This window comes from Micromonospora saelicesensis, from assembly GCF_900091575.1.
Classification (GTDB): Bacteria; Actinomycetota; Actinomycetes; order Mycobacteriales; family Micromonosporaceae; genus Micromonospora; species Micromonospora saelicesensis.
This window is the reverse complement of record NZ_FMCR01000007.1, coordinates 54,925-166,648: the sequence shown is the minus strand read 5'-3', so window position 1 is coordinate 166,648 and position 111,724 is coordinate 54,925. Positions and strand designations below refer to the sequence as shown.

At 71.5% G+C, this 111,724-nt stretch carries 112 protein-coding genes, 1 pseudogene and 1 riboswitch (2 of these 114 running past the window's edge); of the genes and pseudogenes, 61 read left to right on the top strand and 52 right to left on the bottom strand.

Features of this window, described 5'->3' with window-relative positions; translation table 11 throughout:
- The 3 genes in view from GA0070561_RS27240 to GA0070561_RS27230 are tightly spaced (each overlapping or abutting the next) and all read left to right on the top strand, a layout consistent with a single transcriptional unit that may run on beyond the window.
- On the top strand, window positions 1–931 hold the 3' portion of the coding sequence (locus GA0070561_RS27240; RefSeq protein WP_091406812.1) for an ABC transporter substrate-binding protein. Its footprint begins 122 nt before the window's first position; the window shows 931 of its 1,053 coding nt (coding positions 123–1,053); the start codon falls outside the window, past its left edge; its stop codon occupies window positions 929–931.
- Window positions 931–1,749 carry an ATP-binding cassette domain-containing protein gene (locus tag GA0070561_RS27235; protein WP_091406810.1) on the top strand — a complete coding sequence of 273 codons (819 nt, stop codon included), beginning with the start codon at window positions 931–933 and terminating at the stop codon, window positions 1,747–1,749. The genes GA0070561_RS27240 and GA0070561_RS27235 overlap by 1 nt, the downstream gene beginning before the upstream one ends.
- Complete coding sequence (locus GA0070561_RS27230) at window positions 1,746–2,765, top strand: aldo/keto reductase (protein ID WP_167362500.1); 1,020 nt, start codon at window positions 1,746–1,748, stop codon at window positions 2,763–2,765. Before GA0070561_RS27235 ends, GA0070561_RS27230 begins: the two co-directional genes overlap by 4 nt.
- Window positions 2,766–2,775: 10 nt before the next feature.
- Here the strand turns inward: GA0070561_RS27230 and GA0070561_RS27225 are convergent, their stop codons facing one another.
- Complete coding sequence (locus tag GA0070561_RS27225; protein ID WP_091406806.1) at window positions 2,776–3,498, bottom strand: FadR/GntR family transcriptional regulator; 723 nt, start codon at window positions 3,496–3,498, stop codon at window positions 2,776–2,778.
- A gap of 7 nt (window positions 3,499–3,505) precedes the next feature.
- Entirely contained in the window at window positions 3,506–4,903 is a 1,398-nt protein-coding gene (locus GA0070561_RS27220; RefSeq protein WP_091406804.1) for an enolase C-terminal domain-like protein, read from the bottom strand.
- Between the two features lie 430 nt (window positions 4,904–5,333).
- A riboswitch (cobalamin riboswitch) is annotated at window positions 5,334–5,550 on the top strand.
- A gap of 191 nt (window positions 5,551–5,741) precedes the next feature.
- On the opposite strand from GA0070561_RS27220, the gene GA0070561_RS27215 reads away from it, so the two are divergent.
- Window positions 5,742–8,060: a ribonucleoside-diphosphate reductase subunit alpha gene (locus GA0070561_RS27215; RefSeq protein ID WP_244166471.1), complete on the top strand. Its 2,319-nt coding sequence runs from the start codon at window positions 5,742–5,744 to the stop codon at window positions 8,058–8,060.
- Window positions 8,061–8,113: 53 nt separating this feature from the next.
- Entirely contained in the window at window positions 8,114–9,109 is a 996-nt protein-coding gene (locus GA0070561_RS27210; RefSeq protein WP_091407360.1) for a ribonucleotide-diphosphate reductase subunit beta, read from the top strand.
- Here the strand turns inward: GA0070561_RS27210 and GA0070561_RS27205 are convergent.
- Entirely contained in the window at window positions 9,106–10,020 is a 915-nt protein-coding gene (locus GA0070561_RS27205; RefSeq protein WP_091406798.1) for a MerR family transcriptional regulator, read from the bottom strand. The two genes, GA0070561_RS27210 and GA0070561_RS27205, sit on opposite strands and share 4 nt — an antisense overlap.
- Window positions 10,021–10,138: 118 nt before the next feature.
- On the opposite strand from GA0070561_RS27205, the gene eno reads away from it, so the two are divergent.
- Window positions 10,139–11,404: a phosphopyruvate hydratase gene (gene eno, locus GA0070561_RS27200; protein ID WP_091406796.1), complete on the top strand. Its 1,266-nt coding sequence runs from the start codon at window positions 10,139–10,141 to the stop codon at window positions 11,402–11,404.
- Here eno and GA0070561_RS27195 read toward each other — a convergent pair.
- Window positions 11,386–11,766, bottom strand: coding sequence for an arsenate reductase/protein-tyrosine-phosphatase family protein (locus GA0070561_RS27195; protein WP_244166456.1), 381 nt, complete (start codon window positions 11,764–11,766; stop codon window positions 11,386–11,388). The genes eno and GA0070561_RS27195 overlap by 19 nt on opposite strands.
- A 164-nt stretch (window positions 11,767–11,930) precedes the next feature.
- Window positions 11,931–12,284, bottom strand: coding sequence for a TraR/DksA family transcriptional regulator (locus tag GA0070561_RS27190; RefSeq protein WP_091406793.1), 354 nt, complete (start codon window positions 12,282–12,284; stop codon window positions 11,931–11,933).
- A 117-nt stretch (window positions 12,285–12,401) separates the two neighbouring features.
- Between GA0070561_RS27190 and GA0070561_RS27185 the strand changes: the two genes are divergently transcribed.
- The gene (locus tag GA0070561_RS27185) at window positions 12,402–12,992 is read left to right on the top strand and encodes a TetR/AcrR family transcriptional regulator (RefSeq protein WP_167362499.1); all 591 of its coding nucleotides are present in this window, start codon (window positions 12,402–12,404) and stop codon (window positions 12,990–12,992) included.
- Between the two features lie 122 nt (window positions 12,993–13,114).
- Entirely contained in the window at window positions 13,115–13,465 is a 351-nt protein-coding gene (locus GA0070561_RS27180; protein WP_091406788.1) for a DUF1330 domain-containing protein, read from the top strand.
- 63 nt (window positions 13,466–13,528) lie between these two features.
- Here GA0070561_RS27180 and GA0070561_RS27175 read toward each other — a convergent pair whose 3' ends face one another.
- The 4 genes from GA0070561_RS27175 to GA0070561_RS27160 all read right to left on the bottom strand — a co-directional run bounded on the left by GA0070561_RS27175 (window position 13,529) and on the right by GA0070561_RS27160 (window position 17,777).
- Window positions 13,529–14,740, bottom strand: a complete 1,212-nt coding sequence (locus GA0070561_RS27175) for a hypothetical protein (protein ID WP_091406786.1) — start codon at window positions 14,738–14,740, stop codon at window positions 13,529–13,531.
- Window positions 14,737–15,582 carry a phosphate/phosphite/phosphonate ABC transporter substrate-binding protein gene (locus tag GA0070561_RS27170; RefSeq protein ID WP_091406784.1) on the bottom strand — a complete coding sequence of 282 codons (846 nt, stop codon included), beginning with the start codon at window positions 15,580–15,582 and terminating at the stop codon, window positions 14,737–14,739. Before GA0070561_RS27170 ends, GA0070561_RS27175 begins: the two co-directional genes overlap by 4 nt.
- On the bottom strand, window positions 15,582–16,751 hold the full coding sequence (locus tag GA0070561_RS27165; protein WP_091406782.1) for an acyl-CoA dehydrogenase family protein: 1,170 nt from the start codon (window positions 16,749–16,751) through the stop codon (window positions 15,582–15,584). Before GA0070561_RS27165 ends, GA0070561_RS27170 begins: the two co-directional genes overlap by 1 nt.
- Window positions 16,752–16,829: 78 nt before the next feature.
- Complete coding sequence (locus GA0070561_RS27160; RefSeq protein WP_091406780.1) at window positions 16,830–17,777, bottom strand: ion transporter; 948 nt, start codon at window positions 17,775–17,777, stop codon at window positions 16,830–16,832.
- Window positions 17,778–17,997: 220 nt separating this feature from the next.
- On the opposite strand from GA0070561_RS27160, the gene GA0070561_RS27155 reads away from it, so the two are divergent.
- Window positions 17,998–18,684, top strand: a complete 687-nt coding sequence (locus tag GA0070561_RS27155; protein ID WP_091406778.1) for a TetR/AcrR family transcriptional regulator — start codon at window positions 17,998–18,000, stop codon at window positions 18,682–18,684.
- A gap of 118 nt (window positions 18,685–18,802) precedes the next feature.
- Window positions 18,803–19,162 carry a hypothetical protein gene (locus tag GA0070561_RS27150; RefSeq protein WP_091406775.1) on the top strand — a complete coding sequence of 120 codons (360 nt, stop codon included), beginning with the start codon at window positions 18,803–18,805 and terminating at the stop codon, window positions 19,160–19,162.
- A gap of 33 nt (window positions 19,163–19,195) precedes the next feature.
- Here the strand turns inward: GA0070561_RS27150 and GA0070561_RS27145 are convergent, their stop codons facing one another.
- Window positions 19,196–19,660, bottom strand: coding sequence for a GNAT family N-acetyltransferase (locus GA0070561_RS27145; protein WP_208603866.1), 465 nt, complete (start codon window positions 19,658–19,660; stop codon window positions 19,196–19,198).
- Window positions 19,661–19,839: 179 nt separating this feature from the next.
- Window positions 19,840–20,697, bottom strand: coding sequence for an SDR family oxidoreductase (locus GA0070561_RS27140; protein WP_091406771.1), 858 nt, complete (start codon window positions 20,695–20,697; stop codon window positions 19,840–19,842).
- A gap of 96 nt (window positions 20,698–20,793) precedes the next feature.
- Between GA0070561_RS27140 and GA0070561_RS33300 the strand changes: the two genes are divergently transcribed.
- Window positions 20,794–21,189, top strand: a complete 396-nt coding sequence (locus GA0070561_RS33300) for a winged helix-turn-helix transcriptional regulator (RefSeq protein ID WP_208603877.1) — start codon at window positions 20,794–20,796, stop codon at window positions 21,187–21,189.
- Here the strand turns inward: GA0070561_RS33300 and GA0070561_RS27135 are convergent.
- On the bottom strand, window positions 21,186–22,142 hold the full coding sequence (locus GA0070561_RS27135) for a DMT family transporter (RefSeq protein WP_141710462.1): 957 nt from the start codon (window positions 22,140–22,142) through the stop codon (window positions 21,186–21,188). The two genes, GA0070561_RS33300 and GA0070561_RS27135, sit on opposite strands and share 4 nt — an antisense overlap.
- Between GA0070561_RS27135 and GA0070561_RS27130 the strand changes: the two genes are divergently transcribed.
- Window positions 22,141–23,529: an aminotransferase-like domain-containing protein gene (locus GA0070561_RS27130; RefSeq protein WP_091406769.1), complete on the top strand. Its 1,389-nt coding sequence runs from the start codon at window positions 22,141–22,143 to the stop codon at window positions 23,527–23,529. The genes GA0070561_RS27135 and GA0070561_RS27130 overlap by 2 nt on opposite strands.
- A gap of 42 nt (window positions 23,530–23,571) precedes the next feature.
- Here GA0070561_RS27130 and GA0070561_RS27125 read toward each other — a convergent pair whose 3' ends face one another.
- Window positions 23,572–24,534 carry an AraC family transcriptional regulator gene (locus GA0070561_RS27125; RefSeq protein WP_091406767.1) on the bottom strand — a complete coding sequence of 321 codons (963 nt, stop codon included), beginning with the start codon at window positions 24,532–24,534 and terminating at the stop codon, window positions 23,572–23,574.
- A gap of 421 nt (window positions 24,535–24,955) precedes the next feature.
- Between GA0070561_RS27125 and GA0070561_RS34370 the strand changes: the two genes are divergently transcribed.
- Complete coding sequence (locus tag GA0070561_RS34370; protein WP_244166455.1) at window positions 24,956–25,618, top strand: hypothetical protein; 663 nt, start codon at window positions 24,956–24,958, stop codon at window positions 25,616–25,618.
- A 234-nt stretch (window positions 25,619–25,852) separates the two neighbouring features.
- Window positions 25,853–27,364, top strand: a complete 1,512-nt coding sequence (locus GA0070561_RS27115; protein ID WP_091406765.1) for a CehA/McbA family metallohydrolase domain-containing protein — start codon at window positions 25,853–25,855, stop codon at window positions 27,362–27,364.
- Window positions 27,365–27,456: 92 nt separating this feature from the next.
- Here GA0070561_RS27115 and GA0070561_RS27110 read toward each other — a convergent pair whose 3' ends face one another.
- The gene (locus tag GA0070561_RS27110) at window positions 27,457–28,059 is read right to left on the bottom strand and encodes a MarR family winged helix-turn-helix transcriptional regulator (RefSeq protein ID WP_091406763.1); all 603 of its coding nucleotides are present in this window, start codon (window positions 28,057–28,059) and stop codon (window positions 27,457–27,459) included.
- 114 nt (window positions 28,060–28,173) lie between these two features.
- On the opposite strand from GA0070561_RS27110, the gene GA0070561_RS27105 reads away from it, so the two are divergent.
- From GA0070561_RS27105 to GA0070561_RS27095, 3 genes are all read left to right on the top strand, one after another.
- Window positions 28,174–29,751, top strand: coding sequence for an LLM class flavin-dependent oxidoreductase (locus GA0070561_RS27105; protein ID WP_091406761.1), 1,578 nt, complete (start codon window positions 28,174–28,176; stop codon window positions 29,749–29,751).
- 63 nt (window positions 29,752–29,814) lie between these two features.
- The gene (locus GA0070561_RS27100) at window positions 29,815–30,435 is read left to right on the top strand and encodes an ArsR/SmtB family transcription factor (RefSeq protein ID WP_091406759.1); all 621 of its coding nucleotides are present in this window, start codon (window positions 29,815–29,817) and stop codon (window positions 30,433–30,435) included.
- Window positions 30,432–31,697 (top strand): MFS transporter, encoded by a 1,266-nt coding sequence (locus GA0070561_RS27095; RefSeq protein ID WP_091406757.1) that lies wholly within the window; start codon window positions 30,432–30,434, stop codon window positions 31,695–31,697. The genes GA0070561_RS27100 and GA0070561_RS27095 overlap by 4 nt, the downstream gene beginning before the upstream one ends.
- Before the next feature lie 266 nt (window positions 31,698–31,963).
- On the opposite strand, the gene GA0070561_RS27090 is transcribed toward GA0070561_RS27095, so the two are convergent.
- The 5 genes from GA0070561_RS27090 to GA0070561_RS27070 all read right to left on the bottom strand — a co-directional run bounded on the left by GA0070561_RS27090 (window position 31,964) and on the right by GA0070561_RS27070 (window position 35,471).
- Window positions 31,964–32,659: an alpha/beta fold hydrolase gene (locus tag GA0070561_RS27090; protein ID WP_091406756.1), complete on the bottom strand. Its 696-nt coding sequence runs from the start codon at window positions 32,657–32,659 to the stop codon at window positions 31,964–31,966.
- Window positions 32,660–32,698: 39 nt separating this feature from the next.
- Window positions 32,699–33,079 (bottom strand): VOC family protein, encoded by a 381-nt coding sequence (locus GA0070561_RS27085; protein ID WP_091406753.1) that lies wholly within the window; start codon window positions 33,077–33,079, stop codon window positions 32,699–32,701.
- 77 nt (window positions 33,080–33,156) lie between these two features.
- A complete protein-coding gene (locus GA0070561_RS27080) occupies window positions 33,157–33,756 on the bottom strand; it encodes a DUF4291 domain-containing protein (RefSeq protein ID WP_091406751.1) in 600 nt (199 codons plus the stop codon).
- Window positions 33,757–33,856: 100 nt separating this feature from the next.
- The gene (locus GA0070561_RS27075; RefSeq protein WP_091406750.1) at window positions 33,857–34,894 is read right to left on the bottom strand and encodes an SMP-30/gluconolactonase/LRE family protein; all 1,038 of its coding nucleotides are present in this window, start codon (window positions 34,892–34,894) and stop codon (window positions 33,857–33,859) included.
- 154 nt (window positions 34,895–35,048) lie between these two features.
- Window positions 35,049–35,471 carry an MmcQ/YjbR family DNA-binding protein gene (locus GA0070561_RS27070; protein ID WP_091406748.1) on the bottom strand — a complete coding sequence of 141 codons (423 nt, stop codon included), beginning with the start codon at window positions 35,469–35,471 and terminating at the stop codon, window positions 35,049–35,051.
- A 153-nt stretch (window positions 35,472–35,624) separates the two neighbouring features.
- Between GA0070561_RS27070 and GA0070561_RS27065 the strand changes: the two genes are divergently transcribed.
- Window positions 35,625–37,427, top strand: coding sequence for an acyl-CoA dehydrogenase (locus GA0070561_RS27065; protein WP_091406746.1), 1,803 nt, complete (start codon window positions 35,625–35,627; stop codon window positions 37,425–37,427).
- A 16-nt stretch (window positions 37,428–37,443) separates the two neighbouring features.
- On the opposite strand, the gene GA0070561_RS33780 is transcribed toward GA0070561_RS27065, so the two are convergent.
- Window positions 37,444–37,620, bottom strand: a complete 177-nt coding sequence (locus tag GA0070561_RS33780) for a hypothetical protein (RefSeq protein WP_167362498.1) — start codon at window positions 37,618–37,620, stop codon at window positions 37,444–37,446.
- Between the two features lie 97 nt (window positions 37,621–37,717).
- Window positions 37,718–38,437, bottom strand: a complete 720-nt coding sequence (locus tag GA0070561_RS27060; protein WP_091406745.1) for a polyamine aminopropyltransferase — start codon at window positions 38,435–38,437, stop codon at window positions 37,718–37,720.
- A gap of 129 nt (window positions 38,438–38,566) precedes the next feature.
- On the opposite strand from GA0070561_RS27060, the gene eccB reads away from it, so the two are divergent.
- A complete protein-coding gene (eccB, locus tag GA0070561_RS27055) occupies window positions 38,567–39,952 on the top strand; it encodes a type VII secretion protein EccB (protein WP_091406743.1) in 1,386 nt (461 codons plus the stop codon).
- Between the two features lie 122 nt (window positions 39,953–40,074).
- Here the strand turns inward: eccB and GA0070561_RS27050 are convergent, their stop codons facing one another.
- Genes GA0070561_RS27050 through GA0070561_RS27035 form a run of 4 tightly spaced genes read right to left on the bottom strand, consistent with a single transcriptional unit; the run spans window position 40,075 to window position 43,948 of the window.
- Complete coding sequence (locus GA0070561_RS27050) at window positions 40,075–40,680, bottom strand: class I SAM-dependent methyltransferase (RefSeq protein ID WP_091406741.1); 606 nt, start codon at window positions 40,678–40,680, stop codon at window positions 40,075–40,077.
- 54 nt (window positions 40,681–40,734) lie between these two features.
- Window positions 40,735–41,601, bottom strand: a complete 867-nt coding sequence (locus GA0070561_RS27045; RefSeq protein WP_091406739.1) for a carbohydrate ABC transporter permease — start codon at window positions 41,599–41,601, stop codon at window positions 40,735–40,737.
- A complete protein-coding gene (locus GA0070561_RS27040; protein WP_091406737.1) occupies window positions 41,601–42,557 on the bottom strand; it encodes a carbohydrate ABC transporter permease in 957 nt (318 codons plus the stop codon). Before GA0070561_RS27040 ends, GA0070561_RS27045 begins: the two co-directional genes overlap by 1 nt.
- Window positions 42,554–43,948 (bottom strand): ABC transporter substrate-binding protein, encoded by a 1,395-nt coding sequence (locus GA0070561_RS27035; protein ID WP_091406735.1) that lies wholly within the window; start codon window positions 43,946–43,948, stop codon window positions 42,554–42,556. The genes GA0070561_RS27040 and GA0070561_RS27035 overlap by 4 nt, the downstream gene beginning before the upstream one ends.
- 116 nt (window positions 43,949–44,064) lie before the next feature.
- Between GA0070561_RS27035 and GA0070561_RS27030 the strand changes: the two genes are divergently transcribed.
- The 5 genes from GA0070561_RS27030 (at window position 44,065) to GA0070561_RS27010 (ending at window position 48,422) form a co-directional block, all read left to right on the top strand.
- Window positions 44,065–45,105: a zinc-dependent alcohol dehydrogenase gene (locus tag GA0070561_RS27030; RefSeq protein ID WP_091406733.1), complete on the top strand. Its 1,041-nt coding sequence runs from the start codon at window positions 44,065–44,067 to the stop codon at window positions 45,103–45,105.
- Window positions 45,102–45,923, top strand: a complete 822-nt coding sequence (locus tag GA0070561_RS27025) for a sugar phosphate isomerase/epimerase family protein (RefSeq protein ID WP_091406731.1) — start codon at window positions 45,102–45,104, stop codon at window positions 45,921–45,923. Before GA0070561_RS27030 ends, GA0070561_RS27025 begins: the two co-directional genes overlap by 4 nt.
- A 110-nt stretch (window positions 45,924–46,033) precedes the next feature.
- The gene (locus GA0070561_RS27020) at window positions 46,034–47,386 is read left to right on the top strand and encodes an MGH1-like glycoside hydrolase domain-containing protein (protein ID WP_091407354.1); all 1,353 of its coding nucleotides are present in this window, start codon (window positions 46,034–46,036) and stop codon (window positions 47,384–47,386) included.
- Between the two features lie 51 nt (window positions 47,387–47,437).
- Window positions 47,438–47,836: an NUDIX hydrolase gene (locus tag GA0070561_RS27015; protein ID WP_091406729.1), complete on the top strand. Its 399-nt coding sequence runs from the start codon at window positions 47,438–47,440 to the stop codon at window positions 47,834–47,836.
- 40 nt (window positions 47,837–47,876) lie between these two features.
- Window positions 47,877–48,422: a DUF2267 domain-containing protein gene (locus GA0070561_RS27010; RefSeq protein ID WP_141710461.1), complete on the top strand. Its 546-nt coding sequence runs from the start codon at window positions 47,877–47,879 to the stop codon at window positions 48,420–48,422.
- A gap of 15 nt (window positions 48,423–48,437) precedes the next feature.
- Here GA0070561_RS27010 and GA0070561_RS33775 read toward each other — a convergent pair whose 3' ends face one another.
- From GA0070561_RS33775 to GA0070561_RS27000, 3 genes are read right to left on the bottom strand one after another with little or no spacing between them, the layout of a single operon-like run.
- On the bottom strand, window positions 48,438–48,593 hold the full coding sequence (locus tag GA0070561_RS33775; RefSeq protein WP_167362497.1) for a hypothetical protein: 156 nt from the start codon (window positions 48,591–48,593) through the stop codon (window positions 48,438–48,440).
- On the bottom strand, window positions 48,590–49,822 hold the full coding sequence (locus GA0070561_RS27005) for a serpin family protein (protein ID WP_091407352.1): 1,233 nt from the start codon (window positions 49,820–49,822) through the stop codon (window positions 48,590–48,592). The genes GA0070561_RS33775 and GA0070561_RS27005 overlap by 4 nt, the downstream gene beginning before the upstream one ends.
- A 26-nt stretch (window positions 49,823–49,848) precedes the next feature.
- The gene (locus GA0070561_RS27000; protein ID WP_091406725.1) at window positions 49,849–50,364 is read right to left on the bottom strand and encodes an NUDIX hydrolase; all 516 of its coding nucleotides are present in this window, start codon (window positions 50,362–50,364) and stop codon (window positions 49,849–49,851) included.
- A 50-nt stretch (window positions 50,365–50,414) separates the two neighbouring features.
- Between GA0070561_RS27000 and GA0070561_RS26995 the strand changes: the two genes are divergently transcribed.
- On the top strand, window positions 50,415–50,906 hold the full coding sequence (locus GA0070561_RS26995; protein ID WP_030336385.1) for a type II toxin-antitoxin system PemK/MazF family toxin: 492 nt from the start codon (window positions 50,415–50,417) through the stop codon (window positions 50,904–50,906).
- A 97-nt stretch (window positions 50,907–51,003) separates the two neighbouring features.
- Here GA0070561_RS26995 and GA0070561_RS26990 read toward each other — a convergent pair whose 3' ends face one another.
- Window positions 51,004–51,648 carry a flavodoxin family protein gene (locus GA0070561_RS26990; RefSeq protein ID WP_091406723.1) on the bottom strand — a complete coding sequence of 215 codons (645 nt, stop codon included), beginning with the start codon at window positions 51,646–51,648 and terminating at the stop codon, window positions 51,004–51,006.
- A gap of 125 nt (window positions 51,649–51,773) precedes the next feature.
- On the opposite strand from GA0070561_RS26990, the gene GA0070561_RS26985 reads away from it, so the two are divergent.
- Window positions 51,774–52,796 carry a phosphotransferase enzyme family protein gene (locus GA0070561_RS26985; protein WP_091406722.1) on the top strand — a complete coding sequence of 341 codons (1,023 nt, stop codon included), beginning with the start codon at window positions 51,774–51,776 and terminating at the stop codon, window positions 52,794–52,796.
- Between the two features lie 162 nt (window positions 52,797–52,958).
- Entirely contained in the window at window positions 52,959–54,386 is a 1,428-nt protein-coding gene (gene rox, locus GA0070561_RS26980) for a rifampin monooxygenase (RefSeq protein WP_091406720.1), read from the top strand.
- Between the two features lie 4 nt (window positions 54,387–54,390).
- Here rox and GA0070561_RS26975 read toward each other — a convergent pair whose 3' ends face one another.
- Window positions 54,391–55,041: a GGDEF domain-containing protein gene (locus tag GA0070561_RS26975; RefSeq protein ID WP_091407349.1), complete on the bottom strand. Its 651-nt coding sequence runs from the start codon at window positions 55,039–55,041 to the stop codon at window positions 54,391–54,393.
- 264 nt (window positions 55,042–55,305) lie between these two features.
- Between GA0070561_RS26975 and GA0070561_RS26970 the strand changes: the two genes are divergently transcribed.
- The 6 genes from GA0070561_RS26970 to GA0070561_RS26945 all read left to right on the top strand — a co-directional run bounded on the left by GA0070561_RS26970 (window position 55,306) and on the right by GA0070561_RS26945 (window position 60,179).
- Entirely contained in the window at window positions 55,306–55,545 is a 240-nt protein-coding gene (locus GA0070561_RS26970; protein ID WP_091406718.1) for a DUF397 domain-containing protein, read from the top strand.
- A gap of 142 nt (window positions 55,546–55,687) precedes the next feature.
- On the top strand, window positions 55,688–56,575 hold the full coding sequence (locus tag GA0070561_RS26965) for a helix-turn-helix domain-containing protein (protein WP_091406715.1): 888 nt from the start codon (window positions 55,688–55,690) through the stop codon (window positions 56,573–56,575).
- A gap of 135 nt (window positions 56,576–56,710) precedes the next feature.
- Window positions 56,711–57,754, top strand: a complete 1,044-nt coding sequence (locus tag GA0070561_RS26960; protein WP_244166454.1) for a LacI family DNA-binding transcriptional regulator — start codon at window positions 56,711–56,713, stop codon at window positions 57,752–57,754.
- Between the two features lie 2 nt (window positions 57,755–57,756).
- Complete coding sequence (locus GA0070561_RS26955; protein WP_167362496.1) at window positions 57,757–57,960, top strand: hypothetical protein; 204 nt, start codon at window positions 57,757–57,759, stop codon at window positions 57,958–57,960.
- A gap of 98 nt (window positions 57,961–58,058) precedes the next feature.
- Complete coding sequence (locus GA0070561_RS26950; RefSeq protein WP_091406711.1) at window positions 58,059–59,516, top strand: serine/threonine-protein kinase; 1,458 nt, start codon at window positions 58,059–58,061, stop codon at window positions 59,514–59,516.
- Between the two features lie 33 nt (window positions 59,517–59,549).
- Window positions 59,550–60,179, top strand: a complete 630-nt coding sequence (locus tag GA0070561_RS26945) for a histidine phosphatase family protein (protein ID WP_091406709.1) — start codon at window positions 59,550–59,552, stop codon at window positions 60,177–60,179.
- 1 nt (window position 60,180) lies between these two features.
- On the opposite strand, the gene GA0070561_RS26940 is transcribed toward GA0070561_RS26945, so the two are convergent.
- Genes GA0070561_RS26940 through GA0070561_RS26925 form a run of 4 tightly spaced genes read right to left on the bottom strand, consistent with a single transcriptional unit; the run spans window position 60,181 to window position 62,910 of the window.
- The gene (locus GA0070561_RS26940) at window positions 60,181–60,705 is read right to left on the bottom strand and encodes a GNAT family N-acetyltransferase (protein ID WP_091406708.1); all 525 of its coding nucleotides are present in this window, start codon (window positions 60,703–60,705) and stop codon (window positions 60,181–60,183) included.
- A 9-nt stretch (window positions 60,706–60,714) separates the two neighbouring features.
- A complete protein-coding gene (locus GA0070561_RS26935; RefSeq protein WP_091406706.1) occupies window positions 60,715–61,215 on the bottom strand; it encodes a DinB family protein in 501 nt (166 codons plus the stop codon).
- A gap of 18 nt (window positions 61,216–61,233) precedes the next feature.
- Window positions 61,234–62,088 carry an MOSC domain-containing protein gene (locus GA0070561_RS26930; protein WP_091406704.1) on the bottom strand — a complete coding sequence of 285 codons (855 nt, stop codon included), beginning with the start codon at window positions 62,086–62,088 and terminating at the stop codon, window positions 61,234–61,236.
- Window positions 62,089–62,097: 9 nt separating this feature from the next.
- A complete protein-coding gene (locus GA0070561_RS26925; protein ID WP_091406703.1) occupies window positions 62,098–62,910 on the bottom strand; it encodes a carbon-nitrogen hydrolase family protein in 813 nt (270 codons plus the stop codon).
- On the opposite strand from GA0070561_RS26925, the gene GA0070561_RS26920 reads away from it, so the two are divergent.
- From GA0070561_RS26920 to GA0070561_RS26900, 5 genes are all read left to right on the top strand, one after another.
- Window positions 62,909–63,691 carry a DedA family protein gene (locus GA0070561_RS26920; protein ID WP_091406700.1) on the top strand — a complete coding sequence of 261 codons (783 nt, stop codon included), beginning with the start codon at window positions 62,909–62,911 and terminating at the stop codon, window positions 63,689–63,691. The genes GA0070561_RS26925 and GA0070561_RS26920 overlap by 2 nt on opposite strands.
- Window positions 63,692–63,792: 101 nt before the next feature.
- On the top strand, window positions 63,793–64,971 hold the full coding sequence (locus GA0070561_RS26915) for a sensor histidine kinase (protein ID WP_244166453.1): 1,179 nt from the start codon (window positions 63,793–63,795) through the stop codon (window positions 64,969–64,971).
- Complete coding sequence (locus tag GA0070561_RS26910; protein WP_091406697.1) at window positions 64,962–65,606, top strand: response regulator; 645 nt, start codon at window positions 64,962–64,964, stop codon at window positions 65,604–65,606. Before GA0070561_RS26915 ends, GA0070561_RS26910 begins: the two co-directional genes overlap by 10 nt.
- A 738-nt stretch (window positions 65,607–66,344) precedes the next feature.
- On the top strand, window positions 66,345–66,911 hold the full coding sequence (locus GA0070561_RS26905) for a hypothetical protein (protein WP_091406695.1): 567 nt from the start codon (window positions 66,345–66,347) through the stop codon (window positions 66,909–66,911).
- Between the two features lie 881 nt (window positions 66,912–67,792).
- Window positions 67,793–68,212, top strand: a complete 420-nt coding sequence (locus tag GA0070561_RS26900; RefSeq protein WP_091406692.1) for a protein-tyrosine phosphatase family protein — start codon at window positions 67,793–67,795, stop codon at window positions 68,210–68,212.
- 144 nt (window positions 68,213–68,356) lie between these two features.
- Here the strand turns inward: GA0070561_RS26900 and GA0070561_RS26895 are convergent, their stop codons facing one another.
- Window positions 68,357–70,651 (bottom strand): ATP-binding cassette domain-containing protein, encoded by a 2,295-nt coding sequence (locus GA0070561_RS26895; protein WP_091406690.1) that lies wholly within the window; start codon window positions 70,649–70,651, stop codon window positions 68,357–68,359.
- A 166-nt stretch (window positions 70,652–70,817) separates the two neighbouring features.
- Here GA0070561_RS26895 and GA0070561_RS26890 point away from each other — a divergent pair, with 166 nt between their 5' ends.
- The 3 genes from GA0070561_RS26890 (at window position 70,818) to GA0070561_RS26880 (ending at window position 73,718) form a co-directional block, all read left to right on the top strand.
- Entirely contained in the window at window positions 70,818–71,546 is a 729-nt protein-coding gene (locus tag GA0070561_RS26890) for a MerR family transcriptional regulator (RefSeq protein ID WP_208603865.1), read from the top strand.
- Window positions 71,547–71,593: 47 nt separating this feature from the next.
- Window positions 71,594–72,802 carry a D-alanyl-D-alanine carboxypeptidase family protein gene (locus GA0070561_RS26885; RefSeq protein ID WP_091406688.1) on the top strand — a complete coding sequence of 403 codons (1,209 nt, stop codon included), beginning with the start codon at window positions 71,594–71,596 and terminating at the stop codon, window positions 72,800–72,802.
- Between the two features lie 70 nt (window positions 72,803–72,872).
- Window positions 72,873–73,718: a peptidylprolyl isomerase gene (locus tag GA0070561_RS26880; protein WP_244166452.1), complete on the top strand. Its 846-nt coding sequence runs from the start codon at window positions 72,873–72,875 to the stop codon at window positions 73,716–73,718.
- Between the two features lie 126 nt (window positions 73,719–73,844).
- On the opposite strand, the gene GA0070561_RS26875 is transcribed toward GA0070561_RS26880, so the two are convergent.
- The gene (locus tag GA0070561_RS26875) at window positions 73,845–74,882 is read right to left on the bottom strand and encodes a LacI family DNA-binding transcriptional regulator (RefSeq protein ID WP_091407334.1); all 1,038 of its coding nucleotides are present in this window, start codon (window positions 74,880–74,882) and stop codon (window positions 73,845–73,847) included.
- Window positions 74,883–75,122: 240 nt separating this feature from the next.
- On the opposite strand from GA0070561_RS26875, the gene GA0070561_RS26870 reads away from it, so the two are divergent.
- Window positions 75,123–75,965, top strand: a complete 843-nt coding sequence (locus GA0070561_RS26870; RefSeq protein ID WP_244166451.1) for a M15 family metallopeptidase — start codon at window positions 75,123–75,125, stop codon at window positions 75,963–75,965.
- A 50-nt stretch (window positions 75,966–76,015) separates the two neighbouring features.
- Entirely contained in the window at window positions 76,016–76,522 is a 507-nt protein-coding gene (locus GA0070561_RS26865; protein WP_091406686.1) for a DinB family protein, read from the top strand.
- Window positions 76,523–76,540: 18 nt separating this feature from the next.
- On the opposite strand, the gene GA0070561_RS26860 is transcribed toward GA0070561_RS26865, so the two are convergent.
- Entirely contained in the window at window positions 76,541–77,728 is a 1,188-nt protein-coding gene (locus GA0070561_RS26860; protein WP_208603864.1) for a spore photoproduct lyase family protein, read from the bottom strand.
- A gap of 158 nt (window positions 77,729–77,886) precedes the next feature.
- On the opposite strand from GA0070561_RS26860, the gene GA0070561_RS26855 reads away from it, so the two are divergent.
- Complete coding sequence (locus tag GA0070561_RS26855) at window positions 77,887–79,194, top strand: RICIN domain-containing protein (RefSeq protein ID WP_244166450.1); 1,308 nt, start codon at window positions 77,887–77,889, stop codon at window positions 79,192–79,194.
- Here GA0070561_RS26855 and GA0070561_RS26850 read toward each other — a convergent pair.
- Entirely contained in the window at window positions 79,189–80,196 is a 1,008-nt protein-coding gene (locus tag GA0070561_RS26850; protein WP_091406684.1) for a helix-turn-helix transcriptional regulator, read from the bottom strand. The two genes, GA0070561_RS26855 and GA0070561_RS26850, sit on opposite strands and share 6 nt — an antisense overlap.
- Before the next feature lie 182 nt (window positions 80,197–80,378).
- On the opposite strand from GA0070561_RS26850, the gene GA0070561_RS26845 reads away from it, so the two are divergent.
- Together GA0070561_RS26845 and GA0070561_RS26840 are read left to right on the top strand one after the other, a co-directional pair.
- Entirely contained in the window at window positions 80,379–82,376 is a 1,998-nt protein-coding gene (locus GA0070561_RS26845; protein ID WP_091406681.1) for an elongation factor G, read from the top strand.
- 337 nt (window positions 82,377–82,713) lie between these two features.
- Window positions 82,714–83,913 (top strand): RtcB family protein, encoded by a 1,200-nt coding sequence (locus tag GA0070561_RS26840; protein WP_091406679.1) that lies wholly within the window; start codon window positions 82,714–82,716, stop codon window positions 83,911–83,913.
- A gap of 42 nt (window positions 83,914–83,955) precedes the next feature.
- On the opposite strand, the gene GA0070561_RS26835 is transcribed toward GA0070561_RS26840, so the two are convergent.
- From GA0070561_RS26835 to GA0070561_RS26810, 6 genes are all read right to left on the bottom strand, one after another.
- Window positions 83,956–84,747: a maleylpyruvate isomerase family mycothiol-dependent enzyme gene (locus tag GA0070561_RS26835; protein ID WP_091406677.1), complete on the bottom strand. Its 792-nt coding sequence runs from the start codon at window positions 84,745–84,747 to the stop codon at window positions 83,956–83,958.
- A 110-nt stretch (window positions 84,748–84,857) separates the two neighbouring features.
- On the bottom strand, window positions 84,858–86,351 hold the full coding sequence (locus GA0070561_RS26830; RefSeq protein ID WP_091406675.1) for an MFS transporter: 1,494 nt from the start codon (window positions 86,349–86,351) through the stop codon (window positions 84,858–84,860).
- A 33-nt stretch (window positions 86,352–86,384) separates the two neighbouring features.
- Window positions 86,385–87,014 carry a TetR/AcrR family transcriptional regulator gene (locus GA0070561_RS26825; protein ID WP_091406673.1) on the bottom strand — a complete coding sequence of 210 codons (630 nt, stop codon included), beginning with the start codon at window positions 87,012–87,014 and terminating at the stop codon, window positions 86,385–86,387.
- A 134-nt stretch (window positions 87,015–87,148) separates the two neighbouring features.
- Entirely contained in the window at window positions 87,149–88,048 is a 900-nt protein-coding gene (locus GA0070561_RS26820; protein ID WP_091406672.1) for a Gmad2 immunoglobulin-like domain-containing protein, read from the bottom strand.
- Entirely contained in the window at window positions 88,045–89,514 is a 1,470-nt protein-coding gene (locus GA0070561_RS26815) for a sensor histidine kinase (RefSeq protein WP_091406670.1), read from the bottom strand. The genes GA0070561_RS26820 and GA0070561_RS26815 overlap by 4 nt, the downstream gene beginning before the upstream one ends.
- A 13-nt stretch (window positions 89,515–89,527) precedes the next feature.
- Window positions 89,528–90,208, bottom strand: coding sequence for a response regulator transcription factor (locus GA0070561_RS26810; protein WP_091406668.1), 681 nt, complete (start codon window positions 90,206–90,208; stop codon window positions 89,528–89,530).
- Window positions 90,209–90,353: 145 nt separating this feature from the next.
- Between GA0070561_RS26810 and GA0070561_RS26805 the strand changes: the two genes are divergently transcribed.
- The 6 genes from GA0070561_RS26805 to GA0070561_RS26780 all read left to right on the top strand — a co-directional run bounded on the left by GA0070561_RS26805 (window position 90,354) and on the right by GA0070561_RS26780 (window position 94,635).
- Window positions 90,354–90,728 (top strand): L-rhamnose mutarotase, encoded by a 375-nt coding sequence (locus tag GA0070561_RS26805; RefSeq protein ID WP_091406667.1) that lies wholly within the window; start codon window positions 90,354–90,356, stop codon window positions 90,726–90,728.
- Window positions 90,729–90,894: 166 nt separating this feature from the next.
- The gene (locus tag GA0070561_RS26800) at window positions 90,895–91,722 is read left to right on the top strand and encodes a peptidoglycan-binding domain-containing protein (RefSeq protein WP_208603863.1); all 828 of its coding nucleotides are present in this window, start codon (window positions 90,895–90,897) and stop codon (window positions 91,720–91,722) included.
- Window positions 91,723–92,036: 314 nt separating this feature from the next.
- Window positions 92,037–92,450 (top strand): DUF6069 family protein, encoded by a 414-nt coding sequence (locus tag GA0070561_RS26795; protein WP_091406666.1) that lies wholly within the window; start codon window positions 92,037–92,039, stop codon window positions 92,448–92,450.
- Between the two features lie 36 nt (window positions 92,451–92,486).
- Window positions 92,487–92,840, top strand: coding sequence for a YciI family protein (locus GA0070561_RS26790; protein WP_091406665.1), 354 nt, complete (start codon window positions 92,487–92,489; stop codon window positions 92,838–92,840).
- Between the two features lie 20 nt (window positions 92,841–92,860).
- A complete protein-coding gene (locus tag GA0070561_RS26785) occupies window positions 92,861–94,060 on the top strand; it encodes an RNA polymerase sigma factor (protein WP_091406664.1) in 1,200 nt (399 codons plus the stop codon).
- Window positions 94,057–94,635 carry a dihydrofolate reductase family protein gene (locus GA0070561_RS26780; RefSeq protein WP_091406663.1) on the top strand — a complete coding sequence of 193 codons (579 nt, stop codon included), beginning with the start codon at window positions 94,057–94,059 and terminating at the stop codon, window positions 94,633–94,635. Before GA0070561_RS26785 ends, GA0070561_RS26780 begins: the two co-directional genes overlap by 4 nt.
- Before the next feature lies 1 nt (window position 94,636).
- Here GA0070561_RS26780 and GA0070561_RS26775 read toward each other — a convergent pair whose 3' ends face one another.
- On the bottom strand, window positions 94,637–95,500 hold the full coding sequence (locus tag GA0070561_RS26775; protein ID WP_244166449.1) for an NADP-dependent oxidoreductase: 864 nt from the start codon (window positions 95,498–95,500) through the stop codon (window positions 94,637–94,639).
- Window positions 95,501–95,570: 70 nt separating this feature from the next.
- Window positions 95,571–96,209, bottom strand: a complete 639-nt coding sequence (locus GA0070561_RS26770) for an HD domain-containing protein (protein ID WP_091406661.1) — start codon at window positions 96,207–96,209, stop codon at window positions 95,571–95,573.
- Window positions 96,210–96,357: 148 nt separating this feature from the next.
- On the opposite strand from GA0070561_RS26770, the gene GA0070561_RS26765 reads away from it, so the two are divergent.
- Window positions 96,358–97,332: a GlxA family transcriptional regulator gene (locus GA0070561_RS26765; protein ID WP_091406660.1), complete on the top strand. Its 975-nt coding sequence runs from the start codon at window positions 96,358–96,360 to the stop codon at window positions 97,330–97,332.
- Between the two features lie 58 nt (window positions 97,333–97,390).
- Here GA0070561_RS26765 and GA0070561_RS26760 read toward each other — a convergent pair whose 3' ends face one another.
- A complete protein-coding gene (locus GA0070561_RS26760; protein ID WP_091406659.1) occupies window positions 97,391–97,954 on the bottom strand; it encodes an AMIN-like domain-containing (lipo)protein in 564 nt (187 codons plus the stop codon).
- A 136-nt stretch (window positions 97,955–98,090) separates the two neighbouring features.
- Between GA0070561_RS26760 and GA0070561_RS34800 the strand changes: the two are divergent.
- The 3 genes and pseudogenes from GA0070561_RS34800 to GA0070561_RS26750 form a co-directional block, all read left to right on the top strand.
- Window positions 98,091–98,669: pseudogene (locus GA0070561_RS34800) on the top strand (snapalysin family zinc-dependent metalloprotease); the annotation flags it as partial.
- A 3-nt stretch (window positions 98,670–98,672) separates the two neighbouring features.
- The gene (locus GA0070561_RS34795; RefSeq protein ID WP_425798352.1) at window positions 98,673–99,377 is read left to right on the top strand and encodes a S1 family peptidase; all 705 of its coding nucleotides are present in this window, start codon (window positions 98,673–98,675) and stop codon (window positions 99,375–99,377) included.
- A 124-nt stretch (window positions 99,378–99,501) separates the two neighbouring features.
- Complete coding sequence (locus GA0070561_RS26750; protein WP_091406658.1) at window positions 99,502–100,161, top strand: hypothetical protein; 660 nt, start codon at window positions 99,502–99,504, stop codon at window positions 100,159–100,161.
- A 13-nt stretch (window positions 100,162–100,174) separates the two neighbouring features.
- Here the strand turns inward: GA0070561_RS26750 and GA0070561_RS26745 are convergent, their stop codons facing one another.
- A complete protein-coding gene (locus GA0070561_RS26745; RefSeq protein WP_091406657.1) occupies window positions 100,175–101,005 on the bottom strand; it encodes a DUF3152 domain-containing protein in 831 nt (276 codons plus the stop codon).
- Between the two features lie 138 nt (window positions 101,006–101,143).
- Between GA0070561_RS26745 and GA0070561_RS26740 the strand changes: the two genes are divergently transcribed.
- Window positions 101,144–101,644 (top strand): SigE family RNA polymerase sigma factor, encoded by a 501-nt coding sequence (locus GA0070561_RS26740; protein ID WP_091407318.1) that lies wholly within the window; start codon window positions 101,144–101,146, stop codon window positions 101,642–101,644.
- Window positions 101,641–102,399: a hypothetical protein gene (locus GA0070561_RS26735; RefSeq protein WP_091406655.1), complete on the top strand. Its 759-nt coding sequence runs from the start codon at window positions 101,641–101,643 to the stop codon at window positions 102,397–102,399. The genes GA0070561_RS26740 and GA0070561_RS26735 overlap by 4 nt, the downstream gene beginning before the upstream one ends.
- Before the next feature lie 14 nt (window positions 102,400–102,413).
- Here the strand turns inward: GA0070561_RS26735 and GA0070561_RS26730 are convergent, their stop codons facing one another.
- A complete protein-coding gene (locus tag GA0070561_RS26730) occupies window positions 102,414–105,182 on the bottom strand; it encodes an ATP-binding protein (protein WP_091406652.1) in 2,769 nt (922 codons plus the stop codon).
- 204 nt (window positions 105,183–105,386) lie between these two features.
- Here GA0070561_RS26730 and GA0070561_RS26725 point away from each other — a divergent pair, with 204 nt between their 5' ends.
- Window positions 105,387–106,838, top strand: coding sequence for a M28 family peptidase (locus GA0070561_RS26725; RefSeq protein WP_091406650.1), 1,452 nt, complete (start codon window positions 105,387–105,389; stop codon window positions 106,836–106,838).
- 60 nt (window positions 106,839–106,898) lie between these two features.
- Here the strand turns inward: GA0070561_RS26725 and GA0070561_RS26720 are convergent, their stop codons facing one another.
- The gene (locus tag GA0070561_RS26720) at window positions 106,899–107,597 is read right to left on the bottom strand and encodes an SDR family oxidoreductase (RefSeq protein WP_091407316.1); all 699 of its coding nucleotides are present in this window, start codon (window positions 107,595–107,597) and stop codon (window positions 106,899–106,901) included.
- Between the two features lie 149 nt (window positions 107,598–107,746).
- Between GA0070561_RS26720 and htpG the strand changes: the two genes are divergently transcribed.
- Complete coding sequence (gene htpG, locus GA0070561_RS26715) at window positions 107,747–109,675, top strand: molecular chaperone HtpG (protein ID WP_091406648.1); 1,929 nt, start codon at window positions 107,747–107,749, stop codon at window positions 109,673–109,675.
- A gap of 56 nt (window positions 109,676–109,731) precedes the next feature.
- Here htpG and GA0070561_RS26710 read toward each other — a convergent pair whose 3' ends face one another.
- Complete coding sequence (locus GA0070561_RS26710; RefSeq protein ID WP_091406646.1) at window positions 109,732–110,385, bottom strand: response regulator; 654 nt, start codon at window positions 110,383–110,385, stop codon at window positions 109,732–109,734.
- Window positions 110,385–111,503, bottom strand: coding sequence for a sensor histidine kinase (locus GA0070561_RS26705; RefSeq protein WP_244166447.1), 1,119 nt, complete (start codon window positions 111,501–111,503; stop codon window positions 110,385–110,387). Before GA0070561_RS26705 ends, GA0070561_RS26710 begins: the two co-directional genes overlap by 1 nt.
- Before the next feature lie 109 nt (window positions 111,504–111,612).
- Here GA0070561_RS26705 and GA0070561_RS26700 point away from each other — a divergent pair, with 109 nt between their 5' ends.
- On the top strand, window positions 111,613–111,724 hold the beginning of the coding sequence (locus GA0070561_RS26700; RefSeq protein WP_091406642.1) for a nitrilase-related carbon-nitrogen hydrolase. Its footprint extends 1,274 nt past the window's final position; 112 of the gene's 1,386 nt are visible here — the first part of the coding sequence; the start codon lies at window positions 111,613–111,615; its stop codon lies off the right edge, out of view.

The following is a 111,724-nucleotide window of genomic DNA, read 5'->3' as shown; positions in this document are numbered from 1 at the left end:
CGGCGACGGCGCGACCAAGGACGCGAGCGGCCCGTTGAAGCTCGCCGTCGTACCCAAGGCGGTCGGGGCCGACTACTGGAACACGGTCAAGGCGGGCGCCGAGTGCGCCGCGCAGCGCGCCGGGGACGTCACCGTCCAGTGGGACGGGGTGACCACCGAGACCGACGTCGAGGGCCAGGTCAACCTGATCCAGAACTTCGTCACCAAGAAGGTCGACGGCATCGTCTACGCGGCGACCGACTCCAGCGCGCTGGCACCGGCGACCGACAAGGCACTCAGCGCCAACATCCCGGTCGCCATGATCGACTCCGGCACCAGCCCGCAGCCGTCGAACGTGCCCCTCTTCGCCACCGACAACCGCGCGTCGGCGACCGAGGCGGCGAAGCTGCTCGCCACCGAACTCGGCCCCGGCAACCACGAGGTGGCGCTCGTCGAGTTCCAGCCCGGATCGCAGACCAACACCGAGCGGGTCGACGGCTTCAAGGCCGGCCTCGCCCAGTACCCCAACCTGAAGCTTGTCGGCCAGCAGCCGAGCCGCAGTGACGTCAACGAGGCCCGACGGGTCACCGAGAACATCCTCACCGCCAACCCCAAGCTCGCCGGCGTCTTCGCGGCCAACGAGCCGAGCGTGCTCGGTGCCGCGCAGGCCATCCAGGCGGCCGGCAAGTCCGGCAAGGTGGTCATCATCGGCTGGGACGCGGCCCCGGACGAAATCGCCGGGGTGCGCAACGGCCAGATCTCGGCGCTGGTCGTGCAGAACCCGTTCAAGATGGGCTACTTCGGCGTCGACAAGATGGTCAAGCACCTTCGCGACAAGGCGCCGCTGGCGTCGGCCGACACCGGCGTCACGTTCGTCACTAAGGAGAACATCGACTCGGCGGAGATCAAGGCGGTGCTCGAGCCCAGCTGCGCCAACCCGCCGGTGCAGTGATGGGCGCGATCCCCACTGCCACTGCGGACAGCGCTCAGCAACCCACCGACGCGGAACCGCCGGTCCTCGAAGCCCGCGGCATCGTCAAGCGGTTCGGGCACGTCGAGGCGTTGCGTGGCGCCGACTTCACGGTCCGCCGAGGTGAGGTCGTCGCGCTGATCGGTGACAACGGCGCCGGCAAGAGCACCCTGATCAAGACCCTGTCCGGTGTGCACCCGCCCGACGAGGGCGAGATCCGGGTCGGCGGCCGTCCGGTCCAGTTCTCCACTCCGGTCGATGCCCGACGGGCGGGGGTGGAGACGGTCTACCAGGACCTCGCCGTCGCCGACGACCTCAGCGTGGCCGCCAACCTGTATCTCGGCCGGGAGATCCTCCGCTCCGGACCGCTCGGCCGGCTCGGGTTGTTGGACAAGCGCGCCATGCGCCAGGGCGCCGCCGCCGCCCTGGACGAACTCGGCGTACGGATCCCCCGGGTCACCACCCCGATCGCGATGCTCTCCGGTGGGCAGCGGCAGTGCGTGGCGGTGGCCCGGGCCATCATCTGGGCGACCAACGTGGTCATCCTCGACGAGCCCACCGCAGCCCTGGGTGTGGTCCAGACCGGGCGGGTGCTCGACGTCGTCCGGCGTGCCCGTGACGCCGGCATGTCGGTGGTGCTGGTGAGCCACAACATGCCGCAGGTGCTCGAGATCGCCGACCGGGTCGAGGTCCTGCGCCTCGGTCGGCGCGCTGCCCAACTCCGCGCCGACGAGGTCACCACCGACGATCTGGTCGCGGCGATGACCGGCAGCACCAACGTGGATCGGGACGAGCGGTGACGGCTGTCGTCCAGCGGGGCGCGCGCGATCCCGCCCGTCCGACGACCCGCAGCGGCGTCGGTCCGCCGCTGCGGCTGAGCCCACTGGGCTTCGGCGCCTCCCAGGGCGGCAACCTCTACCGGGCGACGTCGGACGAGCAGTTCGCCGCCGCGGTGGACACCGCGTGGGCAGGCGGCATCCGATACTTCGACACGGCACCGCACTACGGACTGGGCCTGTCCGAACGGCGGCTGGGCGCCGCCCTGCGCTCCCGCCCGCGCGGCGAGTACGTGGTGTCGACGAAGGTCGGCCGGCTGCTTGTGCCGTCGCCGGAGACGGCGCACCGGCGGGATCCGGAGGGGTTCGACGTTCCCGCCGATCATCGCCGGGCCTGGGACTTCAGCCGCGACGGCGTACGCCGATCGCTGGAGGCGAGCCTCCGCCGCACCGGCCTGGACCGGATCGACGTGGTGTATCTGCATGATCCGGACGAGCATTGGGGGCAGGCCGCGCGCGAGGCGATCCCGGCGTTGGTGGAGCTGCGGGAGCAGGGCGTGATCGGTGCCGTCGGGGCGGGGATGAACCAGTCCGCGATGCTGGCCCGCTTCGTGGCGGAGACCGACGTGGACGTGGTGATGTGCGCCGGCCGGTACACCCTGCTGGAGCAGGGCGCACTGACCGACCTGCTGCCTCTCGCGCAGGCCCGCCACGTCGGTGTGGTGGTCGCCGGTGTCTACAACTCCGGGCTGCTGGCCCGGGACATGCCGCCGACCGACGCCGTCTACGACTACCAGCAGGCGCCGGCAGAGGTGATCGATCACGCCCGCCGGATAGCGCGGGTCTGTCAGATGTACGGCGTCACGCTGCCTCAGGCGGCGTTGGCGTTCGTCCGTCGTCACCCGGCCGTGGTCTCGACGGTGGTCGGCATGCGGGACCAGGCCCAGGTGACCGAGACCCTGCGGCGATCCGACGTCGACGTCCCGGATCAGCTCTGGGCGGCGTTGTACGACGAGGGGCTGCTCGACGTACAGCCATGAGGGTCGACCATCACGACCGAGCCGTCTCGATGCTGGCGTCGGCGTCGTCGGGTAACCCCTGCAACGACTCCTCCACGCCGATCAGGTGGTTGGCCATCCGGGTGCGCGCCCGCTCCGGGTCGCGTGCCACGAGGGCCTTCAGGATCGCCACGTGTTCGTCATGGGTCCGCAGGTCCGCGCCCTCCTCGTGCAGACTCCGCCAGAGCCGGCCACGGATGGTGCGCCCGGCAAAGGCTTCTATCAGGCCGACGAGCACCGGATTTTCGGCGTGCACCGCGATGATCCGGTGGAAGGCGATGTCGATCTCCATGATCCGCTCGTGGTCCGGCGGTGACTGGCCGATCAACCGGGCCGCCTCGTCGAGCAGGTCACCCGCCTGGGCCAGGGCCTCGTCGGTGATCCTGGTCGCCGCGAGGCAGGCGGCCTCGCACTCCAGCAGACGGCGAACGGTGTGGATGTGCCGCGGGTCGCCCTGGCCCTGGAAATCCACAACGAAACCCATCGGGGCCAGCAGTTGTGGCGCGTCGAGGTTGGTGACGTAGGTGCCGTCGCCCTGGCGGATGTTGACGATGCCGAGGATCGACAGGGCCGACATCCCCTCGCGCAGGGACCCCCGCGAGACACCGAGCTGCTCGGCGAGGTCCTTCTCGATGGGCAACCGGTCCCCGGGCCTGAACTGCCCTTCGAGGATCATCCGCTTGATGCCGTTGACCACTTCGTCAGTGCGAGACATGATCCCCCTAACGGCCGGCGGGGGTGGCCTTCCCACCCGCGATCACGTACGCCGCCTCCGGAGATGACACGGTAGTCGGGTCTGTCGCCGCCCAGTAGTGGCCGTCGGGGAACCGGTAGAGCGCGACCGACTCCTGACGCATCCGGGTGGAGTAGCCGGGCTGGCTGGGCAGGACGTATCCGCTGCCGGAACCGGTGTCCCGGATGATGCAGGGATCGGTGAAGTGCTCGTGCAGGTGGTCGACGAACTCGGTGACCCGGTTGGTGAGGTCCCCCGAGATCGCGACGTAGTCGAGCACCGACACGTGTTGGACCATCTCGCACAGCCCGACACCGCCGGCGTGCGGGCACACCGGGACGTCGAACTTCGCGGCGAGCAGCAGCACGGCGACGATCTCGTTGATGCTGGCCAACCGGCCGGTGTCCAGCTGGCAGAAGTCGATGGCCTCGGCTTGGAACAGCTGCTTGAACATCACCCGGTTGTGGCAGTGTTCGCCGGTGGCGACGCCGATCGGAGCGACGGCGCGGCGGACGGCCGCATGGCCCAGGATGTCGTCGGGGCTGGTCGGCTCCTCGATCCACAGTGGCTTGAACTGGGCGAGGGCGGTCACCCACTCGATGGCCTGACCGACGTCCCACACCTGGTTGGCGTCGATCATGAGGTTGCGATCCGGCCCGAGGATCTCCCGCGCGATCGCGCATCGGCGGATGTCGTCGTCGAGGTTGGCGCCCACCTTGAGCTTGACGTAGCCGTAGCCGGTGTCCACCGCTTCCTGACACAGCCGGCGCAGCTTGTCGTCGCCGTAGCCGAGCCAACCCGCCGAGGTGGTGTAGGCGGGGTAGCCGGTCCGGTCGAGTTCGGCGAGGCGGGCGGCCTTCGTGCCCTCCTTGGCCCGCAGGATGGCGAGTGCCTCGTCCCGGGTCAGGGCGTCGGACAGGTAGCGCAGGTCCGCGATGTCGACGAGTTGCTCGGGGGACATGTCGACGAGCAGCCGCCACAGCGGCTTGTCGGCGAGCCGGGCGACCAGGTCCCACGACGCGTTCAGCACGGCCGCCAGGGACAGGTGGACGACACCCTTCTCCGGACCGAGCCAGCGCAGTTGCGAGTCGGAGGTGAGGAGGCGGTAGACCGCGCCCATGTCCGCTGCCATCGTCGCCACGTCCAGGCCCACGAGAAGCTGTGCCTGGTGGACTGCCGCCGCCGCGACGATGTCGTTGCCTCGACCGATGGTGAAGGTCAGGCCGTGCCCCGCGAGTGGTGCCCCCACGCCGTCGACACCGTCGGTGTGCAGGACGACGTAGGCCGCCGAGTAGTCGCCGTCCTTGTTCATGGCGTCTGACCCGTCAGCGGTCAGGGAGGTGGGGAAGCGGACGTCTTCGACGGTGACGGCGGTGATCTGCGGCATGCGCTCCTCGCCCGGCTAGGCTAAAGATCAGATGATCACTGGGAGTATACGGAGGGCCGCTCCAGCACGTCAACGATGTCGATCACCGCAGGCCCACAGACATATGATGTTTGGCCCGCCGGGTCGATCCGCCTTGCCGTCGATCGTGCCGGTTGACGGGCGAAGGTGACGCGAGTGGCGGTCCGTGGAGATTGGATGTTCCGCCCCACCCCAAGGTATTGACGGCGGGGTATGGGTGCGGCCTGCGCCACCATGGCCTCGATACGTCACATCTTTGTCGACTGTCGACACCGGCGCGGAGAGCCCGTCTCCGGTGCCTGGCGTCGGTCGCCGTGGCGTGGTCGGCCGGGGTGGTGACGGTGATCACCGAGTCGGCGTCGACACGCCCGAGACCGACATGTGGGGTGTGACAACGGCTGCGCCCCTATATATGGTGTCGAGCGTAGCTGGTTCGGCCGCTCATCCGGGGCGGTCGAGGCAACAGGGAACCCGGTGGAAATCCGGGACTGTCCCGCAGCGGTGAGTGGGAACGACCGCCGTCAACAGCACTGGGCCACCAATCGGCCTGGGAAGCGACGGCCAGTAGGAGACCGGCGACACCGGTCGTGCCCGCGAGTCCGAAGACCTGCCAGCGCGCCGCGTACCCGCACGGGTGGGCGGCGGTCCGAGGCCGCGTGGGACGGCTGACGCCACCTGACCCCACGCCGGGCTGGCGTGGCGTCCGTCGGTGTCTGTCTCCTCGCGTCCGGACCACCAGGTCTCGAACTCCGAGGAGCGAGTGGTGACAGTCACCGAGGTAGTCCCGGCCAGCGCCGATGCGGCAGGGCGGCGGACGCCGATGCAGGTCCGCAAGCGCGACGGCGGCACCGAACCCGTGGACGTGAACAAGATCGTCCGTGCGGTCGAGCGGTGGGCCGACGACCTGACCGACGTCGACCCGATGCGGGTGGCCACCCGCACCATCAGCGGCCTGTACGACGGCGCGACCACTGCCGAACTGGACCGGCTGTCCATCCAGACCGCTGCCGAGATGATCGGTGAGGAGCCGCAGTACTCGCGCCTCGCCGCGCGGCTGCTGGCCGGCTACGTCGACAAGGAGGTGCGTCGACAGGGCATCACCTCGTTCAGCGCGGCGATCCGGGCCGGCCACGCCGAGGGTCTGATCGGTGACGACACCGCCGCGTTCGTCGCCGCACACGCCGCGACCCTCGACCACGCCATCGACCCGAACGGCGACCGCCGGTTCGAGTACTTCGGCCTGCGCACTGTGTACGACCGCTACCTGCTGCGCCACCCCACCAGCCGACTGGTGCTGGAGACCCCGCAGTACTGGCTGCTGCGGGTGGCGTGCGGCCTGTCCCGGACGGCCGACGAGGCGGTCGACTTCTACCGGCTGATGTCCAGCCTGGCCTACCTGCCCAGCTCACCGACCTTGTTCAACTCCGGGACCCGGCACACCCAGATGTCCTCCTGCTACCTGATCGACTCCCCGCTCGACGAGCTGGACTCGATCTACCAGCGGTACGCCCAGGTCGCCAACCTGTCCAAGTTCGCCGGTGGCATCGGCATCGCGTACTCCCGGGTCCGCTCCCGGGGAGCGCTGATCCGGGGCACGAACGGGCAGTCAAACGGGATCGTGCCGTGGCTGCGCACCCTAGACGCGAGCGTCGCCGCGGTAAACCAGGGTGGCCGGCGCAAGGGCGCGGCCTGCGTCTATCTGGAGCCGTGGCACCCGGACATCGAGGAGTTCCTGCAACTGCGGGACAACACCGGCGAGGACGCCCGACGTACCCACAACCTCAACCTGGCCAACTGGATCCCGGACGAGTTCATGCGCCGGGTCGAGGCCGACGAGCTGTGGTCGCTGTTCGACCCGCACGAGGTGCCCGAGCTGCCCGACCTGTGGGGGGAACGGTTCGACGCCGCGTACCGGGAGGCCGAGGCACACTGTCGCTACGTACGACAGGTCCCGGCACGGGAGCTGTACGGGAAGATGATGCGGACCCTCGCCCAGACCGGCAACGGCTGGATGACCTTCAAGGACGCCGCCAACCGGCTCTGTAACCAGACCGCCGAGCCAGGCAACGTGGTGCATCTGTCGAACCTCTGCACCGAGATCGTCGAGGTGTCCAGTGACACCGAGACCGCAGTGTGCAACCTCGGCTCGGTGAACCTCGCCGCCCACCTCACCGACGGCGGCATCGACTGGGAGCGACTGCGCGCCACGGTGCGGACCGCGGTGACCTTCCTCGACCGGGTCATCGACATCAACTACTACCCGACCGCGCAGGCGGCGGCGAGCAATCCCCGCTGGCGGCCGGTCGGACTCGGGCTGATGGGCCTCCAGGACGTCTTCTTCGCGCTGCGGCTGCCGTTCGACTCGCCGGCCGCACGGGAGCTGTCCACCCTGATCAGCGAGGAGCTGTACCTGACCGCGCTGGAGACCTCCGCCGACCTGGCGCGCGACTTCGGCGCGCATCCGGCGTACCCGCAGACCCGGGCCGCGCGGGGCCAGCTCCAGCCCGACCTGTGGGGCGTCCAGGGTACGCAGACCGCCAGGTGGGACGCGCTGCGCGAGCGGGTCGGGGCGTACGGGCTGCGCAACTCGCTGCTCGTGGCGGTCGCGCCGACCGCGACCATCGCCTCGATCGCCGGGTGCTACGAGTGCATCGAGCCGCAGGTGTCCAACCTGTTCAAGCGCGAGACCCTGTCGGGGGAGTTCCTCCAGGTCAACACCGCTCTGGTACGCGAGCTGAAGGCCCGCGGTCTGTGGACCGAGCGGATCCGTTCGGCGATCAAGCGGGCGGAGGGGTCGGTGCAGGACATCGCCGAGCTGCCGGTCGGCGTACGGGAGCTGTTCCGCACCGCGTGGGAGCTGCCGCAGCGGGCGCTGATCGACCTGGCCGCCGCCCGCGCCCCGTTCATCGACCAGTCCCAGTCGCTGAACCTGTTCCTGGCCGCGCCGACCATCGGCAAGCTCTCCTCGATGTACCTGTACGCCTGGAAGGCCGGGCTGAAGACCACCTACTACCTGCGCTCGCGCCCCGCGACGCGGATCCAGCAGGCCACCGTCAGCGCCGTCGCACCCGTCGTCGTCGACGCGGAGGCGCTGGCCTGCTCGCTGGAGAACCCCGAGTCGTGCGAGGCCTGCCAGTGACTTCCGCCGCCAGCACCACCGACGCCAGCACCACCGACACGAGGACCACGCACATGCTGCTCGACCCCGGGATGGACCTGACTCTCCGCCCGATGCGCTACCCGCACTTCTTCGACCGGTTCCGCGACGCGATCCGCAACACCTGGACGGTCGAGGAGGTCGACCTGCACGCCGACCTCGCTGACCTGGACAAGCTGTCGCCGGCCGAACGGCACCTGGTCAGCCGCCTGGTGGCGTTCTTCGCCACCGGTGACACGATCGTCGCCAACAACCTGGTGCTCAACCTCTACCAGCACGTCAACAGCCCGGAGGGTCGCCTCTACCTGTCCCGCCAGCTGTTCGAGGAGGCCGTGCACGTCCAGTTCTATCTCAACCTGCTCGACACGTACGTGCCCGACGAGACGGAGCGCTTCGCGGCCTTCGCGGCCATCGAGAACATCCCCTCGATCCGTCGTAAGGCCGAGTTCTGCTTCCGGTGGATCGACTCCCTCAACGACCTGCGGGAGCTGCGGTCCCGCGAGGACCGGCGGACGTTCCTGCTCAACCTGATCTGCTTCGCCGCCTGCATCGAGGGGTTGTTCTTCTACGGCGCGTTCGCGTACGTCTACTTCCTGCGCTCCCGCGGCCTGCTGCACGGCCTCGCCTCGGGCACCAACTGGGTGTTCCGCGACGAGTCCATGCACATGGCGTTCGCGTTCGACGTCGTCGACACCGTCCGTGCCGAGGAGCCGGACCTGTTCGACGACGACCTCGCCGACCAGGTTCGCCGGATGCTCACCGAGGCGGTCGAGTGTGAGGTGCAGTTCGCCGAGGACCTGTTGGGCCATGGTGTGCCCGGCCTGACGTTGGCCGACATGCGGGAGTACCTCCAGCACGTCGCCGACCGCCGCCTCGCCCAGCTCGGCATCGCGCCGCACTACGGGTCGAGCAACCCGTTCGGCTTCATGGAGTTGCAGGACGTGCAGGAGCTGTCCAACTTCTTCGAGCGGCGGGTGTCGGCGTACCAGGTCGGGGTGACCGGCACTGTCGCCTTCGACGACGATTTCTAGGCGGCAACCGATCCGGGGGCCTGGCGTCGCTTGGTGAGCCACCGCATCACGTGCAGTGGGTGCGACGCCGGGTCCGGGATCGGGTGGAAGACGTGTTCGACAGCGCCGTCGGCGACGATCAGGGTCAGCCGTTCGTAGAGCGTCATGTCGCCCGCGGTGCGGGTCGGCAGCCGTAGCGCGTCGGCCAGGGTCAGCCTCGGGTCGGGGATCAGCGGGTAGGGCAGCCGCAGTCGGTGCGCGAGTTCTCGCTGGTACCCGGTCGACTGCGCGGACAGGCCGTACACTCGGGCGGCGCCGGCCGCGCGGAGCTCGGCGTGGTGGTCGCGGAACCAGGCGGCCTGCTCGGTGCTGCCGCGCGCGCCGTGGACCTCCAGCAGTCCGTTGGGCAGGTCGACGCCCGGTCGTCCGGTCAGCGGGTAGACGAAGATGACGCTGCGCCCGGGGCCGAGCGCGCCGAGATCGACCGGTCGGCCGTCGGTGCCGTAGAAGGACAGCGGTGGCAATCTGACGCCGACCAGCGCGGTGGGGTCGGCGCCTTCGGCGGGACTGCCGGGTACGACCTGGGTCGCGGCGGCGTCCAGGCGCGCGTCCAGCGCGTCCCGCTGAGCGGTCAGCTTGCCGATCCGTTCCTGGAGGTTGGTGATGGTGCTGCGGTACGTGGCCACCGCCGCCGCGCACACGTCGGTGTCGTCGGAACCATCGGCGATCGACTCGACGAACGGGCGGGTCTCCTCGACGGTGAGGCCGAGCGCCATCAGCTCCCGGATCTGCGCCACCAGCCGCACCGCGATCGGGTCGTACTCCCGGTAGCCGTTGCTCAACCGCCGGGGTACGACCAGCCCGGCCGACTCGTAGTACCGCAGTGCCCGGACCGTGGTTCCGGTCCGTCGTGCCAACTCACCCACCCGCATCCCGCGACCCTAAACCCGCACCCCGGGGTACGGGTCAACGTGTCCATCGTCGCGGTGTCAGGGCCGCCGTTTCCTGCCAGTCTGGCTGCGAACAGGCAGCTTGAGCAGGGAGTGTGTGATGACGGCAATCAGTCTGGTGCGGGCCCGGCAGATCCTCGACAGCAGGGGCAACCCGACAGTGGAGGCCGACGTGGTCCTCGCCGACGGGTCGACCGGCCGGGCGGCCGTGCCGTCCGGCGCGTCGACGGGGGCGAACGAGGCGGTCGAGCTGCGCGACGGGGACCGGACGCGTTTTCACGGCAAGGGCGTCAGCACGGCCGTCGCCGCGGTCAACGGCGAGATCGCCGACGCGGTGCTCGGGCTCGACGCGGAGGACCAGGCCCTGATCGACGAGACGATGATCGCTCTCGACGGTTCCAAGGACAAGGGTCGACTGGGCGCCAACGCGATCCTGGCGGTGTCCCTGGCGACCGCGAAGGCGGCGGCGTCGGCCCACCGGCAGCCGCTGTACCGCTACGTCGGTGGCGTGGGCGCCCGCCTGCTGCCGGTGCCGATGATGAACATCATCAACGGTGGCGCGCACGCCGACAATCCGCTCGACTTCCAGGAGTTCATGATCGCCCCGGTCGGAGCGCAGACGTTCGCCGAGGCGGTCCGGATGGGCGCGGAGGTCTTCCACACCCTCAAGGCGTCCCTGGCCGCGGCCGGGCACAACACCAACGTCGGTGACGAGGGCGGCTTCGCGCCGAACGTCACGGACGCCGACGAGGCGCTGCGGTTCGTGCTGCGCGCCATCGAGGACACCGGTTACCAGCCCGGCGTCGACGTGCGAATCTGCCTCGACCCGGCCAGCTCGGAGTTCTTCCGCGCGGGTGTCTACGACTACGTCGGCGAGGGACGCCAGCGCACCGTCGAGGAGCACATCGACTACCTGCTCGACCTGGTCTCCCGGTACCCGATCAGCTCGATCGAGGACCCGATGGCCGAGGACGACATCGCCGGCTGGAAGCGGCTGACCGCGGTGGCGGGGGAGCGCGTGCAGTTGGTCGGCGACGACGTCTTCTGCACCGACGTCGACCGGCTGCGCGACGGGATCGACGGCGGCTACGCCAACGCGATCCTGGTCAAGGTCAACCAGATCGGCACCCTCACCGAGACCCTGGCGACGGTGGACGCCGCGCACAAGGCGGGGTACCGGGTGGTGATGTCGCACCGATCCGGGGAGACCGAGGACACCACCATCGCCGACCTGGCTGTGGGTGTCGGCTGCGGTCAGATCAAGACCGGTTCGCTGTCGCGCTCCGACCGCACGGCCAAGTACAACCAGCTCATCCGCATCGAGGAGGAGTTGGGCGAGCGCGCCAGCTACGCCGGAGGCCGCTGAGGGGTGTGCCTCGGTCGGGTGGCGAGGTTCAGGTCGGTGAGGAGCTTCTCCACCCGGCCCCGGATCTCGTCGCGGATCGGGCGGACGGCGTCGACGCCCTTGCCGGCGGGGTCGTCGAGCTTCCAGTCCTCGTAGCGCTTGCCGGGGAAGACCGGGCAGGCGTCGCCGCAGCCCATGGTCACGATGACGTCGGAGGACTCCGCGGTCGCGTACTCGAGGAGTTCGGGGGTCTGGTCGGTGATGTCGATGCCGACCTCGCGCATGGCCTGCACGGCGGCGGGGTTGATCGTCTCGGCGGGTGCGGAGCCGGCCGAGGGTCTGGGGGCGGGCGCGGGGCGCGACGGTGCTCCCGGAGGCTTCACCGTGACGAGCGGTATACCTGTGAGTCATATTTATGACCCAGAGGTATACCGCTCGTCGGAGCGAGACGCCGGGCAGCCCGTGCAGTCGGACGGTCCCCCCGAAGTGAGGTGTCCTCCCGTCGGGGCGCGGTCGGGCGGACCACCGCCAAGGCCGGCAGGCACCGTCACCGTCGGCTGGCACAGGCGACACACGTACGCGCGGACGGGCGGGCGACGAGGCGCTCGGCGGGAATCGGCCGGGCGCACCGTTCGCACACGCCGTAGCTGCCGTCGTCGACCCGTCGCAGCGCGACGTCCAGCTCGGCCAGGCGTCGGCGGGTGGCGTCCAGAACGGCGGTGAGCTGCGCGCGTTCGAAGGCGATAGTGCTGCCCTCGGGGTCGTGCTCGTCATCGGCGTTGGACGACCGGGACGCCTCGAAAAGGCTCCGGAGGTCACCGTCCAGGGCGGTGGCCTGGATTTCGGTCTGCTCGCGCAGCCGCAGCAACTCCTCGCGAACCGCGCTGGAATCCCTGTTCATGACCGTTCCACACTACCTGGGGGATGACGGCGGTCACATCACTGGCATTCTGAGACGACCGGTCATATCGTTATGTCTGCCAGTCAGCCGGAACCCGGGCGAGAGGAGTGCCACGAGATGTCACGAACGAAGTCGCCGGCCTCCGCCGGGACCCGGCAACGGTTGTCCGACGCCGCGTTGGATCTGTTCCACCTGCGGGGTTACAACGGGACGAGCGTCCAGGACATCGTCGCCGCGGCCGGGGCGCCCAAGGGCACCTTCTACAACCACTTCGCCAGCAAGGAGGATCTCGCCCTCGACTCGGTGGCGAGATACTCCGCGGCGATGGGGCTGGAGATGCTCGACGAGAAGCAGGGTGGCACCCCGCTTGAGCGGATCACCGATCATCTGAGGTACATCACCGGCCTCGGCGACACCATGGGTGACCGTGGGTGCCTGCTCGGCAACTTCGCCACCGAGATCCCGGCGCACAGCGATGTCCTGCGCAACGCCGTCGACGCCGGTTTCGGCCGCTGGGTCGCCGCGCTCGCTGCGGCGATCGAGCAAGCGCGGGCTGCCGGTGAACTGCACGGCGACGAACCCGCCACTGATCTCGCCGGCTTCGTCGTCTCCAGCTACGAGGGCGCGGCAGCGCGGGCGAAGGCATCCGGTGATCCGGCCGCCCTCCGCGAGTTCTTCACGATCACCACGGCCCGGATCCTCACCTGATCCGCGTCCGATCCAAGCGGTAACAGTCTGAGTCGTTTCGTACGACCCGGCGCGTACCCAATCCAAGACGACCGGTCGTACGCCTTCGACCGGGAAGTAGCACCTGCATTGAGGAGTGAGACATGAGCACGTACCTGATCAATCACCTGCGTATCCCGGGCGGAGTGCCGACCGAGGAGTCCCTGCGTTACCTGGAGCAGGTGCAGGCCACCACCGAGGCGTACGGCGCCAAGTGGCTCGTGCTGGATGCCCAGGTGCAGGTCCTCGAGGGCAGCTGGCCCGGTTCGGTCGTGCTGATCGAGTTCCCGGACGCGGACACCGCCATGACCTGGTACAACTCGCCCGAGTACCAGGCGATCCTGGCGCTACGCGTCGATCACACCATCAACGACCTGGTCCTGGTGGACTCGGTCGGCCCGGACTTCACGGTGGCCGGCTACGCGCGTCAGATCCGGACCTTGCTCGGCCAGTGACCAGCGCTCGCTGACCTGCCGTGCCGCGATCCCCGCGCACGCCGCGCCGTGCGCGGGGATCGGCTACATGAAGTTGCGGGTGTGCAGGGCGGAGAGCGCCGCCGCCTCGTCGGCCCGGAAGCCCAGGCGGACGAGGCGGCGTTGACGGCCCTGATCCATCGCGTGTTGCAGGGCCTGCACCCGGTCGAAGCCGGCGGACACGTCGTCCGGATGCCAACCACCCGCCGCGAGCACCACCAGCGCGTCGAAGACGTCCGCGTTGAGGCCCGCCGTGTCGACCAGCGCGTCGTGGCGGCGGTGGATGGCCGCCCGTAGTCGGTCCCGCAGCAGCGGATCCAGCCGCGCCTGATGCTCCAGGTGTGCCATGCCGAACACCACGTGCCGGCGCTCGTCCTGCATGGCGAGCCAACAGATCCGGCGGGTAACCGGGTCCGGGGCGTTCTCGTGCAGGAACGAGAGCAGGTCGACGAAGCTGCCCTCGCCGAGCACCGAGAGCAGGAACGACGCCAACGCGAAGTCCGACTCCGCGACGAGGGTGAACAGCGACTGCCGACCGCCGGCGGATGACGTGCCCATGTCGGCGCCCCGCAGCAGCGCCCGCCGGCTGAAGACCTCCATGTGCCGGGCCTCGTCGGCCATCTGCACGGCGAGAAGCTGCACCACCTCCCGGAAGTGCGGATGGATGCGCCCCACGAAGCGGGCCGGCACGACGAGGGCGGCCTGCTCGTTCTCGACCAGGTAGGTCATCACCTGTACCACCGCGGCCTCGACGTCGGCCGGCAGCGCGAACGGGTCGTCCCACGGCACCGCGGTCTGCGGGTCCCACTGTCGGGCGGCAGCCTGCGCGTACAGGTGGGGGGCGATGTCGGCCCAGACTAGGTCGCGGTCGTCCAGGTCGAACCGGGCCTCCGGACCACCGGCTTCGAGCAGCGCGCCCCGGGCGCCGAGCCCCCACCGCGCGGGTGGACGGCTGCTGAGCGCCGACGGCAGGGCCGGCCCGGCCCGCTCCGCGCCGAACCAGCGGTCGTCATCCGCCGACCCCCGGACCACCACCGCGACGAGGTCGTTCGCCTCGCCCCGATCCGGCCATTCGACCCGATGACCCCGGCCGCGACACCAGGCGGGCAGGTGTACGCGCAGCGCCGGGTCGCGCCCGGAGACCGCCAACCGGCCGCCGGGCGGCAACCCGGCCAGGGCGCGCTGCACCAACAGGTGCGCGCCCCGGCCGAAACCCAGCTCACCCAGGTCGACCTCGGCGACCGGTGTCGCGCTCACGGCCGGTAGTCCGTGGCCGTCACCCGCCCGTCGGGGGAGTAGAAGCCGCTGGCGTCGACCGCGTCGGCGAGGGCGTCATACCCGGTGGTGCGGCCCTCCCGCCAGGCCGTCAGCCCCTCCAGGTCGAGCAGCGGACGCACCTGCGGATCGGCGTACGACATGCCGAGCAGCAGCGTGCCGAAGAGCCGGACGCCTTCGGACTCCGGCGCGCGGACCGTCATGTTGCAGTGGTCGTAGCGTGCGGTCTGCGCCACGATCCGGGTGCCCTCGGGCGGTAGCGTGCCCTCCTGGACGAACGCCAGGTGGTTGGCGTCGATCATGCAGGCGGCGTCGACCTCCCCGGCCGTCAGGGCGCGGGCCGCGTCGCGTTCGCCGCCGATGTGGTCCCCGTGCAGGCCGACACCCACGTCGAAGCGTCGTACGTCGACAGTGACCCCGGCCGCCGCGAGGTGACCCAGCGGAATCAGCGTCGCTTGTGGATTGTCGATCGCCCCGACTGCGACCACCCGTCCGGCGAGGTCCGCGAGCTGGCGCACCGGCGAGTCCGCGCGAACCACCACGACCGAGGTGAGGTCCTGGTCGGTGTCGCGCATGGTGAGCGCGCGAACGGCCGTGCCGTTGGCGGACGCCAGCCGCTCGGCCCGCAGCCAGGCCAGGGGAGAGTTCCAGGCCGCGTCGATCCGCCCGGCGAGGAGGTCCTCGACCTGTCGCTCGTAGTGGGAGTAGAGGACGAAGTCGAAGTCCAGGCCCCGCCCGCGCAGCCAGGTGCGGAAGCCCTCCCAGATGGTCACCACCTTGGGGTCGTACGCGACCGCGCCCAGCAGAACGGTAGGCGCGGGCATCAGCGGTTGGCCTCGTCGAGCAGCGGCAGCCCGGTGGCGACCCGACCGACGAAATCGTGCAGCGCGTCGGTGGTCGGTGCCATCACCCGGGCCGCGCGGGCGTCCCGGAAACGGCGCTCAAGGCCCAACTCCTTGCGGAAGGCGCTGCCGCCGCAGAGCTGCATCGCGCCATCGGTCACGTCGGCGACGGTCTCGCCGGCGAGCGCCTTGACCTGGAGCACTCGCAGCATGGCGTCGGCGCGGCCGGTCTCCAGGGCGGTGAGCGTGTCGCCCAGGAAGGCGCGCAGCGCGTCGGTGCGGATCATCAGCCGGGCGAGGTCGCGTCGGGTGACAGGCGCGTCGCGCAGGGCAGCGCCGGTGTGCGTGAGCGTGGTCCGGGTGAGATGTCGGCCGGCCTCGGCCACCGCGCTGTCGGCGAGACCGAGGCAGAAGGCGGCGTTGAGCACCAGGAACCAGGGCAGGACCGCGCCGAGGGCGGTGTCCAGCCCGGCCCCGTCGGCCGCCATCCTCGCCGTCGCCGGGACCTGGAGCCCGTCGGCGGTCATCGGGCGGGAGCCGTTGCCGCGTAGGCCCAGCCCGTCGAAGTCGCCGGCCACGCTCAGGCCCGCGCTGTCGGCCGGCACCAGCCACAGCGTCATCGGGCCGGCGTCGCGGGTCAGCGGAAGGCTCGACCAGACGTAGCTGTTGGCCTCGCCGGCCGAGGTGACCCAGCTCTTACGGGCGTCGAGGCGGACGGTGTCGTCGTCGGCGGCTGTCGCGGTGCCGGTCGGCGACCAGAAGTGGCTGCGCGAGCCGTACTCGGAGAACGCCAACGTGGTGAGGTGATCGCCGGTGGCGATGGCCGCGCGGACGTCGTGCGGGCCGTACGCCTCGATGACGGCGGTCGCCGCGTAGTGCATGAGCACCACCATCGCGGTGGACCCGCACTCGGCGGCCAGCCGCTCGATCACCTCGGCGACCGTCCGCATGCCGTGGCCGGCGCCGCCGATCTCGGTCGAGGAGGCCAGGCCGAGCAGGCCGGCCGCGGCGAGAGCGTCGACACCCGGACGGGGGAAGGCCCCGTCCCGGTCGACGATCGGTGCGTGTGGGCGGATCACGTCGTCGATCACCGTGCCGAGCGTGTCCGTGGGGTCGGCGGCGGTCTGGGCATTGTCGACACTGGTCGTCATGCTCGGTACCCCTTAAGGCAGGCCGATGGGACCGCCGCCGACACTATCCGACCCCGTGGACGCAGCGCGAGCGTCGGATCACCGTCTGATACGGGCGTTGTCCCGGTGGGGCCGGCCGTGCCCGTCGTCCCGGTCGATGCGCAGCTCGCGCTCCAACTCGGTGATGACCGCCCGCAGGTCGTCCAACCGTTGGGTGAGCGCGATCCGGTCCACCTCGTCCGGTACGCCGTCGCCGTCCTCGTCGTACCCCGGAGCGAGTCGCTCGGTCATCTCCAACCGGCGGGCCTCCTCCATGGAGTTCACGATGACCGCGATGAGGATGTTGAGCAGCAGGTTGACGGTGATGACCACGTAGCTGACGTAGTAGAGCAGCGTCCATGGTGAGATCGCCATGCCCTGCTGGATGAGGTCCGGCAGCGTCTCCAGCGACAACAGCACGAACAACGTCAGCAGCGATCGGCCGATGTCGCCGTACTCCTCCGGATACCTGTTGCCGAAGATCAGCCAGCCGGCCATGCCGTACACGTAGAGCGTCACCACGGCCAGGGCGAGGAACCCGGTCACGCCCGGCAGGCTGCGCCACAGCGCGGAGACGATGGTCCGCAGACCCGGGGAGAACCGGACCAGGCGGACCATGCGGGCGACCCGGACGACCCGCAGCAGCGCCGGGTCGCCGTGCAGGCCCGGGATGAAGATCGCCGCGATCACCACGAAGTCGAAGACGTTCCAGCCGTGCCGGAAGAAGTCCTGTGGGCGCCTGCCGTAGGCGGCCAGCCGGACGGCGATCTCGACGACGAAGACGGCCCGGAAGAACAGCTCCAGCGCGTGCAGCGCGGTGCCCGCCGGGCTCAGGTCGTCGTACGTCTCCAGGCCGAGAACGATGCCGTTGGCGAGGATGACCACGACGATGGCGATCTCGAAGGGCCGTGACCGGGCGAGCCGGTCGCAACGGTCGGTCCAACCCGAGCGGTGCGACGGCGGTGTGGACGGACCACCCCGCTGGGCGGGCACGGGTGCGTCACTCACCAGTCGGCCGGCTCGATGAGGCGCGCCGGGGCCGGGGCCCACCTCCGGCCGTCGTCGTGGCGGTGCGGCTGGTGTGCGGGCATGCCCACCAGCCTATCCAAGATCAACGACGCTGCGCGACCACGCCGTCCGTGCAGAGTGACTCGTTCGCTGCGCGTCGGCGCGATCCGTGCGGCGACGACACAAATCGCGAACGGCGTTTGCGGTTTACAGTAGATCAGTGAGTGAGACAGCCGCGAGCGGCCCCGACCGGCAGCCGATCTGGAGCAGGCCCGAACGCGGCAGCCGCGGCCCCGCTCCGGCGCACAGCCGGGACGCCATCGTCGTGGCCGCCATCAACCTGGCCGACACCGAAGGGCTGGCCGCGGTGTCGATGCGCGCCGTGGCCGCCGCGCTCGGTACCGGCGCCGGTTCCCTCTACCGCTACCTGTCATCCCGCGACGACCTGCTGGACCTGATGACCGACCGGGCCGTGGGGGAGCTGCGCCCGTACCCGCAGGTGGAGGGCGACTGGTTGGAGACGATGGTGCTGCTGGGGCGCCGGCAGTTGGCGCTGTTCGGCGCCCACCCGTGGCTGCTCGACGTGATCCACCGGCCCTCCGGCATCGGCCCGCAGAGCCTGGCCTGGTTCGACAACTGCATCCGGATCCTGGAACCCGTGCGCTGCCCCGTGGCCGCCAAGTTCGAGACCATCGCGATGATGACCGGCGTGGTGAGCCTCTTCGCCCGCCGCGAGTCCGCCGCCGGGGCGTTCAGCTTCGCCGGAGTGGACCTCGCGGCGTACCCGCACCTGGTCGCGGCGTTCAGTCAGCCCTCCGGACCGGCACCCCGGGCGGACCTCGTCGAACGGACCCTGCGCAGTCTGCTGACCGGCCTGCTGCTCGGGGAGCCGACCGACGCGGGCTGACCGCCTCGGCGTACCGGTGGTGTCGGCCGTTCTTTCGCCCACCACGACGCCCGCTGGTCTAGGTTCTCGATGGTGAGCGGGACCAGGCGGCCCCGCGCCAGCTACGGGAAGGTGCGCGATGTCCGACCCTGATCTTGCCGACCTGCGCCAACGGGCCAAGGGCGGTGACCGGGACGCGGTCGACCAGCTCGTCGAGCTCGCGGGGGAGCGGGGCGACCTGGTCGAGCTGCGTCAGCTGGCCGAGGACGGCAACGCCGACGCGGCAGCCCAACTGGTCGAGCTCGCCACCGAACTCGGCGACGCGAACGAGCTGCGGCGCCTCGCCGACCGGGGCGACCGGGACGCCGCTGACCAACTCGTCGAGTTGGCTGCGGAGCGGGCGGACGTCGGTGAACTTCGCCGGCTCGCCGACGGCGGGAACCGGGACGCGGCCGACGTCCTGGCCGAGCTCACCGAAGAGCAGGACGAGGCGGAGTAGTCGGCCGGGACGCGGGAGCGCCCGCACCAGGGGTCACGTCGCGGTGGTGAGATATCGGCGGTAACCGAGAGCGGACTGCGCGAACCCGATGGACGCGTAGAACCGGTGGGCGTCGGTACGCGCGGCGTTCGACACCAGTTGGACCTTGTAGCAACCGGCCGCCGTCGCCTCGTCGAGCGCCGCCAGCATGAGGGCCCGGGCGACTCCTCGACGGCGCCAGCCGGGCGCGACCACCACGTTCTCCACCACCATGTACGGTCGCGCGCCGTGGGTGAGGTTGGGGGCGACGAGGGTGTCCAGGGTGCCCACGAAGGCGTCCCCGGCGACGGCCAGCAGGAGGCGGCGTCCGGCTTGGGCGTGCAGGTCGCGCCAGGCGGTGGCGAGCCGGGCGGTGTCCGGCCGTGCGTCGTCGGGGGCGAGTTGCCACAGCACGTCGAAGACCAGCTCGGGGTCGTCCTGCGCCACGGCGGCGCGGACGACGAAGTCCCCGCCGCTCACCGGGCCGACGCCGGAGTGTCCAGGTCGGACCGCACGGCGTGCCGACATGGTGACCCGACGGGCCGGGAGAGCTGCTCATCGACGTGCCTCACCATGCCGTCGAGGATACGTGTGCGGCTTCAGCGCGTGGCGGGCGACGGCGACCGGGGCCGCGCCGCCCGCTTCGGCGATGAATCCGGTCAGGCCCGCGCGGCCCGGATGGCGTCGCGCAGTGGGGTGCTCGGCCGGCCGAGCAACCGGCTGAGGTCGTCGCTGTCGGTTGCCAGCTCGCCATTGGCGATCGAGTGGTCGAGCGCGGCGACGAAGCCGGCGGTGCCCGCGTCCAGGCCGACGTTCTCCAGCGCCGAGGCCAGGTCGGCGGCGGACATGTCCTGGTGGACGACGGTGGTGCCGGTCACCTCGGTGACGGCCTCGGCCAGCTCGTCGAAGGTGAACGCGGTGCCGCCGAGTTCGTAGACGGCGTTGCCGTCCTCCTCCCGGGTCAGCGCGGCCACGGCCGCCCCCGCGTAGTCGGCTCGGGTCGCGGCGGAGATCTTGCTGCCGCCGGTGGCGCCGAGGATCGTGCCGGACCCCAGGTACTGCGGGAGCTGGTCGGTGTAGTTCTCGGTGTACCAGCTGTTGCGCAGCACGGTGTAGGTCAGACCGGATTCGGCGAGGACCTCCTCGGTGGCCTTGTGCTCCGGGGCGAGCGGGTTCGCTGTGGTGTCGGCCTTCAGGATGCTGGTGTAGACGAGACGCTCCACCCCGGCGAGCTTGGCGGCGTCGATGACCGCTGTGTGTTGCGCGACGCGCTGACCGGGAGTGTCGCCGGAGATGAGCAGCAGGCGGCGTACGCCGGCCACCGCACCGGGCAGCGTCGACGGGTCGTCGTAGTTGGCCTTACGGATCTCGACCCCGCGCGTGGCCAGGTCGGCGGCCTTCTCCGGGCTGCGGACGATGGCGGCGATCTCGGCGGCGGGTACGCCGCTGTCGAGCAACTGCTCGATCACCAGACGGCCCAGCCGGCCGGTGGCGCCGGTGACGGCATAGGTGGGCATGGGAACCTCCGGAGGGTGAGAACAAATCAGTAAGCACTTACGAATCTACAGCACTAACCGACAGGCGGCGTGAGATAGGCTGGTGAGGTGAGCGACATGCCGGCCCAGGACCCGGCGGGGCCTACCCAGGAATTCGTCAGCGATGTCTTCGCGCGGGGTTGCACCTCCCGTGCGGCGTTCGAGGACGTCACCTCGAAGTGGGCCTCGCTGGCCCTGTTGGCGCTCGGCGAGGGCCGCTACCGGTTCAACGCGCTGCGTCGCCGCATCGACGGGGTCAGCGAGCGGATGCTCTCCCAGACCCTGCAGACCCTCGAACGCGACGGGATGCTCACCCGCGAGGTGCTCACCGCGATCCCACCGCGCGTCGAATACTCGCTGACCCCGCTCGGTGCCCGGGTCGCCGAGCAACTGCGTGGCCTCGCCGATCTGCTGGAGGCCTCGGTGCCCGAGTTGCAGACCGCCCGCGACAGCCGCGAGCGCGACCGGAGCTAGGACGATCCCGCGCCGGCCTCGCGTGGCGCCACGACCGTCCGTGGGCTCTGGCGGATGCGCTGGGTCGCCACGACGCATCCCAGCACCACCAGCGCCGCCGCGATCGAGGCGGGGGAGACCACCTCGCCGAGCAGCAGCGCCGACCACCCCAGGGTCAGCACCGGCTGGGCGAGTTGGACCTGGCCCACCTGCGCTATCCCGCCCCGGGCCAGACCCGCGTACCAGGCGAAGAAGCCCAGGAACATCGAGACCCCGGTGAGATAGCCGAACGCCGACCAGCCGAGAGCGTCGGCCTGCGGCGGACTGGCGGCGGCGGCAACGGCCGTGACGGGAACGGTGACGGGCAGCGAGAGCAGCAACGCCCAGCAGATCGTCCGAGCGCCGCCCAACTCGCGGGCGAGCGCGCCGCCCTCGGCGTAGCCAAGGCCGCAGAGCACGACCGCCGCGAGCAGGAACAGGTCGGGCAGGGTGAGAGCCCCGCCTACCGCGCCGCTGGCGCCGAGAAAAGAGAGCACCGCCAGCAGCCCGCTGGCGCTCACGATCCAGAACAGCGGCGGCGGGCGTTCGCCGGCCCGCAGCACGGCGAACACGGCCGTCATCGCGGGCAGCGCGGCGATGACGACCGCGCTGTGCGCGGAGGTCTGGGTAAGAAGCGCCATCGAGGTGAACAAGGGAAAGCCGACGATGACTCCGAGGGCGACGATCGACAGCCGTTGCCACTGACCGCGGGTAGGCCGCGGTGCGCCGGTGAGACGCAGGTATGCCCATGCCAGCAGCCCTGCCCCGACAGCCCGGCCGAAGGCGACGAACCATGGGTCGAGCTGCTGCACGATGATGCGGGTGGCCGGAAGCGACAGGCTGAAGCCGAGCACGCCCAGGGCGCCGAGGCCGAACCCGACGATCCGATCCGCTGTTACCGCGTTTCTGGCAGTAGCGCTACTCTTGTCCCTCATGGAGAACGGTAACGCAGCCCAACGCGTTATCCAAGATCTGCGGGGTCTCGCGGCCGCCGCCGGTCCCGGTGCACGGCTGCCCTCGGTACGCGAGCTGACGGCCCGGCATCAGGCCTCGCCGGTCACCGTCGCCGAGGCGATCCGTCAGTTGGCGGCTGAGGGGCTGATCGAGACGCGACCCGGCCGAGGCACCTTTGTGGCCACTCCATTGGACGAGCCGGGCGTACCTGACCTGTCCTGGCAGACCGTCGCGCTCGGGCCCCGCCGGTTCGGTCAGGATGAGATGCAGGCGCTGTTGGCGCTGACGCCCGCCGGAACGATCCCGCTGTCCGGTGGCTACCTCCACGCCGACCTACAGCCTGCCGCTGCGCTCGGCGCCGCCCTCACCCGAGCCGCCCGCCAGCCCGCGAGCTGGCAGCGTGGGCCGGTCGAAGGTCGCGCGGACCTGCGCGCCTGGTTCGCCCGTGAGGCCGGGGCGGGGCTGCACGCCGAGGACATGGTGATCTGCCCCGGCGGGCAGGCCGCCCTGTCGTCCGCGTTGCGGGCACTCACCGCGCCCGGCGACGCCCTGCTCGTCGAGTCGCCGACCTACCTGGGTGCGTTGGCCGCCGCCCGCGCGGCCGGGCTGCGGGTGGTGCCCGTGCCGGCTGACGCCGACGGGGTACGGCCCGACCAACTCGCCGCGGCGTTCGCCCGCACCGGCGCCCGGCTCTTCTACTGCCAGCCCCTGTACGCCAACCCGCACGGCGCGACGCTGGCGGAGCACCGCCGGGCGCAGGTCGCCGAGGCCGTACGCGACGCCGGGGCGTTCCTGATCGAGGACGACTACGCCCGTGACCTCACCATCGACGATCCGGCCCCGCCGCCACTGGCCAGCGATGATCCCGACGGTCACGTCATCTACCTGCGCTCGCTGACCAAGTCGACGGCCCCCGGGCTGCGCGTCGCCGCCATCGGAGCCCGTGGCCCGGCCGGGGCTCGACTGCGCGCTGCGCGGCTGCTCGACGACTTCTTCGTCGCCGGACCGCTGCAACAGGCGGCGATCGACTTCCTCACCTCTCCGGCGTGGTCGCGGCATCGCCGGGCACTGCGCACGGCCCTCCGGACACGCCGTGACGCGTTGCTGACCGCGCTACGTCGGCATCTGCCGAACCTTGCTCCACAGTGGATCCCACGTGGAGGCATGCACCTCTGGGTGCGCCTCGCCGCCGGCACCGACGACGCGGCACTGGCCGCTGCCGCGGCGGCCGAAGGCGTCGCCGTCTTTCCGGGCCGGCCCTGGTACGCGGCCGAACCCCCGGCCCCGCACCTACGCCTCACCTACGCGGCAGCCGCGCCCGAACTCATGGACGAGGCCGTTCGACGCCTCGCCCGCGTCCTCCGTTGAACACCGGGCACGCCTGGCTGGGTGGCGTCCTGCGCGTGGGTCTCAGGTGTTCAGCGTCTCGCGCGGTGGCACACCGAAGCTGGCGTGGTAGCGCGCGGTGAACCTGCTGTGGCTGGCGAATCCCCACCGACTGGCGATCGCCGAGACGGTCTCCTGGCGCGGGTCGGCGCGTACCAGGTCGTGGTGTGCCCGGACGAGCCGGATCCGACGCAGGTAGGCCATCGGGGTGGTGCCGAGGTGACGGCGGAAGGCGAGTTGCACGGCCCGGAGGGAGACGCCGGCGGCGCCGGCGATGTCGGCAGCGCTGATGTCCCGGTCGGCGTGCTCCTCCAGAAACGTGATCGCCCGTCGCAGCGTGGCGGTGGTGGCGTCGTTCCGGTCCGCGGCGGTCGGTTCGGTGAACGCGGTGTTGGGGAAGACCGCGAGCGCCGCCGCGGCCAGCATCCGGGCGGCGTTGCCGATCACCAGAGACTGTGCCCCGGCGGCCGGGCTGTTCAACACGACGTCGCGGACGAAGCTGGTGGTGTTGCGCCACTGCCGGGCGAGGGCCGTGCTGGCGGCGCTCAGCTCGGTGAACTCGATCCGACCGGGCCGACGGGCCGGCGCGGTGGTGGCCACCTGCGCCAGCACCGACAGATCCAGTACGCAGAGTTCCACCTCGCCGGGATGCCAGTGGACGGTGCACGGCTCCTCCGGCCTGGTGACGAGGAAGACGTCGCCGGGGCCGAACCGGTGGGCCGATCCGGCGCAGGAGCGATCGCCGTGCGCGGTGCGGTTGTGAGCGATGACCAGCCCGCCGAGGGTGCTGGCATCGATCTCGAGGTGCCCGGTCTGGCGGGTGGTCGCGATGGCGAAGGGGCCGGTGTCGACGCGGTGGTGGGTGAGCCGGTATCCGTTCCTGCTCTGGATCCGCAGCTTCGGGTCGTACGTGGCGGACAGGAATTCCTGGATGGCCGCCGGGTCACGGCTGTCGAACTGGTGGGTCTGCACTGGCGATGACGTCATCCGCTGTCTCCGTCCGGTGGAGGTGCCGCCGGTGCTGGAACGGGTGCCGACGGCAGGTATCGGGACGTGCCGGGGTGCTCGGCGGTGACCCGGCACATCGTTGGCCGGCGGTGCGGTGGGATGGAACGTCGCGAGCGGGACGGCAGCGACCGGTTGAGCGTGTCGGAGCTGGTCTGACCATTCACTGAGTCTGAGACGCAATATCTGTAGATGGGAATGTCACCATACGACAATCAACGACGCGCCGTCCTGCGAATCACTGTGCGGTGTCGGCAGTTCGACTTCGTTTTCTGGCTAGCGCGCCAAATGGTTCTACGTCCGCTGTCCTAGCCACCCTCGTGGCCGACAGCGAAATCTTGTTCATGATTCGTCGGAGGATGACCGGGTCACTGCCGGGAGGCCGACCCACGGAGGGGGAAGCGTGGACAGTACCGATCCTGACCGCGTCGTTCGGCTCGCCGTCGCCGAGGCGCTGGCCCGGGTGGCGGACGAGGACAGCCTGGGTCTGGGCGAGGGAGACGCGCTGGAGAGGCTCGGGCGTGGGCTCCGTGAGGTGCTGCGCCGCGCACTCGACGACCGGGTGCCACTGACCACGCCGGAGTTCGTCGACCTCTGCCGCGACCTGGGCCTGCACCGTGACGCCTTCGACCTGCTGGGGCACTATCTGATGACCGCGTTGCTGACCCAGCACGTCGGACCGGACGCCCTGATCCGTGTCGGGGTGCTCTTCGGCACCGTCGGGCGCTACCTGCCCGGTGCCCGTCCGGTGGCCCACCGAAACGAAAGTCCCGCGGCACGGCGACGCGACGTGCGGTCGGACAACAGCGTCGTCGGTCGGTACCGCCGCGCCAAGCTGCCGGAGCACCTCCCCAACCCGCCGAGTTGGACCTGCACCGGATGCGGCCGCGAGTGGCCCTGCGCCACCAAGCAGAGCCAACTGCTCGCCGAGTTCGGTGGAGCGCGCGCCTCCCTCGCTGTCTATCTCGGCTCCTGCCTCGTCGCCGCCGCTGAGGACCTGCCCACGTTGCCGCTGCCCCGGGTCCGGCTCCGATTCCTGGGCTGGCTGCCGCGCGCCCGGATCTGACCGGGCCGTCGAAGCAGACCGGTCGTCCGGTGCCCTGACCCGGACAGCTCGGTGCCGGTGCCGACTGGACACTGCGCGAGCACGGGGTGACCCGCTGCTGTCCGGCCCGGCATCGCGCGCAGGTCGGGGCAGGGTGTTCATCGTGCGCACCCGCTGCGTACGGCGGTTGTTCACCGCCTTCTCCGAGGCTCCTTGATCGAAAGAGCATTCGCTTGATCGAGGAGAGGCTCTCAGGTGAGAGACAAGCATCCCGAAGAGACCGAGCACGCGCAGCTGTCCCGGCGCAAGCTGGTCAAGTACGCGGGCGTCGGCGCGACGCTGGCCGCGGCCAGCCCACTGGTCGGGGCCGGCGCGGCATGGGCCGACGAGGACCGCCGGCCGGGTGACGACGACAAGACCGACCGGGGCACCTCCAAGAACCGGGCGTGGCGTGCGGGCGACCACCACATCCACTCCGAGTACAGCGGCGAGTTCGACACCACGAAGTCCCCGATCGTCTTCCACAAGGGCGCGGACGCGGTCTACCCGATCGTCACCAACGCCATCATGGCCAAGAACTTCGGCCTGACCTGGGCGATGTGCACTGACCACGGTGGACCGACCCACTCGAAGGTGAACATCGAGCAGGCGTACCCCGACCTGCTGCGGTCGCGCAAGCTGGTCCCCGAGGTGCTCCAGTTCTGGGGCATGGAGTTCGACGCGCCCTCGCTGGACCACCACACGCTGATGATCCCCCGCCATGAGGACGAGGCGAAGCAGCTCTTCGAGCTGGAGAGCCGGTTCGCCAAGTACGACGCGTTCCCCACCGACCCGGCCCGCGACACCGAGGCCAAGATGGTGGAGTTCCTCAAGGTCGCCCGGGGCATGCCGCACAAGCCGCTGGTGATCGCCCACCACGCGTCCCGTTCGGCCCCCGGTCTCGGCGTCTACGGTCAGGACACCCCGCGCGAGTTCCGCAACGGCAACAACGCCGCGCCGGACGTCTACATCGGCTTCGAGGGCGCGCCCGGTCACCAGGCCGGCCCGCTCAACGGTGGCAAGCGGGGCGGCTACGGCAACCACCCCACCTACGGCGGCTTCGACCAGATGACCGCCCGGGTCGGCGGCCTGTGGGACTCACTGCTCGGCGAGGGCCGGCGTTGGTGGATCACCGCGACCTCGGACTCGCACGTGCACTGGACCCGGGGCGGCTCTGACTTCTGGCCGGGCGAGTACAGCAAGACCTACGTGCACGCCCGCCAGGACTACGGCGACATCATGGACGGTCTGCGCAACGGCCGGATCTGGGTCACCACCGGTGACCTGATCCGCAGCCTCGACGTCACCGCCACATCCCAGGGCAGGACCGCCGAGGTGGGCGAGACGATCACGGTGAGCCGCCGTAGCCGTACCGATGTCGATATCGAGATCACCTTCCGCCCGCTGGGTGGGGTGAACGCGAACGGCGACCGGCCCGAGGTCCGCCGGGTCGACCTGATCGTCGGCCAGATCACCGGCCCGAGCGCCAGCCTGGACGCCGACACCAACCCCACCACCAAGGTGGCGGCCCGGTTCGGCCCGCGGGACTGGCGTCGGCAGGGCGACAGCTACGTCATCCGGCACACCTTGCGCAATGTCGAGGCGGACACCTACGCGCGGGTGCGTGGCACCAGCACCGATGAGGCCGAGCCGCTCGCCGATGGGCTGGAGAGCCCGTGGGACGACCTGTGGTTCTACTCGAACCCGGTCTTCGTGCACGTGCGCTGACCGAGTGCGGTAGCGACATCGCGGGCCTGTCCAGCACCGCTCGACGGACGACGTCGGGCGGTGCGGGGCGGGTCCGTTCTGCTGTATCCGGGTCAGTCGGGCCTGCTGCGGCGGGCTCGGGGGGTGGCGGTTCGCCCGCTCCGCGCCGTTGCGGCGCCGGTCCGGCGCGCGGCGGGCGCCGCCGTCGCCGGATCGGCCTGCACCTGTGTCACCACCTCGCAGAGGTCGCGCAACGGGTCCATCGCCTGGGCCGAGCAGGCGACCTTCTGGAGCAGTGACCGCAGCGTCGCCGACTCGGCCGAAGTGAGCGCCCCCAGCAGATGCGACTCGACCTGCCGCAGCGCCGACCGCCGCTGCTCCCACGCGGTGCGGCCGGCGTCGGTGACCTCGACCAGCCGGTTGCGTCGGTCGGCCGGGTCCGCGCGCCGGGCGACGAACCCGGGCCGCTCCAGGTCGTCGATCAGGTACGTGAGGACGGTGCGGTCGATGCCGATCTCCTCGGCGATCGCGCCCTGGTTTCGGTCCGGCCCGTTGCTGGCCGCGGTGAGCAGTTGGTAGCCGCGCGGGCCACCGGGGAAGTCGGTGAGCGCGTGCTCGGCCGCCCGGACGTAGCCGCGGAAGACGATCCCGAGCATCCAGCCCAGGTCGTCGTCGAGCGGATCGGGCCGGTCAGGCCGGTGAGAGGCACCCGTCATCCCCCGACAATAGCGCAGTGAGCCAGACCTTGTTGGCAGAAGATGTTCTGTGTGGCATAAGGTTGAGGTCACGACGCATCGTCCGAGGCGTCGGGGAAATCGGGAGGCTCGCAGATGAGCGACTACGGCCACGATCTGGTCTTCGGCTCCTTCGTCACGCCCAGCGCTGACAATCCGGGCCGTGCGGTCGGCGTCGCCGTCCTGGCCGAGCAGGTCGGGTTGGACCTGGTCACCTTTCAGGATCACCCGTACCAGCCGGCGTTCCTCGACACCTGGACGCTGCTGAGCTTCGTGGCGGCCCGCACCAACCGGGTGCACCTGGCGGCGAACGTGACCAACCTGCCACTGCGTCCGCCGGCGGTGCTCGCCCGCAGTGTGGCCAGCCTGGACCTGCTCACCGGTGGCCGGATCAGCCTCGGCCTCGGGGCGGGGGCGTTCTGGGATGCCATCGAGGCGATGGGCGGCCGGCGGCTGACCCCCGGCCAGGGCGTACGAGCGCTGGAGGAGGCCATCGAGGTCGTCCGTCAGCTCTGGGACGTCGAGACGCGCGGCGGAGTGCGGGTCGACGGCGAGTTCTACCGGGTGATGGGCGCCAAGCGCGGTCCCGCTCCGGCCCACGCGGTGCCGATCTGGCTGGGTGCGTACAAGCCGCGGATGCTCCAGCTCACCGGTCGTCGGGCCGACGGTTGGCTGCCCACGCTGGGCTACCTCCAGCCCGGTGACCTGGCCAAGGGCAACGCGATCATCGACGACGCCGCGCAGCAGGCCGGCCGGTCCCCGCGGGACGTGCGTCGGCTGCTCAACATCGCCGGAGAGTTCTCGGCCGTCGGGCGCGGCCCGCTGAACGGGCCCGCCGAGCAGTGGGCCGAGGAGCTGGCCGAACTGGCACTGGAGGAGGGCGTCGGCACCTTCATCCTGGGCAGCGACGACCCCGACGACCTGCGCCGCTTCGCCGGCGAGGTGGCCCCCGCCGTCCGCGAGCTGGTCGCCGCCGAACGTGACCGGGGCGCGGCTGCGGAGCGTACGCCGGAACCCGAGCCGGAGCCGGTCGCTGCGCCGCCGGTCCGGGCGAGCCGCGCCACCGCGACCGGTGGTGCGTTCGCCGTGGTGCCGACCCCGGACGACGGCGTACGGCGAAGCGAGCAGCAGGTGTGGGACGAGTCGAGCCGGCCGACCGGGCCCGAGCCTGACCCGGAGCGCACCTACACCCCGCAGGAGCAGGCCACCGGCGCACACCTCGTGCAGATCCACGACGGCCTGCGCGCCGAGCTGGCCCAGATTCACGACCTGATCGAGCAGGTGGCGGCCGGCGAGATCGACGCCGGCGCGGCCCGGTCCCACATCAACACGATGACCATGAGGCAGAACCGGTGGACGCTCGGCGTCTACTGCGAGTCGTACTGCCGCATCGTCACCACCCACCACACGATCGAGGACCAGTCGTTCTTCCCCAGGTTGCGGGCACGTGACCCCCGACTCGGCCCGGTGGTCGACCGGCTGGAGCAGGAGCATCACGTCATCCACGACGTACTGGAGGGTGTCGACCGTGCCCTGGTCGCGTACGTCGGGTCTCCGGACGGCCTCGCCGAGCTGCGGGCCGCTGTGGACCTGCTGACCGACGCCCTCCTGTCGCACCTGAGCTACGAGGAGAGGGAGCTGGTCGAGCCGTTGGCGCGGTTGGGGATCGCCTGATCAACGCGCCGCGGCGGCGGCTCGGGGTTGCCCCGCTCCAATCTGAGAGACTACTCTCGAAACATGTCTCTCAAGAATCCGTACGGGGATTTCGAGATCAGCGAGCCGCAGGCGCTTCGGGCGCTGGCCCACCCGGTCCGGCTGGCGATCCTGGAGCACCTTCAGCGGCACGGCCCGGCCACGGCCACCGGGCTCTCGCCGCACGTCGGCGCCACACCGTCGGTGGTCAGCTGGCATCTGCGGCACCTCGCGACGTTCGGCCTGGTCCTCGACTGGGACGGTGCCACCAGCAAGCGGGAACGCTGGTGGCAGGCGGCAGCCCGAGGCTTCCGCTTCACGGTGCCGGAGGGCACCGAGGGGCAGTCCGCCAGCCAGCAGCTACGCGGCGAGATGTTCGCTCGCAACGCCGATGCACCCCAGCAGTGGCTGTTGCATGAGGAGCCCCGACTGGACCCCGAGTGGCGCGCGCTGGCCGGCATGGCCGACACGCGGTTCGTGGCCACCGCCGACGAGCTGCGGCAACTGGAGGAGTCCATTGAAGAGCTGATCGCCCCGTACGTGCGGCGCAAGGAGGGGTCGGCCCCGCCCGACGCGCGGATCGTCCGGATGCTGCGCTACCTGCTGCCCGAGCCGGGGGACGAGGCCCCGGCCGAGCCCGGCGACGACGACGCGGCCACGTCGTGACCGCCGCCACCGACGCCCCCACCGACACCGGGCCCCCGACGGCCCTGCACCGTGACCGGCGGTTCCGCACCTTCTGGATCGGCGAGACGATCTCCCACTTCGGCGATCGGATCAGTGAACTGGCCCTACCGCTGATCGCCGTCACCCTGCTCACCGCCACACCCGTGCAGGTCAGCGTCCTCACCGCGCTGATCTGGCTGCCGAACCTGCTGGGCCTGTTCCTGGGCGCCTGGGTGGACCAGCGCACCCACAAGCGGCGACTGCTGATCATCGCGGATCTGATCCGCGCCGCGGTGCTGCTCAGCCTGCCGGTGGCCTACCTGTTCGACGCGATCACCCTCACCCAGCTCTACCTGGTGGCACTGCTCACCGGCTTCGGCGCGGTGCTCTTCGCCATGGCGCGTCAGGCGTTCTTCGTCGGCCTGGTGCCGCGGTCGGCGTACGTGGACGCGAACAGCAAGATGAGCATGAGCCGGTCGCTCTCCTTCATCGCCGGCCCGGCCGTCGGCGGTGGGCTGGTCCAGGCGCTCAGCGCGCCGATCGCGATCGTCGTCGACGCGGTCTCCTTCCTCGGCTCCGCGCTGCTGCTCAGCCGCATCCCGGTGACCGAGCCCCCGCCCCCGCCGCGCCGGACGTCCACTCTCGGCCTGGTCCGCGAAGGGCTCGTGCTGGTGCTGCGGCACCCGGTGCTACGGGCCGCCCTCGGCTGCACCAGCACTGTCAACTTCTTCACCTTCATCGCCGGCGCGCTGCTGGTGCTCTACGCCAGCCGTGAACTCGACCTGTCAGCCGGCGCGATCGGCATCGCTCTCGGTTTCGGAGCGCTCGGCGGATTCGCGGGCGCGGCGCTCGCACCTCGGGTCTCACGCGCCATCGGTCTGGGCCGTACCGCCATGATCGGCGCGGTGCTCTTCCCCGCGCCACTGGCGCTGACCGCGCTGGTGTCCGGACCCACCTGGACGAAGGTGGCCATGCTGGCGGCCATCGAGCTGGTCTCCAGCGTCGGGGTGATGCTGATGGACGTGAACCTCAACGCCCTCCTCATCGCCGTGACACCCGACGACGCGCTGGGACGCCGAGCCGGTGCCTACAGTGCTGTCAACTACGGCATCCGACCGCTCGGCGCGCTGGTCGGCGGTGCGTTGGGCACCACCATCGGGCTGCGGCCCACCCTGGCCATCGCCGGCCTGGGTGGCGTGCTCGCCGTGCTGTGGTTGCTCGCGTCACCGGTGCGCCACATCCAGACCATCGATGCGGCCTGAAGGCTGCGGCGGCGCATGATCGCGGTGGGCGGCACCCACCCGGACGAGCGGTATACCTCAGAGTCATAAATATGCCACCGAGGTATACCGCTCGTTGGGCTGATCGTGCGGCTGCCCTGTCAGCGGCTGACCCGCGTCGGCCCGGTCCTGCGGCCCGGCGCGGGCCAGCCGGCGCGGCTCTGCCGGCCCCGGGTCAGCCGGCGCGGCCCTGCCGGCCCGCGGGTCAGCCGGCGCGGCCCTGCCGGCCCCGGGTCAGGCAGCGAGGGTCAGGCGGCCTCGGCCAACAGGATCCGGGCCAGCTCGGTGGGCTGGGAGAACATCGGCCAGTGGCCGGTGTCCATGGTGACCAGTCGCCAGTGGTCGCTGGTCAGCAGTTTCGCCACCGTGTCGTTGGGCTCAGGCCCGTCGAGCAGGCACTTGACGTACGTCGCCGGCAGCTCGCCCAACGGCCGGGTCAGCACGGCCGGCTCGGTCAGCGTGGCCCCCGGATGCGGCGTGGAGCCCTCGATCAGCCGGGCGACCTGCTCGTCGGTGAGACCCTGACCGTCGAAGTCGGCCGCGCCGAGCGGAGCCCAGTAACCGTTGTTGTCGGCGATCTGCGCCTCGAAGGCCGCCTGGCCCTGCCACCAGCCGGAGGCGAACGACCCACCGTCGACCGGCACCTCGGAGTCCACGAAGACCACCCGGCTCAACCGCTCGCCGATCCGCTCGGCGGCCTGACCCACCGGAATGCCCGCGTAGCTGTGCCCGACCAGCACCACGTCGTGCAGGTCGCCGCGCTCGATCTCGTCGACGATGTCCTGCACGTGGGTCTGCTGTCCGGCGGGCACGCCCTGCTTCTCGGCGAGGCCGGAGAGGGTCAACGCGTGGGTGCCGTGGCCGGCCGACCGAAGTGGTGCCACCACCTCGTCCCATGCCGACGATCCCAGCCACGCCCCCGCCACCAGTACGAATTCAGCCATGGCCGGGAGCCTAACGCCGACCTGCGACAGGTTGGCGGGTCACGACCAGGTGCGGGCCTCGGCCTCGAACACCTCCGGTGGACTCTCCACCGGAAGCACACAGAGCAGGTGGCCACCGGGCGCCCGCAGGATCCGGCACTCCAGCCACTGCGACACCTCGGTGGCACCCAGGGCCAACAACCGTTCGGTCTCGGCTGGCACGTCGTCGGTCTCGATGTCGAGGTGGAAGCGCGGCGTATCGTCGACCGCCTGGACCGCGGTGACCAGCCCCGGCAGTGCCTCGTGCAGGCCGACGAACTGCGGCTCGGCCGGATCGGACCGGGTGCTGACGCCGAGCGCCGCCGACCAGAACTCTGCCGCCCGGGCGGCCTCCGCCTCGGGAGCGTCGATCAGTAGCGCGTACACGCGGCTTCGGTGCATGCCGGCCAGGATATCGAGAATGTGAATGTGGTGCTGGACGCGGCGCGTGGCACCCGAGGGCCGTTGATCGCGCGGACTCAGCCGGTGGCGTCGAGGTGGGCCGCGATCTGCCTCGGCAGCGGGTAGCTCCGTTCGGCCGGCAGGTGGTCCGTGGCCGCCCGCAGTTCGTGGGCCCGCACCAGTTCCCGTACGCGGTGGACGGTGGCGGTGATGTCCGTGACGCTGACCGTCCAGTCGTCGACGTACCGGGCGACGGCTTCGCCGGACAGTCCGACCTGCAAGGACCGGTAGGGCAACGCGCTCAGGTGCAGTGTCCGTTCCGGATCCCACTGCACCCGTACCGGGCTGGCCTTGAGGTGCCGCGACCACGTCGCCCGGTCACCGTGCAGGCCCTGGTCGTAGTGACTCAGACAGGCTCGCGCCAGCGCCCACTCGAAGCCCTCCCGCGTGATGTCGATGGACAGGACGCGCTCCTGCCCGGGCTTGGTGGCCCAACCGCAGCGGTACATCATCCACAGGAACGACGGCTTGATCCAGGTCATCCGGTCACGCTTGAAGGGGGCCACGAAGCGACCGGCGGCCACCGCCGGCAGCGCGATCTCCGGCGGGTACGCCTGGTACACGGTGACCGTGTCGGCCGAGAAACGAGCACGGATCTGGCGGGCAGGAACGGACACCCTGCGATCTTCACCCATCGGACCGCATCCTCTCCACCGGGATTTCGTACCCCCGGCCGGGGGAGACCCGGTGCGGACCGGCGGCTGCCGGATTGAGCACTCAGGCGTGGTCCCGGGCGGGCGGCCCGATCTCAACGGGCATCCGGTAGATCTGGACCGGGTATTCGACGGCCGAGACCCCGCCGTTGAGCCCGGCGGTCAGGTGCAGCTGGGCCGCCGGCATCCAGAGCCGGGCATCGGCGTCGAGCCACATCGCGTCCACCCAGGCCAGTCGGGGGTCGGCGACGAGTGTCCGTACGCTGCGGTCGGGTGCGAGGACGAGGACGCGCCGTCGTTCCAGGTCGCTGAGGTAGATGGTGCCGGTGGCGTCGATGGCCGTGCCGCCGGTGCTGGGTGTGTCACACCAGCGTTCGACCCTCCGGGCCAGCTCGTCGGCGGACACCGACGGGTCGTCCAACCAGCGGGTGGCGATCCGGGACATCCCGCCGGAGGCCGGCTGGTAGTAGAGCCAGCGACCCTCCGGCGACACCTCCAACTGGTCCACGTGCAGGCGTACCTCGGCGCCGCCCGGGTCACGCAGCGCGCGACCGTCGGCGACCACCGGGCCGCCCGCCGTGCTCGGATGGCCGTCCAGCACCCGTCTCGACCGACCCGAGTCGAGGTCGAGCACGATGAGGCCCGCCGCCCCGGCATCGCTGAAATACGCCACCCGGCCGTTGAATCGGACGTCGTCGACGTAGCTGCCCGGGTGCACCGCCTCGTCGAGGTGGTAGACCCGCTCCACGTGGTCGTCGTCCGGGTCGACCGCGATCAGCCGAGCGCCGCCCGGCACCTGCGCGCCGCCGATCCGCGGCGACCCCGAGTCGATGATCCACAACCGGCCATCCGGGCCGGCGCGCAACCCGTTGACGTGCACGAACGCCCCGCTCGGCGGCTGGTCGGCACGGTTCCACGCGGCGTCGGGGTAGGGGACACGACGGCCGTCCGGCAGCGCCTCCACCACCTGCACGCCGGGCCGATCCGCTGACGGGTAGCTCAGGAACACCCGCCCGCGCAGTGTGGTCACGCCCGTGCACACCCGGTCTTCGTGAAGCACCGGCGTCAACCGGTGATCCTCCTCGGTGGGCAGCGACGACATCGACCTGCTCCTCACCCGCCCGGCGGCGCCTCCGCTTCAGCCGGTAACCGACGGCTACGGCCGTCCGGCGCGGTATCCCCGGAGCGTGCCGGCCGAAACCGCCGGTCGCAGGACACCACCGGCGCCCAACCGGCGGCAGGGGTGCCCTCGGCGCTCAGCCGATCGGCGGTGCCGGGGGGCCGACCCGGGCGGCGAGCCGCTTCGGGGCCATGACGCAGTAGCTCTCGGTGAGCAACTCACCCACCTCCTCCCAGTCGGTGTTCCCGTCCAGGACCATGCCCACCACGTTCGGGCTCCAGTCCGGTTTGTAGAAGGGGTGCCCCGTGGCGAGGAGCCCGGCGATCTCGTCGAGTGGCGACCGGAAGGTCAGCAGGCAGGCGGGCTGGTCGAGGGCGGCAGCCCGTGCGTGCACCGTCTGGCGATCGGGGTCGACGGTGAGCACGTGGGCGATGGTCCGCTTGCGGATGCGCCAGCGGGTGCCCACCCAGGCGGGCTCCTCGTAGGTTTCCGGCAGCCCGAGACAGATCGGCCGCAGCCGGTCGAGGATCTCGGGCGGGACGTCTCCGGGTGCGGTCACGGGCAACGACGCTAACCGGTCGGTGTGACAAGTTCCGCTCGTCGAAGCCCGCCCGGGCCGGTGGTGCCCGCCCTGCCGATCCGCGAGGATGGGCGGGGCGACAGTGGGCCGTCGCCCCGGCCCGACCCGCCCCCGTGCCCGCTGAGGAGTGCCGTGCCGTCCACCCTGCTCTCCCGCCGTGACCTCGACTTCCTGCTGCACGAGTGGCTGCGGGTGTCCGAGCTCGTCGAGCGCCCCCGCTACGCCGAGCACTCCCGGGAGACCTTCGACGACGCCCTGGATCTCGCCGAGCGGGTGGCCACCGAGCAGTTCGCCCCGCACAACCGCGCCGCCGATCTGGCCGAGCCCACCTTCGACGGGCAGCGGGTGCGGCTGATCCCGCAGGTCCGTGCGGCGTTGGACAGCTTCGCCGAGACGGGCCTGCTCACTGCCGGGCTGGACGCCACTGTCGGTGGCCTGCAACTGCCGCACGCCGTCGCGGCCGCCTGCTTCACCTGGTTCCAGGCCGCCAACGTGGCCACCTCGGCCTACCCGTTCCTCACCCTGGGCAACGCCAACCTGCTGCTGGCGCACGGCAGCCCCGAGCAGGTGGACACCTACGTCCGGCCCATGCTGGACGGCCGGTTCTTCGGCACCATGTGCCTGTCCGAGCCGCACGCCGGCAGCTCGCTGGCCGACATCACCACCCGCGCCGAGCCGCAGGCGGACGGCACGTACCGGCTCTTCGGCACCAAGATGTGGATCTCCGGTGGCGACCACGAGTTGGCCGAGAACATCGTCCACCTGGTGCTGGCGCGCATTCCGGGCGCGCCGCCCGGCGTCAAGGGCATCTCGCTGTTCATCGTGCCGAAGGTGCTGGTCGGCCCGGACGGGTCGCTCGGTGAGCGCAACGACGTGGCGTTGGCCGGGCTCAACCACAAGATGGGGTTCCGGGGCACCACCAACACACTGCTCAGCTTCGGCGACGGCGCGCACACCCCGGCCGGCCGCGCCGGGGCGGTCGGTCACCTGGTCGGCGCGCCGCATCAGGGCCTGGCACAGATGTTCCACATGATGAACGAGGCCCGGATCGGGGTCGGGGCGGGCGCCACCGCGCTGGGCTACACCGGCTATCTCAAGAGCCTGGCGTACGCGAAGGAGAGGCCGCAGGGCCGGCCGGTCGGCGCGAAGGACCCGGCCGCCGCGCAGGTGCCGATCATCGACCACCCCGACGTACGTCGAATGCTGCTGGCTCAGAAGAGCTACGTGGAGGGGGCACTGGCGCTGGTGCTCTACTGCGCGCGGTTGCTCGACGAGCAGAAGACCGCCCCGGCCGAGGCCGACCGCGAGCGCGCGCACCTGCTGCTTGACGTGCTCACGCCGATCACGAAGAGTTGGCCGTCGCAGTGGTGCCTCGCCGCGAACGACCTGGCGATCCAGGTGCTCGGAGGTGCCGGCTACACCCGCGACCACGACGTGGAGCAGCACTACCGGGACAACCGGCTCAACCCGATCCACGAGGGCACCCACGGCATCCAGGCACTGGATCTGCTGGGGCGCAAAATGATCATGCACGGTGGCGCTGGTCTCACCCTGCTGACCACGACGATCGGTGACACGGTCGAGCGGGCCGGCAAGGTCGGGGGAGAGGCGGCCGAGCTGGCCGATCGGCTGGCCGCCGCGGTGGACCGGATCACCGCGGTCACCCGTCGACTGTGGGCCGACGGTGACCCGGTGCTCGCGCTGGCCAACGCCAGCGCCTACCTGGAGGCCGTCGGGCACGTGGTGATCGCGTGGATGTGGTTGGAGCAGGTGCTGGCGCTGCCGGCGGAGAGCGCCGGCGACGCGTTCCACGCCGGCAAGCGGCAGGCCGCCCGCTACTTCTTCACCGTCGAGTTGCCCCGGACCGGCCCGCAGTTCGACCTGTTGGAGAGCCGGGACCGCACCACGCTCGACATGCGCCCGGACTGGTTCTGACCGGTCCCGCCGCCGGTCACCGTCGGCGGGACTGGTGGCTCATGGCCTGCCGCCCCTTGACGACGCCCCAGACGATCACGATCACCAGCGCGATCACACCGATGATGATCAGCCAGCGGACCGCCTCGAGCAACAACCCGAGCAGGATCAGCACGCCGGCGACCACGCCGACAACCCAGAGCAGTGCACGCATGTCGACCTCCCGTAACCGGCCGCGCCTGGTGCGGCCGGCCCCGGCTTCTCCTTCCCCGTCCGGCCGACACCATGCGCGAGCGGCATACCGGAGTCGATCAGGGGTTGGTACGCGCCACGTAGACGGTGTTGGCCGACTCCCCGCCGGTCAGCGGGTTGGCGAACGGCACGACATGCGCGCGTACGCTCGCGAACACCTCGGTGAGCGCGGCGGTGAACTCGGCGTCCGGCGGGTCGTCCGACCAGAGTGCGAAGACGCCCTCGGGGCGCAGTAGGGCGGCCAGGCGACGCAACCCGGCCGGCGGGTAGAACGCTGCGTGGCTCGGGTGCAGGACGTTGCGCGGGGAGTGGTCGACGTCGAGCAGCACGGCGTCGAACCGCCGGCCGGGCACCTCCGCGTCCAAGCCGGTGTCACCGGCGACCGCCGCGAAGAAGTCGGCCTGCACAAAGCGGGTCCGGGGGTCCTCGGCGAGCCCCGCCGCGAACGGCAGCAGCCCTCGTTGGTGCCAGTCGATCACGTCCTCGATCGCCTCCACCACGAACAGTGAGCGCACCCGGGGGTCGCCCAGCGCCGCGCAGGCGGTGTAGCCCAGCCCGAGACCGCCCACCACCACGTCGATCGAGTCACCGGCCACCTCGGCGAGACCGAGCCGGGCCAGCTCGATCTCCGCGACCGGGAAGAGGCTGGACATCAGGTACTCGTCGTCGAGCTTGACCTCGTACACCTCGACCTGGAGTGCCGGGTCCCGGCGTCGGCGCAGGCTGATCGCGCCGATCGGGGTCTCCCGCCAGGCCAGCTCTTCGAAACGCGCGCCCACGGGTGCCCTCTCGCCGCCGGATTCGTCCATGGATGGTAGCGGTTGCCCCGCGACGGGCGGCCACGCAGGGTCCGCGGGACATCGACGCAGCGCATATCCTGTGCCCGGCCGATCCACCGGAGGAGACCCATGCCGTCGCGGCAGGACCAGCTGCACTCCTACCAGTTCAGCGTCCAGCGGGCAGTCGCCGCCCTGGTCATGCGGGAGACCGACCCCGCGCAGTCGCCGTTTCGGCGGCTGGCCGGCGCCGGCCTGGCCAGCGTCCTGGTCGCGGCGATCGGGCTCGGCGGTTTCGCCCTCTACGGCCTGTTCGCCGGCGGCGGCAAGGGGTGGCGCGACCCGGGCGCGGTGATCGTGGAGAAGGAGTCCGGGGCCCGGTTCGTCTACCGCGAGCAGAAGCTGCACCCGGTGCTCAACTACGCCTCGGCGCTGCTCATCGTCGGTGCGGACCGCTCGAAGACCGTTCTGGTGTCCCGACGCACGATCGACGGGGTGCCGCGCGGGCTGCCGTTGGGCATCGCCGACGCACCCGACTCGCTGCCCGCCCCGGGCCGGCTGGCCGCCACGGCGTGGACGGTCTGCTCGACGGTCCCGGCCGGTACGGGCGTCGAGGCGCCCCGCTCCGCCTTGCTGATCGGCACCGAGCCCGGCGGCGGTCGACCGTTGGGCGACGACGCGCTGCTGCTGCGCCACCCCGACGGCGGGCTGCACCTGGTCTGGCACCAGCGCCGCTACCTCGTCCGTGATCCGAGCCGGGTGCTGGCGGCGCTCGCCACCACCCGGGCCCAGGCGGTCCGGGTGGCGCCGGCACTGCTCAACTCGCTGCCCGCCGGCACCGACCTCGCCCCACTCGACCTGCCCGCGCTGGGTCGGCCCGCCACCCGGGTGCCGGGTGCGGCGATCGGCACGGTCTACCTGGTGAGCAACTCCGGTGGCGGCCGGCAGTACGCGGTGGCGCTCGACGCCGGCCTGGCCGGCATCACCGAGCTGCAGGCGGGGTTGTTGCTGGCCCGCACCGGGCAGGTCGAGCCGGTGCCGATGACGTTGGGTCGGTTCGCCGCGCTGCCCACGGTGCCTGACCTGGCCCCGACCGGCCCGAACGCCCCGCCACCGACCCCGCCCCGGCTCGCGGCCGGCGACGGCGGAGCGCTCTGCACCCGGATCGGCGACGACGGCGGGGTTGGTGAGGTGCGCTGGGGCGTACCGCTGCGGGACCTGGCGGCCGTGCCCCGCACCGCGCCGACCGGCGGAGCGGTGCTGGCCGACCACGTGGTGGTGGAGCCGGGCCGGGGCGCGGTGGTCGAGGCCGCGGCGGCGCCCGGCGCGACCGGCGGCGCGGTTTCCGTGGTCACCGACCTGGGCCGACGGTACGTGCTGGCCGACCGGGAGGTGCTCCCGATGCTCGGCTACCGCGACGTGCGGCCGGTGCGGCTACCGGCCGGGCTGGTCAGCCTGGTGCCTGCCGGTGCCACCCTCGACCCGGCCGCCGCCCGCGCCGTCGCCGCCCCAGACTGAGGGCGACCCGGCGTGCCGGCACCGAAGTGTGCCCGCGGTGATCAAGAGGTTTGCGTCAGAACTTGGCGCGAGCCTGACGCAAACCTCTTGATCACCGGGAAGCAACGCGCGGCGGGCGGTGCTCAGTCGGCCGGGCGGCGCAGGACGGTGACCGCGAACGGGGCGTCGTCGCGCCACGGGCGCAGGTCCCAGGTGGCGAAGCGCTGCTCCACGCGCAGCCCGGCGGCCACCGCGTCGGCGTCGAACGCGGTCAGCGGGTAGCCGCGCTCGGTGCCGAAGCCCACTGTCAGCACGCCGTCGGGTCGCAGGTGCGCGGCCACCCGGCGCAGTACCTCCGGTTCGGTGCCGACGGCGACGAAGGCGAGCACGTTGCCGGCGAGCACCGCCGCGTCGAACGGTTCCGTCTCACCCAGCGCCGGTAGATCCAGCTCGGCGAGGTCGGCGACCAGCCACGTCGGGCCGGGATAGTCGGCGCGGGCGGCATCCACCAGCGCGGGGTCGGCGTCCACCCCGACCACCGTGTGCCCCCGCTCGGCCAGCGCGGCACCGACGCGGCCGGTGCCGCTGCCGGCGTCGAGAATGCGGGAGCCGGGCGCGACGAGAGCGTCCACCAGTCGGGCCTCGCCGGCCAGGTCCGCGCCCTCGGCCGCGAGCTTGCGGAACCGGTCGATATACCACTGTGAGTGCTCAGGACCGGTGTCGGTCGCCCAGCGGGTCGGGTTGGCCATGAGGCCACCGTATCCGGGCCGGTGGGGGCCTGGCGGGCGACCCGGACGAGACCATCATCCCTTCTCAGCGCCGCTGGTCAGCCCCTCGGTGAGCAGCCGTTCGCTGGCGAAGAAGAGGATCACGATGGGCAGGGTGAGCACGACCGACCCGGCCATCAGCACGGTCTTGGGGACCTCCACCCCGTCGGCGAGCAGGGACAACCCGAGTGACACCGTCCACCGGTTGGGTTTGTCGACCAGGAACAGCAGGGCGAAGAGGAACTCGTTCCAGGCGATCATGAAGTCGTAGAGCGCTACCGCCATGATCGACGGCATCGCCAGGGGCAGGCTGACCCGGCGGATGATGCCGAGCCGGCCGGCGCCGTCGATGGCGGCGGACTCCTCCAGACTGACCGGGATGGTCTCGAAATAGTTCTTCAGCATGTAGACCGACACCGGCAACGTCTGCGAGATGTAGACCAGCACCAGACCGAACAGCGAGCCGCGCAGCCCGGCCCGGGTGAAGACCACGAACAGCGGGATCGCGATGACGATCGACGGGAACAGGTAGACCGCCAGGAACAGGAAGTCCACCTGCCTCCGGCCGAAGAACCGCAGCCGGGCCACCGCGTACGCGCCGGGGATCGCGACCAGGAGGGTGAGCACGGTCGCCGCGACGGCGACCAGCCCGCTGTTGCGGATGAAGGTGAGGAAACCCTGGCCGCCGTCGTCGGTGGCCTTGAGCACCTCCGCGTACGTGGCCACTGTCAGCTCACCGAAGCCGACCACCAGCGCCCCGGGGTCGAGCAGCAGCCGCTCGATGGGGCGCACCGAGAGCACCAGCATGTAGTAGAAGGGGAAGACCGTGATCACCAGGAACACGGCGATCACCAGGCGGCGCAGCCAACGCAGGCTCACCGTCTCGACAACGTCCCGGTCCATCAGCTCACCCTCCGTCCGAAGAAGCGCAGATAGATCAGCACGAACACGATGAGTACCACGGCCAGCACGACCGCCTGCGCGGCAGCGGCCCCGATGTCGGTACGGGCGGTGAGGAACTCGTACACCCGGACGCTGACCACCTCGGTGCCGGCCGCACCACCGGTGAGCAGGTAGACGTCGTCGAACTTGTTGAACGTCATGATGAAGCGCAGCACGCCCAGCAGGGCGATCACCGGCAGCAGTTGCGGCAGCAGGATGTGCCGGAACCGCTGGGTGGGAGTGGCGCCGTCGACCCGGGCGGCCTCCTCCAACTCGCCGGGCACCGCCTGGAGCCGGGCCAGCAGGAACAGGAACGCGAACGGGAAGTACCGCCACGCCTCGAAGACGATCACCGTGGCCAGTGCTGTCGACTCCTGGGTGAGGAACGGCACCGGAGCGTCCCAGCCGAGCAGGCGTTGACCCCACGCGTTGACGATGCCGAGCTGTGGGTCGAGCATCACCTGCCAGACGAACGTCACGGCGACCACCGGCGCCACGTACGGCAGCAGCATGGACGCCCGGACCAGGGTGCGACCCCGGAACGGCCGGCGGACGACCAGTGCGGCCACCAGGCCGAGCAGGATCGACCCGACGGTGCCGCCGATGCTGTAGATCAGCGTGACCCACAGCGTCTCGGCGAAGCCGGGGGTGTGCAGCACCCGGTCGATGTTGTCCATGGTGAACTCGCCGAACAGGCCGGTCTTGCGCAGCGTGGCCAGCCGGACCCGCTGGAAGGCGAGCACCACTGTCCACACGATCGGGATGCCGATGACCGCGATGGTGACGAGCAGGGTCGGTGCGACCAGCGCGAGCCCGGCCCGGGATTCGCGGCGGCGCAGGGTCAACGGTCGGCGCCGGGGTGGTGCCGGCCGCTCCCTGGTGGGGGAGCGGCCGGGGCCGGGCGCGGTGGTGGTCAATTGACGCCCGCCTTGATGGCGTCCACGTCCTTCGTGGCCCGGTTGGCGGTGGCCGCCGCGTCGGACTTGCCGGAGACGAGGTCGCCCAGCACCTTGGGCACCGGCAACTCGCCGAGCATGGCGCCGACGAGTTTGCCCTGCCCCTGGCTGAGGCCCCAGCGCCCGAAGGTGTCCGGGCTGCGGCGGAGCGTGGCCAGCACCTCGTCGCCGTACACGTCGCTGAGGGGCTTCTTCGCGTCCACGCCCGCCTGGCTGGTGTTCCAGGCGGTCAGGTACGCCTCCGGCTCGGCGGGGGTGCCCTTGCGCACCGGGAAGCGGCCCTCGGGGGACATGCCGAACCAGCGCGGGTAGCCGTCACCGAGCATGTACTCCACGAAGGACTTCGCCGGGTCGGCCGCCGCGCCGTCGAGAACCGCCCACGAGCTGATCTCGCCGTACTGGGCCGGTTCGGTGCCGTTCGGGCCCTTGATCGCGGTGACGAACCCGCTGTTCTTCGCGAGGAACGCCGGGTCCGTCTGGCACTGGGGACAGGTCGGCTTGGCGTCGTTGCGCAGCCCCGCCAGCTCGTCGAGGATGAACGGTGACCAGATCACCATGGCTGCCTTGCCCGCGAAGTAGGTGGCCCGGGTGGTGTCCACGTCCTGCGCGCCCTTCACCGAGCTGGTGCGGATCAGGTCACCGTAGAAGCGGAACGCCTCGACGCACTGGGGCGAATCCAGTGTCACCTTCCCCGAGTCGTCGGTGAGCTGGCAGCCGTTGGCCAACGCCAGGTGCTCGAAGGTCTGCTGGGTGAACACGTCGCTGGGGGCGGTCGCCGCGGTGATGCCGGCGACGCCGCCGGTGTTCAGTCGGGCCGCGGCGGCGGTGATCCGCTCGTACGTGTCGGGGGCGGGCAGACCGGCCGCCGCGAACAGGTCCTTGCGGTAGACGAGCAGCTGCCCCCAGCCGTCGCTGGGCACGGAGAGCTGTTTGCCGTCGTCGGAGGTGAGCTCCAGCGCTCGGGGGGAGAACGTCTGCTTGCCCAGCTTGTCGACGACCTCCGCGTTCGCCGAGGTGTGCAGCAGCTCGTTGCCGGCGAGCGTACGGATGCCGGCGAGGGAGACCGACCCGACCACGTCGGGCAGGTCGCCGGCGGCGGCGTTGGCGGCGATCAGGGAGGGGAACTGGTCCTCGTTGACGGTCACGAGATCGACCTGGATCCCGGTCTTGGCGGTGAAGTCGGCGATGATCGCCTTGGTGGCGGTGACCCGGTCGGCCACGTCTTCCAGGCTCCAGACGGTGATCTTTTTGCTGTTGCTGTCTGAACCGTCATCTCCGCAGGCCAGCAGGGTGGACGCTGCTAGTGCCATGATCAGGGTGGTGGCGAGTATCCGCCTCGGAGGTGCTGACATCGGTGGCACTCCTCTCGAAGGGTACATGCCGGATTCAACACCTTCGATTGATCAATAACAAGACATATCGCGATTTTGTGTCTATCCTGGAGCCCAGTGCTACCGGGATGTGACACATGGGCAACTGGGTGGTCTCTCTCGCCGGGCCTCGACGCATCAGCCTCGAGCCCTGCCCGCCGGATCCGCTCGGCCCCGGCCAGGTTCGAGTCCGCACCTGTTATTCGGGCATCTCCGCCGGCACCGAGCTGACCCTCTACCGGGGCAGCAATCCCCGACTCAGCAAGGACTGGGACGACGCCGCCCGGATGTTCGTCCCCCGACAGACGCCGGTGCCCTACCCGTTGATCGGCTTCGGCTACGAAGAGGTCGGTGAGGTCATCGAGGTCGCGCCGGAGGTCACCGACCGGCATCCGGGGCAGCTCGTCTGGGGCATCTGGGGGCACCGGGCCGAGGCCGTGCTCCCCGCCGACGCGGTCCGCGCGCTCCCCACCGGGCTGGATCCACTCGCCGCGGTCTTCGCCCGCCCCGGCGCCATCGCGCTGACCGCCGTGCTCGCCGGTGACCTGCACCTCGGCGACTGGGTCGGCGTCTTCGGCCAGGGCGTCATCGGGTTGCTCGCCACCCGGCTCGCGGTGCTCTCCGGGGCCCGGGTGGTGGCCGTCGACCCGGTTCCCGACCGGCTGGAGTACGCCGCCCGATACGGCGCGCGATCCACTGTGAACGCCACTGTCACCTCCGCCGCCGCCGTGCTGCGCCAGGCCACCGACGGCCGGGGGGCCGACGTCTGCCTGGAGTTGTCCGGCGCGTACCCGGCGCTGCACGAGGCGATCCGCTCCACCGCCCACGCCGGCCGGGTCGTGGCCGCCGGCTTCTACCAGGGCCAGGCCGACGCGCTCGGCCTCGGCGAGGAGTTCCACCACAACCGCATCCAGTTGGTGGCCGCCCAGGTCTCCGGGCCCACCCCCGCGCCGAGCATGGCCGGCCGGTGGACCGGAGACCGGGTCGCGCAGACCTTCATGGACCTGGTGGCCGACCGCAGCGTCGACCCGCTGCCACTGGTCAGCCACATCGTCGACGCCAGCGCGGTCGCCGACGCCCTCGCGCTGCTCGACCGCGGCGCCGGTGACGTCCTCCAAGTCGTGCTGAGGTTCTCATGACCACCATCGCGCTGGCCTGTCAGGAACAACTCCTGCCGGGCACCAACCTGATCCAGAAGTACGCCCTCGCGGCCGCCCTCGGCTACCAGGGCATCGAGCTACGCGGCCGCGGTGACCTGGCGTTCGCCCGCCGGCTGCCCGAGCTGCGCCGGGCCCGCGCCGCCGGGGTGGTGATGCCCACCGTGTGCGTCGAGATGGACCACTTCATCGGCGACTTCAACCCCGCGCGGTCCGCCGACGCCGTCCGTAACCTGCGCTCCCAGCTCTCGGTGATCGCCGAGCTGGGCGGCGTCGGGGTGATGACCCCGGCCGCCTGGGGGATGTTCTCCCGACGACTGCCGCCGTTCGAGCCGCCCCGGGCCCCCGACGGCGACCGGCAGGTGCTCCTCGACGCCCTCGGCGAGCTGGGCGAACACGCCCGGGCCGAGGGGGTCACTCTCTTCCTGGAACCCCTCAACCGGTACGAGGACCACATGGTCAACCGTCTCGACGAGGCGGTGGCACTCTGCGCCGCGCTCGGGTTGCCGTCGGTCCGGGTGGTCGCCGACACCTTCCACATGAACATCGAGGAGGACGACGTACACCGCGCGCTGCGTGCCGCCGCGCCGTACCTCGGGCACGTCCAGGTCAGCGACTCCAACCGCTGCCAGCCCGGTGCCGGGCACCTGGACTGGCCGGCGCTGATGCGTACCCTGCTGGAGCTGGACTACCGGGGTTGGCTGGCCCTGGAGTGCCGGCTCCGCGGTGACCCGGTCCGGGCCCTGCAACAGGCCGCCACAGTGCTGCGACACGCGCTGCCCCGGCGGGCCGCCGCGTGAGCGCAGACGCCGGGCCGACAAGCGTCGACGCGACCGCCGACGCCGGGCCGACAAGCGTCGACGCGACCGCCGACGCCGGGCCGACAAGCGTCGGCGTGCCTGCCGACGGGATCGGTGACGCCGGGGCGACGAGCGCCGACGCCGCCGGCACGGGCGGCCCGGCCGACGCGGCCGGGCTGCGTCGACTCGCGGTCGACACGCTCGACGCCAACTGGGAGCACGACCACACGGTGCCCTCGCGCACGCTCTACCCGCACCAGTGGAGCTGGGACTCCGCGTTCATCGCGATCGGGTTGGCCCAGGTCCGCCCCGACCGCGCCTGGCGGGAGCTGGCCAGCCTGTTCCGGGCGCAGTGGGCCGACGGACGGGTGCCGCACATCGTGTTCAACCCGGCGCTGCGAATCGGCGCGTACTTCCCGGGGCCGGAGATGTGGCGTTCGGCCGACGTGCCGGGCGCGCCGACGGTGGCCACCTCCGGCCTGGTCCAGCCGCCGGTGCACGCGCTCGCGGCGTTGCTGGCGTACCGGCGGGCGCCCGACCCCACCGCCCTGGCCGCGCTGCGCCGGCTCTACCCCGCGCTGGTCGCCCAACAGCGCTACCTGGCCGACCGACGGGACGTGGCCGGTGACGGGCTGGTCTGCATCGTGCACCCGTGGGAGTCCGGGTTGGACAACAGCCCGGCGTGGGACGAGCCGATGGCCGCGGTGCCGGCCGAGGCGGCAGTGATGCGGGCGTACCGTCGACACGACACCACGCACGCCGACGCCGCGCACCGCCCCACGGACCTGGACTACGCGCGCTACCTGGCGATCGTCGCCGCCTACCGCGACCACGGCTACTCCGACCGCGACCTCGCCGCCGGGCACCCGTTCCTGGTGGAGTGCCCGCTGTTCAACGCGGCGTTCGGGGCTGCCGAACACGCCCTCGCCGAGATCGCCGCGCTCGTCGGCGATGACCCCGGGCCGCACCGGGCCCGCGCGGCCCGCATCACCGACGCTCTCCTGCGCCGGTTGTACGACCCGGACACCGGCACGTTCCAGCCCCGTGACCTGCGCACCGACCGCCTGGTGAGCGCCCGTACCGTGCTCGGGCTGACCCCCCTGATCCTGCCCGATCTGCCGACCCGGCAGGCTGACGCGCTGGTCGTCGAGGCCCGGTCGGCGCGCTTCGGGGTGGCCCGTCTCATGGACCGGCCGCTGCCCACCTACGACCGCACCGCACCCGACTTCGAGCCGCTGCGTTACTGGCGCGGGCCGAGCTGGCTGAACATCGGCTGGCTGGTCCGGCGTGGACTGCTCGGCCACGGGCACCCGGAGCTGGCCGCCGGGCTGCGCCGCTCGATGATCGGTCTGGTCGCCGGGGCCGGCTGTCACGAGTACTTCCACCCGGACACCGGCGCCGGGCTGGGCTCACCGGCGTTCAGCTGGACCGCCGCGCTGCTGCTCGACCTGCTCGCCGACTGAGCGCGCCGCCGGGTGGTAGCGTCCCCGATCCCGGCGGCGGTAAGGAGCATCGTGCGCGAGATCGACAAGGTGGCCTGGATCCTCGTCGAGGACGGTCGGGTGCTGAGCACCCGGTCGGTGGGCAAGGACGTCTGGTACCTGCCGGGCGGAAAGCGCGAGCCGGGCGAAACCGACCTGGAGACCCTGCGTCGGGAGATCGACGAGGAGTTGAGCGTCGAGGTCGACGTGCCCGGTGCCGTGCACCTGGGCACCTTCACCGCTCAGGCGCACGGCCACACGAGCGGCATCACCGTCCGGATGACCTGTTACCGGGCCGGCTATCGCGGACAGCTGCGGCCGGCCAGCGAGATCGCCGAGATGGCCTGGCTCGGGTACGCGGACCGACACCGCACCTCGCCGGTCGACCAGATCATCTTCGACCACCTGCTGGCCGAGGGTCTGCTGGGCTAGCGACAGTTTGTTGCGGCCGGCCAGGGGTAACCGGCCGAGCGTGACCGACGGCGACGGGTTCCCGTACTTCATCGACGCGGTGTCCCAACGGTCCGGCCTGCCGGCCGAGGAGGCCGCCGTGCTCGCCCGCGCCGTGCTCCAGACGTTGGCCGAGCGGGTGACCGGCGACGCGCCCGGCGATCTCGTCGGGCACCTTCCGAACGAGGTTGACGGTTACCTGAGCGGCCCGGCCCCGGATGCGGCCGGGGCCTCCGGTCCTGCCTCGGATGCGGCCGGGGCCTCCGGTCCTGCCTCGGATGCGGCCGGGACGGCCCTTCCGGCCCCGGATCCGGCCGGGGCCCTCGGCCCGGATGCCGGTGCCGATGGCTTGACCAGCGGGGTGGGCCTGGAGGTCGGCGGTGCCGGCGCGACCCCGATGGAGGCTGGCCCGACGGAGTTCCTTCGTCGGGTGGAACAGCGTGCCGGGGTCGACCCGGCCACCGCCCGGGCCGGAACCGGCGCCGTCTTCGCGACGTTGCGGACGGCGATGACGGTGCGGGAATTCCAGGAGATGGTCGCGCGACTGCCGCGCGACGGCGGGTTCTGATCCGACCCGGCCGCGTCAGCCCAGGAGTGCCCTGGTGACGTCTGCCCGGTTGAGGGCCGCGTCGACCTCGTAGACCGCGCCCTCCATGCCCTCGCCCAGCAGCTTCGGGGTGGTCGTGCCGATCCACTGCCGGAGCACCCCCGCCACCTGGTCCTCCGCGAGGTGACTCACGCCACCGACACCTCCTCGGGCTCGGCGACCCAGGCGGAGAAGACCGGCACCCCGTGCCACGGGCCGGCGGTGCCGCCGGCCCGGGTGTCGGTGGCGACGGCCACCACCGCGTACGGGTGGCCGAAGCGCAGCTCGGCGGTGCGGGTCACGCCCTCCGGTGGCAGGCTGGTCAGCCCGAACATGGCGGTCACGGCGGCCGCCTCGAAGCCGTACCGGTCGAATCGGGCCACCGCCGTCTGTCGTGCCTCGAAGCGCTGCACCGGCAGCGTCATCGCCGTCGCCAGCGTGGCCGCCACGGCCGGAAAGCCGAGCGCCGGGGCGGTCAGGTCATGCTCGCTCCGGGCCGACCAGCAGGGGAGGACGGCGGTGTGCCGCTCTTCGCGGCCGTCGCGGGCCCGGGTGCGTACCCGCTCCTCGGTCAGCGTCCACAGCGGAGTCTCACCCAGCGGCAGGTCGAACAGCGAGCGGCTGCCCGCCGGTTGCGCGCCGTCGGCCGCGCCGGCGCTGAGGTCGTACGCGGCGGCCAGCACCTCGGCCGGTGGCACCTGCGGTGCGGCGGCCACCGAGAGGACCACCAGCCCCGCGCCGTCGGTCGTCTGGGCCGGTGCGGCGTGCACGATCACGTCACCGGCTTGCGCGGTGGACACGATGGCGCAGCGGTGGCCCTGGCTCGGGCTGCGCAGTGCCTGCCGCAGTCGACCGGCCCACGGGCTGCCGGCGCCGAGCGCGCGTGCGTCGGCGACGTCGAACGGGGTCGCCCAGGACACCCGGGTGGCCAACGCGCTGGCCAGGGCCAGCACCACGTCCGGCCCGACCCGCAGGGGAAACGTCTCGATCAGGCCGAGGGTGTGCTCGCGCGCCCAGGCGTCCAACCCGGCCTGATCGGGCAGGACGCCGACAGCGGTCGTGCTGGGCAGCGCGGCCCGCCACGCCGCCTGCCCGCCGTCGCCCTGCCCGGGCCGGTGCCAGAGCGCGGTGGCGGACCCGACCAGCGGGTGCGGGGCGTCCAACAGTGTTCGGGCCACCTCGGCCGCGCTCGGCAGGTCGGTGCCCAGCGCCTGCGCCAGCTCCGCGGCTGCTCCCTCCGCGGTGGCCGGGTCGGCCGTCGTGGCAGCGATCGCGAGCAGCAGCCAGGCACCGAGCGGGGAGGCGACGTGGTGTCGGTCGCCGGCCGTGGCGTGCAGCCGCGCGGCGTACGCGGAGAGCGGCCCGTGCAGATCGGTCCTCATGCCCCCACTCTGCCCGTCGGCCCGGCTCACGACCACAGCTCGAACGGCTCGTCGATCTCCGTGCCGGCGAGGAACGAGGTGATCAGCCGGGGGAGCTGCCCGGGGTAGAACCGTTCCCGACTGGCCACCACATCCGGCAACGGCCACCAGCGGAAGCCGAAGTAGTCCTCCCGCTCGTAGTCGAGCCGGTGCGCCTCGTCCACGTCCGGACCGGGGCCGGCCAGCCGTACGGTGACGACAACCTCGTCCTGGACGTGCCGCAACTGGCGGTGCAGGAAGCTCGCCCGCCGCCGCCAGTTCGGCGCACCAACCTGGTCGGCGCTGATCACGATGCCGGTCTCTTCCCGCAGCTCCCGCACCGCCGTGTCGCGATAGGTCTCACCGGGATCCATGCCACCGCCCGGCAGTTCCCACCAGGTGCCCAGCCGGGGGTGGTCCGGGTCGCGGGTGTGGAACAGCAACACCCGGCCGGTGCCGTCGGTGACCACGACCCGCACCGCGCGTCGCTCCAGGATCGGCAGGTCACGGGGCAGCTCGTTCATCGGGCCAGTCTGTCGTACCGCCCGCTTCGGCGGCGGGTAGGCTGCCCGCCGTGGCTGGTCTGTTGAGGAATGTCGCGGCGCGTATCTCCCGGGTCGGTGCGGTGATCCCGTCGCCCCGGCGTACCGGGCCGGCGCCCGCGCAGGTGGCCCGCCGCCGTCAGGTGAGCGCGTTGCAGCGTCGGGAGCTGACCTACGCTCCGGAGCGGGACGGTCAGGCCGACCCGGGCGAGATCGTCTGGACGTGGGTGCCGTACGAGGACGACCCCCGCCAGGGCAAGGACCGGCCGGTGCTGGTCGTCGGGCGGCACAGCCGGACCCTGTTCGGGCTGATGCTGTCCAGCCAGAGCGAGCGGGATGGGCAGCGGCACTGGTTCGCGCTCGGGCCGGGGGAGTGGGACCGCGACAACCGGCCGAGCTGGGTCCGGTTGGACCGGGTGCTCACCATGCGCGAGGACAGCATCCGCCGGGAGGGCGCCGTGTTGGACCGGCCCCGGTTCGACCGGGTCGGGCAGGCGTTGCGCGCCGGCTACGGCTGGCGCTGACCGCGCCGGGTGCGACTGGGGCGGATCGGTAGCGGACCGCGCGCAGGGCTGCCCCAGCGGTGGGGCAGCCCGGCAGTGACGCACCTGGCGGTGAGGTCTATTCGCGGCTCGGGCCGACCGCGGCACTCTTCGCGTCCGGCGGCGGGTACGGCTGGTCGGCGAGGAGCCGGGCCAGGTGCGCGGTGTTGAGCGCCAAAGCCTTCGTGGTGCGGCCGGTGGTGTCGGGCTTGGGGCCGGCGTCGCGGTAGTCCACGGTGTGCAGCGCCTCGCCGACCCAGTAGGTCGCGGCGGCGGCGGCGATGGTGAACCCGACCTCGTTGAGTGCCTGCTGCACCTCGCCGATGGTGTGGTGGGCGCCATCCTCGTTGCCGACCACGGCGACACCGGCCACCTTGCCGTAGGTGCGGAGACGGCCCTCGGCGTCGGTCTCGGAGAGTTCGGCGTCGAGGCGTTCGAGGACCATCTTGCAGACGCTGGAGGGCTGACCGAGCCAGATCGGCGTGGCGATGATCAGCACCTGGGCTGCCATCAGCTTGGCGCGGATCGCCGGCCAGCCGTCGCCGTCGCCCTCGTCCGTGGACACCCCGAAACGCACGTCGTGATCGACGACCCGGATCATTTCGCCCTCCACGCCCTGCGCGGCCAGCTCGGCGAGCACTTCCCTACCGAGCTGCTCGGCGCTCGACGGCCCAGGCGACGGCTTGAGGGTGCAGTTGAGTACGAGGGCGCGGATGGTCGCCACGTCGGGTCCTCTCGGCGGTCGTGATTCGAGTACTGGCTTGCCATACCCGGATAGGACGTCTCAGAACACCCCGGCGACCGGCAAAACCGCTGGGTCGGTGGCCGGAGCGCTGGCATGGTGTCCGCATGGTGCAGGACGTCGCACGGCAGGTGGCCGAACAGGTACGGACGGGCTTCGGTCTGCAACTGTCCGCAATGGAGCTTGTCACCTCCGGTGCGGACCAGCACGCCCGACTGTGGCTCGCTCAGGCCGCCGACGGCTCTCGGTACGCGGTCAAGCTGAGCGGTGGCGGCACCCCGGCCGGCCTGGTGGTGGCGGCGTACCTGGCCGAGCAGGGGGTGCCGGGCATCGTAGCGCCGCTGCGGGCGGACGACGGGCGGCTGTCGATCGACCACGACGGCCGCCGCCTGTCGGTGGTGCCGTGGGTCTCCGACCAGCGGGCGCTCGACGGTCCGATGACCGGCGCGCACTGGCGCGCGTACGGCGAGGTGCTGGCCGCCGTGCACGAGGTGCCGGTTACCGACGAGCTGAGACGGCTACTGCCGGCGGGCGGTGCCGCGTACCCCTCGATCGTGACCGCGACCCGCGCGATGGCCGCGCGGCTGCGCGACCCGGACCCGCTCGACCGCGCGGACCCGCTGGTCGTGGAGCTGGCAGGGGTGTGGTCCGCGGTGGACGACCGGCTGGGGGTGCTGACCCGCGAGGTCGAGCGCCGCGCCGTCGACCAGCGCGACCGGCCTGGCGTGAACGTCGTCTGCCACGGCGACCCGCACCTGGGCAATCTGCTGCTCGGCGCGGACGGGCGGGTCTGGTTGATCGACTGGGACGACGCGGTGCTCGCCCCGCCCGAGTGTGACCTCATGTTCGTCCTCGGTGGGGTGCTCGCCTTCGCGCCGATCACTGCCGAGCAGCAGCAGGCCGTGCTCGCCGGCTGCGGCAGGACCGACGTCGACCCGGTGCGCCTGGCCTGGTTCCTCGCGGTCCGCGCGCTCGACGACCTCAGCGACTGGACCCGTCAGGCGTTGGACCTCGACGCCGAGGCGGCCGACCGCGGCCGGGCGGCGCGGATCGTGCGAGGGCTGGTGTCACCGGTGGGTCTGGTCACCCTCGCCCACACGGCGTTGCGCGACAGTGACCGGCGGCTCTGAGCGGCGACCACGTCGTCTACGCCTGACAAAAAAGTAAGGCAAAGAGCGGATCCGCTCTCTGCCACTTCCAACATATATCGCACCGGGGGCCTTGCGGCAAGACCCGGGTGGTGCCGCAGAATCTCCAGCCGACGCCCAAATCTGGGAAAATCGGGGGATTCCATGATCGATGTCATCATTGCTGGCGGCGGACCGACCGGCTTGATGGTGGCCAGCGAGTTGCGGTTGCACGGGCTGCACGCGCTCGTGCTCGAGAAGGAGACCGAGCCGACCAGCTACGTCCGCGCACTCGGCCTGCACGCACGCAGCATCGAGGTGATGGACCAGCGAGGTCTGCTGGAGCGGTTCCTCGCCCTCGGACAGCAGCACCCGGTCGGGGGCTTCTTCGCCGCGATTCCGAAGCCGTCGCCGGGCGGGCTGGACACCGCACACGCGTACGTCCTCGGCATTCCGCAGACCACCACCGACCGTCTGCTGAGCGAGCACGCCAACGAGGTCGGCGTCGAGATCCGGCGCGGCAGCGAACTCGTCGGGCTGAGCCAGGACGACCACGGGGTGACCGTGCGGTTGGCCGATGGCACGCAGTTGCGTACGCGCTACCTGGTCGGCTGCGACGGCGGTCGCAGCACCGTACGTGGGCTGCTCGGTGTCGGCTTCCCCGGCGAGCCCAGCAGCGTCGAGACGTTGCTGGGCGAGATGGAGGTGGGCGTGCCGCCGGAGACGGTGGCCGACGTGGTGGCCGAGGTCCGCAGGACCCATCTCCGATTCGGTCTCGGCCCCCTCGGAGACGGGGTGTACCGCGTCCTCGTCCCGGCCGAGGGGGTGGTCGAGGATCGCACGGTCCCACCGACCATCGACGACTTCAAACACCAACTGCGGGTGTACGCGGGCACCGACTTCGGTGTCCACTCACCGCGCTGGCTCTCCCGCTTCGGTGACGCCACCCGGCTGGCTGAGCGTTACCGGGTCGGCCGGGTGCTGCTGGCCGGCGACGCGGCGCACATCCACCCGCCGACCGGCGGGCAGGGGCTCAACCTCGGCATCCAGGACGCGTTCAACCTCGGCTGGAAACTGGCCGCCGAACTCAACGGCTGGGCGCCGGAGGGGCTGCTGGACAGCTACCACAGCGAACGGCATCCGGTGGCCGCGGACGTGCTGAACAACACCCGGGCGCAGATGCTGCTGCTCTCACCCGAGCCGGGGCCGCGGTCTGTGCGCCAACTGTTGTCGGAACTGTTGGACTTCGAGGACGTCAACCGGTACCTGATCGAGAAGATCACCGCGATCGGTGTGCGCTACGACTTCGGCGCGGGCCACGACATGCTCGGGCGCCACATGCGTGACGTACGGCTGAGGCGGGGGCGCCTCTACGAGCTGATGCACGGCGGCCGCGGCCTGCTGCTCGACCAGACCGGCCGGCTCTCGGTCGCCGGCTGGGCGGAGCGGGTCGACCACGTCGTCGACGTCAGCGAGGAGCTGGATGTACCCGCCGTGCTGCTACGGCCGGACGGTCACGTGGCGTGGGTCGGCGACGACCAGAGCGGCCTGCTCAGTCAGCTGCCCAGGTGGTTCGGCGCGCCGGTCACCTGAACGGTCAGCGCTCGCCGAGGAACGCGCTGTCGACCAGTTGGCGGGGCGACCGGGCGCCACCGAGACTCTTCGCCTGGTACATGGCCGCGTCGGCGCGGCTGAGCGCGTCGGTGAGCTGGGCCGGGCCGGTCACCGGGGCGAGCCCGACGGACGCGGTGACCCGGACGCTGCACCCGCTCAGCCGGATCGGCGCGGCGACGGTCTCGCTGAGCCGGCGGGTCGAGTGCTCGATCCAGCGCCGGTCGACGGTGGGGCTGGAGAGCAGCCCGGCGAACTCGTCGCCGCCGAGGCGGGCCACGAGGTTGTCCCCGGCGAAGCCGGCGAGCCGTTCGGCCACACTGATCAGCACCTGGTCGCCGGCGGCGTGCCCGTACCGGTCGTTGATCTGCTTGAAGTCGTCCAGATCGAGCACCACGGCGATCAGCGGCTGGCCGGCGGCGTCGGTGAGCAGTGCGGCTGCCAGGCGGTAGAAGGCGCGCCGATTGGGCAGCCCGGTGAGCGGATCGTGACTGGCGGCGTGCCGTTCGGCGGCCAGCTCGGCCTGGAGGTGACCGATCTCGGCCTCGGCGCGCACCGCCCGTCGGCGTAGTTGCCAGGAGGAGAGCAGCGCGCCCGCCGCGCAGACGCCGGAGGCGACACTCATCGGATCCGGCACGAACCCTCCCATCGCCGCGACCGCCTCCAGCCTTCGGTTGACGCGGCGCGCCGCGTCGGGCCCAGTTTTGCCTGATCGTTGCCCGTCTGGGGGTAACTCAAAGTGAACGGATGGGCACCGATCATGTGCGTTATCATGCTCGCCGTCGGATGCAGATGCAATAGCAGATGCACGTGCAGAACCGTCCAATGTCGATACCGCACCCCCTCGCCGTCACCGCTCCTCCCACGGCCACCGGCGGGCTCGTAACAGAAAGACGCCCCCATGCAGCAGCCACCCAATGGCGTACCGATCCACCAGTTGCCTCCGCTGAGCTGGCAGAAGAGTCGCCGCAGCAACCCCAGCGGCAACTGCGTCGAACTGGCCGAACTGCCCGAGGGAGCGGGCATCGCGGTCCGCAACTCACGACACCCGGAAGGGCCGGCACTGATCTACACGGTCGATGAGATCGCCGCCTTCGTTCTCGGTGCGCGGGACGGAGATTTCGACCATCTGATCAACTGACCGTCCGGGGGTGGGTCGTCCCGGTGACGGGACTGATTCACCGATGCGGAGGAGTTCACCTCACTGTCGGTCCATGGCATGCTTACACGTCGGCCGGGCCGGGGCGCCCGGCCGTCGTGGGTCGGTGTCCGGAGGTCCGCACGTGACGATGGTTCCCGCCGAGGGTGGCCCGACATCCGGGCCGACCGTGCTGCGCATGCTGCTCGGCGCCCAACTGCGCCGCCTCCGGGAGTCCAGCGGGGTGACCCGGGAGGGCGCCGGCTGGGAGATCCGCTCCTCCGAATCCAAGATCAGTCGGATGGAGCTGGGTCGGGTCGGCTTCAAGGAGCGTGACGTCGCCGATCTGTTGACCCTCTACGGCGTCACCGAGGACCACGAACGCGACGCGCTGCTCAAGCTCGCGCGCGACGCGAACAGCCCCGGCTGGTGGCACCGCTACGGCGACGTGTTGCCGTCCTGGTTCCAGTCGTACCTGGGCCTGGAGGCCGCCGCCGCGCTGATCCGCAGCTACGAGGTGCAGTTCGTGCCCGGCCTCCTGCAGACCCCGGAGTACGCCCGGGCGGTCGTGCTGCTCGGACACGGCGCGGCCGGTCCGGGTGAGATCGACAGGCGTGTCGCGCTGCGGATGCAGCGTCAGCAGTTGCTCCAGCGGCAGAACCCGCCGCAGCTCTGGGCCGTGGTGGACGAGGCGGCGCTGCGCCGGCCCATCGGCGGTGCCGAGGTCATGCGCGGTCAGCTCACCGCGCTCATCGAGGCGACCAAGTCGCCCCACATCCGGTTGCAGGTCATCCCGTTCGCCGCCGGTGGCCATGCCGCCGCCGGGGGCGCCTTCACCATCCTGCGCTTCGGCGACCAGGAGCTTCCGGACATCGTCTACATCGAACAGCTCACCAGCGCCATCTACCTGGACAAACGCGACGATCTGGATTACTACGCGGTGGCCATGGAGCGGCTCTGCGTCGAGGCCGAGCCGCCGGAGCGTACGGCGGAGATCCTCAGCCGCCTTCTGGACGACACCTACCCGGCCTGACTCTCGGCCGCGCCTGCCCCACAGAACGGACTCTCAGCCCACGTATTGACCGACGCCGACCGGCCGGGCTAGTCTCTGTATCGATACAGACTGGATCGATGCAGAGAGGTGCCGGTGAAGCCAACACTGCAAGCCGTGGCCGACGCCGTCGGCGTCTCGCGCAGCACCGTGTCCAACGCCTACAGCCGCCCCGACCAGCTCTCCGCCACCCTGCGCGAGCGGATTCTGGACGCCGCCCGGCAACTCGGGTACCCCGGCCCCAACCCCACCGCGCGCTCCCTGCGCCGAGGTTTCGTCGGGTCGATCGGGGTGCTGTTCACCTCGCAACTGTCGTACGCCTTCACCGACCCGTTCGCGGTCCGCTTCCTCGCCGGTGTCGGCGCGGCGGCCGAGCGGCACGGCACCAGCATGCTGCTGGTGCCGCTGCCTCCGGCGGTGACCGACGCCCGACGGGCGGTGGAGAACGCCGCCGTCGACGGGTTCTGCGTCTACTGCGTCGCCGACGAGGAGTGGGCGCTGGACGTGATCCGCCAACGGGGTCTGCCGTTCGTCAGCACGGCCGCCCGCGACGACGCCGGCGCCGACGAACGGTTCGTCGGCATCGACGAGCGGGCTGCCGCACGCAGCGTCGCCGCGCACGTCGCTGGGCTCGGGCACCGTCGGGTGGCGCTGCTCGCCGACTCCGTGCTGCCCGACGCGCCGGCCGGCCCGCTCACAGTGGCCGGGGTCGACCAGGTGCCGCATCCGACCACCCGAGGTCGGCTCAGCGGGTTCGCCGACGCCTTCGCCGAGGTCGGCCTCGACTGGGCCGAGCTGACCCTTGTCAACGTCCCCGGCAACAGCCGCCCGGCCGCAGCCGCAGCCATCGCCGGGCTGTTCGACCAACCCGCACCGCCGACCGCCGTGCTGGCCGGCTCCGACGTCCTCGCGCTCGGTGTGCTGGACGCCCTGGCCGCACGGCCGGCCCATGATCGTCCCGCGGTCTCGGTGACCGGCTTCGACGACGTCCCCGAGGCCGCCGCGGCCGGCCTCACCACCGTCCGGCAACCGGCCGAGGAGAAGGGCCGGATCGCCGCCGAACTGCTGCTCGACCCGCCCGCGGACGCCGCGGCCGGTCACGTGTTGCTGCCCACCGCACTCGTCGTCCGGAGCTCCACCGGACCTGTCCCACGGAGTTGACCATGGAACTTCCCACCGGATACATCACCGCGCTCGACGCCATGAGCCGGCACGTCAACTCGGCCCGACCGGACGCCCCGGTCCAGGTCGAGCACCCCCGCCGGGCCCTGCTCGCCCCGACCCGGCAGGCCACCGCCCTCGCCCTGCGCCGGCTCGCCGACCGCATCCAGCCGCGACCGCTGCCCGGCACCGCCCGCTGCTCCTGACCCGCACCAATCCCATTCCGGTACGCACGGGACGAACAGTGTGGGTCCGGGCACGCAGAGTGGTCGAGTGCGCTGTTGCCAGGCAGACTGGTGAAGCCATGTCACCGCTCACGCCCACTCTCCGCCTCCACGACCGCTACGTACTGCACGAGCGGATCGGTCTCGGTGGCATGTCCGAGGTGTGGCGAGGCGACGACGAGGTGCTCGGGCGGCCAGTCGCGATCAAGGTGCTCGCCGGGCAGTTCGCCACCGACCCGCAACTGCGGGCCACCATCCAACGCGAGGCCCGCGCGGCCGCCCGGCTGACCCACCCACACGTCACCCAGGTGTACGACTACGCCGAGGCCACCCTGGCCGGCGGCGTCGTCGTCCCCTACCTGGTGATGGAGCTCGTCGACGGTCACAACCTGGCCGACCGGCTGCGGACCGGGCCGCTGCCCTGGCCGGAGGCGGTCCGGGTGGCCGGGCAGATCGCCGCCGCGCTGGCCGCCGCGCACCGCATCGGCGTCGTGCACCGCGACGTCAAGCCCGGCAACGTCATGCTCACCGACACCGGCGCCAAGGTGCTCGACTTCGGCATCGCAGCGCTCGGCGGCCTCGACAGCCAGTCCGGCGAACCGCTGATGGGCACCCCCGCCTACTTCGCCCCGGAACGGCTGACCGCAGGCCCGCCCGACCCGGCGAGCGACGTGTACGCCCTCGGCGCACTGCTCTACCGCACCCTCACCGGGCAGGCGCCACTGCCTGTGCAGAGCTGGGAGGACGCGCTGGAGGTGCACCGGCGGGGCACCCCGGTGCCGCCGCTGCGGGTGCCCGGCCTTCCCGCCGACATCGCCGAGCTGACCGTCGCCTGCCTCGCCGCCAACCCCGCCGACCGGCCGAGCGCCGCGCATCTGGCCCGCCGCTTCGGCGCCGGTCAGCCGGTCGAGCCGCCCACCGAACTGCTGCGCGTCCGGCCGACCGCACACCCGCCCACCCTGATCGACCGGTCGGTGGTGGCCCGCCCCGTCCCGGTTGCCGCCCCGCCAGCCCGACGCCGGTCGCGCCGGCCTCTCGCCGCGCTCGTCGCCGCCGTGCTCGCCGTACTGATCGGCGTCGGCGCCCTGCTCGCGGAGGATCCGTTCGGCAACCCGGGCACACCCGACCCGGCCGAGATCGCCGCCGCGCCGTCGACCTCGGCACCGGCCCCCGCGCCCACGACGCACTCGCCGACGCCGACCGCACCGTCCTCGCCACCCCCCGCCGCCAGCACCGCGCCCCCGAGCGTCGGGCAGCAGATACCGGTCAGCTTCCGGGAAGTGAGCAGCCAGTTCGCCGCCGTCCTGGCCACCGCCGTCGCCCGCGGCGACGCCGACCCGAGGACCGCCGAGGATCTGCGTGACGACCTCGCCGACCTCGACCGCCGCACCCGGGACCGCGCCAAGCGCGTCGCCGACCTGCGGGACCACATCGCCGAGCTGGTGCGGCGGGACCGCCTATCAGCGCAGACGGGCGCGAAACTGGACGCTCTGCTCAGCCAGGCCGGCAGCTTCTCCACCGGCCGTACGGACGACTGATACTCCCGTCAATACCGCTGGCATGATGTCCCGATGCGGACACGTCTGATCTTCGTGCGACACGGCGAGTCGGTCCACCAGCTCGAAGGAATCGTCGGTGGGCCACGTGGCTGTCGGGGCCTCACCGCCCTCGGCCACGAGCAGGCCCACAACCTGGCCAACCGGCTCACCGGGGAGGTCGCCGCCGACGGACCGGTGGCGGTCTACTCGTCCGTGCTGCGCAGAGCGGTCGAGACCGCGCAACCGATCGGCGCGGCGTTGGGCGTCCGGCCCGTGGCCGACTGTGGTCTCTGCACCTGGCACACACCCCCGTACGCCGACGGCCTGCCGACCGCCCTCTTCCGCACCGACCACGCGGTGGCGGGTGGCGGCGTGTTCCGACCGTTCGAGGAGGGCAACGAGAGCTGGGCCGAACTGGTGGTCCGCGTCAGCCGCGCGATCATGGAGATCGCCCACCGGCACCGGGGCTCCACAGTGGTCCTGGTCGGCCACAGCGAGACCGTCGAGGGTGCCTTCCACGCGCTCGGCGCGCAGCCGGTCTTCCGGGCGTTCGACCTGGACGTGGCCCCGGCCTCGATCACCGAATGGACCACTGACCACGACCCCGGCGGTTGGCCGCCGGCCCGCTGGACGCTGCGTCGCTTCGCCGACACCGGCGGGTGAGCTAGAGCGTGATCCAGTACCGCCGGGCCGGACCGAGTTCGGTGTCTCGGATGTCCTCAAGGACGCCGCCGAGGCGTTCGATCGTCTTCGCCGACGCGGTGTTGTCCGCCTCGCAGGCGAGCAGCACCCGAGCCAACCCGAGCGCTCGGGCCTCGCTGAGCATCCGATCCAGTGCCCAGGTCGCCAGCCCGCGGCGGCGGGCGGACGGGCGGATGCCGTATCCGATGTGGCCGCCAACCCGCAACAGGTAGTCGTCGAGCTCGTGTCGCAGCGCGATTCCGCCGAGCACCCGGTCGTCCTCGACGATCCATCGGTACGTGCACCGCACCCGACTGTCCTCCAGCGGCCCGTCTGGACCCGACCGGTCGGCCAGCCGGGCAACCCAGGCCGCGAACCCGTCCGGCGAGCGCACCTCATCGGTCGACTGCAGACCGAAACCGTCCTCGTGGAGGCCGGGACCCCACTCGTCGTGCGCCTCCAGCCAGGCGGCGTGCAGGCGGACGGTGGGCGCGACCAGCTTGGGCATGCGGTGGCGCTAGTCGGCGGCCAGGATCTGCTCGCGCAGGATCTCCGCGTGCCCGCAGTGCTGGGCGAACTCGCGCAGCACGTGCAGGTAGACCCAGCGCAGCGGCAGTGGGCCGCGCCGGTTGCCGCGAAGCAGGTCGTCGAGGCCCAGGCTGGACGTGGCGCGGCGGGAGGCTTCGCAGGCTTCCCGGTGGGCGCGCTGGACGGTGGCGATCGTGTCGCCGTCGTCGAGGATGAACGACTCGTCCGGCGTGGCCGGGATGCCGATCTCGGCGCGTGACCGGCACGTGACGGCCTCGTCGAACCAGACCTTCTCCACGAACGCGGCGTGCTTCACCAGACCCAGCAGCGTCGTCCGGGACGGCACCAACGACCGGCGCGCCTGCTCCTCGGTCAGCCCGTCCAGGTAGCCGTTGAGCGCTCTGCGGTGCTCGTCGATGAACGCCTCGAACTGCGCCTGAGCTGACTGGCCGACGACATCATCGGCGAAGGTCGGAGGAAAGGAGGTCATTCCGGAAGCATTTCAAGGTCATCGCCGCCGCGCAAACACTGATGGGCCGACCGTGACGTGGTCGCCGTCCGCCACCCGCCCGGACCGGAGCACGGTGGCGTACGCGCCGACACACGGCTGGGGACCCATTCCGGGCAGCGGTTCGACCCGGTTGAGCCGGGCGGGCACCCGCAGCGCCTCGGTCTCACGGGGAAGCGGGCCGTGCGCGAGCGTGGGCACCGCGCAGCGTGGCGTCGGGGCGAGCACGGCGAGCACCAGGTCCGGGCCGACGCGCAGTTCCCTGCCGACCCAGCCGTTCTCGGCGAAGGCATCCGTGCCCACGTCAAGCACCAGGTTGGGCCGGTAGCGTTCCACCGTCCCCGCCCCGGGCGGTAGGTGCCCGGCGATGCGGTCCAGGGTCGCGGTGGTGACCAGGTGTATCGGAGCGAAGTCGAAGAAGGTGCCGGGCAGCACCGACCCGAGCCGGCTCTCGTCGGCCGGGACCTCGTCGGTGAGGCCGGCGGCGAGCACCGCCTCCGGGTGGGACCGCAGCAGGGTGGCGCCAGGCGGTGCGGCGTCGACGAGAGTCACCGGGCGGCCTACCGCCGCGCTGAGCGCCGTGTCGATGTCGGGGTCCTCGCTCGACAGGTGCCGGCCGTCGGGCAGTGTGATCCGTACCGGATCGGTCACCCCGCCGGTCGCTCGTAGCGTGAGCAGGCCCCGCCAGCGATGGGGTTGCTTGGCGCTGGCCACCCGGCCACTGGTCTGATCCAGCAGGGCCAGCACCCGGTCACCCGCGACACCGGTGGCGCCGATGTCGGCGGCCGAGGTCCGCTCTCCGAGCAGCGACTTCACCGGGTACCGCCGCAGCTGCACCACCCGTCCGGAGATCATTGCGTCACCCTAACCTCGCCCGCCGCCGCCCCGGTCGGGCGACGTGAGGCTGGCACTGACCGACTCGCCCGGGTCGGTGCCCGCGCGGGCGTACTCCGCGCCGTCCGGCGTCCAGACGCCCGACCGCCCCGCCGCCTCGGTGTAGCCACCGCCGGTCGACCCGGCGAAGCTCGCCACCGCCACCCAGACCCGGTGCGCGGTGGTGATCCGGTGCACCCGCTGGTCTATCACGGCGGCGTCGCGCGCCAACTCCAGGACGCCGGCCGCGTACACGTCGATCCCGAGCGCGGCCGTCCGGTCCGCGTGCGCGGCCACGCCGGTGTCCTTGCAGATCGCCAGCCCCACCCGCCAACCGTCCACATCGAGCACGACCGGGGCATCGCCGGGCCGGAACCGACGGGCCTCCGCGTCCCCCAGCCACATCTTCCGGTACGCCACCGTCGCACCGCCACCGGTGACCGCCAGCATCGCGATGTGGTCGCCGGTGACCGGCGCACCGGCCAGGGCCAGCGCACCCGTCTCGGCGCACGCCTCGACCAGCGGCGCCAGCCGCGGGTCGTCGACCGACACGACCGGCGCTTCCAACTCGTACCCGGTCAGCGACAGCTCCGGAAAGACCACCAACCGGGCGCGCGCCGCGCGGACCGCGGCGGCGTGCGCCCGCGCGTTTGCCGCGACATCCAGGGGTACGCACGGCGGCTGGACCACGGCGAGCCGCAGCGGGGTGCGGCTTTCCGCACCCCCACCGGTGTGGTCGACCCGCGCGGTCGGGCGGTCGGCCCCATGGTCGACTCTCAGGATGACTTCGTAACGTGGGCGCATGATTCGAACGTCCCACGCCGTGTTCGCCACCGGAACCCCCGCCGCCGCAGCGGAACCACCACAGGACGGGATCGTCGGCTACGTCACTGACCTGGTGGAACGACTCGGCGGGCCGGGTGCCGGCCTGGCAGTGGCGTTGGAGAATCTCTTCCCGCCGATCCCCAGTGAGGTGATCCTGCCGCTGGCCGGGTTCGTCGCCGCGCAGGGACGGATGAGTCTGGTCGGCGCGATCTTCTGGACCACGCTGGGTTCGGTGGTGGGCGCGCTCGCGCTCTACCTGATCGGCGCGGCCCTGGGGCGCGACCGGATGCGCGCCATCGTCTCCCGGCTTCCGCTGGTCAAGCTCAGCGACGTGGACCGGACCGAGGCGTGGTTCCTGCGGCACGGCGTGAAGGCGGTCTTCTTCGGCCGGATGATCCCGATCTTCCGGAGCCTGATCTCCATCCCGGCCGGCGTGGAGCGGATGCCGGTGACCACGTTCCTGCTCTACACCACGCTGGGCAGCCTGATCTGGAACACGACCTTCGTGCTCGCCGGCTACCTGCTGGGCGACAACTGGCACCTCGTCGAGGGCTACGTCGGCACGCTCCAGAAAGTGGTGATCGTGGTCTGCGTGGCGGCGGCCGCCTGGTTTGTCGGGTCCCGCGTGCTGAAGGCCCGCCGCGCCGCCCGCAACCCCGAGCCGACCGAACCCGAGCAGAGCGCACTGAACGGAATGCCCGACCCGGGCGGTCGCGGCACCCTCTACCGAAGCGGATCCTGGGCCTCGGACGAGCGCTAGCCAACCCTCTTCTGGTTTCCTTTGCTCTGCTGCCCCCCACGCGCCACCCGGGGTCGCCCGCGGGCGGGTCAGATGACGCAGAGCAAGGGGGAGCAGACCCGGTGCGGAAGGCAGGCGAGGTGGTGGGGGAGCGGCGAACCGGCAGGTGGTGGCCTCGGCTCCGGCTGCCGCTCGGTGTCGCTGTCGGCATCGCGACGGCCGCCGTCGAGTTCGCCTTCCTCGTCGTCGCGGCCGCCGCATCCAGCGTGCGCGTGGTAGCGCCTGCGGCCGGCCGTCGGGCTGCTGGCCTGACCGACCGGTACGGGGGGCGGCTGGTGCGGATGGAACATCGCCGCCTCGCCGGGCTGCTCGCCGGGGAGGATCTGCCCGCGCCGAACACCGTGGCGACCCGGCGGCAGATCGGCTACCTGGCCGCCCGAATGTTACCCGGCATGCTCGGCCTGCTGGCGTACGCCGTGCTCGGCGTCGGCGTGGTGCTGGCCGGGATCGTGCTGCGCGCGGCGGTACGCGGAGAGCTGACCCTCCTCGACGCACTGTCCCAGATCGCTGTCGGGTCGGTGCTGTTACTGCTCAACGTCCAGGCCGTCGCCAGCATCGCCGCGCTGGACATCCGGCTGGCGCGACGACTGCTCGGGCCGGGAAGTCGGGCGGAGCTGACGCGGCGCGTCCACGAGCTGACCACCAGCCGGGCCGGGGTCATCGCCGCGGTCGACGCCGAACGGCAGCGCATCGAACGCGACCTGCATGACGGCCTCCAACAGCGGCTGGTCGCCCTCGGCATGCTGCTCGGCCGGGCCCGGCGCGCCCGCGACGCCGACCGCACACACGCACTGCTCGCCCAGGCACACGAGGATGTGCAGCGGGCCATCGAAGAGTTGCGCGAGGTGGCGTGGCGGGTCTACCCGTCAGCGCTGGACGACAGCGATCTGGGCGAGGTCCTGGCCATCGTCGCCCGCGGATCCGAGGTGCCGGTGCGGATCCGCTGCGAGCTGCCCGTCCGCCCCGAGCGGCAGGTCGAGACGGTGCTGTACTTCGTGGCCTGCGAGGCGCTCACCAACGCTGCGAAACACGCCGCCGCTAACCTGGTCACTGTCGATATCGGAGTACGGGATGGGTGGATCCGGATGCGCGTACACGACGACGGCGTCGGCGGGGCGGAACCGACCGGACGCGGGTTGTCCGGGCTTGCGCGTCGGGTCGCCGCGCTGGACGGCCGGCTGCTGGTGACCAGCCCTGCCGGCGGTCCGACGACCGTGCTGGCGCAGCTGCCGTGCGACTAGTCCTCGCCGAAGACTCGACGCTGCTCCGCGAGGGCCTGACACGGCTGCTCGCCGACGAGGACCACGAGGTGCTCGCGGCGGTCGGGACCGCCGACCAGCTTGTCGAGGCGGTCGAACGATCCCGTCCCGACGTGGTCGTCACCGACGTCCGGATGCCACCCAACCACACCGATGACGGACTACGGGCCGCCCTGGAGATCCGTCGTCGGTGGCCCGACACCGGCGTCCTCGTGCTCTCCCAGTACGTGGAGCGGCGTTACGCCGGGCGGCTGCTCGCGGACCGTCCCGAGGGAGTCGGCTACCTGCTCAAGGACCGGGTCGCCCAGGTGGACGACTTCCTCGACGCACTCGACCGGGTCGCCGCCGGAGGCACCGCCCTCGACCCGGAGGTGGTCCGTCAGGTGGTGGCCGGCTCGGGCCGGCCCGACCCGTTCGGTCGGCTCACGCCGCGCGAACGGGACGTGTTGCACGAGATGGCCCAGGGCCACACGAATCTCGCCATCGCCCAGCGGCTGCATGTCTCGCAGAGCGCGGTCGAGAAGCATGTCAACGCCATCTTCGACAAACTCGACCTGGCGCAGACAACGGGCTACAGCCGGCGAATCCTCGCAATCCTGCGCTACCTGGGCAGCTGACCCGCCCAGCTCGTGGGCCGGGCACGGCGGCCGGCCCGGCGTGCGGGATCGCGGCCCGGGCATGCGGGCCGGGGCCTGGCATGATCGACTCGGGTTTCACGAAGTCGGGCGTTCGCGAGTCCGGGATGCCCCGACTTCCGTGAACCCGAGCGGATCACGCCCGGCCTGGGTGTTTGGGGTCGCACGAGCCTCGCCGCGTGGGTGGTTTGCCCGTTGGTGGGTGTTCGTGGGGTGTGGCCGAGCGCACTCGTGGGCCGGAATCATGGCCGGGCCGGGGTCGTTACATACCCTGACGATCGCAGTACGACCGACCCGCCGCCCGACCTCTGGGGGCTGGTCGCGCAGGTTGGAATGCCAGCCTCCACCCGGTCGTTGCAGTCCCCACGAACGACCGCAGGCACCGCCACGATGAGGGTGCCGGCAGGGTGCCGGCAGGTGGGCCAACCCGGAATGACCCCGGCCCCCCGGTCGTTACAACCCCCACGAACGACCTACGGGCACCGCCATGATGAGGGTGCCGATGGGTGGGCCAACCCCGGAATGACCCTGGCCCGCCGGTCGTTACACAGGACCCGGCGCCACGAGCCCCCCGCTCGCAGGTCGCCGCCCGACGCCCGACACGGCGTCACCCCCCAAACTTTTCCCCCTTGTACGTGCAGCGCCGGACGAGGTGCTCACACCCTTGCCGCCGTCCCCCTTTGGCGGTTGGGGTGTTCTACCCCCGAAGGAGCTACCCCCATGAACACGATCTTCCGTAAGAGCGTCCTGTCTGTTGCTGGTCTCGCGTTCGCCGGTGGTGTCTTCGCCGGTCCGATCGCCGCCCACGCCGCCACCCCGGCCGTGGATGCCAAGCCGGTTGCGGTTGCTGTGCAGTCGGCGGCGCCGAAGCCGCAGGGCGAGCAGTCCCACATCAGCCTGAACGACGAGCAGACCGCCAACGTCAAGGCGATCATCGCCGCCACCAAGAAGGCCGGTCTGCCGGAGCGGGCCGCGGTGATCTCGATCGCGACGAGCCTGCAGGAGTCGAAGCTGGAGAACCTGGGTCACCTGGGCGACAGGAACGACCACGACTCGCTGGGCCTGTTCCAGCAGCGCCCGTCCAGTGGTTGGGGTACGCCGGAGCAGATCACCGACCCTGAGTACTCGACGACCGCGTTCCTCAAGGGTCTGAAGCAGGTCGACGGGTGGCAGGACATGGCGCTGACCGACGCCGCGCAGACCGTGCAGGTGTCGGCCTACCCGGACGCCTACGCCCAGTGGGAGCAGCAGGCCACCGACCTCGTCGCCCAGCACTGGAACAGCTGACCCACACCACAGCACTGCCGCAGCACCGCACCGCACGGCAAGACCACAGCACGACACCGACCGCTGGCCGGCACCCGCAACCCGGGGTGCCGGCCAGCGGCATTTCCGTGCCCTGACAACCCCGCATAAACCGCACCACGAAACCGGCACCTACACCCGGGGAGGCGGCCAGCGGCATTTCCGTTTCCGTGCGGCAGGCACCTGGTCGCTGGTCCCGGACGTCGCGACGCCGACCGGGAGCGGGCGCCGCGGCGCCGGGAGCGGATGCCGCGACGTCAGATGCCCGCTGGGAGCGGATGCGGCGCCGGTGGGGGGAGATGCCGCGGCGCCGGGTGCCCGCCCGGGGCGGACGCCGCGACGCCGGATGCTCGCCGGAGGCGGATGCCATGATGCCGGCGGGTGCTCGCCGGAGGCAGATGGCGGGGTCGCCGGAACCGGATGGTCCGTCGCCGGAGCGGGATGCGCGCCGGCGGAGGCGGATGGCGCGGTCTGGTTGGTGGCTGCCAGCAGATCTTGGACAGTTTCCGTTCACGCGGAACGGAAACTGTCCAAGATCTCGTGGGTTGTGGCGGAAGCGCGCGATGGCGAGTGTCGTGGTCGCGAGGCGACCGGCGTGCAGCCAGCGAGGGGACCCGGCGGGACGACTCGGCGGGGTGCGGGAACATCGCGGGGTGCGGGCTGGTTGTGGAGAGTGTCGGTGTGACTCAGTGTCCCCGGGCCTCACCTAATATTGCCTTCGCGGAATACCGTTCGGCTGGAGCCGCGTCGTGCCACTCGCCGAGAGGCGACCTGCACACCGACACCAGCGCCGCCCCCGGCCCACCGGCCGGGGGCGGCGCTGTCTGTGCTCATCCGTCAGAGCGTCGCGGCACAATGTCCGGGTGACTGACGCACAGCCGTGGTCCGAGCAGTCGGGCGTACTCGTACTCCCCAGTGGGGCGACGGTGCGCGGACGCCGCGTCGCTGCCGCGACGTCGCCCGCCGACTTCGCCGTGCTGCTGGCACCTGGTCCGGAGCCGGCCTGGCCGCACCGGAGGATCCGATGGCCCGATTTCTGGGTGCCGCTCGACCGCGCCGAAGCCCTCGACGTCCTACGGGAGGCGCTGCGACGGGCCCACGACGGTGAACGTGTCGAGGTGGCCTGTCGGGGTGGGGTTGGTCGTACCGGAACGGCCCTGGCCGCGCTGGCGATCCTCGACGGTCTGCCGGTCGAGCGGGCGGTGCCGTGGGTGCGGGCCGGCTACCACCCGAAGGCGGTGGAGACCCCCTGGCAGCGGCGCTGGTTGCGCCGCGTCACCTGACACCGCCGCCGGACCACCGCCACCGGACCACCGCCACCGGACCACCGCCACCGGACCACCGCCGTCGCTGGCACCGCCGGACCACAGCCGCTCGTGCCAAGCACCCGTCCCGGCTGTGCTCCGGCCGGTAGCGGGGCAGCGGTGTCAGCCCTGACCGATCACCGCCGGGTCGTTGACGTACTCGCGGAGGTGCTTGGCGGTGAGGGTGTCGCTGGTGGCGACCAGCTCGGCCGGTGTGCCGGTGAAGACGATGTGGCCACCGTCGTGGCCGGCGCCGGGGCCGAGGTCGATGAGCCAGTCGGCGTGTGCCATGACCGCCTGGTGGTGCTCGATGACGATCACCGTGTTTCCGGCGTCGACCATCCGGTCGAGCAGGGCCAACAGTTGGTCCACGTCGGCCAGGTGCAGGCCCGTGGTCGGCTCGTCCAGGACGTACGTGGTGGTCTTCTCGGCCAGGTGGATGGCGAGCTTGAGTCGTTGCCGCTCCCCGCCGGACAGGGTGGTCAGTGGCTGGCCGAGGCTGAGGTAGCCCAACCCGACGTCGACCAACCGGCCGAGGATGAGGTGCGCCGCCCCGCTGGGGAAGAACGCGTACGCCTCGGTGACCGACATGGTCAGCACCTGGTGGATGTTCTTGCCGCGCAGGGTGTACGTGAGCACCTCGTCGGTGAAGCGCCGCCCCTCGCACCGTTCGCAGACGCTCGCGACGCCGGCCATCATGGCCAGGTCGGTGTAGATGAGGCCGATTCCCTTGCAGGTCGGGCAGGCGCCCTCGGAGTTGGCGCTGAACAGGGCCGCCTTGACCCCGTTGGCCTTGGCGAAGGCGGTGCGGATCGGGTCGAGCAGCCCGCTGTAGGTGGCCGGGTTGCTGCGTCGTGAGCCACGGATCGGGGACTGGTCGACGATGACGACCCCGGACCGGCCGCGCAGCGACCCGTGGATCAGTGAACTCTTGCCGGACCCGGCGACGCCGGTGACCACGGTGAGAACCCCGAGCGGGATGTCCACGTCCACGTCGTGCAGGTTGTGCAGGTCGGCCTGGCGGATGGCGAGCTGCCCGGTGGGTTGGCGTACCGCCTCGCGCACTGTCACCCGGTGGTCCAGGTGTCGCCCGGTGAGCGTGTCGGAGCGGCGCAGGCCGGGGATGTCGCCGGTGAAGCAGATCCGACCACCGTCGGTGCCGGCGCCCGGTCCGAGGTCGACCACGTGGTCGGCGATGGCGATGGTCTCCGGTTTGTGTTCCACCACCAGCACGGTGTTGCCCTTGTCGCGCAGCCGCAGCAGCAGGTCGTTCATCCGGGCGATGTCGTGCGGGTGCAGGCCGACTGTGGGTTCGTCGAAGACGTAGGTGACGTCGGAGAGGCTGGAGCCGAGGTGCCGGACCATCTTCACCCGTTGCGCCTCGCCGCCGGAGAGGGTCGCCGACTCACGGTCCAGGCTGAGGTAGCCCAGACCGATCTCGACCAGGGAGTCCAGCAGGTCGCGAAGGTTGGCGACGAGCGGCGCGGCCCCCGGGTCGTCGACGGTGCGGACGAACGCGGCCAGGTCGCTGATCTGCATGGCCGAGCAGTCGGCGATGTTGAGCCCGGCGATCCGTGACGACAGGGCCGCCGCGTTGAGTCGGGTGCCGCCGCAGTCGCCGCAACTGGTGAAGGTGACCGCCCGGTCGACGAAGGCGCGGATGTGCGGTTGCATCGACTCGCGGTCCTTGGACAGGAGGAGCCGCTTGACCTTGACGGCCAGACCCTCGTACGTCCAGTTGTTGCTGCCCACCTTGATCTTGGTGGCCGGCTTGTGCAGGAAGTCCTCCCACTGTTGCGGGGTGAAGTCCTGGAGTTTGACGTCCGGGTCGAACAGGCCGGAGCCGACGATGGTCTGCCAGTACCAGGAGTCGACAGCGAAGTTGGGCACGGTGATCGCGCCGTCGTTGAGGGAGCGCTCGACGTCGACCAACTCGTTGATGTCGAGGTCGGAGACCCGGCCCAGCCCTTCGCAGGTGGGGCACATGCCCTCGGGCAGGTTGAAGCTGAACGCCCCGGCGCCGCCGATGGACGGCTGGCCGAGCCGGCTGAAGAGGATCCGCAGCATGGCGTACGCGTCGGTGGCGGTGCCGACGGTGGAGCGGGAGTTGACGCCCATCCGTTCCTGGTCGACGACGATGGCCGCGCTGAGGTTGCGCAGCGAGTCGACGTCCGGACGGTTGAGGTTCGGCATGAACGACTGGAGGAACGCGCTGTAGGTCTCGTTGATCATGCGCTGGGACTCGGCGGCGATGGTGCCGAAGACCAGCGACGACTTGCCCGACCCGGAGACACCGGTGAAGACGGTCAACCGGCGTTTGGGGATGTCGACCGAGACGTCGGCGAGGTTGTTCGCCCGCGCCCCGCGTACTTCGATCATGTCGTGGCTGTCGGCGGCGGACCATGCTGGCTGCGACATACGAACCCTTCACGGAATCGCGGCGGGACTTTGCCCCGCCGAGCACTGGCGGGTTCCATTGTCTCATTCATCCCCATGTAGAGACTTTCGCCGAGATCTCAGCGGAGGGCTCAGCAGTACGCCCCGGAAAGTCTCAAATCACGTCGTAAGCGGTACGGTGGCTCGGGTGGACGTCGCCTCGAAGGATCGGTTGCGTGCCGTGGACCTGGCGGCCACCGTCGGGATCTCGGTGCAGCAGGTGCGCAACTACGTCGAGTTGGGGGTGCTGCCGCCGGTGCGCCGCACCGCGAGCGGCTACCGGATCTTCACCGGAGAGCACGCCCGGGCGCTGACCGTGGCGCGGCGGTTGGCCGAGGGGCACGGCTGGAGCCGTACCCGGGAGATCATGGCGGCGGTGCACACGGGTGACCTGCCGGCGGCCCTGGCGGCGCTCGACGGCGGCCATGCCGAGCTGGACCGGGAACGCGCCGAGATCCGCCGGGTGCTCGGCGCCTTCGAGACCGTGCTGGCCAGCCCACCGGCGGCCCGGCCCGCGCCGCGCCACGGCGCCCGCATCGGCGAGGTCGCCGCCCTGGTCGGGGTCCGGACCTCGCAGCTGCGGCTGTGGGAGGAGCGCGAGCTGCTGCGGCCGCGCCGCACCCCGGGCACCAACTACCGGGTGTACGACGAGGTGGAGCTACGCGCGGCGCAGGTCATCGCGTTGCTGCGCCGGGGCGCGTACCCCTTCGAGATCATCGCCGCAGTGCTGGGCGAACTGCGGACCACCGGCAGCGCCCAGCGGGTCCGCGCCGAGCTGGCCCGCCGCGAGCAGGAGCTGCACACCCGCAGCCTGCGCCGGCTGCGGGGCAGCGCCGCGCTGCACGACTACCTGCGCGGTCGGGGCGACGCGGGTTGACCGGCATCCCGTCCCGCGGGGCGATCCTCCTGACTAGGGTCGGGCACATGAGAGCTGCGCTGCTGGCGGCCACGACGTCCGCCGTCCTGCTCGCTCCCGTGCCGGTCGGTGCGACGGGAGCGTCCGCCGCGCCGACGGTGCGCTGCCCCCGGGTCCCGGTGCCGGCGGCGTCCCGCGCCCCCCGGCCGTCGCCCCCGCCCGCCGTTCCCGAGCAACGGATGGTCGGCGGCGCGGCGCTGGACACGGCCGGCCTGGTCGTGCCGGCCGGCGTCGCCGCGCCGCCGAGGGTCACCGCCACGTCGTGGCTGGTCGCCGACCTGGACAGCGGCCAGGTGCTCGGCGGGTGTGGCCCCCACGAGTACGGCACACCGGCGAGCGTGCAGAAGCTCCTGTTGGCGGCAACGATGCTGCCCAAGCTCGACCCGAAGCAGACGGTCACCGTCACCGACGCGGACATGAACATCGAACCCGGCTCCTCGGCCGTGGGCCTGGTCGCGGGCGGTCGGTACACCATCGAGACCATCTGGCTCGGGTTGCTGCTCAACTCCGGCAACGAGGCCGCCAACGCGCTGGCCCGACTCGGCAGCGGGACGGACAGCGCCGCGGGCGTGCGCGCCATGAACGAGCAGGCGCACCACCTCGGCGCGCTCCAGACGCACGCGGTCACCGCGTCCGGGCTGGACGGCAAGGGGCAGTTCACCAGCGCGTACGACCTGGCGCTGATCGCCCGGGCCTGCTTCGCCGAGCCGACCTTCCGCCGGTACGCGCTGACCGAGCAGACGTCGATTCCGGCCCAGCCGGCGCAACGCACCAAGGGCTTCGAGATCCAGAACGAGAACCAGCTCATCTACCGGTACCCGGGGGCGCTCGGCGGCAAGACCGGCTTCACCGACCTGGCCCGGCACACCTACGTGGGGGCGGCGGAACGCGGCGGTCGGCGGCTGGTGGTGACCCTGCTGGGCGCCGAATCGGCACCGGTGCGCGGCTGGGAGCAGGGCGCGGCCCTTCTGGACTGGGGCTTCACGCTGCCCCGGGACGCCGCCGTGGGTCGACTGGTCGAGCCCGGCGAGCTGACCGCCACCCCGTCGGCGGCGCCGTCGGTGCTGGCGGCACCCGGCGCGCCCCGACCGGCGGCGGCCAGCGGGCCCGCGCGTACCGGCTCGGAGTGGCTCTGGTCGGTGACCGCGGTGAGCGGCGCGACGGTGGTGGCGTTGCTGGGCGGCCTGCTGTGGCGGCGTCGCCGTCGCATGCCCTGACGGATCGACATCGGGCGCTGCCGTCCATAGACTCCGATCTTTCTGGCACCACCAGTCCAGGAGGATCCCTGTGTCGAGTGAACTCGAACCGCGCCCCGCAGTGGCGGCACCCCGCCGGCCGGTGCGCGCCCTGACCCGCCTCGCGGGGGTGACAGTGCTCGCCGGTGCGCTGGTCGTCGGCGCGTCCGCCACCGCCCTCGCCACGCCGGGCCCGTCGGCCGAGGCCGAGCGCGTCTCCGCCGCGCCGCTGACCGCTGTCGACACCGCCGTCCGGCCGCCGCGCACCACCCACGGCCCGTGCGCGTACACCGAGACCCCGGAGGAACCCGCGGCCCGGCCGGTGCCGCTGCCGCCCGACCCGCGACGCACCCCGGCCCGGGGCAGCGTCCGGGTGACCCTGGCGACCAACCACGGGCCGATCGGGCTGACAGTGGACCGGGCCGCCGCGCCGTGCACGGTGCAGAGCTTCCTGCACCTGGTGAACAAGCGGTTCTACGACCGCACCCCGTGCCACCGGCTCACCGCGTACCCGACGCTGAGCGTGCTGCAGTGCGGTGACCCGTCCGGCACCGGCGAGGGCGGCCCGGGCTACCGGTACCGCGACGAGTTGCCGACCGACCTGCCGCCCGCGCCCACCGACCCGACCGGGGAGCGCCGGGTGTACGCCCGGGGTGTACTGGCCATGGCCAACGCCGGGCCGGACACCAACGGCAGCCAGTTCTTCCTGGTCTACGCCAACTCCGCGCTGCGCCCCAACTACACGATCTTCGGTGAGGTCGACGGGGCCGGCCTTGCCACCCTGGACCGGATCGCCGCCGGGGGAGTGGCGCCGACCGCCGAGGACCCGGCACCGGTCGACGGCGCGCCCGCACTGCCGGTGACCATCCGGAAGGCCGTCCGCTGGCACCACCACTGACCGTACGGCGCGGTGGGTGACCGTCGGTCGCTCACCGCGCCCGCCCGGGGCGGCGTACGCCCTCGGCCGTAATTTCCGGGAACGGACCGGAACCGGTCCAACCGGTTTCCGACGCAGTTCCGGCCGTCACGCCGAGGCGGGCGACCCGGTCAGCGGGGTGGCGGTGCTGTCCCGAACGACCAACTCGGTGGCGAGTTCCACCCGGGGCGAGTCGATGCCCTCGCCCTGGGCCAGGCGCAGCACCGTCCGGGCGGCCAACCGTCCCATCTCGACCAACGGTTGGCGCACGGTGGTCAGCGGCGGTGAGGCCCAGCGGGCTTCCGGCAGGTCGTCGAACCCCACCACGCTCACGTCGTCCGGTACGCGCAGCCCGCGACGTCGAATGGCCTCGTAGACGCCGAAGGCCATCTGGTCGCTGGCGGCGAAGATGCCGGTCGGCGGGTCGGCGAGGTCGAGCAAAGCCGTCCCGCCGGAAAACCCGGAGGCGTGGTAGAAGTCGCCCGGGTAGATCAGCGCGTCGTCCACCGGCACCCCGGCGGCCTCCAGCCCGGCCCGGTAACCGTCGAGCCGCGCCCGGCTGCACAGCAGGTGCGTCGGCCCGGCCACGAAACCGATGCGCCGGTGCCCGATCGCGAGCAGATGTTCGGTCGCGGCGAGCCCACCGGCCCAGTTGGTGGCGCCGATCGTCGGCACGTCCATGGCCGGCACCCCGGCCGGGTCGACGACCACCACCGGCACGTTGAGGCGACGCAGCTGCGCGTGCAGTGGCGGACTCAGGTGCGAGGTCACGAAGATGACGCCGTCGGTGGCCCGGGTGCGCAGGTTCTGCAGCCACTGCCGGGCCGCGGTGGGCTGCCGGTGGATCGCGGAGACCACAGTGCCGACGCCGGCGCCGTGCCCGACATCCTCCACGCCTCGGATGATCTCCACGGCCCAGGGGCTGTCCAGGTCGTTGAAGACCAGGTCGACGAGACCGGCACGGCGAACGCTGCGGCTGGCCCGACGCCGGTAGCCGTGGTGGCGCAACAACTCCTCGACCCGTTCCCGAGTGTCCGGGGCCACATCGGAGCGACCGTTGAGCACCCGTGACACGGTCGGCACCGACACCCCGGCCTCCCGTGCGATCGCGGTGATGGTCACCCTGCGTCCGTCGTCCGCGCCCACCCGCGTCTCCTTCACCGAGCCGGAGTAGCGACCCACAAGACGTCGCCCACCGTGTGTCCCGAAACGGCGTGCCCGTTCCACGGGTCATCTTGCCTCACCGATGGGGGTTGACGACATGTCAGGTCAATCGAAGCTTCGCTGGAGTTGCGGAAAAGTTCCGGAGTTTTTCCGGCCACTTTCGGTCGGCGGACCACATGGGTCCTGGGATGGTTACCCCAACCGGGCTGATAGACAGGAGTCGTGCGCTACCGCCTGGCCGTCGTGCTCGCGCTCGCCACGCTGCTCGGCGGCTGCTCACGGCCGGAGCCCCGCCCCGCGCCGGCCACGCCGCAGCCGACGTCGGCGAGTCCCACACCCGCGCCGGCCCCGTCCACCTCCGCGGTAGCCCCACTGCCGGGGTTCGTGGTGCTGACCGACCTCGACCCGCGCATCCACGCCGACATCCGGTACGCCACACCGCACAACTTCGTCGGCCGTCCGATCACCGGCTACCGCGAGCCGCTGTGCCTGCTCACCCGGCAGGCGGCCGAGGCGTTGCGCCGCGTACAGGACGCCGCCCTGGCGGGTGGGCACAGCCTCAAGGTGTACGACTGCTACCGCCCGCAGCCGGCGGTGGACGACTTCGTCGCCTGGTCGAAGCACCCCGGTGAGCAGCAGACCAAGGCCGAGTTCTACCCGGACCTGGCCAAGAACCGGCTCTTCGCCGACGGATACATCGGCGCGCCCACCGCACACAGCCGCGGCAGCACCCTGGACCTGACCCTTGTCGACGAGCCCGCCGCCGGCCAACCTCCGTACCGGGTCGGGCAACCGCTGGTCGCCTGCACCGCGCCGCGCGGACAGCGCTTCGCGGACAACAGCATCGACATGGGTACGGGCTTCGACTGTTTCGACCCCCGGGCACACACCGCCGACCCCCGCATCACCGGGACGGCGCGGGACAACCGTCGGTTGTTGCAGCGGCTGATGACCGACGCCGGGTTCGTCAACTACGACCGTGAGTGGTGGCACTACAGCCTGCGCGACGAGCCGTACCCGGACACGTTCTTCGCCGCCCCGGTCGCCCGCTCCTCGGTCGGCTGACCTGCGGCCCGCCATCGCGGCCGCCGGCGCCATCCGGCATGATCGTTTCAATGACCACCGAACGGATCGGCCCCCCGGTTACCGGCAACGAGCGGGAGACGCTGCGCGCGTTCCTCGACTTCCACCGCGCCACGCTGGCCCTCAAGTGCGAGGGCCTCTCCGACGAGGAACTGCGCCGGCAGTCGATGCCGCCCTCAACGCTGTCCCTGCTCGGTCTGGTGCGACACATGGCCGAGGTGGAGCGCGCCTGGTTCCGGCGGGTCATCGACGGCGAGGACATCGGGTTGGTCTGGTCGGAGACCGGTGACTTCCAGCATGCGTACGACGCCAGCTCGGCCACCCGCGCCGAAGCGTTCGACGCCTGGGAGCGTGAGGTCGAGCATGCCCGCCGGATCGAGCGGGCGGCCGCGTCGCTCGACGTGACCGGCCTCAACGTCCGCTCCGGCGAGACCGTGTCACTGCGGCTGGTGATGCTGCACCTGATCCACGAGTACGCCCGGCACAACGGCCACGCCGACTTTCTCCGCGAGGGCATCGACGGCACCGTCGGCGTCTAGCCCGCGACAGGGGGCTGGTCAGGTCCAGTAGAGGATCCGGCAGGCCGGGACGCGGGCGGTCAGCTCGGCGGTGAACCAGTCGCGCAGCTCGGTCATCTGCTCACGGGGGTAGACGTACTTCACCGCGCCGAACTTGCCGTGCTTGCGGGTGCGGGACTCCTCGTCCATCTCCAGCCGGGTGCGCGGATACCAGCCGAGCAGCACCTCCTTGCTGCCCGGCGTGAACCGGTGGGTGATCAACTCGGCGGTCAGGTCCAGATCCGGCACCCCGTCGACCGCCGCGCGGACCTGGTCGAGCAGTTCGCCGTAGCGCTCCCGCCAGTCCGGCAGCGCGATGATCGGCGCGATGGTCAGCCCGACCGGGTAGCCGTCGAGGGCGAGCCGGCGCAGCGCGGCCAGCCGGTCCGGCACCCGGGCGGTGCCACCCTCGAACCGAGCGCTCACCGGGGAGCAGTTGACGCTGAAGCGGACCCGGGTCCGGCCGGCGTGCGGCAGCCCCACGAAGGTGTCCACATCGGCGTACTTGGTGGTCCAGCGCAGTTGCACGGGGGCGTCCCAGTCGGCGAAGTGCTGCACCGCGCGCCGCCAACTGCCGGTCAGGTGTTCCAGAGCGAGCGGGTCGGTGTAGCAGGACGCCTCGAAGGTGGTGCCCTCGTCGGCGCGCCGCGCGTTGCGGCTGGTCACCGTCCCACGCCCGGCGTACGCGGCCAGCCCGGCCAGGATGTCGTCGAGGTCGGCGTACACCCGGGTCACCGGTGGGCCGGACAGGGATCCGGCGAGGTAGCAGTACTGGCAGTGCGCCGGGCAGCCCTCGGCCAGGTCGACCCGCCAGTCCGCGCTGGGCGCGATGGGTTGCAGGACGCGCCGCGAGGGTGGGCTCACCACGATCGCCATCGTCGACTTGGCCCGGGCGTAGGTCTCCCGGTCGGTCTGCCCGCGTACCCCGGTGAGCCGGTTGGCGCGCAGGTGTTCCACCTCGATGCCGAGTGCCCGCACCCGCTCGACGATCCGTTGGCCGTGCGGGTGGTCGAGCGCGGCGGGGGTGGTCACCACCCGGCTCGGGGTCCAGCGGCGTGCTGACCGGGCCGGCGGCGCGAGGCCGGCCAGGTCGCGGGTCGGCACCCGTTCGCCACTGGCGTCGTGCGGCGCGGCGGGTACGTCCACGGCGAGCGGCTGGTCGACGTCGACGGCGTCCTGGCTGGTCATCCGGCCGGGGTACCCGTTGCCGCAGGAATCCCACCCGATCAGCCGCCCCGCGATTGACGCCGCCCAACCGGAGCGCATAACCTTTCATCTATCTGTAAACCTTGTGAACAGATGCACATCGACGCGGCGGCGCGCGTCCCGACCGAAGGGACGATCAGGTGATCGCAGAACTCTCCTCCCGTACCAGACGGATCCTGTCGTTGTTCGTCGCCCTGGTCGTCGCGTTGACCGCCGGTCTCGCGGTCAACGCCTCGCGCAGCGCGCAGGCCGCGCCGACGTTCAAGGTCCTGGCCTTCTACAACGGCACCTGGGACGCCGCGCACATCGACTTCGTCAGGGACGCCCGGGCCTGGTTCCCGCAGGCCGCCGCCCAGCACGGTTTCTCCTGGGAGGCCACCAACAACTGGAGCCTGCTGAACACCGCCAACCTGGCCCAGTACAAGGTCGTCATGTTCCTGGACGACGCGCCGCCCACCGCGCAGCGCGCCGCGTTCCAGCAGTACATGCAGAACGGCGGGGCGTGGCTGGGCTTCCACGTCAGCGCGTGGACCGACAACCCGTCGAGCTGGAGCTGGTACTACAACACCTTCCTCGGCACCGGCTCGTTCCAGACGAACACCTGGGGGCCCACCCGGGTCACGATGCGCGCCGACAACCGCACCCACGCCGCCACCCGGAACCTCCCGGCGACGTTCCCGTCGTCGATCAGCGAGTGGTACTCCTGGAGCAACGACCTGCGGCAGAACCCCAACATCGACATCCTCGCCTCGGTCGACCCGTCGAGCTTCCCGGTCGGCACGGACCCCAACCAGTCCTGGTACGGCGGCTACTATCCGCTGGTCTGGAGCAACCGGCAGTACAAGATGCTCTACGCCAACTTCGGCCACAACGCGATGAACTACAGCACCAACACCGGGCTGTCCTCCACCTTCGACAGCGCGCAACAGAACCAGTTGCTGATCGACGGGCTGCACTGGCTGGCCGGCGTCGGCACCGTCCCCCCGACCACGCCCCCGCCGTCCGACGGCATCTCGCCGACCGCCTGGCACACAGTGGTCAACCGGGGCAACGGCAAGTGCGTGGACGCCCGGGCCGCGGCCAGCGCGAACGGGACTGTCATCCAGCAGTACGCGTGCAACAGCAGCACCGCGCAGCAGTACCAGTTCGCGCCGACCAGCGGCGGGTACCTGCGGGTCAACAACCGCAACAACAGCGCCCAGGTGCTCGACGTGACGAACCGGTCGACCGCCGACTCGGCGCCGATCCAGCTCTGGTCCTACAGCGGCGGAAACAACCAGCAGTGGCGGGCCGAGCCCGAGGGCGGCGGCTACTACCGCCTGGTCAACCGTGCCAGCGGAAAGTGTCTCGACGTGCCGGGAGCGTCCACGGCGGACAGCGTTCAGCTCGTCCAGTACACCTGCAACGGCACCGCCGCGCAGTCCTTCCGGTTGGTGCCGCAGTCATAGCTCCACCGCCACGTCCGCGCCGGGGTGAACCGCGACCCGCCCCGGCGCGGGCCCGGCGGCGCGCGCGAACCGGGCGGCGACGTCCCTGATGACGGCGCGCAGCTGCGGTGGGTCGAGCACGTCGAAGTCGACAGCCAGGGTGCCGAGGAAGGCAGCCAGATTGCCCAGCGACTCGCCGCCGGTGTGCAGCAGGCAGGCCCGCTCGTCGATCGCCTCCAGCAGGCCCGCCGTGGTGGGGATCCGCTGCGCCATGGTCTCGGCCGAGGCGTGCAGGCGTACCCGGGCGGGGTGTGGCCAGGCCGCGGAGCCGACGCCGCGCAGCACGTGCGCGACCGCGTCGCCACCTGGCGGCTCCCGCGGCGCGAAGCGGGGGCCGGTCGGCACCCGGGGTTGGATCCGGTCGGCGCGGAACGTCCGCCAGTCGGCCCGGTCGGTGTCCCACCCCAGCAGGTACCACCGCCGCCCGGTGTAGACCAGACGGTACGGCTCGACATCGCGCACGCTGACCGTGCCGTCATGGCCGGCGTAGTCGAACCGCAGCCGCTCCCGGCGGTGCGCGGCCGTGGAGACGGCGGTGAGCGTGTCGGCGTCCACGGTCGGGCCACCGCCGGCGGCGGAGACCGTCGCCGAGCGCAGGGCGTCCACCCGGTGCCGCAGCCGTGACGGCAGCGACTGCTCCAGCTTGGCCAGCGCCCGCAGCGAGGTCTCCTCGATGCCGGTCACCGAGCCGCCAGCCGCGGCCCGCAGCCCGACGGCCACCGCCACGGCCTCGTCGTCGTCGAGCAGCAGCGGTGGCAGCGCCGACCCGGCACCGAGCCGGTAGCCGCCGGCGACCCCCGGGTGTGACTCGATCTGGTAGCCCAGCACCCGCAACCGCTCCACATCCGTGCGTACCGTGCGGGTGGTGACCGCGAGCCGTTCGGCCAGCTCCGCGCCGGACCACTCCCGGCGCACCTGCAGGAGAGTCAGCAACCGCAGCAGCCGCACCGAGGTCTCCACCATCCCGGCAAGTCTGCCAGCGACCACCGACGGGGTGTGGGAGCGCCGGTTATTCGGTTGCCCGACCCGACGACGGCCTGCTGAACTACCCGAAACCGCCACCAACCTCCAGGGAGCAACAATGCGCGCTGCGTCGATGTCCGACCAGAAGGGATCTGTCGCCTACCTGAAGGACCTGACGCTGCGTGAAAACCCTGAACCTCGGCATCCTGGCTCACGTCGATGCCGGTAAGACCAGCCTGACCGAGCGGCTGTTGCACGACGTTGGTGTGACCGACCAGCTCGGCCGGGTCGACGCGGGCAGCACCCAGACCGACACCCTGGCACTGGAACGGCAACGCGGGATCACCATCCGCTCGGCTGTCGTCTCCTTCGTGCTGGACGACGTGACCGTCAACCTGATCGACACGCCCGGTCACCCGGACTTCATCGCCGAGGTCGAGCGGGTGCTCGGTGTGCTCGACGGCGCGGTGCTGGTGATCTCCGCGGTGGAGGGGGTGCAGCCGCAGACCCGGGTGCTGATGCGGACTCTGCGCCGGCTGCGCATCCCGACGCTGATCTTCATCAACAAGGTCGACCGGGTCGGGGCGGACCCCGAGCGGGTCTTCCAGGCGGTCGCGGAGAAGCTCACGCCGACCGTCGTGGCGATGGGCGCGGTGGCGATGCCGGGGACCCGCGGCGCCCACTGCACGACGTACGGCCCCACCGACCTCGCCTCCACCGACCGGCTGCTCGACCTGCTCACCGGCCAGGACGACGTGCTGCTCGCCGACTGGGTGGCGGACACGTCCTCGCTGCCGTACTCACGGCTACGCGCTGCGTTGGCGACGCGGACCGGCCGCGCGCTGGTGCAGCCCGTCTACGCCGGCTCGGCGATCACAGGTGCCGGGGTGGACGCGCTGATCGCCGGGATCACCGAGCTGCTGCCCACCGTCCAGGGTGACGCCGACGCCCCGGTCTCCGGCACCGTGTTCGCCATCGAACGGGGTCCAGCCGGAGAGAAGATCGCCCTGGTCCGGCTCTTCGCCGGCACGATCCGGATTCGCGACCGGGTCCGCGTCGGCGCGGTCGACGCTGAGCTGGTCACCGCCGTACGAGTCGTCGCCCATGGGGCCGACGTGGTGGCGTCGGCGGTCGAAGCCGGCCACATCGCCCGGTTGTGGGGCCTCAAGCAGGCTCGGATCGGCGACCCGGTGGGCGTGCCACCCGGACATGTCGGCACCGACCGCCACTTCGCGCCACCCACCCTGGAGACCGTGGTGGTGCCGACGCGCCCCGCCGACCGGGTCGCGCTGCACGCTGCGCTGATCCAGCTCGCTGAGCAGGACCCGCTCATCAACCTGCGGCAGGACGACCGGCAGCACGAGATCACCGTGTCGCTCTACGGCGAGGTGCAGAAGGAGGTCATCCAGGCCACCCTTGCCGACGACTTCGGCGTGGGGGTGACGTTCCGGGAGACCAGCACGGTGCACGTGGAGCGGGTGTGCGGCGTCGGTGAGGCGGTCGAGGTGATCGCGGTGGCGCCCAACCCGTTCCTGGCCACCGTCGGGCTGCGGATCGCGCCTGCGCCGACCGGTGCCGGCGTGACCTTTCGACTCGGCGTCGAGCTGGGTTCGATGCCACCCGCCTTCTTCACCGCCGTGGAGGAGACCGTGCGCCGAACCCTGCGCCAGGGCCTTCACGGGTGGGAGGTCCCCGACTGCGAGGTGACGATGACTCACGCCGGTTACTGGGCGCGGCAGAGCCATTCCCACGGCACCTTCGACAAGAGCATGTCCAGCACGGCGGGGGACTTCCGCAATCTCACCCCGTTGGTGCTGATGGCCGCACTCGCCCGTGCCGGCACCCGGGTCCACGAGCCGGTACACCGCTTCCGGCTGGAGGTGCCGGGTGACGTCCTCGGCACGCTGCTGCCCGCGCTCACCCGGCTGGAAGCGGTGCCGACCGACACCACCGCGCAGGGCGCGTCCTACCTGGTGCAGGGTGAGATCCCGGCTGGTCTGGTGCACGCGCTGGAGCGTCGCCTGCCTGCGCTGACCCGGGGGGAGGGCGTGCTGGAGACCGAGTTCGACTGCTACCGGCCGGTGCGTGGTCCTGCCCCCGTCCGGACCCGCTGGGACAACAATCCGCTGGATCGCAGGGAGTATCTGCTGGCGGTCGCGCGCCGGGTCGGTGGCCGGTAGCGGCGATATCCATTGCGGACGCGCCGCAGCCCTCCTACTGTCGTCGGTGCACGGTCAACCGAGCAACCCGGAGGGAGTACGCCATGTCGCGACGCGTCCGCACCGACGCCCGCTGGTGCCTGCTCCCCGCCAACACCCCTTTGCAGCTCACCGCCAATACCCGTGCCTATTGCCCATCGCGGCGCAACGAGCCGGGGTGGCGCGACTGACGCCGACGCTGACGCGTCCGCCGGCCGCCCATCCCACCGGGATCGGGCGGCCCTTTCGTATCCGCGCACCGCCGCTGGCGACCAAAACCTGATCATTAACGGTCACGGCACGACTGAAGGAGTCCACCATGGGATTCACCCCTCTCGCCGGTACCCGGGCACCGGTCCGGGTCTGGACCGACCCGTACGCCATCGAGCCCCAGGCCGCCAAGCAGCTGCGCAACATCGGCGCGCTGCCCTGGGTGCAGGGTGTCGCCGTGATGCCCGACGTCCACTTCGGCAAGGGCGCCACGGTCGGCTCGGTGATCGCCATGCGGCAGGCCGTCTCGCCGGCCGCGGTCGGCGTCGACATCGGCTGCGGGATGTCGGCGGTCCGTACCTCGCTGACCGCCGCCGACCTTCCGGACGACCTGGCCGGGCTGCGCTCCGCGATCGAGGCCACCATCCCGGTCGGCTTCGCCCAGCGCAAGGACTCGGTCGACACGCGTCGGATCCGGGGCCTGGAGCAGGCCGGCTGGGACGACTTCTGGGGCCGGTTCGCCGGCCTGGACCGGCGGGTGGCGCAGCTGGAGACGCGGGCGCAGCGGCAGATCGGCACCCTCGGCGGGGGCAACCACTTCATCGAGGTCTGCCTGGAGCAGGGCGGTGCCGACGAGGGGCGGGTCTGGCTGATGCTGCACTCCGGGTCCCGCAACATCGGCAAGGAACTGGCCGAGCGGCACATCGGGGTGGCCCGGGGGCTGCCGCACAACGCGGACCTTCCAGACCGGGACCTGGCGGTGTTTCTCGCCGGGACGCCGGAGATGGACGCGTACCGGCGGGATCTCTGGTGGGCGCAGGAGTACGCGCGGCGCAACCGGGCGGTCATGCTGGCCCTGCTCTGCGGCGTGGTGCGTGAGCACTTCCCGCAGGTCGGCTACGACGAGCCGATCAGCTGCCACCACAACTACGTCTCGGAGGAGAGCTACGACGGGGTGGACGTGCTGGTGACCCGCAAGGGTGCCATCCGGGCCGGCCGGGGTGACCTGGGCATCATCCCCGGGTCGATGGGCACCGGGTCGTACATCGTGCGGGGGCGGGGAAACACTGACGCGTACTGCTCGGCGTCGCACGGGGCGGGGCGTCGGATGTCCCGGGCGCAGGCCAAGCGGACGTTCAGCACGGAGGACCTGGCCGCGCAGACCGCCGGGGTGGAGTGCCGCAAGGACGCCGGGGTGGTCGACGAGATCCCCGGCGCGTACAAGGACATCACCGAGGTGATGGCCCAGCAGGAGGACCTGGTCGAGGTGGTCGCGCACCTCAAGCAGGTGGTCTGCGTGAAGGGCTGACGTGCCGTGCGGGCCGGGGAGACCGGCCCGCACGGCCGCTGGTCAGAAGCCGACGAAGACCCGGCGCAGGTCGTCGAGGGTCACCGAGCCGGTCACCTGCACCCCGTCGGGGGTGTGCTGGGGGCCCAGCCGTCCGGTGGCCAGCCGCAGCCACGCCTCGGCCGGGGCCACCAGCTCCCCGTCGGGACGTTCCGGCGCGTCGACGATCTCGACCTTCTCGCCCAGCCGCAGCCCGAACGTCCGCTCGGGCGCGTGCAGCCGGACCAGTACTGTGGCCTCCCGGCCGGCCAGCTCCTGGGGTCGGCTGGTCCAGGCCAGCATGCCGCCGATCTGGTCGAGCAGCAGCGCCACCGCACCCGGCGTCACCGCCGCGAACGGGTTGAACGCCACCTCGGCGTCCCACTGGTGCAGGGCGAACTCGCTGAGCCGGAACCGGGCCGCGGTGGCCACGTCGACCGGTTCCGGCAGGAAGCCGAGGTCGATCCTCATCGAGGCCCGGGTCTCGGCGTCCAGCGCCTCGTACGCCTCGACCAGCCGTTCGTTGGTGGCGAGGAACCCGGCGGCGTGCTCGGCCGGGGACATCGCGTCCCAGCGCGCCCAGACGCCACGGTTGAAGTCCCCGTCCGGGCCGGGCGCGCCGGAACGGGCGGCGTCCAGCGTCGCCAGGTTGATCTCGGCGCCGCTGCCCAGGTGGCTCAGCACCTGGGAGACCTGCCACTCGCTGGCCCCCGACGGACGGAGCAGGTCGTCCTCCTTGAGGTCCCGTACGAGCGCGGCGAGCTCCTCGTGGCCCGCGCGCAGAGCTGTGATGATCTGGTCAGCAGGGGTCGACATGGATCTCCTCAAACGGATTTTCGACGATGGTCGGGACGCTACCGGACGTGGCCGCCGGCCGGCCCGCCCCGAGGTCGGGACGCTCCGGCCGGCGGCCACGTCGGTCAGGCTCAGCCCATGTGCACGGTGTTGCCGGTCGGGATGTCCTCCTTGCGGACCTTCACCAGGACCAGGGTGGCCAGTCCGGCGAGCACGATCAGCGCCGCGCCCCAGGCGAAGGCCACCCGGTAGCCGTGCACCAGCGCCTCGACCTGGTTGACCGGGTTCGGCGCCCGGCCGACCAGATAGGCGGCGACCGCGCTGGTGTAGAAGGTGTTCAGCAGCGCGGTGCCGAGCGAGCCACCGATCTGCTGGGTGGCGTTGAGCGTCGCGCTGGCCGCGCCGGCGTCGTGCTCCGGCACCCCGACCAGGGCGAGGCTGGACAGCGGGACGAAGGTGAAGCCCAGCCCCAGGCCCAGGACGACCTGCGCGGGCAGCAGGTGGGTGAGGAACGAGGTGTCCACGTCGATCTGGGTCAGCACCAGCATGCCCAGGGCGGCGAGCGCCGAACCGGCGACCATCAGCGGCTTGGCACCCAGCCGGGGCATCAGCTGGCTGGCGCCACCCGCGGCGATCAGCACACCGGCGGTGACCGGCAGGGACGCGAGACCGGCTTCGAGGGGCTTGTACTGCAGCACCACCTGGAAGTAGAAGGTCAGGAACAGGAACGCCCCGAACAGGCCGGCGCCGATCAGCGTCGAGGTGAGGAACGCCCCGCCCCGGTTGCGGTCCAGCAGGATCCGCAGCGGCAGCAGCGGGTGGCTGGAGCGCAGCTCGATCACCACGAAGACGGCGAGCAGCACCACGCCCGCGGCGATGAAACCGAGCGTCGCGGTGGCGTCCCAGCCGTCCTCGGCGGCCTTGGTGAAGCCGTAGACCAGGGAGACCAGGCCGGCGGTCACCACGATCGCACCGGGCACGTCGTAGCGGGTGTTGCCGTGGGCCCGGCTCTCCGGCACCAGCGGCAGCGCGAAGGCGATGGCGATGGCGGCGACCGGGATGTTGACCAGCAGGCACCAGCGCCAGTCGGCGTACTCGGTGAGCACCCCGCCGAGCAGCAGGCCGACCGCCGACCCACCGCCGGCGATCGCGCCGTACACCGCGAAGGCCTTGGCCCGCTCGGTGGCCTCGGTGAACAGGACGGTGAGCAGCGCCAGTGCGGCCGGGGCGAGCAGCGCGCCGAAGGCGCCCTGCAACGCGCGGGCGGCGAAGAGCATCTCACCGGTGGTGGCCAGACCACCCAGGGCGGAGGCGAGCGCGAAACCGGTCATGCCGACCAGGAAGGTGCGCTTGCGTCCCCAGTAGTCGGCGATGCGACCGCCGAGCAGCAGCAGACCACCGAAGGCCAGCGTGTAGGCGGTGATCACCCACTGCCGGTTCGCGTCGGTGATCCCCAGGTCGGCCTGGGCCTGCGGCAGTGCGATGTTCACGATCGTGGCGTCCAGGACGACCATCAGCTGTGAGACCGCGATGACCGCCAGCGCGATCCAGCGCCGCGGGTGCGGTGCGCCTGTCGACGTCCCGGCGTTGGGCGCGCCGGGCGCGGTCGAGGTGGTTCCGGGCATGGTGAAGCCTTCCGTGTTGCGAATATCGGTGAATCAGGCCGGCGACGGACGGTCGTGCTGATAGCGGAGTACCGGGATCAGCACCTCGTCGACGACCTGGGTGAGGAACGCGTCATCGGCGGGTAGGCCGTGCGCGACGATGCGGGACATGGTGAGCGCGGGCGCCAGATCGTGGAACAGCTCCCGCTCGCCGGCCTCCGGCGGGATCTCCCTGCGGGCGGCGGCCCGGACCAGGATGGCGGTGCTGGCCACCCGCCCGGCCGGCAGCACCTGGTGACGCACCAGCCGTTCCAGCTCGGGGTTGGTCCGCATGGCGAAGGTCAACGCCTGCATGAGGTCGCAGTCGGCCGTGCAGATCGCGGCCGTGGCCCGCAGCAACTCGATCAGGTCGCCACGGAGGGAGCCGGTGTCGGGCGGGTTGTGCACACCCACCTGCCGGTCGCGCAGGGCGGCGACGACCAGCTCGGCCTTGCCGTCCCAGCGTCGGTAGATGGTGGCCTTGCTGACGTGGGCGCGGGCGGCGACGGCGTCGATGGTCATCCGGTCGAAGCCGACCTCGCGCAGGGTGTCGATGACGACGGTGAACAGGTCGCTGTCGGTGCAGCGCGGAGCCCGGGCTGCCGGCACCCCGGCACCCGCGCCCACCTGCTGACCACCCAGCATCCCGACCCCCTGCGAAACGATGTCGTACTGACCCTAGTTCGCGGTTGGCTGATAGTGCAGGCTTTCGTGAGTTGCCTCGCACCCAGCCGACAAAACGATTGCGTTTCCACCGGGAGTCCGGCGGGTGAACGGGCTCAGCCGCCGGGGGCGAGGACCACCGGCACGGCCATGGTGTTGATCCGCGCGCCGTTCTCGGCGGACACCTCGTACACCTCGACAGTGCCCTTCTGTTCGCGGACCGTGCGCCAGCCGACCAGGACCCGGTAGCCACCCCGGCAGCCGCTGCCGCAACTGGCGGTGCCGAAACCGGTGGCCACCTCCCGGCCGGCGGCGTCCAGCACCCGGACGCTCACCGTGGCCTCGAACACGGTGGCAGTGCCGGTGACGACGAGCGGGGCGGAGACGCGCTCGCCGGGGATCGGGCCGGTGACCACGATCGGTGGCAGCAGGTCGGCGTAGTCCCCCCGGTCGACCGGGGCCGCGCCGTCGAGGCGGACCTGACGCACGCTGGGGAACTGGGTGAGCGTCCACACCACCTGCGCCTCGCGCAGCCGCCGGGTGGCCGGGTCGCCGGCGGACGGCACCCCCAGCGTCGCCACGCCGTCGGCGATGCGGGTGACCTCGACGCCGGCCGGAAGCAGGGTGATCATCCCGGTGGCGGCCTCGGCCGGGCTCGGCCCGGCGGCCAGTTCGGTCAGCGCCAGCCGGGACGTCGCGACAGTGGCCGGCCGGGTGCGCCGGGTCGGCACGAGCAGCCCGGCGCGGACGTACCACAGCTCGATGGTCACCGGGTCCGCCCGGCGCGTGCCGGTGGACGCCGCCGTCGACGGAGCCGGCGCCCGGCTCATGGGTGGTGGCGTCGGCTCCGCGACCCGGGTCGGGGTGGGTTCCGGGCGGTCGGTGGGTGCGACGCTCGGCGGCGGCGCGGTGGGCGCCGGGCCGAGGTCACCGGAGCGGGGAGTGCCGCAGCCGCTGAGCAGGAGCGCCGTGACCAGCGCCGATGCGCCAAGTCCGACCGCGCCGCAGCCGGTCATCCCACACCGCCCGGCGTGCCGGCGGTACGCCCAACCGGACCCGGCTGGGCGCGGTCGTCCGGGTGCGGCACGTCACCGTGCGGGCCGGCGGGACCGACAGCGGGCAACTCCAGCTGGAACCGGGTGCCCTCGCCCGGTTCGCTGCGCACGCTCAGCACGCCGCCGAGCAGCTCGGCGTGCTCCCGGGCGATGGCCAGCCCGAGCCCACTGCCCGGCGCGGAGCGGGACGGATCGACCTGGTGGAACCGGTCGAACACGCGGGGCAGGTGCTCGGCCGGGATGCCCGGCCCCTCGTCGGTGACCTCGAAGACGACCAGGGGACCCGCGCCCGCCACGCTGGCCGTGATCTCGCCACCGCCGTGCTCGACCGCGTTGGCGACCAGGTTGGCCAGCACGCGCTCCAGCCGACGCCTGTCGGTGCGCGCCACGACCGGATCACCGGTGACCCGCACCCGCGGCGACCAGCCGCGCGCCGCGACGATGCCGTGCAGCAGCGCCAACGCGTCGACCGGCCCGACGGCCAACTGCTCCCGCCCGGCGTCCAGCCGGGAGATCTCCATCAGATCCTCGACCAACCGGCGCAGCCGGACCACGTCGCCGACCAGCAGCCGGGCCGCCGGCCGGGCGTCGTCGGGCAACTGGTCGAGGTGCTCGCGCAGCAGCGACGCCGCGGCCACCAACGCGGTCACCGGGGTACGAAGCTCGTGCGCGACGTCGGCGGTGAACCGCCGCTCGCGGGCCTGCGCGGCCGACAGCGCCGCGATCTTCGACTCCAGTGCCTCGGCCATCTCGTTGAAGGTCGCCGCCCAGACGCTGAACTCGTCGCGCCCGCGTACCGGCAGGCGGGTGGCGAGCAGGCCCTCGGTGAGTGCCCGGGCGGCCCGGCTGGCCCGGCCCACCGGCTCCAACGTGCGGCGGGCCAACGCGTGACCCACCGCGGCGGCGAGCAGCACCACGAGCACCCAGCCGGCCACCAGCGCGGTGCGTAGCTGCCCCAGGTCGGTGGCGACGTCGTCCTCCACGGTGAGGACGTACAGCTCGGCGGTCGAGCCGGGAATGCGCCCGCCGATCACCAGCAGCCGAGGACGCTCCCTCGGTGCGGAGCGCTGATAGCCGAGCCGCCCGTCCGCGACGACGGCCCGCAACCGGGTGCCCAGCACCGGGGCGTACGCGGGGTGGGAGGCGCGGGTCGGGCCGTCGACGAGCAGCACGTGCCGACCGCTGGCCTCGAAGCTGGTGAGCAGTTCGGTGCTGCGCTGCTCGGTCAGCGGCAGGAACTGCCCAGCGAGAACGAGTTGGTAGCGGGCGTCGGCGGCGGCCTCGTGCAGGGACGCGTCCAACCAGGACTGCCGCAGCAGCAGCCCGGTCCCGCCGGCGAGCAGCCCGGCCGAGACGCCGGCGACCAGGACGAACGCGATCGTCAGCCGGCGCCGCAGGCGGCCGGGGAACACCGCGCGTCCGGCCATCGCCGACCCCCCGTCAGCCCGTCGACAGTTTGTAGCCGGCGCCGCGTACGGTCCGGATCAGCCGTGGCTGCGCCGGGTCGTCCTCGACCTTCGCGCGTAACCGCTGCACCGCCACGTCGACCAGTCGGGAGTCGCCGAGGAAGTCGTGGTTCCAGACCAGGTCCAGCAGCAGCTCCCGGGTGAAGACCTGACCGGGCCGGCGGGCCAGCTCCAGCAGTAGGCGGAACTCGGTGGCGGTGAGCGCCACCTCTTGGCCGTTCCGGCGGACCACGAAGCCGCCCGGGTCGATCTCCAGGTCGCCGACCTCGATGACGGTCGAGGGGGTTGGCACGCTCACCCGGCGCAGCACCGAGCGAACCCGGGCCACCAGCTCGGGCAGGTCGAAGGGCTTGCGCAGATAGTCGTCCGCGCCGCACTCCAGCCCGACCACCACGTCGATGGTGTCGGTGCGCGCGGTCAGCATCAGGATCGGCACCTGGCTGGTCCGCCGGATCTCCCGGCAGACCTCCAGCCCGTCCAGACCCGGCAGCATGATGTCGAGCACGATGAGGTCGACCGGGTGGGCGCGGAACGCGGCCAGGGCCTGCCGCCCGTCGACTGCGGTGTCGACCCGGAAACCGGCGCGGCGCAGACCGAGGGCGGTGACCTCCCGGATCGAGAAGTCGTCCTCGACCACCAACACGCGGCCCTCCATCACCCGAGGGTAGACCCGGCGCCACAGTGCGTAGTCCTGGCAAAACGGTCGACATCGGCGGCCGGCTGGCCCCCTCCCGGCACTGTCCGACCGCTACGGTCAGGTGCTTCGGACCCCTGAACCAGCTCACACGAAAGGGCACGACGTGAAACGTCATGGCTGCGTGATCCGACTCCGCCCCGAGCAGCGGGAGACCTACCTGCGGTTGCACGCCGCCGTCTGGCCGAGCGTGGAGAAGACGCTGCGCGAGGCGAACTTCCGCAACTACACCATCTTCCTCCACGACGATCTGCTCTTCGGCTACTACGAGTACGTGGGCGACGACTACGAGGCCGACCTGGGGCTGATCGCGGCGGACCCGCAGACGCAGGAGTGGTGGAAGCTGACCGACCCGTGTCAGGAGTCGATCGCCGAGCCCGGATCGGGGGACTGGTGGGCTCCGATGCGGGAGGTCTGGCACCTCACCGACGAGGCGGTCGGGCAGGCACCCGACCTGACCCGGCAGGGCTCCGGCAGCTAGCTGAGACGGATGGTCGGGGCCGGCCGGTCCCGGCCATCCGTGTCGACCGGCGCCAGGCAATCCCGAGGACGTTCGTACGCCCCAGCGGGGGGTGACAACTCAGCTTCCGCATTGAAGACTAGCTTCATTCCGTCATGTCAATTCGTCAATTTATTGCGGAGGAAGCGTGCTCACGAGAAGGAACCTGCTGGTCGCCGCCGGTGCGGCGGTGGTCGGCGCCGTACCGCTGGCTGGCCCGGCCACGGCCGCGTTGCCGCAGCTGGACATGGAGGCGCTGATCAAGGCGGCGCAGATCGACCCGCGTCGGCCGGACACCGCCCTGACCGAGGGGGCCAAGGACAGCGTCCTGCTGGTGGAGCGCGCACTTCAGGCGAGAGGGCTGCTCTCGTCGGCGTACGTCGACGGGCATTTCGGCACCAGCACTATCGCCGCGTACGCCGCGTACCAGCGGTCGCTGGGCTACACCGGTCTCGACGCGACAGGTCTGCCCGGTCCGTCGTCGCTGCGGTCGCTCGGCGAGGGCCGTTACGCAGTGGTCAGGGCGATCTCGCCCGGCAGCGTGGTGACAGTGCGCGGTGTGCAGGTGAACACCCGCACCAGGTCGATGCTGTTCGAGGCCGAACGCCTGCTCGGCCGCCAGCTCGGCATCACGCAGGGCTCGTACAGCAGTGGTGTGGGCGCTTCCGCCGGCACGCACGACGGCGGCGGCGCGCTCGACCTCTCGGTCAGCGGTCTCTCCTCGGCGGTCCGGACGGACGTGTTGCGTCGACTGCGCACCGTGGGCTTTGCCGCGTGGCTGCGGACCCCGGCCCAGGGGGACTGGGGCTACCACATCCACGCCATCGCGCTCTCCGACACCGATCAGTCGACCGGTGCGCAGAACCAGGCCGGCGACTATTACCTCGGTCGTAACGGCCTGGCCAACCGGGGCGTCGATGACGGACCGGCGGTCAGCCCGAAGCGGACCTGGGAGGAATATCAGCGCACGCTCTGAGGCCTGGTGATGCCAACGCCGAGCCCGAGGACACGGGCTGGTGGAACGACGGCAGGGCCGACGGATGCCGCGGTGACCGCCTACGTGACCTACTGACGACCCACCCAGCGGCACCGCACGCCGAGCGGCGTGCGGTGCCGCGGCCGGTCGAGCTGCGAGAATCGGTGGTCGGGCTCGTCCGCTATGTCCCGAGACTCCGAAGTCAGAATTCGTCGACAAAAATTCTGGGCGTGCTGTCGATTGGGATCGGTTCAGTTCGTAGCCCTGGTGAGAGCCCGGCATCGCAACGGGCCGCACACCCACTGGAGGGCACGATGACCGCCACTGCGAACACGACCCGCGCCACCACGTCGAACGTCGGTGCGCTGATCCGGACCGGTGTCGCCGCCACGGTCGCGGCGAGCATCGCCACCATGGCCGTCGCCGCCGTCGGACACCTGGCCGGGATCAGCCTCGAGCTGGGCGGCGCCCCGATCCCTGTGACGGGGTTCGGCGTGCTGACCGCCGTCTTCTCGCTGATCGGTGTGATCATCGCCGCCTCGCTGGCGCGTTTCGCCAGGCGCCCCCGGCTCACGTTCGTCCGCACGACAGTGGTCCTGACGGTCCTGTCCCTGGTGCCGGACGTGATCGCCGACGCCGGGGCGGCCACCAAGGCGCTGCTGATGCTCACCCACCTCGTCGCGGCCGCGATCGTGATCCCCGCCGTCGCGCGCCGCCTGGCCGCCTGACCTGTTCCCGTCCCACCGAGCTACCGGAGGATCGTCATGAAGCAGTACCTGCTGTCCGTGCACTTCGTCGAGGGCGCACCGACGCCGTCCGACGAGGAGACGCAGACCATGTTCAGGGAGACCGGCCGGATCAACGACGACATGCAGGCCGCGGGCGCCTGGGTCTTCGGCGGGGGACTCACCTCGCCGGACAGCGCCACCGTCGTCCGGGTCGAGAACGGCACCACCGCCATGAGCGACGGGCCGTTCGCCGAGACGAAGGAGCACATCGCCGGGTTCTGGGTCATCAGGTGCGCGGACCTGGACGCGGCGCTGGCCTGGGCCGAGAGGTGTGCGGCGGCCTGCGGCCCGATCGAGGTGCGCCCCTTCGACGACCTGTCCCAGGCCTGACCGGCAGCCGGTCTCCCGACATGGACCTGGCGAGCATCTACCGCGCGGAGTACGGCCGCTGCGTCGCCACCCTGGCCCGCCTCCTCGGTGACATCAACCTCGCCGAGGAGGCCGTCCAGGACGCCTTCACCACGGCGCTGCAGAAGTGGCAGACCCTGCCGCCGAACCCGGGGGCCTGGATCGTGACCACGGCACGCAACCGTGCCGTCGACCGTCTTCGCCGAGAGTCGACCCGCGAGGCCCGGCACGCCCAGGCCCTGCTGCTGTATCACCAGGATGAGCCCTCGGAGGTGGGACCGGTGCGGGACGACCAGCTGCGACTCATCTTCACCTGCTGTCACCCGGCGCTGGCTCCGGAGGCGAGGACGGCTCTCACCCTGCGCCTGCTGGGCGGCCTCGAAGTACCGGAGATCGCCCGTGCCTACCTGGTCCAGGAGGCGACCGTCGCCCAGCGGATCGTGCGCGCCAAGAAGAAGATCCGCGACGCCGCCATCCCGTACCGGGTGCCGGCCGAACATGAGCTGCCGGACCGGCTGCCGCCCGTCCTCGCGGTGCTCTACCTGATGTTCAACGAGGGCTACGCGTCCACCGCCGGTCCGTTGATCAGAACGGACCTGTGCGCCGAGGCGATCCGGCTGGCCCGCGAACTCGCCGCGTTGATGCCCGACGAGCCCGAGGTCCTGGGCCTGCTCGCCCTGCTGCTGCTGACCGAGGCGCGCCGCCCGGCCCGGCTCGGCCCGACCGGCGACCTGGTGCTGCTGGCCGACCAGGACCGGTCACTGTGGAACCGACCGCTCATCGCAGAGGGCCATGACCTGGTCCGCAGATGCCTGCGCCGCAACCGGCCCGGCCCGTACCAGATCCAGGCCGCGATCAGCGCGGTGCACACCGACGGCGCCGCCACCGACTGGCCGCAGGTCCTGGCGCTGTACGACCAGCTCCTCGCTCTCGCGCCAACCCCGGTCGTGGCGCTCAACCGTGCGGTCGCCGTCGCCGAGGTGCACGGACCGGCGGTGGCCCTCGCCGCGTTGGAGGGCATCGACCTCCCGGGCTATCACCGGCTGCCCGCCACCCGGGCCGAACTGCTCGCCCGGCTCGGACGCAACGACGAGGCACGAGCCGCCTACGACCAGGCCGCGGCACTGGCCACCAACGAGACCGAGCGGGCCTACCTGCAGACCCGTCGTACCGAGCTCACCCGTGAACGGAGAACATCATGACCGCTACCTACACCATCGACGTCTTTTCCAGCCTCGACGGCTTCGGAACCACCAGCGGCAACTGGGGCGGCTACTGGGGAAAGCAGGGCCCCGAACTGCTCGCGCACCGCCTGTCCGTGTACAGCGCGGAGCAGCGCATGCTCTTCGGGGCCAACACGTACCGGGTTTTCGCGCAGATGCTGGCCGCGAGCACCGAGGAGTCCGATGTCCGCGACGCCTGGGTGACGCAGATGAGGAACCTCCCGGCGACCGTGGTGTCGAACACGCTGGAAGGCCCCCTCGACTGGCCGGACGCGACCGTCGTGCGCGGTGACGCGGTCGACGTCGTCGCCCGGCTCAAGGAGGAGTCCGCCGTGCCCCTGCGATCGCACGGCAGCCTGTCGTTGAACCGGGCGCTGATGGCCGCCGGGCTGGTCGATTTCGTCCAGGTGACGCTCTTCCCGGTGATCACCGGACAGACCGGCACCGAGCCGATCTTTCAGGGAGCGGCCGACTTCGACCTGGAGTTGATCGAAAGCCGGACCCTCGACGGTCGTACCCAGGAGCTCGTCTATCGGCCCACCCTGCACGCCTGAGTCACTGTTCGTCAGCGACCTGGATGATCGTCTTGCCCGGTGCGCGCTGGTGACGGGCGAACGCCGAGGCCGTTTCGTGCAGCGGCCGGACGCCGCCGACGATGGGTTTGAGCCGTCCGCTCCGCAGACGATGGGCAAGGTCGATCAGCCGGGCGCGATCAGGCTCGACGACGAAGAAGACGGCTCGCCCGTCCTTCGGCGCAACGGTGGGCGGCGCGGCGATGGTGACGACGGTGCCGCCCGGGCGTACCAGGTCGGTCGATCGCTGGAGGATGTCGCCGCCGATGACGTCGAGCACCACGTCCACCTCACCGACCTGGTGCAGGTCGTCGGCGGCCAGGTCGACGAAGGTCTGCGCGCCGAGAGCGAGCGCGACGTCACGGTCGTCGGCTCGGCCGGTGCCGATCACGTGGGCGCCCACCTCCCGGGCGAGTTGAACGGCGATCGAGCCGACGCCGCCTGCGGCACCGTGAATCAGGACGGTCTGGCCCGGCGCGAGGTGGGCGTGGTCGAACAGTGCCTGCCATGCGGTCAGTCCGGAGATGGGCAGCGCCGCGGCCACGGCGTGGTCGATGTCGGCCGCGAGCGGAGCGAGATTGCGAGCCTCCACCGCGGTGTACTCGGCCAGGGATCCGTTGCGCGCCCAGTCGGTCAGCCCGAACACCCGCTGGCCCACGGTGAGCCCGGTGGTTCCGTAACCGAGTTCGACCACGACTCCGGACAGCTCGTGCCCGGGGATGGTGGGTGTCCGGTCGTGGCCGGCGCGATCGGTCCACGTCGCCGGCCAGTCGAGTTCGCCGGGGGTGAAACCAGCGGCGTGGACGCGCACGATGACGTCGTTCTCCGCGGCATGGGGGTACGGCATGTCGGTCAGGGTGAGCCCGCCGACACCCGCGTCACGGTCGCTTACGGTGATCGCTCGCATGGGCGTCCAATCAACTCGGCCAGGGCGAACCGACGATGCGTTCGACAGTCGTCACGCGCTGGAAGCCGGGAATGAAGTGTTCGAGGATGTCGGAGTTCACGGTGCCGTTCGTGGTCTCCGGGCGGTTCTTCAGCCCGTCGACGTGGGCGCGCAGGAACTCGTTCTTGAAGTCCCCTCGCGGGTGGGCGGCGAGGATGTCGCCCAGTTGATCGTGTTCCAGCCCGTCCAGACCGAGGCCGAGCACGTCGGTCAGGACGCCGAGGTACGTGGTGGCGATCTCCGGGCCCATCCGGTCGGGGATGCCCGGCGAGGTGTGCAGCGCGATCGCCGTCCACACGGTCTCGGCGGCGGCAGTGGAGAAGCCCCGGCCGAGAAGGAACGCGCGCGCGTGGTCGGCGCCGTCGATCTCGAAGCGCTGCTCGACGTCGGAGAACGGGGTCAGGAGGCCGGTGTCGTGAAACATGGCCGCCAGGTAGAGCAGCTCCGGGTCCGGTTTCACGCCAAGTCTGTGAGCGTGAATCAGACCGAAGAGGAAAACCCGCCGGGAGTGGTGGTAAATGACCGGTCTGGTCGTTTCCTGGATGTGCCTGGTCGCTGCGGCTACCGCCCCCGTCTCAGGAATCTCCAACCCCCCGATGACCTCTGACATGTCCTCCGACCTTTCCGGCAGTGTGCGGACGTGCTGACGTCCTCCATGCTGCCCACCGATCGTCGTACGCCGCCGCCCTTGTCCGGCCAGGAATCCCTCATATCCGGACACGGTTCATGGTCGGTAACGGCGTGCTACCAATGAGCACATGCACACCGGTCCGCATCGCGTCGCGGTCTTCGTCTACGACGGGGTGACGTTGTTGGATGTCGCCGGTCCGGCCGAGGTGTTCAAGGAGGCGAACCGCTTCGGCGCCGACTACCGGATCGTGCTGTTGTCGCCGACCGGGGCGGATGTCACGTCAAGTCTCGGGGTTCGGATGGCGGTTGACGGTGCCGTTTCTGCCGAGCCCACCTTCGACACGCTCCTGGTGGCCGGGTCCGACCACTATCCGCGCACCCAGGTGCCCGCGGACCTGGCCGACGCCGTACGCCTACCGGTGGCGGTCGCGGGAAGGGTCGCCTCGATCTGCACCGGGGCGTTCGTGCTCGCCGCCGCTGGCGTCCTCGACGGGAAGCGTGCGACCACGCACTGGCAGGTCGCGCACGAGCTCGCCGCCCGGTATCCAGCGTGCCGCGTCGAGCCGGACGCAATCTACGTTCGCGACGGCACCACGTACACCTCGGCAGGGGTGACGGCCGGTATCGACCTGGCGCTCGCGCTGGTCGAGGAGGACCACGGGCCCGACCTGGCGCGCGACGTCGCACGCGCCCTGGTGGTGTACATGCAGCGTGCGGGCGGCCAGTCCCAGTTCTCCGCGCCTCTGCAGGGACCGCCGCCCCGCTCGGCGGCGCTGCGGACGATCACCGACGTGGTGACGGCGAACCCCCGTGGGGAGCACTCGCTCACCGAACTCGCCAGACACCTCAACGTGAGCACCCGGCAGCTCACCCGGCTCTTCCACGACGAGTTGTCCACCACGCCGGCCCGCTACGTGGAGAACATCCGCTTCGACATGGCGAGGGCGCTGCTCGATCAGGGCCACACCGCGACGCAGGCCGCGACCCTAGCCGGTTTCCCCAGCTACGAGAGCATGCGACGGGTCTTCGCCCGGAAGCTGTCGATCAGCCCGGCCGCCTACCAACGCCGGTTCGCCACGGCGCGCCGCGCCCAGCCGGGTTAGCCTCGCCTGGCCGTCCGCCTCACCTCGGCGGACGGCCAAGCGGACCGGCCGGTTCCGATCACCACTGGTGGGCAACGTCGAGCACCACCCGGCTGTGGGTGCCGGGACCGGCGAGCACGAGCACCCGGAACGGCAACCGCGCCCGTACGCCGACGGCGAAGGTGCTGTAGCCCTCGAAGCTGCCGCCGAACACCACGTCGCGCAGCGTCGGGTAGCGCAGCAGGTTCCCCACGTGCTCGCCGACCGCGTAGGGCACGGTGCCCAGGTGGTCATCGTCGTACGCCGGGGCCCGCAGCGAGACCCGCAGCAGCGCCCTGCCGGCGGTGTACGGCGACAACGGCAGCCCTTCGCCCTCGGTCCACGTCTCGCCGTAGCCGATCGCGTAACCGTCGACCGGGCCGTTGAACTCGAACACCACCCGGTCGTAGCAGTCGTGCCGGCCGGTCCGTACGTCGATCAGCGGGGCGCCGCTCAGTGCGCCGGCCGCCTTCTCCGCACTACCCCAGGTGATCCCGCAGTACGGCGCTCCGGTAGTGGTGCCCGCGGCGGTGCTGCTGCCGGCGCTGGCGACCAGCCCGGCGAGGACGACCGTCAACGCGGTCAGTGCGCTCCTGATCCTCATGGTGATTTCTCCGTTCGGTACCGGGGTCACGTCGCGGCGGCTCTGCCGGTGACCCTCTGCCGCCACCGTCGTCCTGCCCCGGCACGGGCGCTTCGCCGCGGCGTAACCGCTGGGTAACAGCGTCCACGTCGCCGGTATGACGCTTCCGCTATGCCGAACATCGACCGCCGTCACATTAATATCTACGTGCATCGATGAACTGGTGGCCGACGGCCGCCGGACGACCGCAGGGGAGTACCCGATGTTCCGAGGACAACTGAGACGCGCGGCGCTGGCCATGCTGGTGGCGATCCTGGCGGCGGCCGGGATGCAGCTCGCCACCGGTACGCCGGCCGCCGCCGTCCGGACCGTCTACTACGACGCGAGCCGGACCGGCGAGTTCCGTACCAACTTCGACCAGGCGGCGCAGATCTGGAACAGCCGGGTCAGCAACGTCCGACTCCTGGCCGGCACCCCGGCCAGCATCACCATCTACGTAGACGACGGCTGGCCCCGCGCGCAGCCGACCGGTCTCGGCTCGGGCCGGATCTGGATGGGCCGCACGGCCGTCAACCAGGGCTACGACCGCACCCGCATCGCCACCCACGAAGTCGGCCACATCCTGGGCCTGCCGGACCGACGCACCGGGCTCTGCTCCGACCTGATGTCCGGCAGCAGCGCACCGGTCTCCTGCCGCAACGCGAACCCCAGCGCGGCCGAGGCGAGCCGGGTGAACTCGCTGTTCGCCGGCACCCTGGCCGCACCGGCCAGCACGACGTACACCTGGAACGGCGCCTCGGACATCAGCCCGCTGGTGGTCGGCGGCCGACCGGCCACGGAGAACTACCCCTTCATGGTGTACGTCTCCGGCTGCACCGGCACGCTGATCAAGGGCAACTGGGCGGTCACCGCCAAGCACTGTTCGACGCCGTCCTCGGTGCGGGTGGGCAGCATCAACCGTTCCAGCGGCGGGACCGTGGTGCGGGTGACCCGGGCGGTGAACCACCCGAGCGTCGACGTCAAGCTGCTGCAACTGGCCAGCTCGGTCACGTACGCGCCGGCCCCGATCCCGAGCACCTCGGGCGCGGTCGGCACCGCCACCCGGATCATCGGCTGGGGCCAGACCTGCGCCCCGCGGGGCTGCGGTTCGGCCCCGGCCGTGGCCAACGAACTCGACACGTCCATCGTGGCCGACAGCCGGTGCTCCGGCATCAACGGCCCGTACGAGATCTGCACCAACAACACCAACGGCAACTCCGGCGCCTGCTACGGCGACTCGGGTGGCCCGCAGGTGCGCCGGGTCAGCGGAGTGTGGAACCTGATCGGCGCCACGAGTCGGGCCGGCAACAACAACTCCACCTGCGCCACCGGCCCGTCCATCTACGTCGACCTGCCGTCGATCCGATCGTGGATCTCCACTCAGGTGGGTGGCCTGCCGGTCTGACCATCAGCGACACCGGGGCGGGGGCGAGCGTCAGACGCGTCCCCGCCCCGGTGTGCCGGTGTCACCCACGCGATCCCACGATGCGATACGGTGCGTGGCATATCGGCACATCGGAGGTGGCGTCATGCCTACCGTCGTCGTTCTCGCGCTGACCCTTGCCCTCGCACCCGCGCCGTCCCCGTCGGCCACCTCCAACCCGCTCGGTGACATAGTCGGCGGCGTCGGCCGGATCGTCGACGACCTGCTCGGTGGCGACACGCCCAGTGCCGCTCCGACGCCGAGCGACACCCCCACCGGGGCGACCACGCCGAGTCGGCCACCGGTCGCCGGTCGGCCCAGTCCGGCGGAACCCATCGTGATCCCCGAGCCCGCCCGGTCGGCGGGCGGTGGTGTCCCCGCACCCGCAGCACCCGATCGCCGCACCGCCGGGGAGGGCACCGGCACCCACGAGGTCGCCGTGCCGCCGCGCGACGGCCACACCCCCGCACCGATCGCCCCGCCGGCGCTCGCCAACCCCACCCGCAATGCCTGGCCACCCGCGTCGTACCTGCTGGTCGTGGTGGTCCTCGGGGTGCTGGCGCTGTTGCTCCTGCGCCGCCGGGCCCCGGTTCCTGCCGCCGCCGCGCCCCGGCCGGACCCCGGACCCGTACCGGATTCGGGCCCGGAGCCGGATCCCGGCCCGGTGCCGGACAACGTCAGCCGATTGCCGACCAGCCTCAACGCCATCTACGAGATGGGCCGGCAGGACGAGCGACTCGAACAGGAGCGCCGCCGGCAAACCTGAGGGCACGCCGTCCTCACGATGCCGAGTAGGCGCCCTCACGCCGGGGGATCGCGTCGTCGTACGCCCCGACCGGCCCGCTGTAGCGGGCCTTGCCCTTCGGGTACGGCCAGGCGTTCGCGGTGCAGCCGTGCAGGCCCAGCGTCTGCTGCTGCATCACCGGCGCCGGCCGGCCCCGCCCGGGGCACCGCTCGTGGCCGTACCCGAGTTTGTGCCCCACCTCGTGGTTGACCATGTACTGCCGGTAGGTCTCCACTGTCGCGCCGTAGCCCGGCACCCCCTTGACCCAGCGCGCCACGTTGAGCACCACCCGGCCACCGTTGCGGCAGGAGGTGTAGGCGTCCGGCACGTCCTGGCAGAGGGTGTCGCGGGTGCCGGGGGTCGCCAGGTAGATGGTGAAGTCGGTCGGTTCGCCGGCACCGACCCGGCGCAACCGCCACGCCCCGCCCGCCGTCCACCCGCGTGGGTCGTTCAACGTCGTGGTGATCGCCGTGGCGATGTCCTTCGCCGGCAGGCCCCGGATGTCGCGCTCCACGGCGACCCGGTAGCGCAGCAACCGGCCGGCCGTCGCGCGTTCGGGGGTCGTCTCGCCGGGCGCCACCGACCAGCGGTTACCGCCGGTGGCGGGGTAGCTGACCGGGATGACGGGCGCGGAACTGGGTCGGACCTCGGCGGCCCCGGTCGGCCGACCGACAGGTGTCGCCGGTCCGTTGGGCAGCGGCCCGGCGGCGACCGGGTCGGTGGCGGGTTGCCCGGCGGCGGGCAGGCCGCACCCGGTGAGCAGCGCCACCACCAGCAGCGACGCCATCGAGGCGGGACCCCAGCGGCGGGTAGCCTTCGTCGACATGTCTCTCCCCTCGCGCGTCGCTCGGCGGCGGCGCGGAGGAGAAGACGGGTGACCGTGGCGAAAAGTTGATGTGACACAGGGCTCAACCTTTTGCCGACCTCGCCCGTCTCTAGCTCTGTGGCACGGGGAGGGTTCGCGGTGGCGCGGGGTGACGCGGATTTCGTCGAGTTCGCGCGGGCGGCGTCCGCGCGACTGGTGCACGCCGCGTTCCTGATGACCGGTGACCACCACCAGGCCGAGGACGCCGCGCAGACCGCACTGGTGCGCACCTACGCGTCGTGGTCGCGGATCCACGACGACGACGCCTACGGGTACGCCCGCCGCACGCTGGTCAACCATCTCGTCGACGGGTGGCGGCGGCCGATGCGGGAGTACCCGACCGACGAGGTGCCGGAGCAGCGGCGTGGCGACGTGGCCGACGACGTGACCACCCGGCGCTGGTTGATCACCATCCTCGGTGCGCTCAGCCCCCGGGAGCGCGCCATCGTCGTCCTGCGCTACTACTTCGACCTGCCGGAGGCGCAGGTGGCCCGGGAACTCTCCGTATCCGTCGGCACGGTCAAGAGCACCAGCTCACGAGCGCTGGAGAAGTTGCGCAGCGCCACGCCCCGCACGGCCGATGAGGAGGCGCGTCGATGAGCGAACTGGACCGGCTCCGCCATGCCATGCGGGCGACCGAACGCCCCGACGCCGTGCTCGACCTGGCCACCGTGATGCGCGAGGGACGTCGGCTGCGTACCCGTCGGCGGGTCGCCGGAGCCGGGGCGGCGACGCTCGCGACCGGCCTGGCCGCCGTGGTCGTGGTGGTGGCGGTCGGCGCGTCCGGGCCCGGCGCTCCGGTGCCGACCGAGCACCCACCGCCGGTCGCCGTCGCTCCACCGTCGGTCGGTGTCTCGCCGTGGGCGGAGAAGTCGCTGGGCTCCACGCCGCCGCCGACGGTGGGCCGCGACGAGCCGCCACCTAAGCCGCTGGGGCAGATCGTGGACAGCGGGCTGCGGCACGGCGCCGAGCGTCGGGTCTACTACTTCGTCCCGGTGTCAGTGCCCGGCGAACCCAAGGTGTCCATCGGACTGGCCGCCGGTCGCCAGGCTCCGGACGGCTCGTTGAGCACCGACATCCTGGTCAACGACGTGGAGGGCAGCGACCGCAGCGCCGGATTCCACCAGATCGGCTACGACGAGCGCTTCGCCGCGCCGGTGCCCACCTTCGGTTACTTCGTCGGCCCCGCCAAGCGGATCATCGGCACCGTCGACGGTCGGCAGGTCGACGCCCGAGTGGCGCCATGGAGTGGCGACAAGCAGGTGCTGATCTTCTGGTTCGACCCGGCGCGGCTCACTCCGGGGGAGCGGCTGGACGGCATCATCGCCCGCGACGCCAGCGGTCGCCGACTCTGACGCACCGTCGGCGCTCAGGCCAGTCGACGCTCGATGGTCACCGTCGTCCCCTCGGCGGTGGAGACCAGCCGTACGTCGCCGTAGGCGTTCATCAGCAGCGCGCCGCGCCCCCGGTCCATCGCCGGCCGGCGGTCCCGCCAGGTGCCGAAATCCCGTACCGAGATCCGGACCAGGCCGCCACCCACCTGGACGCGCACCCGCACCTCCGGGCGGCTGGGCCGCTGCGCGTGCTCGACGGCGTTGTTCATGGCCTCGGAGGCGGCGAGCAGGAGATCTTCCAGCACGTCCGGGTCGACGTCCAGCTCGCCCAGTGCGCCCCGGACGTCCCGACGCATCGCGGCGGCGGAGGTGGGCGCGGACGGGTAGGTCCATCCGACGTCCAGGAGGTCGCCCAGCCCGTCCGGGTCGGCCGGCCCCTCCACGACCACGGACGCGTCACGGACGGGTTCGACGACCGGGGTCGGCGGAACGGGGCCGACCGGGGCCGGGGGAGCCGCGGCAGCGACAGTCGTCGGGTCGCCGCCGATCACCGCGGCGGGGGTACGGTCGCGGGCGCGGCGGATGCTGGCCCGGATCCGGGCGATCAACTCGGCCGCGGCGAACGGTTTGACCAGGTAGTCGTCGGCGCCCAGGCTCAGGCCCTCCACGCTGGCCTCTCCGCCGGCGCGGGCGGAGAGCACCAGCACCGGCAGCGTCCGGGTCGTCGGGTCGGCGCGTAGTCGGCGTACCAGGTCGAAGCCGTCCAGCACCGGCATCATCACGTCGGTCAGGACAAGGTCGGGCAGATCACGGCGGATCTCGTCGAGGGCCTGCCGGCCGTCGGTGACCGCCCGTACCCGCCAGCCCTGGCCGGTGAGCAGCCGGGTGAGGTACGCCCGCATGTCGGCGTTGTCGTCGGCGAGCAGGATCCGGGCCCCGGCCAGCTCGTCGGTGGCCGGCCCGGACGCCGGCTCGGGCTCGGTCAGCGCGTCGTCCGGTTCGGTGAGCCAGCCCATCGCCTCCTCGACGGCGGCGCGTGCCGCGTCACCCCGCGCGTCCACCACCGGCCCGGTGACCGCGGTGCGGTGCGCCGCCGACCAGGGCAGCGTCACGGTGAACCTGCTGCCGACGCCCACCTGGCTGGTCACGCGCACGTCGCCGCCCTCCAGCCGGGCCAACTCGTGCACCAGTGCCAGGCCGATGCCCGTGCCCTCGTGACTGCGCGAGCGGGCGCCCCGCACCCGGTGGAAGCGTTCGAAGAGCTTCGGCAGGTCCCGTTCCGCGATGCCGATGCCGGTGTCCGCGACGGTGAGGCGCACCTCCTCGTCGTCGGCGTCGAGGGTGACCCGGATGCGGCCGATGAACGTGTACTTCAGCGCGTTGGAGAGCAGGTTCGTGACGATGCGTTCCCAGTTGACCGGGTCGACCGCGACCGGCCGGGGCAGCGGTGGGCAGCTCACCTCGAGAGTCAGCCCGGCCCGCTCGACGGCGGCCCGGAACACCCCGGCGAGCTCGGCGGTCAGCGCGGCCAGATCCACCACCCGGGCGTCGCTGCGCGCCCGCCCGGCCTCCAGGCTGGAGAAGGTGAGCAGGCTGTTGACCAGCGTCAACAGCCGGGTGGCGTTACGCCAGCCGGTCTCCACCCGCTCCCGCTGCACCGCCGCCAACGGCGCGGTGGCGTCGGTGAGGGCGTCGGTCAGCGGGCCGAGGATCAGGGTCAACGGGGTACGGAACTCGTGGCTGACGTTGGCGAAGAAATCGGTCTTGACCCGGTCCAGTTCCGCCATCGCCTCGATCCGGCGCCGCTCCTCCTCGTACTCCTGAGCGTTGCGCAGCGCCACGGAGATCTGCTGGGCGAGCAGTTGGTGGAAGGAGCGGTACCCCTCGTCCAGCCCTCGGCTGGGGCTGACCCCGGCGAGCAGGACGCCGAGCGGCTGATCCTCGTCGGCGGAGGGCAGCGGCAGCGCCAGCGCGGTGCGGACCGGGTCGTTCCACGGGCCGGCGGGCAGCGGCAGCCGGTCGGCGACGTCGATCACCTGGGTCGCCCGGCCCTCGGCGGCGTCCACCAGCCCCCAGGCGTACGCGGGCGGGCCCGGGTCGGTCAGCTCGACGGCGTCCGGCAGGGCCCGAGCGTGCCCCTGGTCGCCGCCGGTGCAGGCGACCCGGCGCAGCGCCGTGCCGTCGCGCAGGTAGATGGCGGCGAACGGCACGTCCAGGGGGTGGCCGTCGATCACGTCGATCAGCCGAGCGCCGGTGGCGTCCACGTCGACGGTTCGCCCGTCGCCGAGCACGGACAGGTCGCGCAGGAGACGGAGCCGGCGTTCGCCGACCACCTGCTGGGTGACCTCGCTGCACACGGTCAGTACGCCGACGGTGCGGCCGTCGTCGTCACGGGCCGGGGCGTGCGAGACGCTGAAGTACGCCTCCTCGCGGTAGCCGGCCCGCTCCAGCAGCAGTTGCAGCGCGGGGACCCAGCTGGCCACCCCGGTCGCCATGGCCTCCTCGATCAGCGGGGCGAGCACGTGCCAGCCCTCGGCCAGCGTCACCCGTACGTCGTCGCCGAGTGCGGCGGGGTGCTTGTCGCCGATCAGCGCCGAGTACGCGTCGTTGTAGAGCTGGGAGTAGCTCTCGCCCCAGAGCAGCAGCATGGGATAGCGGGAGGAGAGCACCATCCGGACGGCGGCGCGCAGGCTCTGCGGCCATTCGCCGACCGGGCCGAGCGGGGTGTCGGCCCAGTCCAGCTGTGCCATCAACCGCCCGGTGTCGCCGCCGCCGACGAACAGGTCAGTGCTGGGTCGTGTCACGCTCGATCCGACCCCATCGCAAGCCCCCGTTCCGGGCCCGACGACCCCTGCCGCGTTACCTACCCATCCTGACACCTCTACTCACCTGTGCCGACGCCGGTACCCACTGTCGAACCGGCGGCGGTTCGGGACGAACGACCGATGCTCATTAAATAGATATCTGTCAGTGTCTCGGGTATCTCTCTCCAACCCCGAGGAGCCCCCATGAGAGGCAGAACGCTGAGCGCGGGAATCGCGCTCGCCGTGTTCGCCGGGATGACGGTGCCGCTGGCCGCCCAACCGGCGACCGCGTCACCTCCGACCGCCACGACGGTGACCCGGCCGATCGCCGCGTCCGCCGCCGCGTTGGCCGCGCCGGACATCTCCATCACCAACGTCCAGGCGCACCTGACCCAGTTCAACGCCATCGCCACCAGCAACGGTGGCAACCGACGGGCCGGCTCCGCCGGCTACACCGCCTCGCTCAACTACGTCAAGACCAGGCTCCAGTCGGCCGGATACACCGTCAGCGAGCAGTACTGCTCCAGCTGCCGGTACCCCTCGAACAACCTCATCGCCGAGTGGCCCGGCGGCCCGGCCGACCAGGTGGTCATGTTCGGCGCGCACCTGGACGGCGTCTCGGCCGGCCCGGGCATCAACGACAACGCCACCGGCTCGTCGACCCTGCTGGAGAACGCCCTCGTCCTGGCGGCGCAGAACCCGACCATGACCAAACGGGTGCGGTTCGCCTGGTGGACCGACGAGGAGCAGGGGCTCAACGGCTCCCGGTTCTACGTCAACTCGCTCAGCGCCACCCAGCGCGGCTACATCAAGGGTTACTACAACTTCGACATGGTCGGCTCGACCAACGGCGGCTACTTCATCAACCGGGTCACCTCGACCACCGCGGCGCCGCTGAAGGCGTACTGGGACTCGTTGGGCCTGCAACCGGAGGAGAACGTCGAGGGCCAGGGCCGCTCCGACGACTACTACTTCCAGCAGGCCGGGATCCCCACCTCGGGTTACGCCGCCGGCGCCAGCGCCCGCAAGACCAGCGCCCAGGCCGCCAAGTGGGGCGGCACCGCCAACTCCGCGTACGACCCGTGCTACCACCGGTCCTGCGACACCACCGCCAACGTCAGCGCCACAGTGCTGAACCGGGCGGCCGACGGTGTCGCGTACGCGCTGTGGCAGCTCGCCGTGGGCGGCGGCACCCCGACCTGCACCGGCGGCCAGGTGGTCGGAAACGGTGGCTTCGAGAGCGGCACCACGCCGTGGACCGCGTCCTCCGGCGTGATCACCAACGCCAGCGGCCAGCCGGCCCGGACCGGGTCGTACAAGGCGTGGCTCAACGGGTTCGGCACCACCCGCACCGAGAGCCTGTCGCAGTCGGTGACCCTGCCGGCCGGCTGCTCCACGTACACGCTGTCGTTCTGGCTGCACATCGACACCGCCGAGACCACCAGCTCCACGGCGTACGACCGACTCACCGTGCAGGCGGGTTCGACCACGCTGGCGACGTACTCGAATCTCAACGCCGCCACCGGTTACGTGCAGCGCAGCCTCAACGCGGCCGCGTTCGCCGGGCAGACGGTGACGCTGCGGTTCACCGGCACCGAGGACTCGTCGTTGCAGACCACCTTCGTGATCGACGACGTGACGTTGCTGGCGAGCTGACCGCGTACCCGAGAAAGGGCCGCCACCGGTTTCTCCGGTGGCGGCCCGTCGCGTCGTGGGTCAGGGGAGCTGTGGGTAGAGGGCGGCGACGCCGCCGGCCAGCCCGGCCTGCACCTGGCGGCTGAGGTCGTCGGCGAGGATCTCGTACGCGTCGGCCTCGATGCCGTCCACGCCGATGCGGGCGATCGACGCCGGGTCGGACTTCGGGCCGGTGACGTCGGCTGCCATGTCGGTGTCCAGGTAGCCGACGTGCAGGCCGGCGATCCGGACGCCCCGGTCGGCGAGCTGCACGCGCAGCACGTTGGTCATCGCCCACTCGGCGGACTTGGCGACGCTGTAGGCCGGGTGGATCGGGGAGCCGAACCAGGACAGCACGGAGAGCACGTTGAGGACCGTTCCACCGCCGTTGCCGGCGATGACCGGCGCGAACGCCCGGATCGTCGACAGGGTGCCGATGTAGTGGGTCTCCAGCTCCAGCCGGATGAGGTCGAGGTCGCCGTCGAGCAGGTCGGTCCGGGTGTCGATGCCCGCGTTGTTGATCAGCAGGTTCACGCCGCCGGCCAGCTCGGCGGCGGCGGCCACCGAGGCGGGGTCGGTGATGTCGAGGCGGACCGGCGTCACGCCGGGTAGGTCGACGCTGTCGGGGTTGCGGGCGCCGGCGTAGACGGTGGCGCCCCGGGCGAGGAGTTCGGCGGCCAGGTGCCGGCCGAGGCCACGGTTGGCCCCGGTGACGAGGGCGGTGCTTCCAGCGATCTTCATGGCGGTCACGCTATCCGACCTGACTTCTGTGCAGCAAAGTCAGGTATGTCACGGGGGCGATTGGCCGGATCGGGAATACGACCCGGACGCGCCCACACCCCGACCGGTGACGACTCGTATCCTTTCCGCGAACCTCCGCACGAGCCGAGATGGGAGACGGTGTGAGCAACCAGGCCGAAACGTTGGAATTCCAGGCCGAGGCGCGTCAGCTCCTCCAGTTGGTGGTCCACTCGATCTATTCGAACAAGGACGTCTTCCTGCGGGAACTCATCTCGAACGCGTCCGACGCACTGGACAAGCTCCGGCTGGCCACCCTTATCGACAAGGACCTCGTCGCCGACACCGACGACCTGCACGTCGCCCTGGAGATCGACCGCGACGCCCGCACCCTCACCGTGCGCGACAACGGCATCGGGATGACCCGCGACGAGGTCGTCCAGCTGATCGGCACGATCGCCAAGTCGGGCACCGCCGAGCTGCTGCGCCAACTGCGCGAGTCCGCCGACGCCCACGCCAAGCAGGACCTCATCGGCCAGTTCGGCGTCGGCTTCTACGCCGCGTTCATGGTCGCCGACCGGGTCACCCTGCTGACCCGCAAGGCCGGCGAGACCGGCGGCACCCGCTGGGAGTCCACCGGCGAGGGCACCTACTCGATCGAGGCGGTCGACGAGGCGCCGCAGGGCACCACTGTGACGCTGCACCTCAAGCCAGCCGACACCGAGGACAACCTGCACGACTACACCGCCGAGTGGACCGTCCGCGAGATCGTCAAGCGCTACTCGGACTTCATCGCCTGGCCGATCCGGATGAGCGTCGAACGCCCCGGCGCCGACGGGGAGGCCGCCACCCGCGAGGTGCAGACCCTCAACTCGATGAAGGCACTCTGGGCGCGGCCCCGCGACGAGGTCGACGCCGCCGAGTACAACGAGTTCTACAAGCACGTCAGCCACGACTGGGCCGACCCGCTCGAGGTCGTGCACATGAAGGGCGAGGGCACCTTCGAGTACGAGGCGCTGCTCTTCCTGCCCAGCCACGCCCCACTGGACCTGTTCTCCCCGCAGGGCCGCCGTGGCGTCCAGCTCTACGTCAAGCGCGTCTTCATCATGGACGACTGCGAGGCGCTGGTCCCGCCCTACCTGCGCTTCGTCAAGGGCGTGGTCGACGCGCACGACCTGTCGCTGAACATCTCCCGGGAGATCCTCCAGCAGGACCGGCAGATCCAGATCGTCCGCCGACGCCTGGTCAAGAAGGTCCTCGCCACGGTCAAGGACCTCAAGGCCAACCACGCCGAGCGCTACCGCACCTTCTGGACCGAGTTCGGCGCGGTGGTCAAGGAAGGGCTGATCGACGACACCGACAACCGGGACACCCTGCTGGACATCCTGTCGGTGGCCTCCACCAACGACCCGGCCGAGCCCACCGACCTGGCCGGCTACGTGTCGCGGATGAAGGACGGCCAGAGCGACATCTGGTACGCCACCGGCGAGTCCCGAGCCGCCATCGAGAACTCTCCGCACCTGGAGGCGTTCCGGGCCAAGGGGCACGAGGTGCTGCTCCTCACCGACCAGGTCGACGAGGTGTGGGTCGAGCGGGTCGGCACGTACGACGGTCGGCCGCTGCGCTCGATCGCCAAGGGCGAGATCGACCTGGACACCGACGAGGAGAAGCAGCAGGCCGAGGCCGAGCGCGAGCAGCAGCGACAGGAGTTCGCCGGGCTGCTCGACTGGCTGGGGACCACCCTCACCGACAGCGTCCGGGAGGTCCGCCTGTCGTCGCGGCTGACCACCTCACCGGCCTGCGTCGTCGGCGACGCCCACGACCTCACTCCGACCCTGGAGAAGATGTACCGGGCGATGGGGCACGAGATCCCCACGACCAAGCGGATCCTGGAGATCAACCCCGGTCACCCGCTGGTGTCCGGCCTGCGCAAGGCCCACGAGCAGGGCAGCGACACCGCCGCCCTGACCGAGACCGCCGAGCTGCTGTACGGCCTGGCGGTGCTCGCCGAGGGCGGTGAGCTGCCCGACCCGGCCCGCTTCACCCGGACGCTTGCCGACCGGCTGGCCCGCACCCTGTAACTGGCGTACCCCCGGCCGGCGGGCCGCCCGAGCAGCGGGCCCCGCCGGCCGGTCCGTCACCGGCCGGGGATCACCAGACCCGACTCGTAGGCGACCATCACCGCCTGGGCGCGGTCGCGCAGGTGCAGTTTGGTGAACAGGTTGCCGACATGGGTCTTCACCGTGTGCTCGCTGAGGTGGTGGTGGGCGGCGATCTCGGCGTTGGACAGACCGGCCGCGATCAGGCGCAGCACGTCGGTCTCACGGGCGGTCAGGGCGGTCACCGCGGCGACCCGGGCGGGGTCCGGATGGCCGCGCCGGTGCAGCTCGCCGATCACCCGGGCGGTGACGGCGGGAGCGAGCAGCGCGTCCCCGGCGGCGACCACGCGGACCGCGTTCACCAGGTCGGCTCGGGGAGCGTCCTTGAGCAGGAAGCCGCTCGCCCCGGCCCGCAGGGCCGCGTACAGGTAGTCGTCGGTGTCGAACATGGTCAGGGCGAGGACCCGGCTCGGGGTGAGCGCGCAGACCTGGCGGGTCGCGGCGACACCGTCCAGGACGGGCATCCGCATGTCCATCAGGACGACGTCGGGACGGTGTTCGCGGGCGGCCCGCACGGCCGCCGCGCCGTCGGGGGCCTCGGCGACCACCTCGATGTCCGGCTCGGCGCCGAGGATGGTGGCGAACCCCGCCCGGAACAGGTCCTGATCATCGGCGAGCACGACCCGCAGCATCAGAGCACCGCCGCTGCCGACAGCGGCAGGGTAGCGGTCACCGCGAAGCCGTGACCGTCGCAGGCCGGGCCGGTGCGCAGGGTTCCGCCGCAGGCGTGGGCGCGCTCGCGCATGCCGACGATCCCGTACCCGGGCAGGCCCGCGTCGGACGCGCGGCAACCGCGGCCGTCATCGGTGACCGACACGGTCAGCGAGTGCGCCGTGTAGTCCAGTCGGACGCGAACCGATCGTGCCCCGGCATGCCGCACCACGTTGGTCAGGGACTCCTGCACGATCCGGTAGGCGGCCACCCCGACGTCCGGGGGCGGCGCGAGCGGCGGCTCGACGGCAGCTCCGGACGGCGAGACGGTGAGCACGGCATCGAGGCCGGCGGCGCGGACCCGCTCGACGAGGACGGGAAGGTGGTCCAGACCCGGCTGGTCGAGTGGCTGGTCGGCGGGTTCGTGCAGGCTGCCGACCGCGCGGCGGAGCTGGACGACAGCGTCCCTGCCGGTGGCGGCGATCGTGGCGAACGTGGCATCGGCGCGATCCGGCTGGTGGCGGACCAGCAGCGGACCCGCCTCCGCCTGGACGATCATGACGCCGACCGCGTGGGTGAGGATGTCGTGCAGGTCGCGGGCGATCCGGGTGCGTTCGCGCAGCACCGCCGCCGCACGTTCACCGGCGATACGACGATCGCGTTCGGCGAGAGCCGCGGCCTGGGTTCGGCGGGCCCGGGCGCTGGTGCCCAGCGCGTACGCGAAGAGGTAGGCGACCGACAGGTAACGCAGCACCTCCACGTCGGGGCGGGGATAGAGCAGCGAGACCAGCAGGCCGGCGGCGGTGAGCGCGACGCCGAGCAGGCGGATCGGCAGGGAGGCCCGCGCGGCGAACGTGTAGAGGCAGACGAGTGGGCCGACCGGCAGCAGTGGGGGCGCGCCGAGCGAGGCGGAGAGGGTCGTGGCGACGCCCACGAGGAGGGCGACCCGGAGCAGCGCCCGGTCCCGCCACAGCACCGGCACCGACGACGCGACCGCGAGCGGCAGCACCCACCACGCACGTGGCCCACCGACCAGGGCGGGCAGCACTGTCGCGGCGACGGCGGCCGCGGTGACGGCGAGATTGACGTACCGCTTCACGTCGGCAGTATCGTCCGATCCGGTGCGCCGACGCCTCCCTCCACGGGACCAGATCGATCCCGGCTCGCACGGCGATCCGTCCCGGCCGCCCGCGCCACACGCTCGACACATGATGACTGTCCTCGCCACGCTCCTGAGTGGCCTGCTCTGGCTCGGTGGCACCGGGCTGCACCCGATCCCCGCGCTGACCTGGCTCGCCCCGCTCCCGCTGATCCTCGCCT

Coding starts and splice junctions, on each gene's coding strand:
- GA0070561_RS27235 (WP_091406810.1), top strand. CDS start 931: ATGGGCGCGATCCCCACTGCCACTGCGGACAGCGCTCAGCAACCCACC.
- GA0070561_RS27225 (WP_091406806.1), bottom strand. CDS start 3,498: ATGTCTCGCACTGACGAAGTGGTCAACGGCATCAAGCGGATGATCCTC.
- GA0070561_RS27220 (WP_091406804.1), bottom strand. CDS start 4,903: ATGCCGCAGATCACCGCCGTCACCGTCGAAGACGTCCGCTTCCCCACC.
- GA0070561_RS27215 (WP_244166471.1), top strand. CDS start 5,742: ATGCAGGTCCGCAAGCGCGACGGCGGCACCGAACCCGTGGACGTGAAC.
- GA0070561_RS27210 (WP_091407360.1), top strand. CDS start 8,114: ATGCTGCTCGACCCCGGGATGGACCTGACTCTCCGCCCGATGCGCTAC.
- GA0070561_RS27205 (WP_091406798.1), bottom strand. CDS start 10,020: ATGCGGGTGGGTGAGTTGGCACGACGGACCGGAACCACGGTCCGGGCA.
- eno (WP_091406796.1), top strand. CDS start 10,139: ATGACGGCAATCAGTCTGGTGCGGGCCCGGCAGATCCTCGACAGCAGG.
- GA0070561_RS27190 (WP_091406793.1), bottom strand. CDS start 12,284: ATGAACAGGGATTCCAGCGCGGTTCGCGAGGAGTTGCTGCGGCTGCGC.
- GA0070561_RS27185 (WP_167362499.1), top strand. CDS start 12,402: ATGTCACGAACGAAGTCGCCGGCCTCCGCCGGGACCCGGCAACGGTTG.
- GA0070561_RS27180 (WP_091406788.1), top strand. CDS start 13,115: ATGAGCACGTACCTGATCAATCACCTGCGTATCCCGGGCGGAGTGCCG.
- GA0070561_RS27170 (WP_091406784.1), bottom strand. CDS start 15,582: ATGCCCGCGCCTACCGTTCTGCTGGGCGCGGTCGCGTACGACCCCAAG.
- GA0070561_RS27165 (WP_091406782.1), bottom strand. CDS start 16,751: ATGACGACCAGTGTCGACAATGCCCAGACCGCCGCCGACCCCACGGAC.
- GA0070561_RS27150 (WP_091406775.1), top strand. CDS start 18,803: ATGTCCGACCCTGATCTTGCCGACCTGCGCCAACGGGCCAAGGGCGGT.
- GA0070561_RS27140 (WP_091406771.1), bottom strand. CDS start 20,697: ATGCCCACCTATGCCGTCACCGGCGCCACCGGCCGGCTGGGCCGTCTG.
- GA0070561_RS33300 (WP_208603877.1), top strand. CDS start 20,794: ATGCCGGCCCAGGACCCGGCGGGGCCTACCCAGGAATTCGTCAGCGAT.
- GA0070561_RS27130 (WP_091406769.1), top strand. CDS start 22,141: ATGGAGAACGGTAACGCAGCCCAACGCGTTATCCAAGATCTGCGGGGT.
- GA0070561_RS27135 (WP_141710462.1), bottom strand. CDS start 22,142: ATGAGGGACAAGAGTAGCGCTACTGCCAGAAACGCGGTAACAGCGGAT.
- GA0070561_RS27125 (WP_091406767.1), bottom strand. CDS start 24,534: ATGACGTCATCGCCAGTGCAGACCCACCAGTTCGACAGCCGTGACCCG.
- GA0070561_RS27110 (WP_091406763.1), bottom strand. CDS start 28,059: ATGACGGGTGCCTCTCACCGGCCTGACCGGCCCGATCCGCTCGACGAC.
- GA0070561_RS27105 (WP_091406761.1), top strand. CDS start 28,174: ATGAGCGACTACGGCCACGATCTGGTCTTCGGCTCCTTCGTCACGCCC.
- GA0070561_RS27100 (WP_091406759.1), top strand. CDS start 29,815: ATGTCTCTCAAGAATCCGTACGGGGATTTCGAGATCAGCGAGCCGCAG.
- GA0070561_RS27090 (WP_091406756.1), bottom strand. CDS start 32,659: ATGGCTGAATTCGTACTGGTGGCGGGGGCGTGGCTGGGATCGTCGGCA.
- GA0070561_RS27085 (WP_091406753.1), bottom strand. CDS start 33,079: ATGCACCGAAGCCGCGTGTACGCGCTACTGATCGACGCTCCCGAGGCG.
- GA0070561_RS27075 (WP_091406750.1), bottom strand. CDS start 34,894: ATGTCGTCGCTGCCCACCGAGGAGGATCACCGGTTGACGCCGGTGCTT.
- GA0070561_RS33780 (WP_167362498.1), bottom strand. CDS start 37,620: ATGCGTGCACTGCTCTGGGTTGTCGGCGTGGTCGCCGGCGTGCTGATC.
- eccB (WP_091406743.1), top strand. CDS start 38,567: ATGCCGTCGCGGCAGGACCAGCTGCACTCCTACCAGTTCAGCGTCCAG.
- GA0070561_RS27050 (WP_091406741.1), bottom strand. CDS start 40,680: ATGGCCAACCCGACCCGCTGGGCGACCGACACCGGTCCTGAGCACTCA.
- GA0070561_RS27045 (WP_091406739.1), bottom strand. CDS start 41,601: ATGGACCGGGACGTTGTCGAGACGGTGAGCCTGCGTTGGCTGCGCCGC.
- GA0070561_RS27035 (WP_091406735.1), bottom strand. CDS start 43,948: ATGTCAGCACCTCCGAGGCGGATACTCGCCACCACCCTGATCATGGCA.
- GA0070561_RS27030 (WP_091406733.1), top strand. CDS start 44,065: ATGGGCAACTGGGTGGTCTCTCTCGCCGGGCCTCGACGCATCAGCCTC.
- GA0070561_RS27025 (WP_091406731.1), top strand. CDS start 45,102: ATGACCACCATCGCGCTGGCCTGTCAGGAACAACTCCTGCCGGGCACC.
- GA0070561_RS27005 (WP_091407352.1), bottom strand. CDS start 49,822: ATGAGGACCGATCTGCACGGGCCGCTCTCCGCGTACGCCGCGCGGCTG.
- GA0070561_RS27000 (WP_091406725.1), bottom strand. CDS start 50,364: ATGAACGAGCTGCCCCGTGACCTGCCGATCCTGGAGCGACGCGCGGTG.
- GA0070561_RS26985 (WP_091406722.1), top strand. CDS start 51,774: ATGGTGCAGGACGTCGCACGGCAGGTGGCCGAACAGGTACGGACGGGC.
- rox (WP_091406720.1), top strand. CDS start 52,959: ATGATCGATGTCATCATTGCTGGCGGCGGACCGACCGGCTTGATGGTG.
- GA0070561_RS26970 (WP_091406718.1), top strand. CDS start 55,306: ATGCAGCAGCCACCCAATGGCGTACCGATCCACCAGTTGCCTCCGCTG.
- GA0070561_RS26955 (WP_167362496.1), top strand. CDS start 57,757: ATGGAACTTCCCACCGGATACATCACCGCGCTCGACGCCATGAGCCGG.
- GA0070561_RS26950 (WP_091406711.1), top strand. CDS start 58,059: ATGTCACCGCTCACGCCCACTCTCCGCCTCCACGACCGCTACGTACTG.
- GA0070561_RS26945 (WP_091406709.1), top strand. CDS start 59,550: ATGCGGACACGTCTGATCTTCGTGCGACACGGCGAGTCGGTCCACCAG.
- GA0070561_RS26940 (WP_091406708.1), bottom strand. CDS start 60,705: ATGCCCAAGCTGGTCGCGCCCACCGTCCGCCTGCACGCCGCCTGGCTG.
- GA0070561_RS26935 (WP_091406706.1), bottom strand. CDS start 61,215: ATGACCTCCTTTCCTCCGACCTTCGCCGATGATGTCGTCGGCCAGTCA.
- GA0070561_RS26930 (WP_091406704.1), bottom strand. CDS start 62,088: ATGATCTCCGGACGGGTGGTGCAGCTGCGGCGGTACCCGGTGAAGTCG.
- GA0070561_RS26920 (WP_091406700.1), top strand. CDS start 62,909: ATGATTCGAACGTCCCACGCCGTGTTCGCCACCGGAACCCCCGCCGCC.
- GA0070561_RS26925 (WP_091406703.1), bottom strand. CDS start 62,910: ATGCGCCCACGTTACGAAGTCATCCTGAGAGTCGACCATGGGGCCGAC.
- GA0070561_RS26905 (WP_091406695.1), top strand. CDS start 66,345: ATGAACACGATCTTCCGTAAGAGCGTCCTGTCTGTTGCTGGTCTCGCG.
- GA0070561_RS26895 (WP_091406690.1), bottom strand. CDS start 70,651: ATGTCGCAGCCAGCATGGTCCGCCGCCGACAGCCACGACATGATCGAA.
- GA0070561_RS26885 (WP_091406688.1), top strand. CDS start 71,594: ATGAGAGCTGCGCTGCTGGCGGCCACGACGTCCGCCGTCCTGCTCGCT.
- GA0070561_RS26865 (WP_091406686.1), top strand. CDS start 76,016: ATGACCACCGAACGGATCGGCCCCCCGGTTACCGGCAACGAGCGGGAG.
- GA0070561_RS26860 (WP_208603864.1), bottom strand. CDS start 77,728: ATGACCAGCCAGGACGCCGTCGACGTCGACCAGCCGCTCGCCGTGGAC.
- GA0070561_RS26850 (WP_091406684.1), bottom strand. CDS start 80,196: ATGGTGGAGACCTCGGTGCGGCTGCTGCGGTTGCTGACTCTCCTGCAG.
- GA0070561_RS26840 (WP_091406679.1), top strand. CDS start 82,714: ATGGGATTCACCCCTCTCGCCGGTACCCGGGCACCGGTCCGGGTCTGG.
- GA0070561_RS26835 (WP_091406677.1), bottom strand. CDS start 84,747: ATGTCGACCCCTGCTGACCAGATCATCACAGCTCTGCGCGCGGGCCAC.
- GA0070561_RS26830 (WP_091406675.1), bottom strand. CDS start 86,351: ATGCCCGGAACCACCTCGACCGCGCCCGGCGCGCCCAACGCCGGGACG.
- GA0070561_RS26825 (WP_091406673.1), bottom strand. CDS start 87,014: ATGCTGGGTGGTCAGCAGGTGGGCGCGGGTGCCGGGGTGCCGGCAGCC.
- GA0070561_RS26820 (WP_091406672.1), bottom strand. CDS start 88,048: ATGACCGGCTGCGGCGCGGTCGGACTTGGCGCATCGGCGCTGGTCACG.
- GA0070561_RS26815 (WP_091406670.1), bottom strand. CDS start 89,514: ATGGCCGGACGCGCGGTGTTCCCCGGCCGCCTGCGGCGCCGGCTGACG.
- GA0070561_RS26810 (WP_091406668.1), bottom strand. CDS start 90,208: ATGGAGGGCCGCGTGTTGGTGGTCGAGGACGACTTCTCGATCCGGGAG.
- GA0070561_RS26795 (WP_091406666.1), top strand. CDS start 92,037: ATGACCGCCACTGCGAACACGACCCGCGCCACCACGTCGAACGTCGGT.
- GA0070561_RS26790 (WP_091406665.1), top strand. CDS start 92,487: ATGAAGCAGTACCTGCTGTCCGTGCACTTCGTCGAGGGCGCACCGACG.
- GA0070561_RS26785 (WP_091406664.1), top strand. CDS start 92,861: ATGGACCTGGCGAGCATCTACCGCGCGGAGTACGGCCGCTGCGTCGCC.
- GA0070561_RS26780 (WP_091406663.1), top strand. CDS start 94,057: ATGACCGCTACCTACACCATCGACGTCTTTTCCAGCCTCGACGGCTTC.
- GA0070561_RS26775 (WP_244166449.1), bottom strand. CDS start 95,500: ATGCCGTACCCCCATGCCGCGGAGAACGACGTCATCGTGCGCGTCCAC.
- GA0070561_RS26770 (WP_091406661.1), bottom strand. CDS start 96,209: ATGTCAGAGGTCATCGGGGGGTTGGAGATTCCTGAGACGGGGGCGGTA.
- GA0070561_RS26765 (WP_091406660.1), top strand. CDS start 96,358: ATGCACACCGGTCCGCATCGCGTCGCGGTCTTCGTCTACGACGGGGTG.
- GA0070561_RS26760 (WP_091406659.1), bottom strand. CDS start 97,954: ATGAGGATCAGGAGCGCACTGACCGCGTTGACGGTCGTCCTCGCCGGG.
- GA0070561_RS26750 (WP_091406658.1), top strand. CDS start 99,502: ATGCCTACCGTCGTCGTTCTCGCGCTGACCCTTGCCCTCGCACCCGCG.
- GA0070561_RS26745 (WP_091406657.1), bottom strand. CDS start 101,005: ATGTCGACGAAGGCTACCCGCCGCTGGGGTCCCGCCTCGATGGCGTCG.
- GA0070561_RS26735 (WP_091406655.1), top strand. CDS start 101,641: ATGAGCGAACTGGACCGGCTCCGCCATGCCATGCGGGCGACCGAACGC.
- GA0070561_RS26725 (WP_091406650.1), top strand. CDS start 105,387: ATGAGAGGCAGAACGCTGAGCGCGGGAATCGCGCTCGCCGTGTTCGCC.
- GA0070561_RS26720 (WP_091407316.1), bottom strand. CDS start 107,597: ATGAAGATCGCTGGAAGCACCGCCCTCGTCACCGGGGCCAACCGTGGC.
- htpG (WP_091406648.1), top strand. CDS start 107,747: ATGGGAGACGGTGTGAGCAACCAGGCCGAAACGTTGGAATTCCAGGCC.
- GA0070561_RS26710 (WP_091406646.1), bottom strand. CDS start 110,385: ATGCTGCGGGTCGTGCTCGCCGATGATCAGGACCTGTTCCGGGCGGGG.